The 115,343-nt window shown below is 57.2% G+C and carries 101 protein-coding genes and 2 pseudogenes (1 of these 103 running past the window's edge); 31 read left to right on the top strand and 72 right to left on the bottom strand.

Going from position 1 to position 115,343, the window contains the following annotated elements:
- Positions 1-1,634, top strand: partial view of a polyphosphate kinase 1 gene (gene ppk1 / locus D5066_RS06125; RefSeq protein ID WP_080328448.1) — the 3' portion only. Its footprint begins 427 nt before the window's first position; 1,634 of the gene's 2,061 nt are visible here — the last part of the coding sequence; its start codon lies off the left edge, out of view; it ends in the stop codon at positions 1,632-1,634.
- Positions 1,635-1,637: 3 nt separating this feature from the next.
- Entirely contained in the window at positions 1,638-3,176 is a 1,539-nt protein-coding gene (gene ppx / locus D5066_RS06120; RefSeq protein ID WP_119915374.1) for an exopolyphosphatase, read from the top strand.
- A gap of 4 nt (positions 3,177-3,180) precedes the next feature.
- Here ppx and D5066_RS06115 read toward each other — a convergent pair whose 3' ends face one another.
- Entirely contained in the window at positions 3,181-5,421 is a 2,241-nt protein-coding gene (locus tag D5066_RS06115; protein ID WP_119915373.1) for an EAL domain-containing protein, read from the bottom strand.
- 353 nt (positions 5,422-5,774) lie between these two features.
- On the opposite strand from D5066_RS06115, the gene D5066_RS06110 reads away from it, so the two are divergent.
- Complete coding sequence (locus D5066_RS06110; RefSeq protein ID WP_116343197.1) at positions 5,775-5,963, top strand: YfgG family protein; 189 nt, start codon at positions 5,775-5,777, stop codon at positions 5,961-5,963.
- On the opposite strand, the gene D5066_RS06105 is transcribed toward D5066_RS06110, so the two are convergent.
- On the bottom strand, positions 5,960-6,850 hold the full coding sequence (locus tag D5066_RS06105; RefSeq protein WP_119915372.1) for a LysR family transcriptional regulator: 891 nt from the start codon (positions 6,848-6,850) through the stop codon (positions 5,960-5,962). The two genes, D5066_RS06110 and D5066_RS06105, sit on opposite strands and share 4 nt — an antisense overlap.
- Before the next feature lie 97 nt (positions 6,851-6,947).
- Here D5066_RS06105 and D5066_RS06100 point away from each other — a divergent pair, with 97 nt between their 5' ends.
- Positions 6,948-8,120, top strand: coding sequence for an MFS transporter (locus tag D5066_RS06100; RefSeq protein WP_119915371.1), 1,173 nt, complete (start codon positions 6,948-6,950; stop codon positions 8,118-8,120).
- Here the strand turns inward: D5066_RS06100 and D5066_RS06095 are convergent.
- The gene (locus tag D5066_RS06095) at positions 8,117-8,842 is read right to left on the bottom strand and encodes an SDR family oxidoreductase (protein ID WP_080328647.1); all 726 of its coding nucleotides are present in this window, start codon (positions 8,840-8,842) and stop codon (positions 8,117-8,119) included. The genes D5066_RS06100 and D5066_RS06095 overlap by 4 nt on opposite strands.
- Before the next feature lie 210 nt (positions 8,843-9,052).
- Between D5066_RS06095 and D5066_RS06090 the strand changes: the two genes are divergently transcribed.
- Together D5066_RS06090 and D5066_RS06085 are read left to right on the top strand one after the other, a co-directional pair.
- Positions 9,053-9,514, top strand: a complete 462-nt coding sequence (locus D5066_RS06090; RefSeq protein WP_080328443.1) for a DUF6130 family protein — start codon at positions 9,053-9,055, stop codon at positions 9,512-9,514.
- A gap of 11 nt (positions 9,515-9,525) precedes the next feature.
- A complete protein-coding gene (locus D5066_RS06085) occupies positions 9,526-10,269 on the top strand; it encodes an alpha/beta fold hydrolase (RefSeq protein WP_119915370.1) in 744 nt (247 codons plus the stop codon).
- A gap of 54 nt (positions 10,270-10,323) precedes the next feature.
- Here the strand turns inward: D5066_RS06085 and iolB are convergent, their stop codons facing one another.
- The 10 genes from iolB to D5066_RS06035 form a co-directional block, all read right to left on the bottom strand.
- The gene (gene iolB, locus D5066_RS06080) at positions 10,324-11,148 is read right to left on the bottom strand and encodes a 5-deoxy-glucuronate isomerase (RefSeq protein WP_119915369.1); all 825 of its coding nucleotides are present in this window, start codon (positions 11,146-11,148) and stop codon (positions 10,324-10,326) included.
- A gap of 9 nt (positions 11,149-11,157) precedes the next feature.
- Positions 11,158-12,048: a myo-inosose-2 dehydratase gene (iolE, locus tag D5066_RS06075; RefSeq protein ID WP_119915368.1), complete on the bottom strand. Its 891-nt coding sequence runs from the start codon at positions 12,046-12,048 to the stop codon at positions 11,158-11,160.
- A gap of 11 nt (positions 12,049-12,059) precedes the next feature.
- The gene (locus tag D5066_RS06070) at positions 12,060-13,964 is read right to left on the bottom strand and encodes a bifunctional 5-dehydro-2-deoxygluconokinase/5-dehydro-2-deoxyphosphogluconate aldolase (protein WP_119915367.1); all 1,905 of its coding nucleotides are present in this window, start codon (positions 13,962-13,964) and stop codon (positions 12,060-12,062) included.
- Positions 13,965-13,976: 12 nt separating this feature from the next.
- Positions 13,977-15,110 (bottom strand): Gfo/Idh/MocA family protein, encoded by a 1,134-nt coding sequence (locus D5066_RS06065; RefSeq protein ID WP_119915366.1) that lies wholly within the window; start codon positions 15,108-15,110, stop codon positions 13,977-13,979.
- Positions 15,111-15,118: 8 nt separating this feature from the next.
- Entirely contained in the window at positions 15,119-16,147 is a 1,029-nt protein-coding gene (locus D5066_RS06060) for an ABC transporter permease (RefSeq protein WP_028014045.1), read from the bottom strand.
- A gap of 11 nt (positions 16,148-16,158) precedes the next feature.
- A complete protein-coding gene (locus D5066_RS06055; protein ID WP_080328437.1) occupies positions 16,159-17,706 on the bottom strand; it encodes a sugar ABC transporter ATP-binding protein in 1,548 nt (515 codons plus the stop codon).
- A gap of 48 nt (positions 17,707-17,754) precedes the next feature.
- A complete protein-coding gene (locus tag D5066_RS06050) occupies positions 17,755-18,684 on the bottom strand; it encodes a sugar ABC transporter substrate-binding protein (RefSeq protein WP_080328436.1) in 930 nt (309 codons plus the stop codon).
- A 31-nt stretch (positions 18,685-18,715) separates the two neighbouring features.
- Positions 18,716-19,702, bottom strand: coding sequence for an inositol 2-dehydrogenase (iolG, locus tag D5066_RS06045; protein WP_080328435.1), 987 nt, complete (start codon positions 19,700-19,702; stop codon positions 18,716-18,718).
- A 324-nt stretch (positions 19,703-20,026) separates the two neighbouring features.
- The gene (gene iolD / locus D5066_RS06040) at positions 20,027-21,952 is read right to left on the bottom strand and encodes a 3D-(3,5/4)-trihydroxycyclohexane-1,2-dione acylhydrolase (decyclizing) (protein WP_119915365.1); all 1,926 of its coding nucleotides are present in this window, start codon (positions 21,950-21,952) and stop codon (positions 20,027-20,029) included.
- Positions 21,953-21,963: 11 nt separating this feature from the next.
- Positions 21,964-23,469: a CoA-acylating methylmalonate-semialdehyde dehydrogenase gene (locus D5066_RS06035; RefSeq protein ID WP_119915364.1), complete on the bottom strand. Its 1,506-nt coding sequence runs from the start codon at positions 23,467-23,469 to the stop codon at positions 21,964-21,966.
- Between the two features lie 292 nt (positions 23,470-23,761).
- Between D5066_RS06035 and D5066_RS06030 the strand changes: the two genes are divergently transcribed.
- Positions 23,762-24,595, top strand: coding sequence for a MurR/RpiR family transcriptional regulator (locus D5066_RS06030; RefSeq protein WP_023338648.1), 834 nt, complete (start codon positions 23,762-23,764; stop codon positions 24,593-24,595).
- Positions 24,596-24,667: 72 nt separating this feature from the next.
- On the opposite strand, the gene D5066_RS06025 is transcribed toward D5066_RS06030, so the two are convergent.
- The 3 genes and pseudogenes from D5066_RS06025 to D5066_RS06015 all read right to left on the bottom strand — a co-directional run bounded on the left by D5066_RS06025 (position 24,668) and on the right by D5066_RS06015 (position 26,823).
- Entirely contained in the window at positions 24,668-25,048 is a 381-nt protein-coding gene (locus D5066_RS06025) for a DUF1641 domain-containing protein (protein ID WP_119915363.1), read from the bottom strand.
- Positions 25,048-26,243 (bottom strand): annotated as a pseudogene (locus D5066_RS06020) (NAD(P)/FAD-dependent oxidoreductase). The gene D5066_RS06025 and the pseudogene D5066_RS06020 overlap by 1 nt, the downstream one beginning before the upstream one ends.
- A gap of 217 nt (positions 26,244-26,460) precedes the next feature.
- Positions 26,461-26,823: a YcgJ family protein gene (locus D5066_RS06015; RefSeq protein WP_336431790.1), complete on the bottom strand. Its 363-nt coding sequence runs from the start codon at positions 26,821-26,823 to the stop codon at positions 26,461-26,463.
- A 347-nt stretch (positions 26,824-27,170) separates the two neighbouring features.
- On the opposite strand from D5066_RS06015, the gene D5066_RS06010 reads away from it, so the two are divergent.
- Positions 27,171-27,611, top strand: coding sequence for a GNAT family N-acetyltransferase (locus D5066_RS06010; RefSeq protein ID WP_119915361.1), 441 nt, complete (start codon positions 27,171-27,173; stop codon positions 27,609-27,611).
- Positions 27,612-27,723: 112 nt separating this feature from the next.
- Here the strand turns inward: D5066_RS06010 and D5066_RS06005 are convergent.
- Positions 27,724-28,377: pseudogene (locus tag D5066_RS06005) on the bottom strand (LysE family translocator).
- A 240-nt stretch (positions 28,378-28,617) separates the two neighbouring features.
- Between D5066_RS06005 and D5066_RS06000 the strand changes: the two are divergent.
- Positions 28,618-28,836: a DUF7661 family protein gene (locus tag D5066_RS06000; protein WP_032648750.1), complete on the top strand. Its 219-nt coding sequence runs from the start codon at positions 28,618-28,620 to the stop codon at positions 28,834-28,836.
- A gap of 146 nt (positions 28,837-28,982) precedes the next feature.
- Here the strand turns inward: D5066_RS06000 and guaA are convergent, their stop codons facing one another.
- Positions 28,983-30,560, bottom strand: a complete 1,578-nt coding sequence (gene guaA, locus D5066_RS05995; RefSeq protein ID WP_119915360.1) for a glutamine-hydrolyzing GMP synthase — start codon at positions 30,558-30,560, stop codon at positions 28,983-28,985.
- Positions 30,561-30,752: 192 nt separating this feature from the next.
- Positions 30,753-32,219, bottom strand: a complete 1,467-nt coding sequence (gene guaB, locus D5066_RS05990) for an IMP dehydrogenase (protein ID WP_014884799.1) — start codon at positions 32,217-32,219, stop codon at positions 30,753-30,755.
- 159 nt (positions 32,220-32,378) lie between these two features.
- Between guaB and xseA the strand changes: the two genes are divergently transcribed.
- Genes xseA through D5066_RS05975 form a run of 3 tightly spaced genes read left to right on the top strand, consistent with a single transcriptional unit; the run spans position 32,379 to position 35,181 of the window.
- A complete protein-coding gene (gene xseA / locus D5066_RS05985) occupies positions 32,379-33,752 on the top strand; it encodes an exodeoxyribonuclease VII large subunit (RefSeq protein WP_119915359.1) in 1,374 nt (457 codons plus the stop codon).
- Positions 33,753-33,810: 58 nt separating this feature from the next.
- Positions 33,811-34,830 (top strand): M4 family metallopeptidase, encoded by a 1,020-nt coding sequence (locus tag D5066_RS05980; RefSeq protein WP_080328428.1) that lies wholly within the window; start codon positions 33,811-33,813, stop codon positions 34,828-34,830.
- Positions 34,831-35,181 carry a protealysin inhibitor emfourin gene (locus D5066_RS05975; protein ID WP_006811517.1) on the top strand — a complete coding sequence of 117 codons (351 nt, stop codon included), beginning with the start codon at positions 34,831-34,833 and terminating at the stop codon, positions 35,179-35,181. It begins immediately after the preceding gene.
- Here D5066_RS05975 and D5066_RS05970 read toward each other — a convergent pair.
- The 13 genes from D5066_RS05970 to D5066_RS05910 all read right to left on the bottom strand — a co-directional run bounded on the left by D5066_RS05970 (position 35,178) and on the right by D5066_RS05910 (position 54,802).
- Complete coding sequence (locus D5066_RS05970; protein WP_119915358.1) at positions 35,178-35,399, bottom strand: zinc ribbon domain-containing protein; 222 nt, start codon at positions 35,397-35,399, stop codon at positions 35,178-35,180. The genes D5066_RS05975 and D5066_RS05970 overlap by 4 nt on opposite strands.
- Positions 35,400-35,449: 50 nt before the next feature.
- Positions 35,450-36,484, bottom strand: coding sequence for a Gfo/Idh/MocA family oxidoreductase (locus D5066_RS05965; RefSeq protein WP_119915357.1), 1,035 nt, complete (start codon positions 36,482-36,484; stop codon positions 35,450-35,452).
- A 58-nt stretch (positions 36,485-36,542) separates the two neighbouring features.
- Positions 36,543-38,087 (bottom strand): peptide MFS transporter, encoded by a 1,545-nt coding sequence (locus tag D5066_RS05960; RefSeq protein WP_119915356.1) that lies wholly within the window; start codon positions 38,085-38,087, stop codon positions 36,543-36,545.
- A gap of 300 nt (positions 38,088-38,387) precedes the next feature.
- Positions 38,388-39,863 carry a ribosome biogenesis GTPase Der gene (gene der, locus D5066_RS05955; protein WP_045399786.1) on the bottom strand — a complete coding sequence of 492 codons (1,476 nt, stop codon included), beginning with the start codon at positions 39,861-39,863 and terminating at the stop codon, positions 38,388-38,390.
- Positions 39,864-39,975: 112 nt separating this feature from the next.
- Complete coding sequence (gene bamB / locus D5066_RS05950) at positions 39,976-41,154, bottom strand: outer membrane protein assembly factor BamB (RefSeq protein WP_080328424.1); 1,179 nt, start codon at positions 41,152-41,154, stop codon at positions 39,976-39,978.
- A 10-nt stretch (positions 41,155-41,164) separates the two neighbouring features.
- Positions 41,165-41,785, bottom strand: a complete 621-nt coding sequence (locus tag D5066_RS05945) for a YfgM family protein (protein ID WP_080328423.1) — start codon at positions 41,783-41,785, stop codon at positions 41,165-41,167.
- A gap of 13 nt (positions 41,786-41,798) precedes the next feature.
- The gene (hisS, locus tag D5066_RS05940; protein ID WP_119915355.1) at positions 41,799-43,073 is read right to left on the bottom strand and encodes a histidine--tRNA ligase; all 1,275 of its coding nucleotides are present in this window, start codon (positions 43,071-43,073) and stop codon (positions 41,799-41,801) included.
- A gap of 80 nt (positions 43,074-43,153) precedes the next feature.
- Complete coding sequence (ispG, locus tag D5066_RS05935) at positions 43,154-44,272, bottom strand: flavodoxin-dependent (E)-4-hydroxy-3-methylbut-2-enyl-diphosphate synthase (protein WP_080328421.1); 1,119 nt, start codon at positions 44,270-44,272, stop codon at positions 43,154-43,156.
- 26 nt (positions 44,273-44,298) lie between these two features.
- Positions 44,299-45,306, bottom strand: a complete 1,008-nt coding sequence (rodZ, locus tag D5066_RS05930; protein WP_119915354.1) for a cytoskeleton protein RodZ — start codon at positions 45,304-45,306, stop codon at positions 44,299-44,301.
- A 292-nt stretch (positions 45,307-45,598) separates the two neighbouring features.
- Entirely contained in the window at positions 45,599-46,765 is a 1,167-nt protein-coding gene (gene rlmN / locus D5066_RS05925) for a dual-specificity RNA methyltransferase RlmN (protein ID WP_119915353.1), read from the bottom strand.
- Positions 46,766-46,934: 169 nt separating this feature from the next.
- Positions 46,935-47,366: a nucleoside-diphosphate kinase gene (ndk, locus tag D5066_RS05920; protein WP_003860625.1), complete on the bottom strand. Its 432-nt coding sequence runs from the start codon at positions 47,364-47,366 to the stop codon at positions 46,935-46,937.
- A 157-nt stretch (positions 47,367-47,523) separates the two neighbouring features.
- The gene (gene pbpC / locus D5066_RS05915) at positions 47,524-49,848 is read right to left on the bottom strand and encodes a peptidoglycan glycosyltransferase PbpC (RefSeq protein WP_119915352.1); all 2,325 of its coding nucleotides are present in this window, start codon (positions 49,846-49,848) and stop codon (positions 47,524-47,526) included.
- Between the two features lies 1 nt (position 49,849).
- Positions 49,850-54,802 (bottom strand): alpha-2-macroglobulin family protein, encoded by a 4,953-nt coding sequence (locus tag D5066_RS05910; protein WP_119915351.1) that lies wholly within the window; start codon positions 54,800-54,802, stop codon positions 49,850-49,852.
- Between the two features lie 287 nt (positions 54,803-55,089).
- Here D5066_RS05910 and D5066_RS05905 point away from each other — a divergent pair, with 287 nt between their 5' ends.
- The 4 genes from D5066_RS05905 (at position 55,090) to D5066_RS05890 (ending at position 59,720) form a co-directional block, all read left to right on the top strand.
- Complete coding sequence (locus D5066_RS05905) at positions 55,090-56,634, top strand: PTS transporter subunit EIIC (RefSeq protein ID WP_119915350.1); 1,545 nt, start codon at positions 55,090-55,092, stop codon at positions 56,632-56,634.
- Between the two features lie 12 nt (positions 56,635-56,646).
- Positions 56,647-58,014 carry a 6-phospho-alpha-glucosidase gene (locus tag D5066_RS05900; protein ID WP_119915349.1) on the top strand — a complete coding sequence of 456 codons (1,368 nt, stop codon included), beginning with the start codon at positions 56,647-56,649 and terminating at the stop codon, positions 58,012-58,014.
- A gap of 90 nt (positions 58,015-58,104) precedes the next feature.
- Positions 58,105-58,950 carry a 3-mercaptopyruvate sulfurtransferase gene (sseA, locus tag D5066_RS05895; RefSeq protein ID WP_119915348.1) on the top strand — a complete coding sequence of 282 codons (846 nt, stop codon included), beginning with the start codon at positions 58,105-58,107 and terminating at the stop codon, positions 58,948-58,950.
- Positions 58,950-59,720 (top strand): MurR/RpiR family transcriptional regulator, encoded by a 771-nt coding sequence (locus D5066_RS05890; protein ID WP_119915347.1) that lies wholly within the window; start codon positions 58,950-58,952, stop codon positions 59,718-59,720. The genes sseA and D5066_RS05890 overlap by 1 nt, the downstream gene beginning before the upstream one ends.
- A gap of 17 nt (positions 59,721-59,737) precedes the next feature.
- Here D5066_RS05890 and sseB read toward each other — a convergent pair whose 3' ends face one another.
- The 11 genes from sseB to trmJ form a co-directional block, all read right to left on the bottom strand.
- Positions 59,738-60,514, bottom strand: coding sequence for an enhanced serine sensitivity protein SseB (gene sseB / locus D5066_RS05885; protein ID WP_045326053.1), 777 nt, complete (start codon positions 60,512-60,514; stop codon positions 59,738-59,740).
- Between the two features lie 97 nt (positions 60,515-60,611).
- Complete coding sequence (gene pepB / locus D5066_RS05880; protein WP_080328412.1) at positions 60,612-61,898, bottom strand: aminopeptidase PepB; 1,287 nt, start codon at positions 61,896-61,898, stop codon at positions 60,612-60,614.
- Between the two features lie 53 nt (positions 61,899-61,951).
- Entirely contained in the window at positions 61,952-62,152 is a 201-nt protein-coding gene (gene iscX / locus D5066_RS05875; RefSeq protein ID WP_003860650.1) for a Fe-S cluster assembly protein IscX, read from the bottom strand.
- Position 62,153: 1 nt separating this feature from the next.
- Entirely contained in the window at positions 62,154-62,489 is a 336-nt protein-coding gene (gene fdx / locus D5066_RS05870; RefSeq protein ID WP_003860652.1) for an ISC system 2Fe-2S type ferredoxin, read from the bottom strand.
- A 1-nt stretch (position 62,490) separates the two neighbouring features.
- The gene (hscA, locus tag D5066_RS05865) at positions 62,491-64,341 is read right to left on the bottom strand and encodes a Fe-S protein assembly chaperone HscA (RefSeq protein ID WP_119915346.1); all 1,851 of its coding nucleotides are present in this window, start codon (positions 64,339-64,341) and stop codon (positions 62,491-62,493) included.
- 14 nt (positions 64,342-64,355) lie between these two features.
- Positions 64,356-64,871 carry a co-chaperone HscB gene (gene hscB, locus D5066_RS05860; RefSeq protein ID WP_119915345.1) on the bottom strand — a complete coding sequence of 172 codons (516 nt, stop codon included), beginning with the start codon at positions 64,869-64,871 and terminating at the stop codon, positions 64,356-64,358.
- Positions 64,872-64,947: 76 nt separating this feature from the next.
- Complete coding sequence (gene iscA / locus D5066_RS05855; RefSeq protein WP_003860659.1) at positions 64,948-65,271, bottom strand: iron-sulfur cluster assembly protein IscA; 324 nt, start codon at positions 65,269-65,271, stop codon at positions 64,948-64,950.
- Positions 65,272-65,284: 13 nt separating this feature from the next.
- Complete coding sequence (iscU, locus tag D5066_RS05850; RefSeq protein WP_003860661.1) at positions 65,285-65,671, bottom strand: Fe-S cluster assembly scaffold IscU; 387 nt, start codon at positions 65,669-65,671, stop codon at positions 65,285-65,287.
- Positions 65,672-65,695: 24 nt separating this feature from the next.
- A complete protein-coding gene (gene iscS / locus D5066_RS05845; protein ID WP_003860663.1) occupies positions 65,696-66,910 on the bottom strand; it encodes a cysteine desulfurase in 1,215 nt (404 codons plus the stop codon).
- Between the two features lie 117 nt (positions 66,911-67,027).
- Positions 67,028-67,519 carry a Fe-S cluster assembly transcriptional regulator IscR gene (gene iscR, locus D5066_RS05840; protein WP_008502158.1) on the bottom strand — a complete coding sequence of 164 codons (492 nt, stop codon included), beginning with the start codon at positions 67,517-67,519 and terminating at the stop codon, positions 67,028-67,030.
- A gap of 220 nt (positions 67,520-67,739) precedes the next feature.
- Positions 67,740-68,465, bottom strand: coding sequence for a tRNA (cytosine(32)/uridine(32)-2'-O)-methyltransferase TrmJ (trmJ, locus tag D5066_RS05835; protein ID WP_119915344.1), 726 nt, complete (start codon positions 68,463-68,465; stop codon positions 67,740-67,742).
- 132 nt (positions 68,466-68,597) lie between these two features.
- Here trmJ and suhB point away from each other — a divergent pair, with 132 nt between their 5' ends.
- Complete coding sequence (suhB, locus tag D5066_RS05830) at positions 68,598-69,401, top strand: inositol-1-monophosphatase (protein WP_028014077.1); 804 nt, start codon at positions 68,598-68,600, stop codon at positions 69,399-69,401.
- A 5-nt stretch (positions 69,402-69,406) separates the two neighbouring features.
- Here the strand turns inward: suhB and D5066_RS05825 are convergent, their stop codons facing one another.
- Both D5066_RS05825 and D5066_RS05820 read right to left on the bottom strand, forming a co-directional pair.
- Entirely contained in the window at positions 69,407-70,399 is a 993-nt protein-coding gene (locus D5066_RS05825; RefSeq protein WP_119915343.1) for a nickel/cobalt transporter, read from the bottom strand.
- Complete coding sequence (locus tag D5066_RS05820) at positions 70,390-71,028, bottom strand: DUF1007 family protein (protein WP_080328408.1); 639 nt, start codon at positions 71,026-71,028, stop codon at positions 70,390-70,392. The genes D5066_RS05825 and D5066_RS05820 overlap by 10 nt, the downstream gene beginning before the upstream one ends.
- 125 nt (positions 71,029-71,153) lie before the next feature.
- Here D5066_RS05820 and csiE point away from each other — a divergent pair, with 125 nt between their 5' ends.
- Complete coding sequence (gene csiE / locus D5066_RS05815; protein ID WP_080328407.1) at positions 71,154-72,431, top strand: stationary phase inducible protein CsiE; 1,278 nt, start codon at positions 71,154-71,156, stop codon at positions 72,429-72,431.
- On the opposite strand, the gene D5066_RS05810 is transcribed toward csiE, so the two are convergent.
- Positions 72,432-73,571, bottom strand: a complete 1,140-nt coding sequence (locus D5066_RS05810) for a 3-phenylpropionate MFS transporter (protein ID WP_080328406.1) — start codon at positions 73,569-73,571, stop codon at positions 72,432-72,434.
- 172 nt (positions 73,572-73,743) lie between these two features.
- On the opposite strand from D5066_RS05810, the gene D5066_RS05805 reads away from it, so the two are divergent.
- On the top strand, positions 73,744-74,166 hold the full coding sequence (locus D5066_RS05805) for a DoxX family protein (protein ID WP_119915342.1): 423 nt from the start codon (positions 73,744-73,746) through the stop codon (positions 74,164-74,166).
- A gap of 54 nt (positions 74,167-74,220) precedes the next feature.
- On the opposite strand, the gene glyA is transcribed toward D5066_RS05805, so the two are convergent.
- Positions 74,221-75,474 carry a serine hydroxymethyltransferase gene (glyA, locus tag D5066_RS05800; protein ID WP_119915341.1) on the bottom strand — a complete coding sequence of 418 codons (1,254 nt, stop codon included), beginning with the start codon at positions 75,472-75,474 and terminating at the stop codon, positions 74,221-74,223.
- A 302-nt stretch (positions 75,475-75,776) separates the two neighbouring features.
- Here glyA and hmpA point away from each other — a divergent pair, with 302 nt between their 5' ends.
- Positions 75,777-76,967, top strand: coding sequence for an NO-inducible flavohemoprotein (gene hmpA / locus D5066_RS05790; protein WP_119915340.1), 1,191 nt, complete (start codon positions 75,777-75,779; stop codon positions 76,965-76,967).
- A 50-nt stretch (positions 76,968-77,017) separates the two neighbouring features.
- Here the strand turns inward: hmpA and glnB are convergent, their stop codons facing one another.
- The 5 genes from glnB to purL form a co-directional block, all read right to left on the bottom strand.
- Positions 77,018-77,356 carry a nitrogen regulatory protein P-II gene (gene glnB, locus D5066_RS05785; RefSeq protein ID WP_003860685.1) on the bottom strand — a complete coding sequence of 113 codons (339 nt, stop codon included), beginning with the start codon at positions 77,354-77,356 and terminating at the stop codon, positions 77,018-77,020.
- Positions 77,357-77,421: 65 nt separating this feature from the next.
- Positions 77,422-78,759: a two-component system response regulator GlrR gene (gene glrR, locus D5066_RS05780; RefSeq protein ID WP_119915339.1), complete on the bottom strand. Its 1,338-nt coding sequence runs from the start codon at positions 78,757-78,759 to the stop codon at positions 77,422-77,424.
- Entirely contained in the window at positions 78,746-79,483 is a 738-nt protein-coding gene (gene qseG, locus D5066_RS05775) for a two-component system QseEF-associated lipoprotein QseG (RefSeq protein ID WP_080328402.1), read from the bottom strand. Before qseG ends, glrR begins: the two co-directional genes overlap by 14 nt.
- 4 nt (positions 79,484-79,487) lie before the next feature.
- Positions 79,488-80,912, bottom strand: a complete 1,425-nt coding sequence (gene qseE / locus D5066_RS05770; RefSeq protein ID WP_119915338.1) for a two component system sensor histidine kinase QseE/GlrK — start codon at positions 80,910-80,912, stop codon at positions 79,488-79,490.
- A 532-nt stretch (positions 80,913-81,444) separates the two neighbouring features.
- Complete coding sequence (gene purL / locus D5066_RS05765) at positions 81,445-85,332, bottom strand: phosphoribosylformylglycinamidine synthase (protein ID WP_119915337.1); 3,888 nt, start codon at positions 85,330-85,332, stop codon at positions 81,445-81,447.
- A gap of 267 nt (positions 85,333-85,599) precedes the next feature.
- Here purL and mltF point away from each other — a divergent pair, with 267 nt between their 5' ends.
- Positions 85,600-87,150 (top strand): membrane-bound lytic murein transglycosylase MltF, encoded by a 1,551-nt coding sequence (mltF, locus tag D5066_RS05760; RefSeq protein ID WP_080328400.1) that lies wholly within the window; start codon positions 85,600-85,602, stop codon positions 87,148-87,150.
- Here mltF and tadA read toward each other — a convergent pair.
- Genes tadA through murQ form a run of 4 tightly spaced genes read right to left on the bottom strand, consistent with a single transcriptional unit; the run spans position 87,038 to position 90,507 of the window.
- Complete coding sequence (gene tadA / locus D5066_RS05755; RefSeq protein ID WP_119915336.1) at positions 87,038-87,577, bottom strand: tRNA adenosine(34) deaminase TadA; 540 nt, start codon at positions 87,575-87,577, stop codon at positions 87,038-87,040. The two genes, mltF and tadA, sit on opposite strands and share 113 nt — an antisense overlap.
- Before the next feature lie 24 nt (positions 87,578-87,601).
- The gene (yfhb, locus tag D5066_RS05750) at positions 87,602-88,237 is read right to left on the bottom strand and encodes a phosphatidylglycerophosphatase C (protein ID WP_119915335.1); all 636 of its coding nucleotides are present in this window, start codon (positions 88,235-88,237) and stop codon (positions 87,602-87,604) included.
- 3 nt (positions 88,238-88,240) lie between these two features.
- Entirely contained in the window at positions 88,241-89,602 is a 1,362-nt protein-coding gene (locus tag D5066_RS05745) for a PTS transporter subunit EIIC (protein ID WP_119915334.1), read from the bottom strand.
- A gap of 11 nt (positions 89,603-89,613) precedes the next feature.
- Positions 89,614-90,507, bottom strand: a complete 894-nt coding sequence (gene murQ, locus D5066_RS05740; RefSeq protein ID WP_080328396.1) for an N-acetylmuramic acid 6-phosphate etherase — start codon at positions 90,505-90,507, stop codon at positions 89,614-89,616.
- Between the two features lie 118 nt (positions 90,508-90,625).
- On the opposite strand from murQ, the gene D5066_RS05735 reads away from it, so the two are divergent.
- On the top strand, positions 90,626-91,474 hold the full coding sequence (locus tag D5066_RS05735) for a MurR/RpiR family transcriptional regulator (RefSeq protein WP_028014092.1): 849 nt from the start codon (positions 90,626-90,628) through the stop codon (positions 91,472-91,474).
- Positions 91,475-91,520: 46 nt separating this feature from the next.
- A complete protein-coding gene (locus D5066_RS05730; protein WP_119915333.1) occupies positions 91,521-91,781 on the top strand; it encodes a YfhL family 4Fe-4S dicluster ferredoxin in 261 nt (86 codons plus the stop codon).
- On the opposite strand, the gene acpS is transcribed toward D5066_RS05730, so the two are convergent.
- The 12 genes from acpS to rseD form a co-directional block, all read right to left on the bottom strand.
- Positions 91,778-92,158, bottom strand: a complete 381-nt coding sequence (acpS, locus tag D5066_RS05725; RefSeq protein ID WP_080328395.1) for a holo-ACP synthase — start codon at positions 92,156-92,158, stop codon at positions 91,778-91,780. The two genes, D5066_RS05730 and acpS, sit on opposite strands and share 4 nt — an antisense overlap.
- Positions 92,158-92,889, bottom strand: coding sequence for a pyridoxine 5'-phosphate synthase (pdxJ, locus tag D5066_RS05720; RefSeq protein ID WP_119915332.1), 732 nt, complete (start codon positions 92,887-92,889; stop codon positions 92,158-92,160). The genes acpS and pdxJ overlap by 1 nt, the downstream gene beginning before the upstream one ends.
- Positions 92,890-92,922: 33 nt before the next feature.
- Positions 92,923-93,630, bottom strand: a complete 708-nt coding sequence (recO, locus tag D5066_RS05715; protein ID WP_080328393.1) for a DNA repair protein RecO — start codon at positions 93,628-93,630, stop codon at positions 92,923-92,925.
- Positions 93,631-93,648: 18 nt separating this feature from the next.
- Positions 93,649-94,554, bottom strand: coding sequence for a GTPase Era (gene era, locus D5066_RS05710; RefSeq protein WP_080328392.1), 906 nt, complete (start codon positions 94,552-94,554; stop codon positions 93,649-93,651).
- Positions 94,551-95,231: a ribonuclease III gene (gene rnc, locus D5066_RS05705; protein WP_003860711.1), complete on the bottom strand. Its 681-nt coding sequence runs from the start codon at positions 95,229-95,231 to the stop codon at positions 94,551-94,553. Before rnc ends, era begins: the two co-directional genes overlap by 4 nt.
- A 222-nt stretch (positions 95,232-95,453) precedes the next feature.
- Positions 95,454-96,428: a signal peptidase I gene (gene lepB, locus D5066_RS05700; RefSeq protein WP_119915331.1), complete on the bottom strand. Its 975-nt coding sequence runs from the start codon at positions 96,426-96,428 to the stop codon at positions 95,454-95,456.
- A gap of 16 nt (positions 96,429-96,444) precedes the next feature.
- The gene (gene lepA, locus D5066_RS05695) at positions 96,445-98,244 is read right to left on the bottom strand and encodes a translation elongation factor 4 (protein ID WP_061097366.1); all 1,800 of its coding nucleotides are present in this window, start codon (positions 98,242-98,244) and stop codon (positions 96,445-96,447) included.
- 185 nt (positions 98,245-98,429) lie between these two features.
- Positions 98,430-98,906, bottom strand: a complete 477-nt coding sequence (rseC, locus tag D5066_RS05690) for a SoxR-reducing system protein RseC (RefSeq protein ID WP_119915330.1) — start codon at positions 98,904-98,906, stop codon at positions 98,430-98,432.
- Positions 98,903-99,856, bottom strand: coding sequence for a sigma-E factor regulatory protein RseB (rseB, locus tag D5066_RS05685; RefSeq protein ID WP_023331097.1), 954 nt, complete (start codon positions 99,854-99,856; stop codon positions 98,903-98,905). Before rseB ends, rseC begins: the two co-directional genes overlap by 4 nt.
- Positions 99,856-100,506 carry an anti-sigma-E factor RseA gene (gene rseA, locus D5066_RS05680; protein WP_119915329.1) on the bottom strand — a complete coding sequence of 217 codons (651 nt, stop codon included), beginning with the start codon at positions 100,504-100,506 and terminating at the stop codon, positions 99,856-99,858. The genes rseB and rseA overlap by 1 nt, the downstream gene beginning before the upstream one ends.
- A 31-nt stretch (positions 100,507-100,537) precedes the next feature.
- A complete protein-coding gene (gene rpoE / locus D5066_RS05675; RefSeq protein WP_006176728.1) occupies positions 100,538-101,113 on the bottom strand; it encodes an RNA polymerase sigma factor RpoE in 576 nt (191 codons plus the stop codon).
- Positions 101,110-101,193: a rpoE leader peptide RseD gene (gene rseD / locus D5066_RS23305; protein ID WP_233002681.1), complete on the bottom strand. Its 84-nt coding sequence runs from the start codon at positions 101,191-101,193 to the stop codon at positions 101,110-101,112. The genes rpoE and rseD overlap by 4 nt, the downstream gene beginning before the upstream one ends.
- Before the next feature lie 345 nt (positions 101,194-101,538).
- Between rseD and nadB the strand changes: the two genes are divergently transcribed.
- Entirely contained in the window at positions 101,539-103,158 is a 1,620-nt protein-coding gene (gene nadB, locus D5066_RS05670) for an L-aspartate oxidase (RefSeq protein WP_119915328.1), read from the top strand.
- Here nadB and trmN read toward each other — a convergent pair.
- On the bottom strand, positions 103,143-103,880 hold the full coding sequence (gene trmN, locus D5066_RS05665) for a tRNA(1)(Val) (adenine(37)-N(6))-methyltransferase TrmN (RefSeq protein WP_119915327.1): 738 nt from the start codon (positions 103,878-103,880) through the stop codon (positions 103,143-103,145). The genes nadB and trmN overlap by 16 nt on opposite strands.
- A gap of 132 nt (positions 103,881-104,012) precedes the next feature.
- Between trmN and srmB the strand changes: the two genes are divergently transcribed.
- Positions 104,013-105,341 carry an ATP-dependent RNA helicase SrmB gene (gene srmB, locus D5066_RS05660; protein ID WP_119915326.1) on the top strand — a complete coding sequence of 443 codons (1,329 nt, stop codon included), beginning with the start codon at positions 104,013-104,015 and terminating at the stop codon, positions 105,339-105,341.
- A 52-nt stretch (positions 105,342-105,393) separates the two neighbouring features.
- Here the strand turns inward: srmB and grcA are convergent, their stop codons facing one another.
- Positions 105,394-105,777, bottom strand: coding sequence for an autonomous glycyl radical cofactor GrcA (gene grcA / locus D5066_RS05655; RefSeq protein WP_006176733.1), 384 nt, complete (start codon positions 105,775-105,777; stop codon positions 105,394-105,396).
- A gap of 314 nt (positions 105,778-106,091) precedes the next feature.
- Between grcA and ung the strand changes: the two genes are divergently transcribed.
- Positions 106,092-106,781: a uracil-DNA glycosylase gene (gene ung / locus D5066_RS05650; RefSeq protein ID WP_119915325.1), complete on the top strand. Its 690-nt coding sequence runs from the start codon at positions 106,092-106,094 to the stop codon at positions 106,779-106,781.
- Between the two features lie 39 nt (positions 106,782-106,820).
- On the opposite strand, the gene D5066_RS05645 is transcribed toward ung, so the two are convergent.
- Entirely contained in the window at positions 106,821-107,921 is a 1,101-nt protein-coding gene (locus D5066_RS05645) for a tRNA/rRNA methyltransferase (protein ID WP_041908658.1), read from the bottom strand.
- A gap of 204 nt (positions 107,922-108,125) precedes the next feature.
- Here D5066_RS05645 and trxC point away from each other — a divergent pair, with 204 nt between their 5' ends.
- The 5 genes from trxC (at position 108,126) to D5066_RS05615 (ending at position 113,847) form a co-directional block, all read left to right on the top strand.
- A complete protein-coding gene (gene trxC, locus D5066_RS05635) occupies positions 108,126-108,545 on the top strand; it encodes a thioredoxin TrxC (protein ID WP_080328385.1) in 420 nt (139 codons plus the stop codon).
- Between the two features lie 70 nt (positions 108,546-108,615).
- Positions 108,616-109,314, top strand: a complete 699-nt coding sequence (gene tapT, locus D5066_RS05630; protein WP_119915324.1) for a tRNA-uridine aminocarboxypropyltransferase — start codon at positions 108,616-108,618, stop codon at positions 109,312-109,314.
- 35 nt (positions 109,315-109,349) lie between these two features.
- Positions 109,350-112,013 (top strand): bifunctional acetate--CoA ligase family protein/GNAT family N-acetyltransferase, encoded by a 2,664-nt coding sequence (locus tag D5066_RS05625; protein WP_080328383.1) that lies wholly within the window; start codon positions 109,350-109,352, stop codon positions 112,011-112,013.
- 110 nt (positions 112,014-112,123) lie between these two features.
- Positions 112,124-113,479: a CDP-diacylglycerol--serine O-phosphatidyltransferase gene (gene pssA / locus D5066_RS05620; protein ID WP_023331103.1), complete on the top strand. Its 1,356-nt coding sequence runs from the start codon at positions 112,124-112,126 to the stop codon at positions 113,477-113,479.
- A gap of 44 nt (positions 113,480-113,523) precedes the next feature.
- The gene (locus tag D5066_RS05615) at positions 113,524-113,847 is read left to right on the top strand and encodes a YfiM family lipoprotein (RefSeq protein ID WP_119915323.1); all 324 of its coding nucleotides are present in this window, start codon (positions 113,524-113,526) and stop codon (positions 113,845-113,847) included.
- Here D5066_RS05615 and D5066_RS05610 read toward each other — a convergent pair.
- Positions 113,844-115,139: an MFS transporter gene (locus D5066_RS05610; protein WP_119915322.1), complete on the bottom strand. Its 1,296-nt coding sequence runs from the start codon at positions 115,137-115,139 to the stop codon at positions 113,844-113,846. The genes D5066_RS05615 and D5066_RS05610 overlap by 4 nt on opposite strands.
- Positions 115,140-115,343: the final 204 nt, after the last annotated feature.

Here is a 115,343-nt window from a genome sequence, read left to right as displayed (position 1 = left end):
AAACCGATCTGGTACAGTTCCTGAAGGACGACTACACCTATCTGGCGGTGGAAATTATTCGCGGTGAATCCATCCGTTACGCGCTGCTGGAGATCCCGTCCGACAAGGTGCCGCGTTTTGTGAACCTGCCGCCGGAAACCCCGCGCAGACGCAAGCCGATGATCCTGCTGGATAACATCCTGCGCTACTGTCTGGACGACATCTTCAAAGGCTTCTTCGATTACGATGCGTTAAACGCCTACTCGATGAAGATGACCCGTGACGCCGAATATGACCTGGTGCACGAGATGGAAGCCAGCCTGATGGAGCTGATGTCCTCCAGCCTGAAACAGCGCCTGACGGCCGAGCCGGTGCGCTTTGTTTATCAGCGCGACATGCCGGACGCCATGGTGGAGATGCTGCGCGAGAAACTGACCATTTCGCGCTATGACTCCATCGTGCCGGGTGGCCGTTATCACAACTTTAAAGACTTTATTGGCTTCCCGAACGTCGGCAAAGCCAATCTGGTGAACAAGCCGCTGCCGCGTCTGCGTCATATCTGGTTCGATAAGTTCCGCAACGGGTTCGACGCCATCCGCGAGCGCGACGTGCTGCTCTACTACCCCTACCACACCTTTGAACACGTGCTGGAACTGCTGCGTCAGGCCTCGTTCGACCCGAACGTGCTGGCGATCAAAATCAACATCTACCGCGTGGCGAAAGATTCCCGCATCATCGATGCGATGATCCATGCCGCGCACAACGGCAAAAAAGTCACCGTGGTGGTTGAGCTGCAGGCGCGCTTCGACGAAGAGGCCAACATTCACTGGGCGCGCCGTCTGACGGAAGCGGGCGTGCACGTGATCTTCTCCGCGCCGGGGCTGAAAATTCACGCCAAGCTGTTCCTGATCTCCCGTAAAGAGGGCGATGACGTGGTGCGCTATGCCCACATTGGTACCGGGAACTTTAACGAAAAAACCGCGCGGATCTACACCGATTACTCGCTCTTAACCGCTGACGCCCGCATCACCAACGAGGTGCGCCGGGTCTTTAACTTTATCGAAAACCCGTACCGTCCGGTGAGCTTCGACTATCTGCTGGTCTCGCCGCAGAACTCGCGCCGCCTGCTGTACGATATGATCGACAAAGAGATTGCCAATGCCCAGAAAGGGCTGTCGTCCGGCATCACGCTGAAGCTCAACAATCTGGTCGACAAAGGGCTGGTGGACAGGCTGTACGCGGCGTCCAGCTCCGGCGTGCCGGTTAACCTGCTGATCCGCGGCATGTGCTCGCTCATTCCGGAACTGGAAGGCATCAGCGACAATATTCGCGTCATCAGCATTGTTGACCGCTACCTGGAACACGATCGGGTCTATATTTTCGATAATGCTGGCGATAAACAGGTCTATCTCTCCTCGGCAGACTGGATGACACGCAATATTGACTACCGAATTGAAGTCGCAGCGCCGCTGCTGGATCCGCGTCTTAAACAGCGTATCCTCGACATTATCGAGATCCTGTTCAGCGATACGGTGAAAGCTCGCTATATCGACAAAGAACTCAGTAACCGCTATGTACCGCGCGGCAACCGTCGTAAAGTGCGGTCGCAACTGGCGATTTACGACTATATCAAATCACTCGAGCAACCCGATTAACCTATGCCGATAAATGATAAGACCCCACGTCCGCAGGAATTCGCCGCGGTCGATCTAGGCTCAAACAGTTTCCACATGGTCATCGCCCGTGAGGTGGATGGCGCGCTGCAGATCATCGGTCGCCTGAAGCAGCGCGTCCACCTGGCGGATGGTCTTGATGAACGCAGCATGCTCAGCGAAGAGGCGATGGAGCGCGGGTTAAACTGCCTGTCGCTGTTTGCTGAACGCCTGCAGGGCTTCTCGCCCTCCAGCGTGTGCATCGTGGGCACCCACACGCTGCGCCAGGCGCTAAACGCGCCGGAGTTCCTCAAGCGGGCCGAAAAAGTGATCCCCTACCCGATTGAGATCATCTCCGGTAACGAGGAAGCGCGTTTGATTTTCATGGGTGTTGAGCACACCCAACCGGAAAAAGGGCGCAAGCTGGTTATCGATATTGGCGGTGGCTCAACGGAACTGGTGATCGGCGAAGACTTTGAGCCGCGCCTGGTGGAAAGCCGTCGTATGGGCTGCGTCAGCTTCGCGCAGATGTATTTCCCGGGCGGCACCATCACCCGCGAGAACTTCCAGCGGGCGAAAATGGCGGCTGTCCAGAAGCTGGAAAATCTGGCCTGGCAGTACCGTATTCAGGGCTGGAACGTGGCGCTGGGGGCCTCGGGCACCATCAAGGCGGCGCATGAAGTGCTGCTGGCGATGGGTGAAAAAGACGGCTTTATCACGCCCGAACGCCTGACCCTGCTGACCGAAGAAGTGCTGAAGCATAAAAGTTTTGACGCCTTAAGCCTGCCGGGGCTTTCCGACGAGCGTAAGGCGGTCTTCGTGCCGGGGCTGGCGATCCTCTGCGGCGTGTTTGACGCGCTGGCGATCAAAGAGTTGCGCCTTTCCGATGGCGCGCTGCGTGAGGGCGTGCTGTATGAGATGGAAGGCCGCTTCCGCCATCAGGATATTCGCAGCCGCACCGCGCAGAGCCTGGCCAACCAGTACAACATCGACCGCGAACAGGCGAAGCGCGTGCTGGAAACCACAGTGCAGATGTACGAGCAGTGGGAGGAGCAAAATCCTAAGCTCGCGCACCCGCAGCTTGCCGCGCTGTTGAAATGGGCCGCGATGCTGCACGAGGTGGGGCTGAACATCAACCACAGCGGCATGCACCGCCATTCCGCCTATATTCTGCAAAACAGCGACCTGCCTGGCTTCAATCAGGAGCAGCAAACCATGATGGCGACCCTGGTGCGTTATCACCGCAAAGCCATCAAGCTCGACGATCTCCCGCGCTTCACGCTGTTCAAGAAAAAGCAGTTCCTGCCGTTAATTCAGCTGCTGCGCCTGGGCGTGCTGCTGAACAACCAGCGCCAGGCTACCACCACCCCGCCGACGCTGAAGCTCAAAACCGACGACCATCACTGGACGCTGAGCTTCCCGCACGACTGGTTCAGCCAGAACGCGCTGGTGCTGCTGGACCTGGAAAAAGAGCAGCAGTACTGGGAAGCGGTCACCGGCTGGATGCTCAAAATCGAAGAAGAGAGCGCGGACGTCGCCGCGTGAAGGCTTAGGCGTCCCCGGTGGACGCCTCTGCTTCCGGCAGTGACTCAAGCGCAACCGGGCTGCCGATCAGGTAGCCCTGGACATAATCGATACCCAGCGCGTGAACCGCACTACGTATCTCTTCAGTCTCCACATATTCTGCCACCACCAGCATCTTCTTCATGCGCGCCAGGTGACAGATAGACGCCACGATCTGGTAATCCAGGCTGTTGTTGACGATATTGCGGATAAAGCTGCCGTCGATCTTAAGAATATCGGCATCCACGCTTTTCAGTCGCGCATAGCTCGCATACCCGGTACCAAAATCATCAATTGCAATACGCACCCCTGTTTTCTGCAGCTGCCTGAGGGTGTGTAGCGCCTGCTCCGCGTTGCAGAAGGTGCTGCACTCCGTGACTTCAAAGATCAGCTGCCACGGCTCAATGGCATACTTCGCCAGCAGGCGGCTCACCTCAAGCGGGAACTGTACCCGGCACACGGTTGAAGGGGCCAGATTAATGGCAAAGCGCTGGCCGGGCAGCCTTTCGCGATGCGCCGCGAGGAAGCGCAGCGTGTGGTCCAGCACCCACAAATCCACCCGCGAAGAGAGGCCAAACTCCTGGGCGACGGGCAGGAACTGTTCAGGCGAGATCAACAACCCGTTTGCATCAGGCATGCGCAGCAACACTTCGTGATAACCATCACCGCGCAGGCCGCGAACGGGCTGCACTAACAGCGTAAATTCGTCGTTATCCAGCGCGTGCTGCAGGCGGCTCATCACCGCGACTTTATCCTTCAGGCTGCGCTGCAGATGGACGGCACCGCGCTGCTGAAGATTTTCCGGATGGTTAGAGGAGAGCGACAGATCGGCAACGACCCCGAGTTCACCCAGCACCAGATAGAGGTGGTTAACCGGCGAACGCACATAGCAGTAGCTCACACCCACCTGCGGCTGCAGCGGCATCCCGTCCCAGACAAAGCGGAACTGCTTGATATGTTGGTCGAGGGCCTCAATCCGCTGCTGGTGCGACTCGGCGTTAAGACGAACCGCCATGTCATACCCGGTCAGGTGATAGACCTGCTCATTGGACTGGAGCGTACCGTTAATCCACTGCGCCAGCTTCTGCTTGTACTGAATGCGCAGCAACACGCCATAGTTACGGCCCAGAACCTCCAGCTCAGGAATGCGCAGTAAACAGAGCGCCGACCAGGGGTTTTTCGCCAGATCGCGCGACAGCGCCCGCAGGTTAGGCATATGCACGACCGGGTCAAGCAGCGCCAGCCTGCGGGAACGTTTGTTCACCGTGCGCTGCCGCGTCGCCAGCATCGACATGTAAATCACAACAAACGAAAAGACCAGATAACTGGAAGAGGTGATCGCCAGCTGGATATCGTACCCCTGGTTCACAGGGATATAGCGATAAAAATAGTGAATAGAAACCAGCAGCACCGGCGTCCAGATCAGCGAAATCAGCTTATAGCCAAAACGCATCGCGCCCCAGAGCATCACCGGCATCAGTAGCGACAGGGTGTAGTTGGTGGTGAAAATCGAACTGTTTTCATTCAATGGCAACAACAGCAGCGAAAGCAACCCACCAAGTGCCACCGTCCACAGCAGAAATTCTGTTGCCGTCACCTTTTTGTCTATCTGCAAACGGATTTGCGAGATGAGGCTTTTGATATACCTCGGATGGCGAATCAGGCGAACAAGCAGATAGCTCAGCGGCACGCCCGTCAGCCCGCTGACCAGCAGCGCCTGATAGTTGATCAGCGTGCGAATATTGAGCGGGTTAAGCCCTGCCAGGCTCTGGCGACTCTCATATACGCCCAGATATACCGCGAACTGGAACAGCAGCAGAAACAGCGTCGCGGGGCAGAAGGCCTGCCAGAAGATGCGCTGCGCCATCAGCCGCACGTCGCCGTAAGCCGTCATATTACGTCTGGGGGCAAACACCCGGTAGCCACCCCAGCTGAGCACCAAAGGAACGACAAAATGGAGGATCCCTGCGACGGTTTCAAACAACCCAACCGACGGGTAATAGCGGATAAACAGGGATAATAAAATCCCGGGAAGCGCTTCCAGACCAAAAAACATCATCAGTGAAAGCAAAAATGAGAGCGGTAAATAATAAAGGGCCGCAATACCGTCCCCCAGCTGCGTGAACGTATTCGCCACGCTCAGCACAGGAAGTAAAGCCACCGGTAAAATAAGCGGCAATGCCCACCAGCGGTGTTTATTGTTTTTCAGAAAAGCGAAAATGTTCATAGATGCCCGATTAAACCCCTTTTTCTCCAGAGGGAAAAATAAAGACAGGCATCCAACCTGACCTGGCGCCGCCCGGCGACGTGCGGGGCGAACTGTGTGGAGGAAGGATTTTAAATAGCAGGGCCGGAAATCCGTTGACTTAAATCAAACTATTTTACGCAAATAAGTCTTACCTGAGATTTTTTTGAAATAATTTTCTTCATATTATCAATATGGTAAATGCAAATATTAATTTCAATAACAATAATTAATGTAAACGTTGACGGTTATTTACACATTACGGAATTGACCCTCTCATCCCGCTGTGCCTTAATATCCCCGTCGCCCAAAAGGGCATACCCAGGAAAAAGAGAGTGAGTCAGGCCACGCGTATGCGCAAACGACACCGTTTTAACACCCGGATGACCCGCATCATACTGCTCATCAGCTTCCTGTTTTTCTTTGGCCGCTTCGTTTACTCTTCAATCGGCGCCTGGTATCACCATCAGGATAAGACCCAGTCGCAGCAGTCCAGCCTGAACGTCGACGCCGCCGATCGCTAACCCACTGATGGGTTTTGCACCAGCCGAATAATTCCTGCGATCCCTTTGCTGAGGATTTTATCCTGCCGCATTACGATGGCGAGCTGGCGCTGCAGCATGGGCGTGAGCGACATAACGCAGAGTCCTTCACGGTCAGCGTCATGCTCAACCGCCATTCGCGGAACAATACTGTAGCCGAGCCCCACGCGAACCATACGTTTAATCGCCTCAATGCTGCCAAGCTGCATCACCGGCGCGATCGTTAACCCCTTGGCCGCAAACCAGCCATCAATGAGCGCCCGGGTACCGCTGCCTGACTCAAAGGCAATCAGCGGCTGAGCATGGAGCGCCTCCGGGGTTAACTCCCTGAAAGCGTCCTGCTGCTCCCGCGACGCGATAAAAACAAACTCCTCGTCCATCACCGGCATGACGTCCAGCGCTCTACCGCTGACCGGTAGCGTCACTAGCCCCATATCAAGACGGTTCTCTTCGATGGCCCTGACGATGTCAAGGGTGTTGCCTGTTGTTACACCCACCCGCAGGAGCGGATAGTCGCGGCGCAGCTGTTCCAGCAGGGGCGGCAGGAGGTGGATACAGGCCGTCGCCCCCGTGCCAAGGGTAATGGTCCCGCTGACATCGTGACTGAACGCGCTCACGGACCGGAGGGTTTCGTCCACAACCTGCTGAATGCGCTCTCCGTGCACCAGCAATGCCTCTCCGGCCGCTGTAGCCTTAATGCCCCGCCCGGTACGCTCCACCAGCCGCGTTTGCAGAAACTGCTCCAGCTGGCGTATTTGCAGGCTGACGGCGGGCTGGGAAATGCCCAGCAGATCCGCCGCAGCGGAAAAGCTGCCGCGCTGGATCACCAGACGGAACGTCGCGAGATAGCCGAGATTAAGCGTCGTCATTCAAAGTTTCTCTTATACAGCGCATAAGGTTGCAGGCCTGCCAGCACAATACCGCGCTCGCTATGCTCAGGACAACTGCATAACGGAATGAAAAACAATGGAAACACCTGCCCTGCCTCGCCGCCTTGCCTTTACTACCGGATGTAATCAGCTTATCAACTGGGGGATCTCATTTTATTTGCCCGGCACTTTTGCGCGGGCGATTTCAGCCGACCGGGGGTGGTCAGCGCCGCAGATTTACCTCGGCCTGACGCTGGCGATGTTGGTGATGGCCGCGGTCTCCCCATTTGTCGCCCGTCTGCTGGCACGCTTTGGCGGCCAGAAGGTGGTGATGGGCGGCACGCTGTTGATTGCCGCAAGCTGCGCGGGTATGGCGTATACCCGGACGCTGTCTGGCTGGTATGGCGCCTGGCTACTGTGCGGCCTCGGGATGCGCCTGTCGCTGTATGACGCACTGTTCGCCGCGCTGGTCAATCTTTATGGCCAGCAGGCACGCGGGACGATCTCACGTATTACGCTGATGGGCGGGCTGGCGTCTGCCGTCTTCTGGCCGCTGGGTGACGTTTTACTCAAGGTGATGGCATGGCAGGACGCGCTGAAAATATACGCCCTCTTCGGATTACTGAGCGCCCTGCTGCTTCGCCACTTACCGCGTCAGCGCTTTATGGTGAAGCCAAAAGCAAGCGCGCCGGTCTCGCCACGAGACAGGCGTAACGGCTGGCTGTATGCGACCTTTATTGCGCTCATTACCTTCGTCTCAAACGGGACCTCTACCCACCTTCCCGAGTTTATCGCCAGTTTCTGCCTGCCAGTCGCGGTCGGCATGCTGTGGGGGATCGGCCAGACGGGCGCGCGCTTTATGGCGGTGCTGGCGGGTGCACGCTTAACTCCGTTAAAACTCACGCTTTTTACTGCCCTTGCCATGCCGCTTTGTTTTCTCATCGGGCTGAGCAGCACCCTGTTTGCCTGGTGTGCCGCCGGATTTGTGCTGGGCTATGGCGCAATTAACGGGCTGGTAACCATTGTCAAAGCGACCCTGCCGCTGGAGCTGTTCAGCGCGGAACGTTACGCCAGCCGGACAGGCATGCTTCTCATCCCGGGCCAGCTGATGGCCGCGGCTTCCCCGTTTGCCTTTGCGTGGCTGAATAAAACACTGGGTATTACGGGCACGCTGTGGTTTTCGGTGAGCCTGACGCTGATTATCGCGGGGCTGGCGGTAAGTATGTTGAGATCGCAACCGCAGCAGGGCGTCCCTGCCCTGAGCGACTAGAGCACAAAGCCACCGTCAATAGTCAGGCTCGCTCCCGTCATATATCCGGACTCCTCGCCAGCAAGCCATGCGGCAAGCGATGCGATCTCGTCCGGCTGCCCGATGCGCTGCAAAGGGATATGCGCCACGATCTGTTCCGCCATTCCGGCCGTCATATCCGTGGCGATGGGGCCGGGCTGGATGTTGTTAATGGTGATCCGCTTAGGCGCCAGATCCAGCGCCAGGTTTTGCACCATCGCAGCCACCGCGGCTTTACTCATTGCGTAAACGCTGCTTCCCGCATGCCCGGTCCGCACTGCGGTGTTGCTGCCAATGGTGATCACTCTTCCCCCTTCCGCCATCCCATTTACTGCCGCCTGAATAGAGAGGAAAACCCCGCGCACGTTCACCGACAGCGTGGCATCCAGATCTTCCAGCGAGAATTCCTCAAGCCTTCCAAGCCGCAGAACGCCTGCGTTCACTACGGCGACATCCAGCCTGCCGTAATGTTTAATCGTGGTATCAACCGCAGCCTGAATAGCGGCAGCGTCCGCGCTATCCGCATTAATCGCCAGCGCCTGTCCGCCCGCATCAGCAATGGATGAGACAAGCGCATTCGCCCGGTCCGGGCGTGATACCCACGTCACGGCAACGCGATACCCTTCCTTCGCCAATCGCACCGCTATAGCCGCGCCAATTCCACGTGCGCCGCCGAAAATCAAAGCGACTTTTTGACTATTCATCATATTTTCTCCGGTCAGTTTGCGCACCCGATGGGGCGCCTGGAGATACCATGCCAGCAAACAGCCTGTTGTGCCCGGGCAGAATGTATCACACTGTATCTGCCCCATCAGGCTTACGCGTCGATACAAAAACCCCGCATAAGCAAACAGGTGCGATACATAAAAATGGTCTGCTGTCTCTCGTGACATTCCCCACGAGGAGATACCGAAATGATTCGCCAGCATCTGTTGCTTTCCATACTCGCCCTGACGACTTCCGTCTGCGCTGCCCCCCTGAGCGGCCTCAGCGCCGCCGACGTTAACGGCCCTGCCGCCGTTGCGCCGCTGGAACACCCGCAGCCGCCCGCCAGGCTGATCGTCGATCCGCCGCTTGCCGGGCCGCTAAGCAAAGGCGCGGTGTTTATCCAGTACCGTGCCGAAAACCTGCGCATCGAGCCGGTATTTGGCCCCGAGGCGCTCAAGGTGACCCCGCGCATCGGGCACATTCACGTGGTGGTGGACGGCGCGCCGTGGCACTGGGCTGACGCCAGCGGCGAGCCGGTGATCCTGGTGGGGCTGCCCGCCGGTAAGCACAAGGTAACGATCATCCTGGCCGACCCAACACACAAGCCGCTCGACCACAAAACTATTGAATTCACCGTCCCGCCCCACGCGGCGGTCCACCATTTTTAAGGAGTCTGAACATGAAAGCATTGTCTGTACTGACGGCTGGCCTGCTGGCGCTTTCCGCCAGTGCCTTCGCGGAAAGTAAAACCAGCGTTGTGCTGGTGCACGGCGCGTTTGCCGACGGCAGCAGCTGGAATAAGGTGATTACCCTGCTGCAGAAACAGCACGCAGAGGTCATTGCCGTCCAGCTCCCGCTCACCTCGCTTAAGGATGATGTTGCCGCCACAAAACGGGCCGTCGCCCGTGCGAAGGGTGACGTGGTGCTGGTGGGCCACTCCTGGGGCGGCACCGTCATTAGCGAGGCGGGCAACGATGCGCGGGTAAAATCGCTGGTATATGTGGCGGCATTCGCGCCGGACTCCGGCCAGTCGACGGCGGATCTGGCAGGAAGCTACCCTGCGCCACCGGGCAGCGCGGGTATCGCTAAAACGGCGGACGGCTATTTATACCTGCCGACGGAAGCCGTCAGGAAGGACTTCGCGCCTGACGTGAAACCGGGTGAACAAAACGCTATTGCGGCCACGCAGGGGCCGATTAAGGCCGATGCTTTTAGTGAAAAGGTCGCCCACGCGGCGTGGCATGACAAACCGAGCTGGTTTGTGGTCAGCAAACAGGATCGGATGATCAATCCTGACCTGGAGCGCGCGATGGCGAAGGCGATTCATGCGAAAACCACCGAGGTGGCGGCAAGCCACGTGTCGATGGTCAGCCAGCCGCAGATCGTTGCCCGGACGATTGAGCAGGCGATCGACGCAAAGTAATATTTTGCGAACTGTAGGCCGGGTAAGCGCAGCGCCACCCGGCAAAAAACAGCCTCAGCGCCCGCCATACGCGGGATAATCGCGATTAATCCACGCGTGGTCATCTTCCCACGTAAACATCCACTTGCGCACCGGCCCGGCCATCACGTTGAGGTAATAGCTGTCATACCCGGCCATCGTTGCCACCGGGTGGTACCCCTTCGGCACCATCACCACGTCACGGTTGTAGACCGCCATGCACTCATCCAGCGTTCGGTCGTCGGTGTAGACGCGCTGCATGCAGAACCCCTGCTCCGGGTTGAGGCGATGGTAGTAGGTCTCCTCAAGATACGTCTCGTGCGGCGGGTTATCCGTGTCGTGCTTGTGGCTCGGGTACGAGCTGGTGCAGCCCTCATTGGTCCACACCTCCACCACCAGCAGGCTGTCGGCGGGCTTGTCTTCCGGCAGAATGTTGTGCACGTAGCGCTGGTTGTGCCCCTTGCCGCGCGCTTCGCCGTCAATATCCTGCGGGGCAATCAGGCGCGTCGGGTACGTGCCTTTACCCGGCGCGGCGCAGACCGCCAGCTCCAGTTTCGTCAGCGCCTTCACCTGCACCGTCTCCTGCGGGGTGACATACACCGCCCACGGCTTAACGCGCTCGAACGGGCTCATCCGCTCGCCGATGTCGTTAAACTGCGCGGAAGGGGTGCGGATGGAGGCGCGCCCGGCGACCAGCACCAGGCAGCGCTCTTCGCTGACGGCGGGCAGCGTCAGCGTCTGCCCCTCCTGCAGCTCATACGCCTCAAACCCAACGTATCCCCACCCTGCGCGTTCCGGCGTGACGGACTGGGTGCGCCCCTCCGCGTTCGGCTGTTGCCAGCGTGATAACAGACGTGACATGTCACCTCCTCAAATCAGTCCGGCGTCGCGCGCCAGGCGGCTCAGGTTGTTATACCCCAGACGAGCGTAAGTCAGCGGATGGGCAACCGCCGGATCCTGCTCGGCCTCAACCACCAGCCAGCCGTGATAGTCCTGCGCCTTCAGCAGGCTCATGATCGGCGGGTAATCCACGCAGCCGTCGCCCGGCACGGTAAACACGCCGCTCAGTACCGCATCGAGGAAGCTGGTTTTGCGGTTTTTAACCTCCGCCAGCACGTCGGCACGCACGTCTTTGCAGTGGACGTGGTTGATACGCGACGCCCAGCGCTGCGCCACCGCCAGCGGATCGGCCCCGGCAAAGGTCAGATGACCGGTGTCCAGCAGCAATCCGACCGCTTCGCCGGTATGGGTCATCAGATTGTCCACGTCGTCGGCGGACTCAATCACCGTCCCCATATGGTGGTGATAGGCAATCTGCCCCCCCTGCTGCTGCGTATAGCGGGCAAACTCGGTAAGCTTCTCGCCGTACTCCTTCCAGCGCGCCTGCGGGAAGCGCGGGCGCAGATGCACCGGGGTCTGCTGCTCGCCGTGAATACAGCCGCTCACTTCCGCAAACACCAACACCTTCGCCCCCAGCTCGCGCAGCAGCGTCAGGTGCGGCTGCACGGCGGCAATCTCCTCCTCCACGCTGCGCTCCAGCAGGCGGCCGGAGTACCAGCCGGAGACCAGCTGCAGGTCGTGGCGCTGCAAAATCGGGCCAAGCAGGCGCGCTTCGCGCGGGAATTTATTGCCCAGCTCGAAACCGGCAAAACCGGCCTCTTTCCCTTCACTCAGACAGGTCTCCAGCGACGTCTCCGCGCCGAGAGAAGGCAGATCGTCGTTCGTCCACGTCAGCGGGTTAATGCCCAGTTGTACACTCATTGTCATCTCCATTATGCGTGTCCGCGCTCGCGCCACCAGGCGATAAGCTGCAGGTAGTTGTCCCGGATGCGCGCCACCAGCTGCGCATCGTCAATATCGTGTTTCAGCCACGCGCGGGAAGCCTCGCCAAACAGCGTGCGGCCCACGGCAAAGCCTTTGACTACCGTCTGCCCCGCTGCGGCTCTGAAGTCGGCGCGCAGCTGTTCCGCCGGTGCGTCCAGGCCGAGGATCACCACCCCGCGGCAGTGCGGGTCCCGGCGTTCGATAATCTCGCTCAGCGCCGTCCAGCCGTCGGCCGTGAGCGGCGGCAGCTTCCACCAGTCCGGGTAAATGCCCAGGTTGTAGAAGCGGGAGATGGCGCGCAGGTAAAGCTCGTCGCTGCGCGGCATGCTGGCGGGCAGGATCACCTCCAGCAGCAGCTCGTGCCCGGACCGGCAGCAGGCGTGGTACACCTCGGCGATTTTCTGCTCCTGCTCCAGGCGCAGGCCGTGGGCGTCTTCCGGGTGAAAGAAGACCAGGCACTTCACCACGTGCTCCTGCGGCCAGCTGATAAGCTGGGTGCCGATGTTGCCGTGCTCCATCTCCAGCGGCCGGGAGCCCGGCAGCTCGATGGGGCGACCAATCCACCACCCTTCCCCGGTGATCGCGTTCAGCGCGTCCTGACCAAAGGTGCCGTCGCACAGCAGACCGGCTTTGCCCTCCAGCCCGGCGCGGCTCGCCGCCTCGCGGCTGGCCTGCAGGATCAGCTGTTTCAGCGCCGGAATGCGCTTAAGCGACGCGCCGCACTGCATCGCCATATCCTCAAGCTGGCTGCGGTGATCGAAGGCCATCACGCACAGCTCCGGCCATTCGCGGCGGCGGGTGGTGACCCGGTGCAGATGGTTAAGACGCGAGTCAAGATCCGGGCGTGGCACAACCGCAGCGCGGGAGAGATAGTCATCCAGCTCGATTTTGCTCGGCATCGCCGGGGCGCAGCCGTGGCGCGAGACCACCAGCGCGCCGCAGGCGTTGGCGTAGCGGCACGCCTGCTCCCAGCCCTCGTCGTTCAGGTAGCCGCGCAGCAGGCCGGACATAAACGCGTCCCCCGCGCCGAGGACGTTCAGCACCTCCACGCGCACGCCGGTGACCGTCAGGCCGTCGTCCAGCCGGGGCGGAATGGCGTCGGTATAGACTGAGCAGCCCAGCGCGCCGCGCTTGCAGACCAGCGCTGCGTCACTGACGGCGCGCACCTGTCCCAGCGCCTGCAGGGTATCCGTACTGCCGCCCGCAATGTGAAATTCCTCTTCGGTACCGACAATGACGTCGAAGAGGTGCAGCACCTCCTGCAGCTCGCAGGTGACCTGGTCGGCGGCGATAAAGCGTGTTTCGCCGTCGCCTAAAGAGGTCAGCCCCCACAGCACCGGACGGTAGTCGATGTCCAGCACCGTGCGCACGCCGTGACGGCGGGCATAGCCCAGCGCCGTCAGCACCGCCTCGCGGGTCTGCGGATGAGAAAGGTGGGTCCCGGTGATGGCAAGACAACGTGCGGAGGCAATGTAGCTTTCGTCCACATCGCTGGCGGTAATCGCCATATCCGCGCAGTTATCGCGATAAAAAATCAGAGGAAAGGTGTCCCGGTCTTTAATGCCGAGTAGCACCAGCGCCGTAAGGCGTTGTTTATCGGTAATCAGATGACTGGTATCACAGCCCACCTGGTTGAGCTCTTCGCGCAGGAAGCGGCCCATATGTTCATCGCCGACGCGCGCCAGCATCGACGAGCGCAGACCCTGACGCGCGGTGCCATACGCCACGTTGCCGGACGAGCCGCCGAGATATTTGGCGAAGCTCGACACATCCTCCAGGCGGGCACCAATCTGCTGACTGTAGAGGTCTACCGCCACGCGGCCCATGCATATCACATCAAACTGCTTTTCCACGTTGATACCTCATCAGACAATGTCGTTCACGTTCAGCCAGCGGCCCTGCAGGTGCGAGAGTGCAATCGCGTCCAGCACGCGCGACACCTTCCAGCCCTCTTCGAAGTCCGGCCACATCGGCGCGTCGGCGGCAATCCCGTCCACCAGGTCGCGCACCTCCACCGTTTTTTGATCGTTAAAGCCAATCCCGTGGCCTGCGCCCATACAAAACGCGGCGTAGTCCGGGTGCGCCGGGCCGACGAGCAGCGTGCGGAACCCCTGACGGTTCACCGGATCGTCATGCAGATAGAGCTTCAGCTCGGCCATGCGCTCCTGGGTGAAGCTGATGGCGCCTTTCGTCCCGGTGATGACGTACGACAGCCCCATCTTGCGGCCGCAGGCGACGCGGGAGGTTTCAATCACCCCCTGCGCCCCGCCCGCGAAGCGCACCATCGCGTGGGCCTGATCCTCGTTTTCCACCGCAATCATCTCTGACGATCCGGCCTTCGTCGGGCGCGCCGGGACCACGATCTTCAGGTCGCCGCAGACCTGCTCAATCTCCCCCACCAGGTACTGGGCCATATTGACGATGTGCGCCGCGAGGTCGCCCAGCGCCCCCAGCCCGGCGGTCTCTTTAAAGCAGTGCCAGTGAATGGGCGACAGCGGGTCGGCCATATAGTCTTCGTTGTGGGTGCCGTAGAAGTGGATCACCTCGCCAATCTCGCCGCGCGCGATAATCTCCTTCGCCAGCTGCGCCGTCGGGTTCTTCATGTAGTTGAACCCCACCAGCGTTTTCACCCCGGCCCGCTTCGCGGCGTCGACCATCTCGCGCGCGTCGTGGGCGTTCAGCGCCAGCGGCTTCTCCGAGTAGACGTGCTTGCCGTGGCGGATCGCCTCCAGCGCCATCTCCTTATGCAGGTGGTTGGGTGAGCAAATATCCACCACGTCAATGGCCGGGTCGGCCACCAGCGCCCGCCAGTCCCCGGTGGAGCGGTTGAAGCCAAACGCATGCGCGCGCTCTGCCGCCAGCTCCGGCGTGACTTCCGCCACCATCTCGCGCACCAGCCTGCCGAGCAGGTTGAACACCGTCGGGGCCTGGGCATAGGCGATAGCGTGCGCCTTGCCGATATACCCGGTGCCAATTAATCCAATACGAACCTCTTTCATCGTGATCCTCACAGTGCGCCGCGACGGCTCTTGGCATAGGTATCGAATGCCACCGCCAGAACGATAATTAATCCGGTGATAATTTGCTGGTAGTAGGCCGAGACGTTCATCAGCACCAGGCCGTTAATCAGAATGCCCATAATGATGGAGCCGATAATGGTGCCGCCGATGCGCCCGTAGCCGCCCATCAGCGAGGTGCCGCCAATCACCACCGAGGCGATAACGCGCAGCTCAAAGGAGATCCCGGCCACCGCCTCGGCGCTACCCAGACGCGCGCTCAGGATGAAGCCCGCCAGCCCGGCCAGACAGCCAATAAGCACATAGACGCTGACCAGCACTCGCTTGACGTTGACCCCCGCCAGGCGCGCCGCCTCCGGGTTACCGCCGATGGCGTAGACGAAGCGGCCCCAGCGGGTTTTATGCAGTGCCAGATAACCGCCGACGGCGACGATGGCAAAGATCCAGATCGGAATGGAGATGCCGAGCAGCTCCCCGCGCCCCCACCAGCGGTAGCCGGGGTCAAAACCGGCGATCGGCGCGCCGTCGTTAATCACCAGTGTCAGGCCGCGCCAGATAGTCATCCCGCCGAGGGTGACGATGAACGGCGGCAGGCGCAGGCGGGTGACGCCCAGGCCATGCAGGAAACCAATCGCCGTGCCCATCGCCAGACAAATCCCCAGGCCGATCAGCCAGCTCATGCCGCCCCAGGCGTTCGGGTCGACGGTGGTGAAGTTGTCACCTTTGATCACGTACGCCGCGGTCATGGCGCACACCGCCAGAATGGAGCCGACGGAGAGGTCAATCCCGGCGGTCAGGATGACGAAGGTCATCCCCACGGCCATGATCCCGTAGATGGAGACTTCAGTCAGGATGTTGAAAATATTGCGTTCAGAGAAAAAGTTGCTGTTCTGCGACTGGAAGAAGATCAGCAGCAGGATCATGAAAATCAGCACCCCGAAGCGCTCGAAGAAGGCAATGGGATCGATGCGTCCGGCGCGTTTGACCGGGGCCTGCGTTTTAGAAATCATCTGCGTCATGAGTTACTCCGTTATGCCGCGTTCAGGGCGTTGTGGTTGATGGCCATCATCGTCATCAGCCGTTCTTCGTTAGCGTCGTCACCGTGGATCTCGCCGGTCACCCGGCCTTCGCTGAGGGTGATGATCCGATCAGACACCGCCATCACCTCAGGCAGATCGGAGGAGATCACGATCACCGCCACGCCCTTTTTCGCCATGTCAAACAGCACCTGGTGCACTTCCGATTTGGTTCCCACGTCGATGCCGCGCGTCGGCTCATCGACGATCAGCACCCGCGGGTTGAGCGCCATGCAGCGCGCGAGGATCACTTTTTGCTGGTTGCCGCCGGAGAGTTTGCGCACCTCCTGCGCGCTGTTGACCATTTTGATCTGCAGCGCCTGGCGGTAGGACTCAATCAGATCATCCTCTTTACGGGTGTTCACAAACCAGCGCCACTGCAGCAGCGAGGAGAGGCAGGAGAGCGACAGGTTGTCGCGAATAGACAGCCCAAGCACCGCCCCCTCTTTTTTGCGGTCTTCCGGCACCAGCGCCACGCCCTGATCGAGAGCATACAGCGGGTCGCGCGGCTGGTACGGCACGCCGTCCAGCTCAAAGCTCCCGGAGGTAAACGCGTCTGCACCAAACAGGCAGCGAGCCACCTCGGTGCGTCCCGCGCCCACCAGCCCGGCAATGCCCAAAACTTCCCCGGCGTGGACGTGAAAGCTGATGTCGTGCAGGGCGATGCCGTGCGGATCCAGCGGCGGCTTTTCGCGGCTCAGCCCCTTCACCGCCAGACGGACGGGCTTGTCTTCATGATGGGTTTCGCTGGCGGGGCGGCGGTTAAAGGCCACGTCGCGCCCGACCATCAGGCGGATCAGCTGCTCTACGTTGGTTTCGGCTACCGCGCCGGTGCCGGTAAAGCGGCCGTCCTGGAAAACGGTGAAGCGATCGCAGAGCTGAAAAACCTCGTGCAGGCGGTGGGTAACGTAAATAATGCTCACGCCGCGGTTTTTAAGCTCGCGCACCACGCGGTGCAGGCTTTCCACCTCGCTGTCGCTCAGCGCGGCAGAAGGTTCGTCCATGATGATTAATCTTGCGTTGAGGGTCAGCGCCCGGGCGATCTCCACCATCTGCTGCTGGGCGACGCTCAGACGGGCGACCGGCGTGGTCGGCGCAACGTTCAGCTGCAGGTAATCAAGAATGACCTGCGCCTCCTGGTTTACCGCTTTTTCGTCGACGATCAGGTTACGTTTACGCGGCTCGCGCCCGAGAAACATGTTTTCCGCGACGGTCATGTTGGGCAGCAGGTTGAACTCCTGATAGATGGTGATAATGCCCTTGTTCTGTCGTTCCACCGGGGAGTCGTCCACCGGCAGCGTTTCGCCGTTGAACCAGATATCCCCGCGCGTTTGCGGCTGCGCGCCCGCGAGCGCCTTCAGCAGCGTGGATTTCCCCGCCCCGTTTTCTCCCAGCAGGGCGTGAATTTCGCCGCTGCCGACGGTCAGCTGGGCGCTGCTCAGCGCCCAGACGCCGGAAAAGCTTTTTGCCAGGTCGGTCACTTTCAGTAAGGGTTGCGACATCGGTCTGCTCCTCCTCATGATGAGCCGCCAGAGGCGGCTCGGGACATATCAGTTACCGGCCTCACCGATACGCTCAGCCTGCTGCAGGTTCTCTTTGGTGATCAGCGTTGGCGGGTAGTCGGCCCCGGTGATGGCTTTCTTCTCGCGCACGTTGGCCACCAGCTGGCTCATCGCCGTTTGTACCGCAAAGCCCGGACGCTGATCCGCCGTTACCGCCAGCCAGCCGTCGCGCACGCGGGCCAGCGCTTCCGGCACCGCATCAAAGCCGGTCACCAGAATTTCGCCCGGCTTCACGCCCTGGCTCTGCAGCGCCTCAATCGCCCCCAGCGCCATATCGTCGTTGGCGGAGAGGATCACCTGCGGGCGCTTCGGCAGCGAAGGCAGCACGCTTTCGACGATACGCATCCCTTCAGAACGCATCCAGTTGCCGGTCTGATCGGCGACGATCTTGTACTTATCCCCGCCCGCCTTCAGGCTGTCGCGGATCCCTTTGGTGCGTTCAATATTGGAGGAGGAGCCCGGCTGGCCGGTGAGCAGAATGATGTCCGCCCCGTCGGGGAATTTGGTTTTGACGAAGTCGCCAATCGCCTGGCCGCCCTTGTAGTTGTTGGCGCCAAAGTGCGGCACTTTCTTCTGGCTGTCGACGGAGCGGTCGAGCGTGACCACCGGCAGCTTCGCATCCTGAATTTCATCCACTGCGCTGGAGACCGCGTTCACGTCGTTCGGGGAGACGATGAACCCCTGCGCTCCACGGGTGATGGCGTTTTCCAGGTCAGCCACCTGCTTCGGTGAGCTGCCCTGCCCGTCCAGCACCTGAAGCTTCACGCCCATCTCTTTTGCGGCTTTCACCGCCGTGCGCTGCATGTGAACTTCAAACGGCATCGCCAGGTTTGGCGTACTGAAAACAATTTGCTCGTTTTCGGCGAGGGCGGCCCCGGACGTCATGGCGATGAGGGCGGCTAAGATCAGTTTTTTCATTATTATGTCTCTCTGTGTAGGGTTGTTGTGTTTAGAGGACGATCTCGCGCTGGCTACGCAGCGACTCCAGCGCTTTATCCGCAAGGTACAGCGCACGTTCACCATCATCGCCGCTGCAGTCAGGCACCGCTTCGCCGCGCAGGACCGCAACAAAGTGTTCCCATTCCGCGGCGTAAGCGGATTTGTAGCGCTGCAGGAAGAAGTGTTCCGGCAGCGCGCTGGTGCAGCCCTGTTTGCCGTAGTGCTGCACCTGGTTTTCCAGAATGTTGCCCGCGCACAGCAGCCCTTCGGAGCCGTGCAGCTCCAGGCGCTGGTCGTAGCCGTAAGAGGAGCGGCGGCTGTTGACGATGGTCGCCATCGCGCCGGAGGCATATTTCAGAACGATAAACGCGGTATCGATATCCCCCGCCTCGCCAATCGCCGGATCTACCAGGTTGCTGCCCTGGGCATACACCGAGACCGGCTCTTCACCCATGATGAAGCGGGCCATATCAAAATCGTGAATGGTCATATCGCGGAACATGCCGCCGGAGACGCGCACGTACTCCGCAGGCGGCGGAGACGGGTCGCGGGAAATAATCAGCAGCGATTCCGGCTTGCCGATACGCCCGGCCTGCGCGTCGGTTTTCACGCGGCGGAACTGCGGGTCAAAGCGACGGTTAAAGCCGATGAACAGCGGCACGTCGTATTCTTTGACCACTTTCAGGCAGTCACGTACGCGGGCGAGGTCGAGGTGTACCGGTTTTTCGCAGAAGATGGCCTTGCCGTGGCGGGCGGCCATTTCAATCAGGTCCGCGTGGGTGTCGGTGGCGGAGGCGATCAGCACGGCGTGAACGTTAGGGTCAGTCATCGCATCAATGAGGCTCTGCTGGCGGGCCTGATATTGGGTGGCGAGGCGGGTGGCAAATTCCTGATTCGGGTCAACCACGGACCAGAGCGTGGTCGCGCTGTGGCTGGCGATGTTAGCTGCATGTACCTGGCCAATTCGGCCAGCGCCCAGTAAAGCAATGTTAAACATAACGGCTCCCGGTGTTGGTGAATGCTGTGAACTAACGACCCTATAAATAAAACATTTATTTCATTTTTATAAATAGTGAAAATTATATTTTTGAGTGCAGGTTAACACTTTTGAGATGAATGAGATAATTTTTGTTATCAATCTCACAACATGGGAGGGAGGACATCTTCCCAAAGGGGCGAGGGAGAAAAGACAGCCCCGAGCCGTCCCCTCTCCCCAGGCGGGCGAGGGAGAAAAGGCCACACCGCACCATCCCCTCTCCCCTTTGGGGAGAGGGTTAGGGTGAGGGGAAATGAAATGAAAATTTCGTTACGACGGGAAAACTTAATACTGACGCGCTTTTTTCACCTGCGCCTGCGTTTGCTCCGCGGCTTCGCGCACGGCAGAAGACTCTGCCACCTGCGCATCACCAGTTCGCCACCACGAGGCGTAGTCGTGGGTCATGGTCTTCGGCAATACCTTGATGTCCAGCAGCGTCGGGCCCGGATGCGCCCGTGACGCCTCCAGCGCCGCCAGCAGGCTTTGCTCATCGTTCACCCGCCACGCGCGGCAGCCGTAGCTTTCCGCGTTTTGCGCAAAGTCGACCTTCACCAGCGGCCCGTCAAGCCGCCCGGTTTCCGGGTTGCGCCGACGGTTTTCCGTGCCAAAACTGCCCATGCCGTGCCCCATCTGCAGGTTATTAATGCAGCCGAAGCTGGCATTATCGAACAGCAGAACGGTGATCTTAATGCCCTCCTGCACGGCGGTTTGCAGTTCGGAGTGCAGCATCATGTAGGAACCATCCCCCACCATGGCGTATACCGGCAGCGCGGGTCTGGCGAGCTTCGCGCCAAGCGCCGCCGCAATCTCGTAGCCCATGCAGGAGTAGCCGTACTCCAGGTGATAGCTGTCCGGCGTTTTGACCTGCCAGAGGCGCTGTAAATCCCCCGGCAGCGAACCGGCCGCGCCCACCACGATGGCGTTATCTTCAATATGCTGATTGATCAGCCCCAGCACCCGCGTCTGGGTCAGCCGGGTGTTGAGCGTCTCGCCGTATTCCGCCAGCTGCGCGTCCAGGTGCCCCGCCACTTCGGGCGCATCGTCAGGATGCCACTGGCGATCCCACAGGCGGCGGCACTCGTCGCGCCACGCGGATTTCGCCCCGGCGATCGCCTCTCCCCAGCCGCTGCGGTAATCGCCGAGCGCGTGGGTTAAGGCCTGGAGGCCGGTTTGGGCATCGGCAATCAGCGCGGTGGCGTCCAGCTTCAGGGCATCAAACTCGGCCACGTTCAGCAGCAGGAATTCGACGTCCGGGTGGGAAAAGAGCGCCTTGGAGCCGGTAGTAAAGTCGGTCAGACGCGTGCCGATACCGATCACTAAATCCGCCTGTGGCGCAAGCTGGTTGGCGGCCATTCCGCCCGTCACCCCCACGCCGCCCAGATTAAGTGGGTGGTCACTTACCAGCGCCCCCTTTCCGGCCTGGGTTTCGGCAAACGGCAGTTGCAGCGTCTCGACAAATTCGCGAAACGCCTCATGCGCGCCGGAGTAGCGCACGCCGCCGCCGCACACCACCAGTGGACGACGCTTGCGGGCAATCAGCGCCCGCGCCTGCGCCAGACGCTGCGGGTCAGGTGGACGACGTTCGATGTGGTGCACACGACGCGCAAAGAAGCTCAGCGGGTAGTCCCACGCCTCTCCCTGCACGTCCTGCGGCAGGCAGATGGTCACCGCGCCGGTATCTGCGGGGTCAGTAAGCGTTCGCATTGCGCTTAACATGGCGCTCATCAGCTGCTCGGGGCGGTTAATGCGGTCCCAGTAGCGGGAGACCGGACGGAAGCAGTCGTTGGTGCTGATGCTGAGATCGTGATACTGCTCGATCTGCTGCAGCACCGGGTCCGGCTGGCGGCTGGCATAGATATCGCCCGGCAGCAGTAAAAGCGGGATGCGGTTCGCCGTGGCGGTGGCCGCGGCGGTCACCATATTGGCAGCTCCCGGCCCGACGGAGGAGGTGACGGCAAAAATGCGCTGACGGCGATGCTGTTTAGCGAATCCCGTCGCCATATGGGCGATACCCTGCTCGTTGCACCCCTGCATGATTTTCAGATGACCGGGATCCTGCTCCAGCGCCTGGCCGATACCCAGCACGTTGCCGTGCCCAAAGATGGTCGCCACGCCCTCCACGAAGGGCGTTTCGTTGCCGTCAATGCAGACGTACTGTTGATTCAGGAACCGGACCAGCGCCTGGGCCATGGTCATACGTTCGGTTTGCATAACGCCTCCTGTCAGCCCAGCGTCGGCATGGAGAACGCAGCGCCTGTCTCCTGCTGCATTTCCGGCCAGCGCGCGGTGATGGTTTTCATTCGGGTGTAGAAACGCACACCGTCATTGCCGTGGACGTTGAGCGCACCAAAAATCGAGCGCTTCCAGCCGCCGAAGCTGTGGAACGCCATCGGCACCGGGATCGGCACGTTGACCCCCACCATGCCAGCCTGCACCTCTTCGCAGAAGCGGCGCGCGCAGCCGCCGTCGCGGGTGAAGATCGCTGAGCCATTACCATATTCATGGCGATTAATCAGATCCACCGCGCTGGCGTAATCTGCTACGCGCACCACAGAAAGCACCGGGCCAAAAATCTCTTCTTTATAGATGGTCATCTCCGGGGTGACGTTATCAAACAGCGTCGGCCCGACGAAGTAGCCCTGCTCGTGGCCCTTCACGCTGAAGCCGCGCCCATCCACGCGCAGTTTCGCCCCCTGAGTTTCCCCGCTGTCGATGTAGCCCAGCACCTTGCTGCGGTGCGCGGAGGAGATGAGCGGCCCCATTTCGTTTTCCGGCGACTGGTCCAGGCCCGGCCCGACGCGCAGCGCGGCAATCTGTTTTTCCAGCCGGGCGCAAAGGTCGTCGGCGGTTTTATCCCCCACCGCCAGCACCACGGAGAGCGCCATGCAGCGTTCCCCCGCCGCGCCGTAGGCCGCGCCCATGATGGCGTTGGTGGCCATCTCCATGTCGGCATCCGGCATTAAAATGCAGTGGTTTTTCGCGCCGCCCAGCGCCTGACAGCGCTTACCGTGGGCGGATGCGGTCTGGTAAATGTATTCCGCAATCGGCGTGGAGCCGACAAAGCTCACCGCCTGCACGCGCGGGTCAGTCAGGAGCACGTCAACGGACTCTTTATCGCCCTGAACCACATTGAAGACGCCGTCCGGCAGGCCGGCCTCTTTCAGCAGCTGCGCCAGCGCGAGCGCAAGAGAAGGATCTTTTTCCGACGGTTTCAGCACGAAGGTGTTGCCGGTCGCCAGCGCAATCGGGAACATCCACATCGGCACCATCGCCGGGAAGTTAAACGGCGTGATCCCGGCGCAGACGCCGAGCGGCTGCATCAGCGAGTGGCTGTCGACGCCCGTGCCGACGTTGGCAGAGTGTTCACCCTTTTGCAGATGCGGGATGCCGCAGGCAAACTCCACCACTTCCAGGCCGCGGGTCAGTTCGCCCACCGCGTCGGAGAAGACCTTGCCGTGCTCTTCGCTGATAATGCGGGCCAGGCGCGTCATGTTCTCCTCCAGCAGCGCCTTGAAGCGGAACATCACGCGCGCGCGCTTAAGCGGAGCCTGGCGCGACCACGCAGGAAACGCCTGCTGCGCGGCGGCAATGGCCTGTTCGGTTTCCCGTGCCGTACTCATCACCACCTGGCGGATCTGCTCGCCGGTGGCCGGGTTGAAGATCGCCTGAACGCGCTGGCCTGAACCGGTGACACATTCGCCGTGAATAAAATTCGCTACCGTCTCCATCCTTAACCTCTCGCTGTTGATACGTGACTGTTACCTGAACACTGTGTACTGAACACTATATATGAAACAAATATTCCATTTTAAGTTGAAATAAAATAAATGATGATTATTGTGATCAAGGATGGATTTTTATGTTAACAGGCAACAACACTGACGCCGCGTGCGCTATTAAGGAATTTCGGGCGAGGAAATGACTGAAGCTTCTGTTTCATTTTTGTTGCCAGATGGATGGCCGACATTTAAAAGGCGCGGTTTTGCGTTTAGAATCATAAGACTGTATTTGGGGGATAACATGACGACAGCAACCAGCCTGAACGAACTGCAGCAACAAATCCGCGATCGCTACGATAGCCTGAGCAAGAGGCTGCAGCAGGTCTCCCGCTACGTGCTGGATAACACAAACAGCGTGGCCTTTGATACGGTTGCCGTCATTGCCGAGCGCGCCGACGTGCCGCCCTCAACGCTGATCCGCTTTGCCAACGCCTTTGACTTCACCGGCTTTAACGAAATGAAACAGCTGTTTCGCATGAACCTGGTGGAGGAGACCGCCAGCTACAGCGACCGCGCCCGGCTGTTCCGGGAGATGGAGAGCGAGGCCGTGCCGGAAACGCCGCTCGATATCCTGCAGGAGTTCGCCCGCTCGAACGCGCAGGCGCTACAGCAGCTGGCCGCCCGTGCAGAGCCGGAAATGCTGGAGCGCGCGGTGCAGCTGCTGGCCGACGCCGACACCATCTACATCGCCGGGCTGCGCCGCTCCTTTAGCGTCGCGGCCTACCTCACCTACGCCCTGAGCCACCTGGAATGCCGCCCTATCCTGCTCGACGGCATGGGCGGGATGCTGCGCGAGCAGATCAGCCGCATTAAGGCGCGCGACATCGTGGTGTCGATCAGCTTCTCGCCGTACGCGGAAGAGACGGTGATGGTCAGCGAAACCGCTGCCAGCGTTGGCGCGCGGCAGATCGTGATTACGGACAGCCAGATCAGCCCGCTCGCGACATTCAGCGATCTCTGCTTTGTGGTGAAAGAGGCGCAGGTGGACGCGTTCCGGTCTCAGTCGGCGACGCTGTGCCTGGTGCAGTCGCTGGTGGTGGCGCTGGCGTATAGGTTGGGTGGCGGGGAGAAATAGCCCCCAATGCCGTTTGGTGGGCCGGGTAAGGTATAGACGATACCCGGCCGCCTGAAGAGCATTAGCCAGACATTAACGGCTTCTTATCTCGGGGCAATCAGAATAACTGACGGAATAGAGGGAATTCAGACGTTGCCCCGTAATCTGTAACACCCGCAGTAAAAGCATGATGCCGCGGCGGGTATCAGGATCGTTGAGCATGGCAAACACCTGCCGAAGCGAAATATCCCCTTCCCGGTTAATTTGCTCTCCCCAGGCCATGCGTAGCGCGGTTCCCCCTTCCCAACCGACGGTTACCACATCTTCAAATACGCCAGCCAGCTTTTCGACCATCGCGCTGTCGGTCATTTCCAGCATGTCTGCTGCTAAGGCCAGCAGATCAACCAAATTATTCAGGCGATTGCCTGCCATCAGCGGGGCAAGGCTTTTAAGTAACAGTTCCTGTTCACTCATTAGAACATCCCCCTCACGACACCCCAATAGAGACCACGGTTAAAACCGTTTCGCAGCATGCCGCCGAGTTTCGTCGCAGGCATGGGCGTCACGTCATTGCGATAGTCATACACCAACGGCATACCGGCCCAGAGCCCCATCTGCGCAACGGCCTGAACCCGTCCATCATAATGGTTACCGCTTCCGGGCGGTCTGCCGTACAGCTCCGCCACAATGTTATCGGCAACGATCGGAGCCTGGTTGTGGCACGATCCCCCGGCTTTACTGATCGGGAGGTCAACGGTATCGCCGATCACATACACCCCTTCCAGGCCGTAGACGCCCAGCGTTTGGTGATCCGTCGGCAGCCAGCCTTCACCGTTCTGAACCTCACTGAGTCCCGTATTACGCACCGCTTCGACCGCCCTGATGGGAGGCGTTGCCATCAGGATGTCGAAGTTCTGCGAGTCGCCCTCGGCGGAATAGGCAATTTTGCTGTCAGGATCGACATGGCTTAAGGTAAAGCCGCGCTGATGCTGTATCCCTTTGGCAGCAAAAATATCGCCCAGCGCCTCCCCAACCGGACGCTGCAGGAACAGGCAGTTTCGCAGCAGCTGCGCGACGGTCGGATAGGTATAAACAATCTCAACCTGATTACGTACGCCGCGCTGGCGCAGATAGTCGTCAACCATAAGCGTGGTTTCAATAGGGGCGATGCCGCACTGATGGGGAACATTCGGCGTTTCCGGGAAAGAGACGGTAATAAATATTCGCCCCTTTTTAATGGTGGAGAGTTTATACGCTAATTCTCTTGCCGCCGCGTATTGATAAAAATGGTCGCCCGCTTCGGCAAGGCCAGGGATTTTTTGCGGGAAAGGCGTGCAGCCGGTTGCGATAACCAGCAGATCCCAGTCGTAATGTTGCTTACTGGCCCCGTACAGTCGACGCTGTTTAAAATCGAACGACTCAATCTTATCGGTAATAAATCGAATTTCCGGACTCAGTAACTGCCGTTCAGGCCGGGCCAGCTCATGATGATGGAAGAGGTTAAACGCGACGTACATAAACGCGGGTTTGTAGTAATGCACCGGTGATTCGGAAATCAGTACCAGCTCTACCTGACCGGCAGCAATTTCACGTCGTAATTTCTGGCCAGCAGGTTGGCAACAATGGTTCCTCCCGTGCCGCCGCCGACAATCATTATGCGGTTTTTCATTCCTTTATTCGCTCATGGTAGTGAATGGGAATTCACGTAACCAGACCGCTTCACTGTTACGCTCAGCTAAAGGGTAGTAACAGAGTAATATTCCGCAATACAACTTTTAACTAGAAATTTAATTTTGACAATCACATCATAATTTATAATGTACGCTACAAAATATAATTTATATCCCTATAACGTACTCTTTTCCTGTGGTCTCTTTCCATCACCATTATTCGCCAAAGAGCAGCTTTGTGTACTTTTTAGATATAGCCCCGGAGCGCTGTCCGTTCGCGCCATAATAGCGATCTTCACGGCACAGTCGTTCCTTCACATCGCAGAAAATACCGTTGGCAAAGGTGAATTCGGTCAGATCGACATTGCTCGACGTGAACACATCGTTTGCAGCAGCCTTCTTACCGAGATACGTCTCTGTCAAATCGCGGGATAATCCCTTGTCATTCGCGCATACATATCGGTCGCAGAGCACGCCCGATACTGGCGACTTGAGCCTGGCGGGGGTCCTGGCCTGAGCGGACATGGCGGACACGGCCAGCAGCGCGGCCACAGAGCATGCGAGTATTGCCTTGTTCAAGATGATAATCTCCGTTGGTTAATGCGTGTCGGCTTTGCACGGGGTGCGGTGGAACCATCATGATGGTGAACAACCCTGGAGGGTTCTGAGTTTCAACAGGATATGCCCCGTATGGTTTTTTTCCGACTTAAACAGTCGTCGAAAGTTCGGCTCGGAGGCAATTGTAAGGGCCCTATCCCGGTGAGTCATGCGATTTTAGAGACCTGAACTACTATGCTCTAAACGGAGTGGGCTTGTGGGGCGGGTTAGGTCCGCTCTGAGCGAGGAACGGACATTTCGCTTAAAGTTCAATCATTCTGTAAAGGATATGGTTAAAATTTATCTTCGTCATACATGGAATAAGACTAATGAATATACATATAAGACCAGCTCAATTGTCTGACGTTGAAGGGATTTTCACTGTCAGAACATCAGTCGCCGAAAATCATCTGAGCCGTGAAGAAATGCGAGAGATGGGCATCACCGAAAATACCGTGAGCAGTATGATCAAAGAGGGTCGTTGCGCATGGGTTGCCGTAGATGGCTGCAAAGTGATTGGTTTTTCGATGATTATACTCGATGAAGGTTCTCTTTTTGCAGCCTTTGTTCTTCCTGAATATGAAAGCAGAGGTGTAGGTCGCAGCCTTGTTGAACTCGCAGAGCAGGAATTATTCAAACATCATGAGGTTGCCTGGCTTGAAACCGACAAAAACAGTCGTGCGGCAGAATTTTACAGGCGGCTGGGCTGGGTTGAGAAAGAAAATGTGAGCGAATCCGATATTAGATTAGAAAAACTTCGCTGCGTTTAAGCAATGATTCATTTCGTAAATGTCCGCTCCTGGCACGGAGCGGACATTCCCACTGAGTTGAAGGCCCACTCTGAGCGAAGAGCGGACACTGGGTTTACCCTTTCGGTAAAACTTAACTGGAAGATTTCGATACGACTCCAGACCCGCTAAACAACATGCGGATACCGAGGCCTATCATGACAACACCTGTAAATCGTTCCTGCCATTTGAAAAAGCCAGGGTGTTTACTTAGCCAGTTTCCAAATGTCCCTGATGCCATCGCGACTGACCCCAGGAAAATAATTCCTGCCAGCTTCTGGATACTACCCAGAACAAGCAATTGCAGTCAGACAGGACCCGCAGCAAGATCGACAAACTGAGGAAGAAAAGCAAACATGAACAGCAGGGATTTTGGGTTAGTCAGGCTGTTCAGGGCGCCTTCCTTAACGGCACTCCAGTCAGAAATTTTGGCCGTTTTTCGCAGCCGCGTGTCTGTGCCTGAAGTCGCAATCATTTTTATGCCCAGCCACATCAGATAAGCCGCACCAGCCCACCTTAACAGATCTAGTGCAACCGGCCAGGCATGAACAACGGCTACCAGCCCGAGGACAAGAAAAGAAACCTGCACAAAACCCGCTACAAATACATTACCCAGTACCGTAAACAGTGCAATACGTCTTCCCTGACCGACGCCTCTGGCGATAGTTAGCATCATGTCTGGCCCCGGAGAAATCTCCAGAAGCGTCAGCGCGAGAAGAAAAGAGATAAACGTTTCTATGGAAGGCATCTTGGTTGAGTCCGGATAAATATTTCTGCTACGTTACCTCAGTCCGATTCGAGCCGAAAGTGGAATACACTGCAGCGTCTGCTGCAGGCACAGAGCAGACAGAGCAGATACAGAAGCATGATGTCCACTGTGAGCGAGGTGCGGACGCTGACCTTTCATATTTGTACGATTCACTCTCTGGCCTGATCTGACGTATGTATCATAGATGCAGGAACTCATTAGCATGATCGGAGATTGTATATGCTGATATATAACGTTTTTGGACGGCATATTGGCGTTCAACGTAAGCATGATCGGTGGCTGGTATTTCGTGCTGACCTGACGGAGAGAAAGTTTTCTCGGCTCTATGACATCGCTATTCCAGACGATATGACTGAAGGAGAGATTGCCGGCTGGCTGGGTGACATTTTCCATGAAGCCGCAACCGATCGTCATCCAAATGTGGAACGCATCGAATAAGAATTTAATGGTAAGCCTTACATTGCGCCCGCTCCTGGCACTAACCTGACATGGTGTTGCCAGCCACATCCCAAAAAAAAGCCCGCAATCCGCGGGCTTAGAGATAATTTAGAACCTGTTACTACCAGACGTTTCCGGTTGGGAAATCATTCCCACTCAATCGTAGCCGGTGGTTTACCGCTGATGTCATACACCACGCGGGAAATACCGTTCACTTCGTTGATGATGCGGTTAGACACGCGGCCCAGGAAGTCATACGGCAGGTGCGCCCAGTGCGCGGTCATGAAGTCGATGGTTTCCACCGCACGCAGGGAAACCACCCAGTCGTACTTACGGCCATCGCCCATCACGCCGACGGAGCGAACCGGCAGGAACACGGTGAACGCCTGGCTTACCTTGTTGTACAGGTCAGCTTTGTGCAGCTCTTCGATGAAGATCGCGTCCGCGCGACGCAGCAGGTCGCAGTACTCTTTCTTCACTTCGCCCAGCACGCGCACGCCCAGACCCGGGCCCGGGAACGGGTGACGGTAGAGCATGTCGTACGGCAGACCCAGTTCCAGGCCGATCTTACGCACTTCGTCTTTGAACAGCTCGCGCAGCGGTTCAACCAGACCCATCTTCATCTCTTTCGGCAGGCCGCCCACGTTGTGGTGAGATTTGATGACGTGTGCTTTACCGGTAGCGGAGGCCGCGGATTCGATCACATCAGGGTAGATGGTGCCCTGCGCCAGCCACTTCACGTCGTCCAGCTTCAGCGCTTCTTCGTCGAACACTTCCACGAACACACGGCCGATGATCTTACGCTTGGCTTCCGGATCGTTCTCGCCTTTCAGCGCGTCCAGGAAGCGCTGCTCGCCTTCCACGTGAACGATGTTCAGACCGAAGTGGTCGCCGAACATGTCCATGACCTGCTTCGCTTCGTTCAGACGCAGCAGGCCGTTGTCCACGAAAACGCAGGTCAGGTTTTTGCCGATGGCGCGGTGCAGCAGCATCGCGGTCACGGAGGAGTCCACGCCGCCGGAGAGGCCGAGGATCACTTTGTCATCGCCAACCTGCTGGCGGATACGCTCAACGGCGTCGTCGATGATTTTGGCCGGGGTCCACAGGGCTTCACACTGGCAGATGTCACGCACGAAGCGCTCCAGCATGCGCATACCCTGACGGGTGTGGGTCACTTCCGGGTGGAACTGCACGCCGTAGAAGCGTTTTTCTTCGTTCGCCATGATGGCGAACGGGCAGCTTTCGGTGCTGGCAACGGTCACGAAGTCAGACGGGATGGCGGTGACTTTATCGCCGTGGCTCATCCACACGTCCAGCAGCGGTTTGCCGTCTGCGGTCAGGGAGTCTTCGATACCGCGCACCAGCGCGCTGTCGGTGACCACTTCTACCTGCGCGTAGCCAAATTCGCGCTCGTTAGAGCCTTCTACGTGGCCGCCCAGCTGCATTGCCATGGTCTGCATACCGTAGCACACGCCGAATACCGGCACGCCCGCTTCGAACACATACTGCGGCGCGCGCGGGCTGTTCGCTTCGGTGGTGCTTTCCGGGCCACCGGACAGGATGATGCCGCTTGGATTGAATTCGCGAATCTGTGCTTCCGTGACATCCCACGCCCACAGCTCACAGTAAACGCCCAGCTCACGCACGCGACGCGCCACCAGCTGAGTGTACTGAGAACCGAAGTCCAGGATGAGAATGCGATGTTTATGAATGTTTTCCGTCATTGACGCTAATTCCGAGGCAAGAGAAACAAAAACAGAGCGCCCGATTTACTCGTCGTCTTTCAGGCTGCAGGTGCGTTGGCTGCGTCCATTCGCCCCGGTCACATAGTTAACTATGCTCCCGGGGTCTCATGGACTTGCCGCCTTCCTGCAACCCGAAATCCATAGAGTAACTGGATCGGGCGCGGAAACTTATCAGGAGCCCAGACGGTAGTTCGGGGACTCTTTGGTGATCGTCACGTCGTGAACGTGGCTCTCCTGGATACCCGCACCGCTGATGCGTACGAATTCCGCTTTGGTACGCAGCAGGTCAATGGTACCACAGCCGGTCAGACCCATACAGGAGCGCAGGCCGCCCATCTGCTGGTGAATGATCTCTTTCAGACGGCCTTTATAGGCAACGCGGCCTTCGATACCTTCCGGTACCAGTTTGTCAGCGGCGTTATCGGTCTGGAAGTAACGGTCAGAGGAACCTTTGGACATCGCGCCCAGGGAGCCCATCCCACGGTAAGATTTGTAGGAACGGCCCTGGTAGAGTTCGATTTCGCCCGGGGATTCTTCGGTACCAGCGAGCATAGAGCCGACCATTACGGCAGCAGCGCCCGCGGCGATGGCTTTGGCGATGTCGCCAGAGAAGCGGATACCGCCGTCAGCGATAACCGGAATACCGGTGCCTTCCAGCGCTTCAACCGCGTCAGAAACCGCGGTGATCTGCGGAACGCCCACGCCAGTCACGATACGGGTGGTACAGATAGAGCCAGGGCCGATACCCACTTTCACCGCGCTGCAGCCAGCGTCAGCCAGGGCACGCGCGCCTGCGCCAGTTGCCACGTTGCCGCCGATGATCTGCAGATCAGGGTATTTAGCACGGGTATCACGAATACGTTGCAGCACGCCTTCGGAGTGGCCGTGTGAGGAGTCAATCAGCAGCACGTCAACGCCCGCAGCAACCAGCGCGTCAACGCGCTCTTCGTTACCAGCACCTGCGCCAACCGCAGCGCCGACGCGCAGACGGCCATGCTCATCTTTACAGGCGTTTGGTTTACGTTCAGCTTTCTGGAAATCTTTAACGGTGATCATGCCGCGCAGGTGGAAGTTAGCATCCACAACCAGCGCTTTCTCAACGCGTTTTTCGTGCATTTTCGCCAGCACCACGTCGCGGGTTTCGCCTTCGCGGACGGTCACCAGACGCTCTTTTGGCGTCATGTAGACGCTGACAGGCTGGTTCAGGTCAGTCACGAAGCGCACGTCACGACCGGTAATGATGCCGACCAGTTCATTGTCTTCGGTCACTACCGGATAGCCGGCAAAGCCGTTACGTTCGGTCAGGGCTTTCACTTCGTGCAGGGTGGTGGTTGGCAGTACGGTCTGAGGGTCGGACACGATACCGGATTCATGCTTCTTCACGCGGCGAACTTCTTCCGCCTGACGCTCGATAGACATGTTTTTGTGGATAAAGCCAATGCCGCCTTCCTGTGCCAGGGCGATAGCCAGGCGCGCTTCCGTCACGGTGTCCATTGCCGCGGAGAGCATAGGAATGTTCAGACGAATGGTTTTCGTCAACTGCGTGCTGAGGTCGGCAGTATTCGGCAGAACGGTGGAATGAGCGGGAACGAGGAGGACGTCGTCAAACGTCAGTGCTTCTTTAGCGATACGTAGCATGGGCAATATCTCTGACCTGGGTGGTTAAATATTGCCGTGGCATTATACAGAGCGTAACCGATTGCATCCACACTTTTTTAAAAAAAATGCTTGCGCTCACCTCTCAGCAGGTTACTATCGACTGAATAACTTGCTGATTTAGAATTTGATCCCGCTCACATGTTATCCTCTCAATCCCCCTCAATTTATACTGTCAGCCGCCTCAATCAGACGGTGCGTTTGCTGCTTGAGCAGGAAATGGGGCAGGTCTGGATCAGCGGCGAAATTTCTAACTTCACGCAGCCGTCCTCCGGACACTGGTACTTTACCTTAAAAGACAACACCGCTCAGGTGCGCTGCGCGATGTTCCGTAACAGCAACCGTCGCGTGACGTTCCGCCCTCAGCACGGCCAGCAGGTTCTGGTTCGCGCCAATATCACCCTGTATGAGCCGCGCGGCGACTATCAGATCATCGTTGAGAGCATGCAGCCTGCGGGCGAAGGCCTGCTGCAGCAGAAATATGAACAGCTAAAAGCCATGCTCTCTGCCGAGGGGTTGTTCGACCAGCAGTTCAAAAAACCGCTGCCCTCACCTGCCCACTGCGTTGGGGTCATCACCTCGAAAACCGGTGCGGCACTGCACGATATTTTGCACGTGCTGAAGCGTCGCGACCCTTCCCTGCCCGTCATTATCTACCCGACCGCCGTTCAGGGTGACGATGCGCCGGGCCAGATTGTGCGCGCCATTGAACTGGCGAACGCCCGTCAGGAGTGTGATGTATTAATCGTCGGGCGCGGCGGCGGCTCGCTGGAAGACCTGTGGAGCTTTAACGACGAGCGTGTGGCGAGGGCAATTTTTGCGAGCGTTATCCCGGTGGTGAGCGCCGTCGGCCACGAAACGGACGTGACGATCGCGGATTTTGTCGCGGATCTGCGTGCGCCTACGCCGTCCGCAGCGGCGGAAGTGGTCAGCCGCAACCAGCAGGAGCTGCTGCGTCAGATTCAGAACGGTCAGCAGCGCCTTGAGATGGCGATGGACTATTTCCTTGCCAACCGTACCCGCCACTTTACCCAGCTTCATCATCGTCTTCAGCAGCAGCATCCTCAGCTGCGCCTTGCCCGTCAGCAGACCGTGCTGGAACGCCTGCGCCAGCGGATGAACGTTGCGGTGGACGCGCAGCTTAAGCGCGCGGCGTCGCGCCAGCAGCGCGTGACCCAGCGCCTGAACCAGCAGAACCCGCAGCCGAAAATCTATCGCGCGCAAACGCGGATCCAGCAGCTGGAGTATCGCCTGGCGGAGACTCTCCGGGCGCGCCTGAGCACCACCCGCGAACGTTTTGGCAATGCGGTGACCCATCTTGAAGCGGTCAGCCCTCTCTCCACGCTGGCGCGCGGCTATAGCGTGACGACGGCAACGGACGGCAAAGTGCTGAAGCAGACCAAACAGGTGAATGCCGGCGATGTGCTGACGACGCGTCTGTCAGACGGCTGGGTTGAAAGCGAAGTGAAATCAATTAAACCGGTGAAAAAGACGCGTCAGCGTAAAAGCGGATAATTCTTCGCCGGTTACTTACTATACTGCTGCTATTCCCTTTTTTAATAAGGAGAGCAGCATGCCCCATCTTCATAGCGTTATTCCCCCTTATATTCTTCGTCGTATTATCGAAAGCGGTTCCGAGCCGCAGCAGCGCTGCGCCCGTCAGACCTTAACCCACGTCCAGACACTGATGGCCCACATGCCCGGCAAACCCGCCGCGCCGCACGTCAATAAAGCCGGACAGCTGGAGCGTGATATTTACGATGCGAAGCAAACTCAGGAGCTACCGGGTACCCAGGTGCGCTATGAGGGCCAGCCTTCCAACGGCGATGTGGCGGTGGACGAGGCGTACGATTATTTGGGTATTACCCATGATTTCTTCTGGAAGGAATATCAGCGTGATTCGCTCGATAATAAAGGTCTTATTTTGACCGGCACCGTGCATTACGGTCGGGAATATCAGAACGCCTTCTGGAACGGTCAGCAGATGGTATTCGGCGACGGCGACGGGGAAATCTTCAACCGCTTTACGATTGCCATCGACGTGGTGGCGCATGAGCTGAGCCACGGCGTGACCGAGACCGAAGCCGGGCTGATCTATTTTGAACAGTCGGGCGCGCTGAACGAGTCTCTGTCTGACGTGTTTGGCTCGCTGGTGAAACAGTATCATCTGAAGCAAACCGCCGATAAAGCAGACTGGCTGATTGGTGAAGGGCTGCTGGCGAAAGGGATTAACGGCAAAGGGCTGCGCTCGATGTCTGAACCCGGCACCGCCTACGACGATCCCCTCCTCGGCAAAGACCCGCAGCCCGCGCACATGAAAGATTTCATCAAAACGCGCGAGGATAACGGCGGCGTGCATCTTAACTCCGGCATCCCTAATCGGGCATTTTACCTGGCCGCAACGGCGATCGGTGGCTACGCCTGGGAAAAAGCGGGTTATGCCTGGTACGACACGGTTTGCGATCGCAATCTGGCGCAGGATGCGGATTTTGATGCCTTCGCAAAACTGACGATAGCGCACGGCGAGAAACGCTCCGGTAGCGACGTTGGGGTGGCGATAAAACAAGCCTGGGAACAGGTGGGAGTGCTGTAAATGCAGGTTCCGGAACTGACGGATGACGCCGTGGTTGAGCTGGCCCGGGAAGGCGGCGTCGCTTTTATCCCTAAGCTGAGCGGCCAGCGTACCATCGCGCTCTCTTCGCTTAATGAGGCCCAGCGCCAGCGTCTGGTGAGCATCCTGGAGCAGGCTTTTCCGCGCGGCCAGCCGCCCGGTCAAGCCTCTTCCCCAGGCAGCGGTGACCAGCGCTATTTCCGCATCCAGATTATCTGGACCGGCCAGAATCAGGCGCACTACGCCGATATCATCGTGCTGGTACCCGAGCAGGAAGCGCCCGAGTCGCTGGTCGAGCTGTGGCAGAAAGGCGAAGGCTGCGTGTGCGATTAGCCTTTGGCCCGAACAAACTCCACGCGTTTTTTAGAGATAAGACCGTGGCCGTTCTGGCAGAAATAGTCCACCGCACCGCAGGCTTTTAATACCTGGAGTGGCTGATGACACTCCGGGCAGCGGGCGTCGAGCGCGATATCTTTATTACAATTTTCGCAGTACGCGACCCCGTTCAGGGGCTCCAGCGGCGCCTGGCAATCCGGGCAGGTAATCGTCATGGTGACTCCTTCAAAGCGTTCAGGTCTGTGAGAATTTTACCACGTCGCGTTCAGTGCGGGCCACGTAACTGTTGCTGCAAGGTCAGCAGCAGCGTCACTTCCTCGATCCTGCGGCGCGTCGTGCGGCTCACCTCGTGCGGATCCCGTTCAAAGAGACTTTTTGCCCCCAGAATATGCTCCGCAAGACAGTGCTCGTAGATCGTACCGGGAATATGCCAGCGCTGAATACCTTTGCCCTCAATGAGCTCCAGCACATCTTCCGCGCCGCGTCGGTCGTAGTTGATAATGCGCTCGTCGCGTAAATAGAGCCGCAGGCCCTTTTGCCCGCCCGCAGGTCCCGCGTATTTGTTAAGCCAGATATCCACCGGCACGCCGCTGATGCTTCCCTGCAAGTGCGCCTCGCCTTCCGCCGTGGTCAGGTCGCCCTTGGCGATATCGCGACCCAGGCGGTCTTTTGCCGTAACCACCTGCAACGTCATATCGTCCTGACCGTCCAGATAACGCACCGTTTCACGCAGCATCGCCAGCACGTGCGTACCGATATCCAGAATCACGCCATCAGGGTGGCGAAGCGTTCGCCTGTCCGGTTCTCCGGTAGCGAAATTGAGCGCGATGGGTTCCCCTGCGGCGTTATATCCGCTCGGCTCCTGCAAAAAGCCCTCGATTCTGGCGATGTCAGAAACATGGTCAACCAGCGACTGCTTCACCGTTTCCATGCGCGCCATCCAGTGGTCAAGCGCCAGCACGCGGGATGCGACACCGGGCATTGCCAGCAGCGCGTTGAGTTTTTCGATTTGAGGAAGCGTGGCGACAATCGGTTTTTCAACTACAATCCGTGGGATCGGCGAGGCAATCGCCAGCTCAAGCACCTCAAGATGGTGCAGTGACGCCGTGGTAATAAACAGAGTATCAAGCGGATGGGAGAGGAGTTCAGCCAGTGTGGCACAGCGCGTTACGCCCTCCGGCTGTTTTACGGGCTGGATATCAAAACCCAGACAGTGAGGGAGATTATCAGAGCATTTTCGTATTGCGGGCAGGTAAGCTGTTTCAACGACTGCGCCAAGACCAACAAACCCTAACAGCATGTTCTTACCTCGTCGAATAAATTGCCGGGGCATAACGCCGCCCCGGCAAGATCGAGGTTTATGAGGCGTTAGCTGCCGGTTTAGTTTGCGCATTTTCCAGCATGCGGCGCACCGGAACAATGAAGACGATCAGCACTGCGGCACAAATCAGCAGCGCGATGGAGCAGCGGGCAAAGAGATCCGGCAACATATCCAGCTGATCGGCCTTCACGTGGCCACCAATCAGGCCTGCGGCCAGGTTACCCAGTGCGCTGGCGCAGAACCACAGCCCCATCATCTGGCCGCGCATTCTTTCAGGTGCCAGCAGGGTCATGGTCGCCAGACCGATCGGGCTCAGGCACAGTTCACCGAGCGTCAGCATTAAGATACTGCCCACCAGCCAGAACGGCGATACGCCCGCCCCACCGTTGCTCAGCACGTTTTGTGCCGCCAGCATCATCAGGCCAAAGCCCGCGGCCGCGCACAGAATGCCGATAACAAATTTGGTGATGCTGCTCGGGCGAATGTTCATACTCGCCAGCTTCGGCCATGCCCAGCTGAACACCGGGGCCAGCAGGATGATGAACAAGGCGTTGATTGACTGGAACCACACCGCCGGGATCTCGAAATCACCGATCATGCGGTTAGTGTAGTCGTTGGCAAACAGGTTGAACGAGGTTGGCTTCTGCTCAAACGCGGACCAGAAGAACGCGGCGGAGACCAGCAGAATAAAGCAGACCAGCAGCCTGGCGCGTTCTTTCCGGTTCAGGCCCGCGAAAATGAACAGGTAGATAAAGTAGAGGGCAACGGAGGCCGCAATCACATACACCAGTACGCTGGCTACCGCGACCGGGTTAATGACGATCACGCCCTGCGCAATCAGCGTCACGAGCGTTGCCACGCCTGCCGCCAGCGCGAGCAGCCAGACGCCCACGCCGTTGCGCTTCACCACCGGGCTGTTCCAGGTGGAATCGAGGCCGACTTCGCTGTCGTAGCGCTTCATCGCCGGAACCGCAAATACGCGGAAGATAATCAGCGCCACCAGCATCCCGATGCCGCCAATACCAAAGCCCCAGTGCCAGCCGTGGGTTTTAATCAGCCAGCCGGAAATCAGCGGAGCAATGAACGAGCCCATGTTGATACCCATATAGAACAGCGAGAAACCGCCGTCACGACGCGCATCGCCTTTTTTGTACAAGGTACCGACCATCACCGAGATACAGGTTTTGAACAGACCAGAACCAAGCACGATGAACATCAGACCGATAAAGAACAGGTTATTGCCCATAATGGCCGACAGCGCGATCGACAGGTGACCGAGCGCAATCAGGATCGAACCGTACCAGACGGCCCTCTGCTGGCCAAGCCAGTTATCCGCCAGCCAGCCGCCCGGCAGCGCAGCCAGGTACATGGTGCCAGCAAAGATACCGACAATCGCCGAGGCGTTTTCACGCGCCAGGCCCATCCCGCCGTCATAGACGGTGGCGGCCATAAACAGGATCAGCAGCGGACGGATGCCGTAAAACGAGAAACGCTCCCACATCTCGGTAAAGAACAGCGAACCGAGCGGATAAGGGTGGCCGAAGAACGTTCGGCTCTCTTTTTGATTAACAGAGGATTGCATAATTCTCCCGAAAGGTATGTGTCGTGCTTGTAAACACCAGCAAGTACGCCGGCCAGTTACGTATCTGACCGATTTTTTACATGCGGCGAAAAGTTAGTTAACCATTTGATAACCAGTCGCTAGTTTTGTCTAGTACCGAACCAGGGACTTTAAGATGAAAATTCGACGATTGTCTACTTTCTTAGATTTAAACGTGGTTGAAAGTGAATAGTGATTGACTTCACACAGAGAGAACCGGCGGTATGATTTGGGCAAAAAAAAGCCCGCGATAAACGCGGGCTTTCGTGAAACTGGCAAAGCTTATTTGCTTTTCTTAATGTGCTTAATCAAACGCTTACGCTTACGCATCTGGTTTGGCGTCAGGGTGTTGCGCTTGTTGGCGAACGGGTTTTCCCCTTCCTTGAACTGGATGCGGATAGGCGTGCCCATCACGTCCAGCGATTTACGGAAGTAGTTCATCAGGTAGCGCTTGTAGGAATCCGGCAGGTCTTTCACCTGGTTGCCGTGAATCACTACGATTGGCGGGTTATAGCCACCGGCGTGGGCATATTTCAGCTTCACGCGACGACCGCGCACCAGCGGCGGCTGATGGTCTTCCGCAGCCATATTCATGATGCGGGTCAGCATGGCGGTGCTTTGACGACGGGTAGAGCTGTCATACGCTTCACGCACGGATTCGAACAGGTTACCCACGCCGCTGCCGTGCAGCGCCGAGATGAAGTGCACACGGGCAAAATCGATAAAGCCCAGACGGAAGTCCAGAGTCTCTTTCACCTGCTCGCGCACTTCATTGCTCAGGCCGTCCCACTTGTTGACCACGATGACCAGTGAGCGCCCACTATTGAGGATAAAGCCGAGCAGTGAGAGATCCTGATCGGAGATACCTTCGCGCGCGTCAATGACCAGCAGCACCACGTTGGCGTCTTCGATCGCCTGCAGGGTTTTGATAACGGAGAATTTTTCCACCACGTCGGTGATTTTTCCGCGCTTACGCACGCCCGCCGTGTCGATGAGTACGTATTCACGTTCATCGCGCTGCATCGGGATGTAGATGCTGTCACGCGTAGTGCCCGGCATGTCGTAGACGACCACGCGCTCTTCACCCAGAATACGGTTAGTAAGCGTAGACTTACCTACGTTTGGACGACCGACAATCGCCAGCTTGATCGGCAGATCCTGCGGGTTGAAGTCGTCCTCAGGCTCTTCTTCTTCGCCCTCTTCACCGTCTTCGAACTGCGCCCAGTATTCAGCGTCTTCGTCCACTTCTTCCGGCGGATTCACTTCGTCAACCCACGGCAGCAGAACGGTTTCCAGCAGGCTGGTCACGCCACGACCATGTGATGCGGCAATCGGGTAGATTTCACCGAGACCCAGAGACCAGAAATCCGCGACGGCCTGATCGGCATCGATACCGTCAGTTTTGTTCGCCACCAGGAAGGTCGGCTTTTCGCGTGAACGCAGGTGTTTGGCGATTGCGGAGTCCGCCGGCATAAGGCCAGCGCGCGCATCCACCATGAACAGCACCACATCCGCTTCTTCAATCGCCAGCAGCGACTGTTCCGCCATGCGGGTTTCTACGCCGTCTTCTGTGCCGTCAATACCGCCGGTATCGATACAGATGAACTCGCGTCCTTCCACCTCTGCACGACCGTACTTACGGTCACGCGTCAGCCCCGGGAAATCCGCAACCAGCGCATCACGGGTGCGTGTTAAACGGTTAAAAAGAGTGGATTTTCCAACGTTAGGGCGCCCGACAAGCGCGACCACAGGTACCATGTTTGAAGCCTCATAAAATTCAAATAAACGTCGCTTTCGCGGCGTTTTTAAAAATGTCAAAACGGCTCCTGAATGAACAGGAGCCGTTTAGTATACTACAACCGCCGGGTAATTAACGCGTGATCGCGTACAGCGTGCCGTCTTTTGCCTGAATCAGCAGTTTGCCGTCAGCCACAACCGGGTCGGTCAGGAAACCAGAGCTGTCGACTTTTTGCTGTGCAACAAAGCGACCGTTCTCCGGATCGATCCAGTGCATATACCCTTCGCTGTCGCCAACCACCAGGCTACCGTTGTACAGCACTGGCGCGGTCAGCAGACGGTGCAGCAGATCGCTTTGCGTCCACAGCGTCACGCCGCCTTCAGTGCTCAGCGCCAGCAGGCGGTCGTTCTGGTCAACCATATAGATGCGGTTGCCGTCGACGATGAAATCATTCACAGAGCCCAGCTCACGTTTCCACATGATCTGGCCGCTGCGCAGATCCAGCGCGGTCAGGTTGCCGTTATAGGCCAGCGCGTAAACCACACCGTCAACGATGACCGGGGTAGTGTCCACATCGCTCAGACGATCAATTTCCGTGGAGCCAGTCGCCTGAGAGATGCGCTGCTGCCAGATCATCTGGCCCTGCTGCATCAGCACGGCGCTCACGCGGCCGTTGTCACCGCCCACAATAGCAGCGCCAAAGGCGGTCGCAGGTGCGGATTCACCGCGCAGAGAGAGCGCAGGCATATCCAGGTTCACGGTCCATTTTACCAGACCGTCCGCTTCGTTCAGCGCCTGCAACTGGCCGTTACTGGTATGAATCAGCACCAGACCGTCGCTCACCACCGGGCGAGACAGAGACTCACCGGCCACGGTTGTTTGCCAGGCAATGGAGCCGTCGCTGCTGTTCAGCGCATACACCTGCGCTTTTTCGCTGCCCACATAGACGTGACCGCCGGAAACGGTCAGACCGCCAGACAGCAGTGCAGGTTTACGGGAGAACCAGCCGTCTTTTTCCGCCAGGTTAACGGACCAGACTTCTTTCCCGTCATCGGCGTTCACCGCTTTCACGGTACCTTTGCGGTCAGCGGCATAGACAACGCTGTCTGCATACGCCGGATGAAGGTTGGAATAGAAATCACCAATCCCACTGCCCACGGAGACATCCCACGCGGTGGAAGGGGTAAACTGGTTTTCAACCGTCGGCAGTGGGGACATTTTCACAACGTCTTCTTCGCCACTGAACAGTGAACAACCACTCAATAACGTAACAGAAAGCAGTCCTGGCAGAAGTAATTTACGCAATTGCATCGGGTCCCTCTCAGACGGACAAATTATTTATTTTCATCTGCATCATTTCGCTCAGCGCAGGTGACGCTTTGCTCTCTACGCCAGCTTGCCACGCTTTACGCGCGCCCGCTTTGTCACCTTTGCTCAGCAGTGCTTCACCGCGCAAATCGGCAACGATGGCAGCAAAACCTTCGCCTTTGATGGTATCGAGCGTTTTCAGCGCGTCATCCGCTTTTTTCTGCTGAACCTGAATTCGTGCCAGGCGCAGATTGATCACCGCTTTCAGGTTTTCATCGCTTGCGGCAGCAAGGCCCTGAGAGAGCTGAGCAACGGCTTTATCCAGTTCGTTTTTATCCACGTACTGCTGAGCCACTTCCAGCGCAGCCAGTGCACCGTAGGTGTTTTTGTTGTCAGCCGCAAATTTCTCTGCCGCAGCCAGCGTTTGCGGCTGGTCGGCACGAATCGCGCTAACGGTATTTTCATACGACAGGGACGCGCCGCGCGCGGAATCCGCCTGATGGTTGTTCCAGTAACGCCAGCCCACCAGCGCACCCACACCTAAAATAACCCCAACAACCAGCGCTTTGCCGTTTTCAGCAAAGAAGCGTTTAATCGCGTCGACCTGATCGTGTTCGTTCTCGTACATTTCCACGCCGTCTTTCTCCTTAGCCCAATAGAGTGCGCAAGTGCGCCGCAACGCCGTCCTGCGTTACCGTTGTTTGCTCACCAGAGCGCAGGTCTTTTACTACCACTTCGCCGTTAGCCACTTCGGACTCGCCCAGCACCAGTGCAATACTTGCGCCCCATTTATCGGCACGAGCAAACTGTTTTTTGAAGTTGCCGCCGCCATGGTTGGTCATCAGCTTAACGCCCGGCAGCGCATCGCGCACGCGTTCGGCAAGCTGCATTGCCGCAGACTGCGTTTCCGCGCCTGAAGCCACCAGGTATATATCGACAACGGAATCTGCTTTAAATTCCGGATTAACTGCCTGAACCAGCAAAACAAGTCGCTCAAGACCCATCGCGAAGCCAACAGCAGGTGCTGCGCGACCGCCAAGTTGCTCAACCAGACCGTCATAACGACCGCCAGCACACACGGTGCCCTGCGAACCGAGGCTGGTGGTCACCCACTCAAACACGGTACGGTTGTAGTAGTCCAGACCGCGCACCAGACGCTGGTTCACGGTATAGGCGATGCCCGCCGCTTCAAGCAGCTTGCAGAGACCCGCGAAGTGTTCGCGAGAATCGTCGTCCAGGTAGTCACTCAACGCAGGAGCATCATTTAACAGCGCCTGGACGTCAGGATTTTTGGAATCCAGCACACGCAGCGGGTTGCTGTACATGCGACGCTTGCAGTCTTCGTCGAGCTTCTCTTTATGCTGTTCCAGGAACGCCACCAGCGCATCACGGTAGTTAGCGCGCGCTGCCAGAGAACCGATTGAGTTCAGTTCCAGCGAAACGTGCTCAGAGATGCCGAGCGCACGCCACCAGCGGGCCGTCAGCATAATCAGTTCGGCGTCGATGTCTGGCCCTTGCAGACCAAAAACTTCCACACCCAGCTGGTTGAACTGGCGATAACGACCCTTCTGCGGACGTTCGTGGCGGAACATCGGGCCGATATACCACAGGCGCTGCTCCTGATTGTACAGAAGACCATGTTCGATGCCGGCGCGTACGCAGCCCGCCGTACCTTCCGGACGCAGGGTCAGGCTGTCGCCGTTGCGGTCCTCAAAGGTATACATCTCTTTTTCAACCACGTCGGTGACTTCGCCGATCGCGCGTTTGAATAACGGGGTCTGCTCTACAATCGGCAAACGGATTTCGCTGTAACCGTAGCTGCCGAGCACCTGCTTCAGCGTGCCTTCAATGCGCTGCCAGATGGCGGTTTCGCCAGGCAGGTAATCGTTCATGCCGCGGATGGCTTGAATGTTTTTTGCCACGTTTATTCTCTTTCTATATACAAAAAAAACCCAAAGAATGGGTTCAATCATACATGGGAAGCGGTACGCTTCCCATCACGTTATTTTTCAACCTGCTGAACGTTGATGCGCTGTGTCTCGTCCATCATGGCGGCTTTGGCGCGGATGCGAGCTTCAAGCTGGTCAATCATGTCGCTATTATCCAGACGATCTTTACGAACGCCATCTTCATAGAGACCACTTTTCTTGTTACCGCCGGTGACGCCCAGGGTTGACACCAGCGCTTCACCCGGACCGTTCACCACGCAGCCGATGATGGAAACGTCCATCGGAGTGATGATGTCTTCCAGACGCTGCTCCAGGGCATTGACCGTACCGATCACGTCAAATTCCTGACGCGAACAGGTTGGACAGGCAATGAAGTTGATCCCACGCGAGCGGATACGCAGTGATTTCAGAATATCGAAACCGACCTTGATCTCTTCTACCGGATCCGCCGCCAGCGAGACGCGCAGGGTGTCGCCGATCCCTTCGGAGAGCAGCAGCCCCAGACCGATCGCAGATTTTACAGAGCCACTGCGCAGACCGCCCGCTTCGGTGATCCCGAGGTGCAGAGGCTGATCGATCTCTTTTGCCAGCAGGCGGTAAGACTCCACCGCAAGGAAGACGTCGGACGCTTTTACGCTGACTTTAAACTGATCGAAGTTAAGACGATCGAGATGATCGACATGACGCATCGCGGATTCGAGCAGCGCCTGCGGCGTCGGCTCGCCGTATTTTTCCTGCAGGTCTTTTTCCAGGGAACCGGCATTCACGCCGATACGGATAGGAATATTTTTATCGCGGGCGCAGTCCACTACCATGCGGATACGCTCTTCGTTACCGATGTTGCCCGGGTTAATACGCAGGCAATCGACGCCGTATTCGGCCACTTTCAGCGCGATACGGTAGTCGAAGTGGATATCTGCAACCAGCGGAACGCTGACCTGCTGTTTGATCAGTTTGAACGCCTCGGCGGCATCCATGGTCGGGACGGAGACGCGAACAATGTCCGCGCCTACACGTTCTAATGCTTTGATTTGGTTGACCGTCGCTTCCACGTCCGTGGTGCGCGTATTGGTCATCGACTGGACGGCGATAGGTGCCCCATCGCCGACTGGCACATTCCCAACGTAAATCCGTTTCGATTTTCTACGTTGAATCGGAGCCTGGTTATGCATGAAAAATCTCCCGCGTTGCCCGTCTGTTACTGTGCTGCTGATTGCTCGGCATTAACGGTAAGACGTGCAACCTGGTTAGTTCTGATAAAGCGGCTCAGGTCGACAGGTTTTCCTTGATACTGGATCTGTACCGCTGCCGGAGCGCCGATTTTAAGTTTGTAAGGAGCCTGACCCGTTAGGTTTAACGTGCCATCTTTCCGCTGCAGGCCGCTGAACAGTTTTTTGCCTGTCGCGTCAGTGACTTCCAGCCAGCAGTCGGCGGTAAAGTTCATCACCAGCGCGTTAGGTTCGGCAGCAGGAGCAGCAGTGGCCGCCGGGTCGGTCGGCAGAGATGCTGCGGTGTTATCCGCAGGCTGAGTGGCCGCAGGCGCGTTCGTTGCGGTATCCACATTTGCCTGAGAAGGCGCGACAACCGCGTTTTGATCCTGAGCCTGAGGTGCAGTGGTGTTCGCCGTAGCTGCCGGAGCCTGCGCGGCATCGGATGCTGGCGCCGCAGTCTGCGGTTCGCTTGAGGTGTCTGCGCCGTCAGTATTCAGCGGCACGCTCTGTGCGCCACCATTTCCAGCCTGATTGAGTTCAGCGGAGGATTGATCGGCCATGGTGGTGATCTCTTCCTGCTGCGCCTTGTGGTTTTGCCACCACCATGCGCCGGTCAGGCCGACAACAACAAACAGCACCAGCCAGGTAAAGCTCATCAGCCAGCCATCACGTTTTTTACGACGTTTTCCCAGAGAGAAGGTCTGCATCGGCGCAACTTTGGCTGCACGAACAGGTGCCTGCTTCTCCATCATCGGCAGTAATTCGTCTTCGGGGATGTGCACCAGTTTTGCATAAGAGCGGATATAGCCGCGCAGGAAGGTTGAAGCCAGATCGGCAGGCGCCTTATCTTCTTCAATATCGCGAACCGTGGAAACCTTCAGGCACAAGCGTTCCGCAACGGCTTGCTGGCTGAGTCCGAGTTGTTCACGGGCGTTGCGAAGACGAACGCCAGTGGAGAGTGCTTCATGTTGGTCGTGAGTGGCTTCAGTATTCATTCGCTACAACTACTGGTACGTGAAAAATAAGGGTTCAGGTGCCGGTGAGTCACAATGCCACCCGCACCGCGAAACTTCTGGTCAGTTAACCTTGAACAGACAGTATAAGACTGTCAGCCGGTAGATGACAGTGCAGCTCTGCCCGCCTGGCTAAACTGTTGTTACGTCGTTACATACTGCCCGAAACTCATATGAAACGCACCGTAATTATTAATCAAACATCACGAATCTGACTGATTATTCAGTCAGATTATGCATCACAGCGTAGATAATGCGCCGTGATGCATAATAATCAAACAGCTTTAACCGCAATGGTCTCGCCCTGCATGCGTTTACGCAGGGTACGTTTGGTACGGTCGATGACGTCACCGGCCAGCTGTCCGCATGCAGCATCAATATCATCACCGCGGGTTTTACGCACAATCGTGGTGAAACCGTACTCCATCAGCACCTTGGAGAAACGGTCAATACGGCTGTTCGAGCTGCGGCCATACGGCGCGCCCGGGAACGGGTTCCATGGGATCAGGTTGATTTTGCATGGCGTATCTTTCAGCATTTCAGCCAGCTGATGCGCATGCTCGGTACCGTCGTTAACGTGGTCAAGCATCACGTATTCGATAGTTACGCGGCCCTGGTTCGCGTTGGATTTCTCCAGATAACGACGCACGGCAGCGAGGAAGGTTTCGATATTGTACTTTTTGTTGATCGGTACAATTTCGTCACGAATTTCATCGTTTGGTGCGTGCAGGGAGATGGCCAGCGCAACGTCAATCATGTCGCCCAGCTTATCCAGCGCAGGTACAACGCCAGAGGTAGACAGCGTCACGCGACGCTTGGACAGGCCAAAACCGAAGTCATCCAGCATGATTTCCATCGCCGGAACCACGTTGGTCAGGTTCAGCAGCGGCTCACCCATCCCCATCATCACCACGTTGGTGATAGGACGCGTACCGGTCACTTTTGCCGCACCCACGATTTTCGCGGCACGCCAGACCTGACCGATAATTTCGGACACGCGCAGGTTACGGTTAAAGCCTTGCTGTGCGGTTGAGCAGAATTTGCACTCCAGCGCACAGCCAACCTGAGAGGAGACGCACAGCGTGGCGCGATCGTCTTCCGGAATGTAGACGGTTTCAACGCGCTGATCGCCTACCGCAATCGCCCATTTGATGGTGCCGTCTGCCGAGCGCTGCTCTTCCACGACTTCCGGCGCGCGGATTTCAGCCACTTCTTTGAGCTTGTTGCGCAGCACTTTGTTGATGTCGGTCATCTCATCAAAGTTGTCGCTGCAGTAGTGGTACATCCACTTCATCACCTGATCGGCACGAAACGGCTTCTCACCCATATCTTTAAAGAACTCGCGCATCTGCTGACGGTTCAGGTCCAGCAGGTTAATTTTTCCATTTTTATTGGGAACCGCAGGAATGGCGACTTCGGAGGTATTCACTAGTTCAGACATAATATTTTCCGGCCTCGTTGTTACACGTTATGGCCCATGGAGGGTTGAATAGAAACGCCCCGGAAAGCGGTCTGCTCGTCCGGGGCGTTGCATTGTACAAAGTCTGGCGCAGGGATGCCACGTCTGGACGCGGCATTTACGAAAATAATGTGTAAACGAAACCGTTAAATTAACGGGTACGTGGACACACTTCGCCTTCAGCGAAGAAGAACGCGATTTCGCGCGCAGCAGACTCAACGGAGTCGGAACCATGGGTGCCGTTCTCGGTGAAGCTGTCCGCGTAGTCAGCGCGCAGAGTACCTGCCAGCGCGTTGTCCGGGTTGGTTGCACCCAGCAGATCGCGGTGACGCTGTACCGCGTTTTCGCCTTCCAGTACGGAAACCACGATCGGGCCGGAGGTCATGAACTCAACCAGACCGTCAAAGAATGGGCGACCTTCGTGCTCAGCGTAGAAACCGCGAGCCTGTTCAACGGTCAGGTGCAGCATTTTGGTGCCAACGATCTTAAACCCTGCTGATTCAAAGCGAGCGAAGATGCTGCCAATAACGTTTTTTGCCACCGCGTTTGGTTTGATGATGGAAAAAGTACGTTCAATAGCCATGATAACCTCTGTAAAATGTTCTGTTGTTTTGCATACCTGAGTATGGTGTGGCGCGGATTATAAAGAGCAATAGCGCCATTGCCTATGGATTCAGGTAACATTTTTTTAAAATAAGACGAGTTTTAGCAACAGCTCACATCTGAAAGCTGTTTCAGGATCACTGCAGCGTAAAATTCACCGTCGCGACCTGCCCGGTCTCATCCATAACGAGTAATTGATAATCGCCCGACTTATCAAGCTGTAATGTGTAAACTCTTCCCTTCACACTCAGCGGTTCACCGTTCAAAAACCACCAGCGCTCGCCGCTGTTGCCGGTCGCCTGAAGCGGCAGCGAAACGCGGGACTCCCCCGGTAGACGTTTTATAACGGCCCCTTCGCGCACGCCTGTCAGGATGAGTGGCGCAGGTGCGTCCTGCGACAGCGGAGGACAGGTTGTTGATGAAGGCGGGACCCGTACCGTGCGACGCTCGGTCGCAGGCAGCCACGGCTCCAGCGGCAGCGGCCAGACATCCAGGACTTTTTCCGTTGCATCAGGGCAATCTGCCGCAACGCGTTTGCCTTCTTTATCCACCCAGACCGGGAAACGAATGCCGCGAATGCCTTCCTGTTCCGGTAATAGCAGCGTGGGCGGTTCACTCCCTTCCAGCAGCCAGGTCGACAGGCGACGGCGGCAGTTTTCACTCCCTTCCGGCAGCGACTGGCCGCCCGGCCAGCAGATGACGCCCCGTCCGACGCTTTCGGGGCGCGGATCGCGCGGCAGCCGGGCTTCGTCTACCGTAGAACGTGACTGAAGCAGGTTATTAACCTGATTCAGGAGCGGAACCGCACTGGCAAAACCAAACTGCCCCGCCACTGGCGTGCCGTCCGGTCGTCCGGTCCATATCCCAATGACGTAACGGGCATTCAGACCGATGGCCCAGGCATCCCGGTAGCCGTAGCTGGTTCCCGTTTTCCACGCCAGGGGGGCGATTTGCGGCAACGCGCTGTCCGGCAGCGGCTGTGCCTCATTCGCCAGAATACGACGAATAATCCACGCCGAGCCTGGCGATAACAGCGGGCGTTCAGTCAGAGGATCGCCGGGCTGCAGGCGTAATCTTCCCGCTTTACCGTGACGGGCAAAAGCACTGTAGGCGGCGGCAATATCCGCCAGCCGCGCGCCTGCGCCTCCCAGAATCAGCGACAGATTCGGCTGCGCCCCCGCAGGCAGGATCAGCGGCAGCCCGGCGTTGCTGAGCATCCCGGCAAACCTTTTGGGGCCATAGGCTTCCAGCACCTGTACCGCTGGCAGGTTGAGGGAGCGCACCAGCGCTTCACTCATGCTGACCGGCCCGTGGAACCCGCTGTCAAAATTTCCCGGGCGATAGTCACCGGTTTTTCTGGGGACGTCCTGAAGCAGCGAGGCGGGGTGGATCAGGCCATCGTCCAGCGCCATACCGTAGATAAATGGCTTTAACACCGATCCCGGGGATCGGATCGCATTGACCATGTCCACATGGCTAAAACGACTGTCATCGTTAATATCCACCGAACCGACCCAGCCGCGCACCTTCATGTCGGTATGATCGACGACGATCATCGCCAGCGAACTGCGTGCCGGCAGGCGGGATTTCCAGTTCATCGCCAGCTCTTCCAGCTGGCGCTGCAGTCCGGCATCCAGCGTGGTGACAATTTTCGTATCGCGACTTTTGCCGAGCATCATGCGTGCAAAGAGCGGCGCCAGCTGCGGCATCTGCCGGGGAGCCAGCCATACTGGCTCTTCACGGGACTCCTTCACCTGCTTTGCTGACCAGACACCCTGGGTCATCATACGGTCGAGCACTTTGTTGCGTGCCGCTTCGGCCCGCTCCGGCCAGCGATCCGGGCGCAGACGGCTGGGCGCCTGTGGCAGTACCGCCAGCAGCGCCGCGTCGGAGTAGCTCAACTGCGAAGGGGGTTTCCCAAGATAGGTCCAGCTTGCCGCCCCCACGCCCTGCAGCGTGCCGCCAAACGGGGCGCGATTGAGATAGAGCGTGAGAATGTCGCGTTTGGAAAGATGCCACTCAAGCTGCATCGCCCGCCAGAGCTGACGAACTTTGCCGCCAACGGTGCGCGGATGCGGATCCAGCAGGCGCGCCACCTGCATGGTAAGTGTACTTCCTCCCGAAACCACTCTTCCGGAGCTGAGATCCTGCCAGGCAGCGCGCAGGACAGAGAGCGGGTTTACACCTGGATGCTCCCAGAACCAGCGATCTTCATACTGGATCAGAGCTTCAAGATAACGGGGAGAAACCTCTTCAATGGTCACCGGGTAGCGCCAGATGCCTTCGCTGTCGGCAAAACGCCAGAGCGGCGCGCCCTTCTCGTCCACCACAACTCGCGCAGGATTAACCTCTTTCAGAGGCAGCGGCCACAGGCGGTCGGCGGCAACAATCAGCCCCCCTAAAACGAGAAGCGCCCCCGCCAGCCAGAGCCAGCGGGAGCGTGTCAGACGCGCTATCAGCATGTTACGGAACAACGATCAGCGGGCCGCTGGCCGCACCCATTGCCCGCCACTGCGGAACATACATAGACTCCACCATCGGCACCGGCACCTGGTAGGTTCCAGGCGTCACGGCGCGGGCCAGATAGACCAGCGTGACCGGCTGACCTTCATTTACCGGCACGGCAGCCACAAAGCGGTCGTCGCGGAATTCCATATGCTGAATGTCCGCCTGCTGCATCTGGCTGAGCAGGTTCTGCACTTCGCTGCCGCTGTCCTGCAGGCTGGCGCTGCTGCTCGCCAGGTTCTGGTTTTCCAGCTCCAGACCTGCCGGGAGGAGATCCACCACCAGCGCGTCCGGCACATTCTGGCTGGCTTTCACTTCAAGCCAGACCAGCACCAGCTCACCGCTTTTCAGCGAAGAGAGTGATTTGCTGCTGCCGTCTGTTGCCAGGATATGGCGTTCCACCTGCAGCACGTTTGAGCTCGGCTGAGGCGCATATTCCGGATAGCCGGTGCTGTCGAGTCGCACCCACAGCGGTGCCGTGCCGGTATTGGTTACCTGCAGCGCGCCAAGCTGGTCGCCACTTACGTTTTGTACCTGCGCCTTATCCCCGCCGGATGCGGAATCAGACAGAGAGGTTTTCGCCTGCCATGCACCTGACAAGGTTTGCAGCGAACGTCCGGCCAGGAACAGCGCATTGCTCTCCTGGGTGGACAGCCAGCGCTGGCCAAAAGCCTGTTCAGACAGGGCATTCAGCAGCGTATTTTGCGCATCCGGCAGCAATTTATACTCATCGAGAAGGGAGAGCATCAGCGCATTATCGCGAAGCGGGCTGCCATAGTCGGCCATCCAGGTTTTGCTGTCGTTGCGCGGCGTTTTAAGTGCCAGATCCAGCGCCTGCTGGCTGCGCGGGGCATCGCCCATCAGTTTGAGCGCCATACCCAGCTGCATCAGCGGCAGCCCGGAAGCCGCCTGAGCGTGACGATCCCAGATTTCACGCAGCGCGCCAAGCGGCGCTTTTTGCTGACGCGCCAGCACCAGCGAGGCATACGCCTGTACGGCAAATTTGCTGGCCTGGGTGTTGTCGCTGTAGCGAATGGACATCATGCCCGGATCCTGCAGGTAGCGCAGCAGACGGCTATTAGCATTGTTCACCGCATCTGCGGGTACGCTGTAGCCCTGCTCGCCCGCGCGTACCAGGAAGTCAGTCACATAGGCGGTCAGCCAGTACTCTTCCGGGCCATTTTTATCCCACAAGGCAAAACCGCCATCATCACGCTGCATCTGCAGCAGACGAGAGATCCCAATATCAATGGCAGCACGGCGCTTGTCATCGGTATCTCCTTTTATACCAAGCGCGGTAAGCTGCGCGGCGTTGGTATAGAGGGACGGGAACAGGCCGCTGGTGGTCTGCTCCAGGCAGCCATACGGATACGCCTGCAGTTCGCGGATGTAGCGCGCCAGGTTGAGCGGTGGTTTGCCGCTCAGCAGCAGTTGCCCCTGCAGGATGGCAGGAGAGAAACCGTTGATATGCTGCGCCGGTGCGATCCAGGACTCACCGGGGTTCAGCATGGCACCGGTATTTACCGTCTGCGCCGGGAACGCCGGACGCACGCCGATTTTCCAGCTCTTCTGCTGCGGGGCAAAGGTTTCGCCCGGAAGCTCCAGGCCGGTAACCTGCGCCGTCACCTCACCGTCGCCATACCCCTCCAGCGCGCGCACCGGAATAAACAGGGTGCTGCGCGCGCCCGGAGGCAACTGAACAGGCTGCGGCTGTGCGCCTTCCAGTGACAGTTTGCCTGTCGCGCTCAGGGCGACGTTCAGCGTTTGCGGTTTGTCGGTCAGGTTAGTGAGATCCAGCGTCAACCGTGAGGTATCTCCACTTGCCAGGAAGCGCGGCGTATTAAGCTCGGTAATAACCGGCGCGGCCACTACAACCTTACTTTCGCTGCTGCCGAAATCATCTTCCGTCCAGGCCTGCGCCATCAGACGCAGCTCGCCGTTGAAATCACCAATCGGCAGCGTAACGGTGCCTTCACCGTTGGCATCCAGCGTAACCGGCTGCGCCTGCTGGGCAATAATGGTGACGTGGTTCACCGGCGGTTTGCCGCCGCGCTTGAGTTCATCGCCGTCACCACCGAAACGCAGCGCGGCCATACGACCCTGCCCTTCAATGACCTGGCCGTAGATATCGTAGATATCCGCGCCGTAACGCTTCTGACCGAAGAAAGCCTGCCACGGATCCGGCGTGACGTAATCGGTAATATTCAGCACGCCGCTGTCCACCGCCGAGACCAGGACGTTCACTTTCTGCGGAACCGCCCCCTCTTTCACGCTGGCTTTAACTTTCACAGAAAGCGTCTGATTCGGACGCATTTTCTGTGGGTTATCCAGCGCAATGTTCAGGCGACGATTTTCATCCCCCATCGGCAAATGCAGCAGGCCGACCGCGCGTTTTGGCGTGGCGGATTTGGATTTATCGCCAGGACGAACCACCAGCGTGCTGAGGTAGAGATCGTGACGTTTCCAGGCTTTATCCACCGGAATGGAGAGATCCAGACCGTTTGCCGGCACGTCGATCTCTTTCCACCACAGCGGCCCTTCGCTGGATTCGATCATGGCATAGCCCTTGCCTGCGGCTGGCGCTGCAATGTGCAGGTTTATGGTATCGCCTGGCTGATAGGCTGGCTTATCCAGTTTCAGCGTCACGCGGTCAGGACGCGCCGCACCCGTGCCGTCGCTGTTATCCTGCCAGCTGTAACCTGCCCAGAAGCGCACGCTGCTGACCATCTCATCAGGCGCTTTCACTTCCAGACGGTATGAGCCCCACTCCACTGGAAAGGTGACTTTACCGGTTTCATCTGCCTTGAGGCTAAGCTCCTGCTCGCCCTCAATCAGATCTTTTTGATCGAACTGAGACTGCCAGCCTTCGCTCTCAGACCAGTTCCAGAAGTAGTCACGGCGTTCGCGAATCAGGCGAACCTGCAAACCGGACACCGCTTTTTTCGCGCCGCTGGCATCGGCATAGACGATGTCAAAGCTGGCGTTGCCGTTCTCGTCGACAATCGGCTGGTTGACGGTGGTATCGGTGCGGTAGTCGTACACGGCTTTACTGGCGAACTGAGGGCGGATACCCGGCAGCTCCGCCGCCGGCCAGATAGCCTGCTCGGCACGACGCGTCACCGGACGACCGCCGGATTCCAGCAGGCTGGCCTGCAGGATCAGCTGCAATGGAGAGTGTACCTCTTTCCACTGACTTTCGGTGGTGACCTGGCCACGTCCCTGCTCGTCCAGCGTAAGCTGCACTTCGTCCAGGCTACGGCTCAGGTTTTCCTCGGCGATATCACCAAACTGGAAGCCCGGTAGCGCAGCAACCGCCTCACGCAACGGACGCAGGAAAAGCTGGCCCTGCAGCGAGTTGCCGTTGGCAGGTGCGCCGTAGAGGTAGTAGCCCACGACGTTAAAGTCCACATCATCCTGTGGGGAAACCGGTGCTTTTTCTGCCGTCAGGTTCAGCGCCATGCGTTCAGGCATGAAATCTTCGACGTGGAAATCCCACATGCGCTGCTGGTTATCGCCCGTGTTGGCACGAATATGCCACATGCCGGTCTGCGCGCCGCTATCAAGCGGGTAGTTGAAGCGATAGAGACCGTTCTCAGGCTGTACAACGATCGTGCGCGCGACCTGGCCGTCCGGGCGCAGCACGTCAAGTTTGACGGGCTGGTCGGGAAGCGGTTTTCCGTCGCTGTCGCGCAGCAGGCCGTTGAGGATCACCGTTTCACCCGGACGATAGAGATCGCGCGGGCCAAACATAAAGAACTGTTTGCTGTAGCCAGGGCTACCGGCGATATCGAACTCCGCCAGGTCGAGCGCTGGAAGCTTGAGATCGAGCAGCGTGGTCTGGCCGTCTTTGCTGGCCAGAATAAGCGCGGCTTCTTTATCGGTTTCAAGCTTCGCATGACCGTCGGCGTCGCTGTTGGCTTCGGCGAGGGTCTGGCCCTTGTCATTCAGCAGCGTGACGGTGACACCGGACTGCGCCGCACCGTTTTCCAGACTCTGGGTGAAAATGTCCAGCCGGTTATGATAGCGGTGAGCGGACAAACCGATATCGCTCAGGGTAAAGAGCGTTGCGGCATTGCTGTAGCTGTAATGCCCGGCCTGATTCATCACCGCAATGTAGACGCCAGACTGCTGGAGCGGCTTGATATCTTTGAGCGGCAGGAGCAATTTTTCACGCGTGTTGCGCGCCGGGTTGAGATCGAAGCGGCCGGTGTAGACCAGTTCCGCCATCTTCAGCAGATTGTCAGATTCCCAGTTGGTCAGCGAGTTACGGTACTCCCACTGGCTGACAAACGAGGCCAGCGACTCCGGCTTCACGCGGTAGAAATTGACGTCCACATTGTTGACGTTAAGCGCCATCACCGGCAGACCTTCCACCACCTTGCCCGGCAGCAGCGAGCCGCGGCTGGCAAAGCCGACCGTCGGCTCTATATCTCGCGTGGTCAGGGCTTTTTCATAATCAATGCCAAAGGTCGCCTTATTCAACGCCTTCAGGCCGCGTTCAACGGTGACGACCAGATTACGGTTAGGCTCCAGATGACGCAGGCGCAGCTCTTTCAGATTGGGCGCAAGCTCCCACGCCCCGTCAACTTTGCCGCTTTTTTTATCCACGACATGCACCGTTTTGGCGAAATCCTGATCGGGATCCAGCGGTACAGAGAAGGTCAGCACCAGCGTGGCGGCACCGTCGAGCTGAACTTCAGAGGCATCCAGCAGGGTCAGCGCTTTCCCCTGACTCTGGGCGGCCAGTTTAGCCAGCGTTTCAGCATTGGGCTTTTCCGCGGCCTTCGGTGTTGATGCGGTGGATGCCGCGGGAGCCGCAGCCTGGGGCTTATCGTCGCTATTATCACAGCCGACAAGCGTAAACGTAGTGAGCAGCGCGAGTGAGATCGCGGCTAAGCGAAACGGTTTCATCCTTTGTCCCTGGCCTGAGGAGGCCTGTTGGTCGTCGTCCGGATAAGTATTATCCGCAAGTTTCGTTAATACAAAAAGTCCATTTTTAGGATCTGGAAAGCGCCTCGCAGAATGGCATCACACCGTTACACCGGGATGGAACCGCGATCACAGCCCATAACGTCACATGTTACCTTTCACGTCATTTGTTTTTAAAACAAGAAGATAGGTGGATAAACTCGTCTGAGGGCTGCTAGTTTTATGACCATGACGCACCCCGAGTGCGCGGTTCAATAAGAGAGAAAGCCATGAAACGAGCCGTGAACGCCCTACAAAATTTCGGAAAATCATTGTATGGACCGGTACTTATCTTACCGATCGTCGGTCTGTTTATCGCCTTTGGTAACGTGCTGGGTAACGGTAATCTCGCAGAATACCTGCCGTTTCTGGGCCATCCTCTGATTCAGCATATTGGTCAACTTATCGCGAAATCTGCCGTGTCGGTGCTGGTCAACCTGGCGCTGGTGTTTGCCGTCGGGATCCCAATTGGTCTGGCGACGCGCGATAAAGGCTACGCGGCGCTGATTGGTCTGGTGACCTTCGTGGTGTTCATTAATGCCATGAATGTGACGCTGCAGCTGCAGGGCGAACTGGCCCCGGCTGACCAGATGAAAGCCGCCGGGCAAAGCATGGTGCTGGGCGTGCAGGTGCTGGAGATGGGGGTCTTTGCGGGGATCCTCACCGGTGCGCTGTCGGGATATCTGTACAACAAATACTCCGGCGTACAGTTTAACGGCGCGATGGCGATTTACTCCGGCCACTGTTTTGTCGCCATCGTCATGTTGCCCGTCTCTATGCTGCTCGGCGTGGTAATGAGCGAACTGTGGCCGTTTGCCCAGCACGGTATTAGCACCCTGGCGCTGGCTATCAAAGGCTCCGGGCCGTTTGGCGTGGCGATCTACGGTTTTCTTGAACGCATTCTGGTGCCAACCGGCCTGCACCATCTGGTTTATACGCCGTTCCTCTATACCGAACTGGGCGGCACGCAGGAGGTGTGCGGCGCAACCTATCAGGGCGCCCGCAATATCTACTTCGCCGAGATGGCCTGCCCGGAGGTGAAGCAGCTCAGCAGCACCGTAGTCTGGGATGCACGCGGCATCAGCAAGATGTTCGGTCTGCCTGCCGCCGCGCTGGCGATGTACATGACCGCAAAGCCGGAGCGTAAAGCCATTGCGAAAGCGATTTTGATCCCGGCGGCACTGACCTCGCTGCTGGTGGGTGTGACCGAGCCGATTGAGTTCTCCTTCCTGTTCGTCGCCCCGCTGCTGTTCGTGGTGCATGCAGTGCTGACCGGCATCGGCATGATGCTGTTCTCGCTGCTGGGCGTTCACGCCATCGGCGCCAACGGGATTATCGATTTCATCCTCTACAACCTGCCGCTCGGTACGGAGAAGTCCAACTGGCCGATGTACATCGTGGTCGGGCTGATCATGTTCGCCCTCTACTTCGTGGTGTTCCGCTTCCTGATCCTGCGCTTCAACATGAAAACGCCCGGACGTGAGGATGAGGACCAGGAGACGCGCCTTTACAGCAAGCAGGAGTACCAGGCGAAGGGCAATAACGACGGGCTGGGTGAATCCATCGTCGTCGGGCTGGGCGGACGGGAAAATATAGAGGTGGTGGATAACTGCTACACCCGCTTACGCGTCACGGTGAAGGACGTTGACATCATCGACGAACCACGCCTGAAGGCAACCGGCGCGAAAGGGATTATCAAACAAGGTAACAACGTTCAGGTGGTCTACGGGCTGCATGTCAAAAAAATGCGAGAAGCCGTTGAGACGTTTCTCTGAAAGGAGCTAAAGATGTTTACACCCCCATTCATTTTGTCGATTGCCGGCGGCGGCAGCACCTACACGCCGGGCATTGTAAAAAGCCTGATGGTGCGCCTGCAGGATTTCCCGCTGGCCGAAATCCGCCTCTATGACATCGACGAGGCGCGTCAGAACACCATTGCGCCGGTGGTTGAGAAAGTGATTCGCGACCACAGCCAGAGCATCAAATTTACCGTCACCAGCGATCCGGAAGTGGCGTTCAGCGGCGCGCATTTCGTCTTCGCCCAGATGCGCGTCGGCCAGTACAAGATGCGCGAGCAGGATGAAAAGATCCCGCTGCGTCACGGCGTGGTCGGCCAGGAAACCTGCGGACCGGGCGGGCTGGCATACGGACTGCGCACGATCCTGCCGATGGTCGAGCTTATCGATCTGGTGGATCGCTACGCGCATGAGAAAGCCTGGATCGTGAACTACTCCAACCCGGCGGCGATCGTCGCGGAGGGCGTGCGCCGCCTGCGTCCGGACGCTCGCGTGCTGAACATCTGCGATATGCCGGTGGCTGCGATGCGCAATATGGGCGCCATTCTGGGTGTCGATCGTCGCAAACTGGAGGTGGACTACTTCGGCCTGAACCACTTCGGCTGGTTTACCCGTGTGCTGGTGGACGGCGAAGACAAGCTGCCGGAGCTGCGTAAGCATATCGCGAAGTTTGGCCTGCTGACGGAGGATGCCGCCAAAACCGACCCGCAGCATTCCGATCCCTCCTGGGTGAAAACCTGGCGCAACATTAAGCCAATCATGGACAACTTCCCGGAGTATCTGCCGAACCCGTATCTGCAGTATTACCTGATGCCGAACCAGATTGTGGAGCATCAGAACCCGGACTATACCCGCGCCAATGAAGTGATGAACGGGCGTGAGAAAAAACTTTTTGCCGCTGCTGAAGAGTACAAGCGCACCGGGATTTTACCGGATGCCTTCCACGTGGGCGTCCACGGCGAGTTTATCGTCGATGTCGCCTGCTCGCTGGCCTTTAACCTGCGCCAACGGCATCTGGTGATGGTGGAAAACCGCGGGGCGATAACCAATCTACCGTACGATGCGGTGGTGGAAGTGCCCGCCTATATCACCTCCGAAGGGCCTGAGCCTGTGCGCGTGGGGCAGGTGCCGCTGTTCCATCAGACTCTGCTGCAACAGCAGCTGGCGTCTGAACAGCTGCTGGTGGAAGCAACCATAGAAGGCAGCTATGAGAAAGCCCTGCAGGCGTTTACCCTCAACCGCACCGTGCCGACCATGGAACATGCGAAAGCGATTCTGGATGAGATGATCGAGGCCAACCGCGACTACTGGCCTGCGCTGCAAAAAGCCTGGCAGGACGGCGAAACGGTGAAAAAATAGGGGCTTGCTCGCGAGTTGAACGTGGTTTGCTTGTCGGTGTCAGAAAAAACACCGACAATCCTTTTTTACGGAAAAGAATGGAGGCAACCCATGTCCACCTCATATTTTGTCGCTGCCGACTGGCTGATTGAGCACGGCGACGATCCGGAAGTCCAGATTATTGACGCGCGTATGGCCCCGCCGGGGCAAGAGCATCGTGACGTACCCGGTGAATACCGCGCAGGGCACCTGCCGGGTGCGGTATTTTTTGATATCGAAGCCCTCTCCGATCACAACTCTCCCCTGCCGCACATGCTGCCGCGCCCGGAAGCGTTTTCCGTGGCGATGCGCGAGCTGGGCGTCAGCAAAGATAAACACATTGTTGTTTACGATGAAGGTAATCTCTTCTCCGCGCCGCGCGCGTGGTGGATGCTGAAACAGTTTGGCGTGGAAAAAGTGTCGATTCTGGCGGGCGGGCTGGCGGGCTGGAAGCGCGACGAACTGCCGCTTCAGCAGGGCGATGTGACGCTGCCGGAAGGGGAATTCGACGCGACGTTCGACGCTAACGTGGTGAAGCGTCTGACCGACGTGCTGGTCGTGAGCCATGAAAAAACGGCGCAAATCGTCGATGCCCGCCCCGCCCCGCGCTTTAATGCGCAAGCGGACGAGCCGCGTCCGGGGCTGAAGCGCGGACATATCCCGGGGGCGCTGAACGTGCCGTGGGGCGATTTGGTGTTTGAGGGCGAGCTGAAAACCACCGATGAATTACGTGCCATTTTTGACCGTGCAGGCGTGGATTTACATCGTCCGATTATCGCCAGCTGCGGCTCCGGCGTAACGGCCTGCGTGGTGATCCTGGCGCTCGCTACGCTCGGCGCGAACGACGTCACGTTATACGACGGCGCCTGGAGCGAATGGGGTGCGCGAGAGGATCTGCCTGTCGAACCCGCGAAATAATGGATAACCGCCTGGCCACGCTGTTAACGCGCGGGGCATCGCTGACCCGCGCGGAGTATCGCGTCCTCGCCCACCTCACGGAGCATCCGCTGCTGGTGGGCAACATCACGGTGCGCGAGCTGGCGCAGGCGACCTTTGTTTCGACCGCCACCATCATGCGGCTGTGTCAGAAGCTGGGGTTCAGCGGCTTTAGCGAGTTTATCTGGCACTGCAAGCAGTTGCTCTCCGACACGCCGCATATTGCCGCTCAGGAGCAGTCGCTTCCTGAACTTCCGGCGCTGTTTAATCAGTTTATCGCCAACTATCAGCACACCTTCCAGTGGGTCACGCAGGAGAAGCGCCAGCAATTTGCCGACCTGCTGCGCCAGAAAGAGAGCTTTTTTCTCTACGGGGCCGGTTTTTCCTATCTCTTTGCGGAGTACCTGACCAAGAAGCTGCAGGTGCTGGGTAAAACGGCGTTCATCTCCGGGCCGGGGGACAGCCGGAATATTTTCCTCAGCAATGCCGCCCGCTATCAGGTGTTTATCGCCGTTTCGCGCAGCGGCGAAACGGAGCAGGTGCTGGATAAAGCGCGGATTGCCAAAAACGTCGGCATGACGATCGTCGCCTTTACCCGCGCCTCGGCCAATACGCTGGCGGGCATGGCGGACGTGCACTTTGCGCTGTATGACGAAGCGGTACACTTCGCCGCCGAAGCCGCGGGGGTGACGTCGTTTGAGTCGAATCTGGTGCTGCTGATGGATCTACTGCTGCTGGAAGCAACGGGGTGATATTCACCCCGTCGTAATCAGATGATGCGGTTGGTCTTGAGATCGCGCAGGAAGCCGCCCCAGCGACGCTCGTAGAACGGCGTGATGTGCTCGGTAATAAAGTGGCTGATGCCCTTCTCACCGTTTTTCACCTGGCAGATATCAATGGGCTCATCGCCCGGGAGCGTGTCGGTCGCCACGCTGCCCGCCGCCTGAATGATGTCGTCGATATCACCGTCGGCTTCAATACCAATCAACAGTACCGGCTGTTCATCCGCTTGCTCTTTAATCGAACAGAGGAATGCGCGTCTTACCGGCTTCAGGGTTTTGAATAACGTGGTCAGGGAATCGATCATCTGCGCAGGCGGCTCTGCAACCTCAGACAGCAGCAGCGTTTCGCCCCCTTCCAGCACTTCCTGGGTGCTGAGCGGGTTGCCCTCTTCACCAATCAGATGGCTGATCTCGCGCGGGGTGAACTCTTTCCCGGTCGGCAATTTGGCATTGAGGAACAGCGTCTGCCCCAGCGTCATCTCGAACAGCGTGCGTACCGGCATTACCACGAACGCCTGTTCGTCTTCTACCGCTTCCTGCAACGCTTCCAGCGAGGTGAAGAACGGGATCACCGACGTGCCGTCATCTTTCTCCCAGTGCAGCAGATCCAGCGCGCTGTCTTCAACGACCTGCTCGCCTTCCGCCGCGGTGCCCGGCACCCAGACGGTGGATTCCAGCAGCGTGCGGAAAAATGCCGGACGGTGGGCGGGCTCGGTCGCCGCCTGCTCCAGCAGGGTTTCTAATTCGTTTTTGGTATCTGACATAGTTTCGCTACTTCAAAGATACGCCGGGTGGCGCTTTGCTTACCCGGCCTACAAAACCGTAGGCCCGCACAAGCGTAGCGCCACCCGGCAAAAAAGATCACTCAGCCGTCAGCAGGTTCGCCACGGTACGCACGCCCAAACCGGTCGCGCCCGCGGACCACTGCTCAACCGCCGCTTTACGGTAGGTTGCGGAGCAGTCGATGTGCAGCCAGCCTTCATGATAGTTCTCAACGAAGTGCGACAGGAAACCTGCTGCAGTGCTTGCACCCGCCGGGTACGCCGCGCTCGCGGTGTTGTTCAGCTCGGCAAAGTTAGACGGCAACTGGCTGCGGTGGAACTCGGCCAGCGGCAGACGCCAGAACGGTTCGTTTTCCGCAGCGGCGCTTGCCAGCAGGCGAGCGGCCAGCTTGTCGTCGAAGCTGAACAGCGCGTGGTAGTCGTTACCCAGCGCCGTTTTCGCCGCGCCGGTCAGGGTCGCCATGTCGATAATCAGCTCTGGCTTCTGCGCAGAGGCGTCGATCAGACCATCGGCCAGCACCAGACGGCCTTCGGCGTCGGTGTTCATCACCTCAACGTTTTTGCCGTTGCGGTAGCGAATGATGTCGCCCAGCTTGAAGGCGTTACCGCTCACCATGTTGTCCGCGCAGCACAGGTAGAGCTTCACGCGCTTGTTCAGACCGCGGGTGATGGCAAACGCCAGCGCGCCGGTTATGGTTGCCGCACCGCCCATGTCGGACTTCATGGAGTCCATGAAGGCGCTCTGCTTCAGGCTGTAGCCGCCGGTGTCGAAGGTGATGCCTTTACCCACAAGGCAGGCAAAAACCGGCGCTTCTTTATCGCCGGTTGGGTTGTAATCCAGCGCCAGCAGGACCGGAGGGCGTTCAGAACCGCGGCCCACGGTGTGGATGCCCATGTAGTTCTGCTCGCGCAGGTCTTCACCTTTGGTGATGCGGTAAGACATTTTGTCGCCCGCCACGCCGCACAGCAGGTCAACCGCACGCTGCGCCAGCTGCTCTGGGCCTAACTCTTCCGCCGGAGCGTTAATGGTGTCGCGCACCCAGTCGATAATTTGCAGGCGGCTTTCCAGCTCTTTTTGACCGGCTGCATCCAGGTTCGCCCACTCGATTTTGCGGGTGCCTTTCGGCCCTTTGTAGCCAGCCCAGAATGCCCAGCTGCGATCGGTGTCCCATCCTTCGCCTTCCAGGGACACATGCTTAATGCCCAGGCCGTCAATTTTACGCGCAGCGCGCTGGATCAAACCTAAGTCATCTTTGCCCGTCAGGTGCAGGGTAATACCGTCGTTGTTGATGCTCCAGGTGGCTTTCTCGCCCCAGCGTGCGTCAGCAGGCTGCATAGAGAGCGTAATCTTCATCGCTTCGGTCATTTTATTTATCCTTATTAGCAAACGGGCCGCCTGAAGGCAGCCCGTTAAGTGATTTACTCTGCTTCATCTAACCAGACTAACAGAATCGCCTCCAGAATTTTTTCATTGGATGCGTTTGGATCGTCGTCGAAATCCTCTAAATCGCAGATCCACTGGTGCATGTCGGTGAATCGTACGGTCTTCGGATCGAGATCCGGGTTCGCGTCGTAGAGCGCTTCGCCGATTTCACGGCTGTCTGTCCACTTCAGTCCCATATCAATGCTCGCGTGCGTGGTTGATGGTGTAGCGTGGGAATTCCACGACCAGATCTTCATCGGTCACCGCGGCCTGGCAGCTCAGGCGGCTGTCGGGCTCCAGACCCCATGCTTTATCCAGCATGTCATCTTCGTCTTCGGTGCTCTCGGCGAGAGAGTCGAAACCTTCACGCACGATGCAGTGGCAGGTGGTGCAGGCACAGGATTTTTCACAGGCGTGTTCCACTTCGATACCTGCACGCAGGGCTACATCGAGAATGGTTTCACCGGTCTTCGCTTCCAGAACAGCGCCATCCGGACAGAGGTCCGCATGAGGCAAAATAACAATCTTTGGCATATTAAACCTCGTCCACGGACTGGCCTTTCAGCGCGACGCGGACAGATTTGTCCATGCGGCGAGCAGCGAAGTCCTGGGTTTGTTTATCAACGTTTTTAATGGCTTCTTCTATTGCGTCAGCGTCATTGCCTTCAGCGACCTCGCTTAAACGCGCGGCAGCCTCGTCAATCACCTGGCGCTCAGCGGCGCTTAACAGCGCGGCATCGGCAGCGAGCGCGCCGTTCAGGCTTTCCAGCACGCGTGCAGCTTCAACTTTTTGTTCAGCCAGCATACGCGCCTTCACATCCTGCTCAGCGTAGCTCATTGAGTCCTGAATCATGGAGGCGATTTCGCCATCGGTCAGGCCGTAGGACGGCTTCACCTGAATGGACGATTCAACGCCGGTGGATTTTTCCATCGCCGTCACGCTCAGCAGGCCGTCCGCATCCACCTGGAAAGTCACGCGAATATGCGCCCCGCCCGCCGGCAGCGCCGGAATGCCGCGCAGCGCAAAGCGCGCCAGAGAGCGGCAGTCCTGCACCAGCTCGCGTTCGCCCTGCATCACGTGGATGGACATCGCGGTCTGGCCGTCTTTAAAGGTAGTGAACTCCTGCGCGCGCGCCACCGGAATGGTGGTGTTACGCGGGATCACTTTCTCCACCAGGCCGCCCATGGTTTCTAAACCCAGCGACAGCGGGATGACATCCAGCAGCAGCATTTCGCTGTCCGGCTTGTTGCCGACCAGAATATCGGCCTGGATCGCGGCGCCCACGGCAACCACTTTGTCCGGGTCGATGGAGGTCAGCGGCGAACGGCCAAAGAATTCGCCCACGCGCTCGCGTACCAGCGGCACGCGCGTTGAGCCGCCCACCATGACCACTTCCAGCACCTCGTTCGCCTCAACGCCCGCATCTTTCAATGCGCGACGGCAGGCCATCAGGGTGCGTTTCACCAGCGGGGCAATGAGATCGCTGAACTGGTCGCGGGTAATTTCACCCTGCCAGCCCGCAACGTTTACGGTAACCGACTGGGCATCGCTCAGGGCGATTTTGGCGTCGATAGCCGCGTCCAGCAGTTCACGCTGGATGCGGGCATCGCTGCGATCGCTAATGCCCGCCTGCTCGCGGATGTAGTCTGCCAGCAGATGGTCAAAGTCATCGCCGCCCAGCGCGGAATCCCCGCCGGTCGCCAGGACTTCAAACACCCCGCGGCTCAGGCGCAGGATCGAGATGTCAAAGGTACCGCCGCCGAGGTCGTAAACCGCAATGACCCCTTCCTGACCGGAGTCGAGGCCGTAGGCAATCGCCGCCGCCGTCGGTTCGTTCAGCAGGCGCAGTACGTGCAGACCCGCCAGACGCGCGGCGTCTTTGGTGCCCTGACGCTGTGCATCGTCAAAATAGGCCGGAACGGTGATCACCACGCCGTCCAGATCGCCGCCGAGCGTCGCTTTAGCACGCTCCGCCAGCGCTTTGAGGATGTCAGCAGACACGCGAATCGGGTTCAGCAGACCGGCCGCGGTCGCAATCATCGGCAGGCCGTTTTCACTGGCCTGCAGCTGATACGGCAGATGCGGGTAGCGGGTCTGGATATCGGCCAGCGCGCGGCCCATCATGCGCTTTACGGAGCTGATGGTGTTGGCCGGATCGCGCGCGGCGTTGGCGCGGGCGTCATAGCCGACCGCGTGGCCCTGCTGCTGGTAGTGGACCACGGAAGGCAGCAGATGGCGGCCCTGCTCGTCGGCCAGCGTCTCCGCCTGGCCGCTGCGCACGGTCGCCACGAGGGAATTGGTGGTGCCCAGATCAATACCCACCGCCAGACGACGCTGGTGCGGTGCGGCACTTAAGCCAGGCTCACTAATTTGTAATAAGGCCATAATTGCTTCCGAAATTAAAAATCGAGCAGCTTTTCTTCGAGTTGTTCAGCGCTGCTTCGCAGTTTATCGAGAAAACGGAGTTTACGCACAGTGTCTGCCGCCACGTCCCAGGTCTCGTTGTTCAGTTGCTCCACCATCTGCTGATGGCGGGTATCGAACATGCCCTTCACGCGCGTGATGAAGCTTTCCAGACGCGCTTCGTCTTTGGCCTGTTCAATCTCATCCAGCTCTTCGCGAAGCTCCAGCTGTTCCATCAGAAACGCGGTGTCGCGCACGGTATGCTGCTCGCTCGCTAGGTCGAAACCATGCAGTGAAAGCAGGTACTCGGCACGGCTCAGCGGATGGCGCAGCGTCTGCCAGGCCTGGTTGATGGTGGCAGAGTGGGAAACCGCAGCCAGCTGTTCTGCCTGAGTACCGCTGGCGAATTTATCCGGATGATACTGACGCTGCAGATCCTGAAAACGGATCGTCAACGCCTGGAGATCGATCGGGTATTGAGCGGGTAGTCCGAAGAGAGTGAAGTAATCCATAACAATCTCAGGGGTAGCCTGTTAGAACAAACCCCACACACAGAGATCCTGCGGTGGGGTTTCGGATGACGCGCGGTTAAACGTGGAAGCTTTCGCCGCAACCACACTCGTCTTTGACGTTCGGGTTCGTGAATTTGAACCCTTCGTTCAGGCCTTCTTTAACGAAGTCCAGCTGAGTGCCGTTGAGGAATTGCAGGCTTTTGCCATCGACCACCACCTTCACGCCTTTGTCTTCAAACACGGTGTCGTCAGACGCCGGCTCATCAACAAACTCCAGTACGTAAGCCATACCAGAACAGCCGGAGGTACGTACGCCCAGTCGCAGGCCAAAGCCTTTACCACGGTTCGCCAGAAAAGAGCTTACTCGCGCGGCAGCGCTGTCGCTAAGGGTAATCGACATACTCAAACCTCAATTATTTTGCTTCACGTTTGCTTTTGTAATCCGCAATGGCGGCTTTGATCGCGTCTTCTGCCAGGATAGAACAGTGAATTTTCACCGGTGGCAGTTCGAGTTCTTCAGCAATATCCGTGTTCTTGATTGCCTGTGCTTCGTCCAGAGACTTGCCCTTCACCCATTCGGTGACCAGGGAGCTGGACGCGATAGCAGAACCGCAGCCGTAGGTCTTGAAGCGCGCGTCTTCAATGATACCTTCATTGTTGACTTTAATCTGCAACTTCATCACGTCGCCACACGCTGGCGCGCCAACCATGCCGCTACCGACAGATTCATCGCTGTTGTCAAAAGAGCCAACGTTGCGCGGGTTTTCGTAATGATCGATGACTTTTTCGCTGTATGCCATGATTGAATTCTCCTTATGTACCGATTAGTGATGTGACCATTCAATGCTGTTCAGATCCACGCCCTGTTTGAACATTTCCCACAGTGGAGAAAGGTCGCGCAGACGGCCGATGGAGTTACGAACCAGCTTGATGGTGTAGTCAATCTCTTCTTCGGTAGTGAAACGACCTAAAGAGAAACGGATAGAGCTGTGTGCCAGCTCGTCAGTCATGCCCAGCGCGCGCAGCACGTAGGATGGCTCCAGGCTTGCAGACGTACAGGCAGAACCGGAAGAAACGGCCAGGTCTTTCAGCGCCATGATCAGCGATTCGCCTTCAACATAGTTGAAGCTGACGTTGAGGATGTTCGGCGCGCCCTGCTCGAGATCGCCGTTCAGATACACTTCTTCCATATCTTTCACGCCGTCCCAGAGACGGTTACGCAGCGTGCGCAGGCGCGCCATCTCGGTTTCCATCTCTTCTTTCGCAATGCGGTACGCTTCGCCCATGCCCACGATCTGGTGAACAGGCAGCGTACCGGAACGCATACCGCGCTCGTGACCGCCGCCGTGCATCTGTGCTTCGATGCGGATACGTGGCTTACGACGAACGTACAGCGCGCCGATCCCTTTCGGGCCATAGATTTTGTGGCCGGAGAAGGACATCAGGTCTACTTTCAGCTGGCTCAGGTCGATAGGCAGTTTGCCCACGCTCTGGGTCGCGTCCACGTGGTAGATGATGCCGCGCGCGCGGCACATTTCGCCGATGGTCGCGATGTCCTGTACCACGCCGATTTCGTTGTTGACGTGCATGATGGAAACCAGGATGGTGTCATCACGCATGGCCGCTTCGAGCTCTTTCAGGTCGATGATCCCGTTGCTCTGTGGCGCGAGATAGGTCACTTCGAACCCTTCACGCTCCAGCTGACGACAGGTGTCCAGCACGGCTTTGTGTTCGGTTTTGCTGGTGATGATGTGCTTGCCTTTTTTCTGATAAAAGTTGGCTGCACCTTTGATCGCCAGGTTGTCGGATTCGGTCGCACCGGAGGTGAAAACAATTTCACGCGGGTCGGCACCGACCAGGTCAGCAATCTGATTACGGGCGATATCTACCGCCTCTTCAGCATGCCAGCCAAAACGGTGTGAACGGGAAGCTGGGTTACCAAAGTTTCCGTCCAGGGTCAGACACTGCATCATTTTCTCGGCAACACGCGGGTCCACCGGCGTGGTTGCGGAGTAGTCGAGATAAATCGGTAATTTCATTGCTCTATAAACTCCGTACATCGCTTCAATGCAAGGAATCAGGCAACCGGCTGGATGTACGACCGAGTACACGGGGCGTTATCACCCCGGCCTGATTCTGAAATACTTATCGTTTTATTACGCGCGTAATTTGACGTCGATAGCGTCCTGCGCGCGGGTGCTGCGTTGTGAATCATGGCTGTGCTGACGGCCAGAGACATCCAGAACTTCCTGGTTATTAACCAGTTCACCCAGGGTGATGTTGTTCAGGAAGCCGGTGAGGCGGTCGCTCAGATCGCGCCACAGCGCGTGGGTCAGGCACTTATCGCCGCCCTGGCAGCCGCCTTTACCCTGGCAACGGGTCGCGTCAACGGATTCGTCAACGGCGCTAATCACTTCGCCAACCGCAATACTGCCCGCGTCTTTCCCCAGCAGATAACCGCCGCCCGGGCCACGAACGCTGGAAACCAGTCCATTTTTACGCAGTCTGGAGAACAGCTGTTCCAGGTAAGAGAGGGAGATCCCTTGTCGTTCAGAAATATCAGCCAACGGAACCGGGCCCGCTTCGGAGTTGAGCGCAACGTCCAGCATCGCGGTCACGGCATAACGCCCTTTAGATGTCAGTCTCATGTCTTACTTAACCTCAAACTCGCCCCTGCCCGGGGTTTTTTATTGTAAAATGGGGGTATTGCATAGCAGGGCCAAGTCTGACATTCCTGACTAAAATGGTCAACTATTTACTTGACTGTTTTAGTCAGGTATTTAACCTTCCGTGCCGTTTTGCCTGGGTGCGGCCTGATGCCCTCACCCCGGCCCTCTCCCACGGGGAGAGGGGGAAAACAAACCGGCATTACTCTTTATTCTTCTGCTCAATCGACGCCAGAATCCCGCGGAGGATATTCAGCTCCTGGCTTTCCGGGCGCGCGCGGGTGAACATACGGCGCAGCTTGTTCATTACCTGGCCCGGGTGGCCTTCGCGGATAAAGCCGGTAGCGAGCAGCGTCTGCTCCAGGTGACCGTAGAAACGCTCAAGGTCGTCCACCAGCGGATAGGCCGTCTCTTCTTTCGGTTCTGCCTGCTTTTCCTGCGTCGCCAGCCACGCCATACGCACTTCGTAGGCGATAACCTGCACCGCCATCGCCAGGTTCAGTGAGCTGTATTCCGGGTTGGCGGCAATCGCCACGTGGTAGTGGCACTTCTGCAGCTCATCGTTGGTCAGGCCTACGCGCTCGCGGCCAAACACCAGCGCAACCGGCGCCTGCTCCGCTTCAGAGACGCTTTTCAGGCCGCATTCACGCGGATCCAGCATCGGCCACGGCAGCGTGCGTGAACGCGCGCTGGTGCCGACAACGAGGCTGCAGCTGGCCAGCGCTTCGTCAAGGGTATCAACGATCTGGGCGTTGCCGATCACGTCGCTGGCACCGGCCGCCAGGGCGATAGCCTGCGAGTCGGGTTTCACCAGCGGGTTAACCAGCCACAGGTTCGTTAAGCCCATGGTTTTCATAGCGCGGGCAACGGAGCCCATGTTGCCGGTGTGTGATGTTTCGACCAGCACGATTCGAATGTTTTGCAGCATAATTTTTAGATGTCTGAATTCAGTGTCTGAAGAATATTCGGGCATATTATCATAAACGGGAGACATAATCCGATCCCGCTGCTATACTCTGCGCCGATTTTCCTGTTCTTTAACATCCAGTGAGAGAGACCGATGCATCCGATGCTGACCATCGCCGTGCGCGCAGCGCGCAAGGCGGGTAACGTAATTGCCAAACACTACGAAACGCCAGACTCCGTAGAAACCAGCCAGAAAGGCAGCAATGATTTCGTGACTAACGTCGATAAAGCCGCAGAAGCGATTATTATCGAAACGATCCGCAAATCTTACCCACAGCACACCATCATCACCGAAGAAAGCGGTGAACATGAAGGTACCGATCAGGATGTTCAATGGGTTATCGATCCACTGGATGGCACCACCAACTTCGTTAAACGCCTGCCACACTTCTCTGTGTCTATCGCAGTACGCATTAAAGGCCGTACTGAAGTCGCCGTTGTTTACGATCCAATGCGTAACGAACTGTTCACCGCTACCCGCGGCCAGGGCGCACAGCTGAACGGCTACCGTCTGCGCTGCAGCAACGCACGCGATCTGGACGGCACCATCCTCGCGACCGGTTTCCCGTTCAAGGCGAAGCAGCACGCAACTACCTATATGAATATCCTGGGCAAGCTGTTCACCGAATGCGCGGACTTCCGTCGCACCGGTTCTGCTGCGCTGGATCTGGCCTACGTTGCCACCGGTCGCGTTGACGGTTACTTCGAACTGTCACTGAAGCCGTGGGACTTTGCTGCGGGCGAGCTGATCGCGCGTGAAGCAGGCGCGATTGTTTGCGACTTCACCGGCGGCCACAACTACATGACCACCGGCAACATTGTTGCGGGTAACCCACGCGTTGTTAAAGCCATGCTGGCCAACATGCGTGACGAGCTGAGCGATGCGCTGAAGCGTTAATCCCCTCACCTCAGCCCTCTCCCCAAAGGGGAGAGGGTGTTAAACGGCACCGCACTCATCCACATCGTTACCGCCGCCACCAGCAGAATCACCCCGCCCGCCAGCGCGAGCGTCGTCCAGCCTACCTGCCGCCACAGCACCGGCGTTTTATTGCCGCTGAGTTTTACCGCCAACTGACGGAAGCTGTGAACCAGCAGCGCCAAAGACGAAATGGTGAGAGACGTTCCCGCCGCCATCGCCAGCGCCGAGAGCATGCCCCAGCCAAACACGCCAATCACCTTACTGAACAGCAGCACCATGATTGCACCCGAGCACGGGCGCATCCCCATGGAGAGAATTATCATCAGCCGCGCGCGCCAGTCGTCACCGCTCTGTAATTGCGCCTGCGTCGGCAGATGCTGATGCCCGCAGCCGCAGTGTTCATCATGAACGTGGTGCGGCGTAAAGGTTTTGAATTTGGGCTTTTGCAGCAGTGCGCGCAGTTTTTTCAATGCCCGCCAGCAGAGGATGAGCCCCAACACGCCGACCAGCGCATAGCTGCCCTTCTCCAGCCAGAAGCTGCTCAGGTGCAGCTGGCGCGCGGGAAGCTGTAACAGTGAAAGCACCACGATCACCAGCACAATCGCCACGCCGCCCTGAAGAAGAGATGAGGCCAGCGTGAGGCCAATGCTCGATTTCAGTTTTGACGGATGGGTGGCAAGCCAGGTGGTGATCACGATTTTGCCGTGCCCCGGCCCCAGCGCGTGCAGAACGCCGTAGATAAAGCTGAACGCCAGCAGGGATCCACCCGCTTTGGTCGGGTTCTCCGCCACCGCCTTCAGCAGACCGCTCATCTGTTGGTTGACCTCACGCTGCCAGATAATGCTTTTCATCATCACCTGAGGCCAGGCCTGCCACAGCCAGAGCAAACCGCCGACGGCGAACAGTAAAAAGAGCGCCAGCGGCCAGAGGTGCAGCCAGCGGCGAGGCTTCCGAACCGGAGAGGAGATCACTGACATTGTAACGTCACCTCCTGCGCAAACTGTTTACCCAGCTCCATGTCCTCCGGCGGGGCATCCTCTTTATCAAGAGAGACAGCAAAATTCAGCGTCTCTTCGCTGGGCTTCGGTGTGTGGACCGTAATTTTGCAGGATTTTTGCAACGATGCGGGAAGCTGCACGTCGCTGTCCTCGGCGTAGCTCATATCGACATAGTAGGAGGGGTCAAAGGTGGAAAACGTATAGGTTTGCCCAGCCAGCGGCTGCGGGTGCGCCAGCGGGAGCACGAACGTCAGCACCGCCTGATGACCGTCGCGGGACAGGCCGTATTCTGTCGGGCGATTGAGGAACTTCACCTTTTGTCCGTTATGCCAGAATTCGGTGAAATAGTGTTGCCCGAGCACGTTGGCCATCACTTCTGCCGCCAGTTTTTTCCAGATCTCATCGCCCGGCTTCGCGTTTCCCGCATCATATAGCAGATCCGCCGAGGTGATTTCATCCATCGTCCAGCGCATTTTCAGGCCGCTCAGCTGCGTGCCATCGGTGACCGGCTCGGTTTTCAGGCTGATAAAACTGTGAGGATGCGCGCTGGCGGAAAAGGTGATAACCGCCAAAAATAACGCCATCGCACTTTGTTTAACTGTCTGCATCAATTCCTCACGTCAAAAATTCTGTGATGTTCCCCAGCAATCCTGAGTGAAAGGGCTGCCGGCGCGCTTTTCAGCGCCCATCCTTTAGCTATTCTTATCAAACATTCACACTGGATACCCGACAGATGATGACGACGCTTGAAATTCCATCTGTGCTTTCCAGTTCGCAGCGCCGCTGCCAGGTGCTATTAATGCTTTACCTGCCCGATGCTGCCGTCACCGCACAGAGCATAATCGCTGCCAACGGCGTGGACGACGTTATGGCACGGCAAGATATAGCCGAGACGCGCGATGAAATCCAGCGCTATCACCGGCTGGATATCGTCACGCACCATGACGGCAGCTACCGAATTGAAGGCACCGCCCTGAATCAGCGTTTATGTCTGCTGCACTGGCTGCGCAGGGCACTCCGCCTTTGCCCGCAGTTTGTCTCGCACCAGTTTACGCCAGCCTTAAAAACGGCACTTAAACAGCACGGCATCGCGCGGCCGCTTTACGACGATGCTAACCTGCGGGCGCTGATCAACTTCTGCTCACGCAAGCTGCAGCGTCAGTTTGAATGCCGCGACGTCCAGTTTTTGCAGCTCTATTTACAATACTGTCTCATCCAGCATCATTTAGGGAATACACCGCAGTTTTCCCACGCCCAGCGCAGCTGGACCCAGTCGCGGGGAGAGTATTTTACGGCGCAGGAGATCGTCCGTCACTGGAAGCGGCGCGTGCCGCAGGGCGCGCACGTGGACGAGCAGCTGTTTCTGGCGCTGCTGTTTATGATGCTCCGCACGCCCGATCCGGTGCTTGATAAACACCAACAGGATCAGCGCCTGCGCCGCGCCATTGTACGCATGGTGGCCCGTTTCCGCTCGCAAACCGGGATGAACTTCAGCGATGAGCAGGGGCTGACCGATCAGCTATATATCCATCTGGCTCAGGCGCTGGACCGCTCGCTGTTTGAGATCGGCATCGACAATAGCCTGCCCGAGGAAATTCACCGTCTCTATCCCCGGCTGTTACGCACAACTAAAGAGGCACTGTTTGAGCTGGAAGCCGAATTTGGGCTGCGGTTCTCCGATGAAGAGATGGCGCTGGTGGCGGTGATTTTCGGTGCCTGGCTGATGCAGGAGACCGATCTGCATGAGAAACAGGTGGTGCTGCTGACCGGGGAGGATAAATCCTGTGAGGAGGTGATTGAACAGCAGCTGCGCGAGTTAACCCTGCTGCCGCTCAACATTCGCTATCTGACGCTGCAGGCGTTCCAGAAAGAGGGGGCACCGCGCGAGGCCGCGCTGGTTGTCACCCCCTATCCTACCGCGCTGCCGCTGTTCTCGCCGCCGCTGATCCACGCGGTTGAATCACTGAACGTGCAGCAGCAGGAACATATTCGCGCCATGCTGGAATCGTAGCTACGCGCGCGCGGCCACTTTCGGTCGAACAAACATCGCCGGGAGCGCAACCAGCGCCATAACCCAGAATACGCCGTGCCCCAGGTGCTGATACAGGAAGCCTGCAAAGACCGTCATCACCGCAATGCTGCCCCCCATCGCCACCGCAGAGTAGACCGCCTGCAAACGGATCACGTCCCCGCCCTCACGCGCCGCGATATAGCGCATCGCCGCCAGATGGCACACGGTGAAGGTGCCGCAGTGAAGGATCTGCGCCACAATCAGCCACGGCAGATCGGTCGTCCAGCCCATAATCCCCCAGCGCGCCACGCCGCAGACGGCGGAAAGCAGCAGCAGATCCCGCGCGCCGAAGCGGCGGAACAGCTTTTTACTGAGCGCAAAGATGATCACTTCCGCAACCACGCCGAGCGACCAGAGATAACCCACCGCAGAGGCAGAGTAGCCCGCCCCCTGCCAGTAGATGGCGCTGAATCCATAATAGGCCGCATGCGCCCCCTGAAGCAGGCAAACGCACGCCAGAAAACGCCAGCTCTGTGCTACCAGGCTCCGCCAGGCGGGCCAGCCCGCGCTCTCCTGATGACGGCTTTCCCCTTGCGGCATCACTGACGGACGCAGCAGCATCCCCAACAGCATCGAGGCTATACCGATACTGAGCAGAGCCAGAATCGCGCGGTAGTCGTAAAGGCTAACCAGTTTCCCCACCAGCGCCGAGCCGATCACGAAGGCAATCGAGCCCCACAGGCGCACGCGGCCATAGTCCATGGTGATCTGCTTTTGCCAGGTGTTTGCCAGCGCGTCCGTTAAGGGAACCAGAGGAGAGAAAAACAGGTTAAAGCCAACCATCACCACCATCAGCCAGGCAAACTGGTGGCTGACCCAGAAGCAGGCCGCAAAGACCAGCGTCAGCAGCGCCAGAATACGCACCGCTTTAATCAGTAAAGAGGGATCGCTGACGCGGGGGGCAATCAGCAGGCTACCGAGGAAACGTGCTACCAGCCCCGCGCCCAGCAGGATGCCTATAGTTTCTGGCGTCAAACCAATACCCTTGAGCCAGACGCTCCAGAAAGGCAGAAAAATACCGTAGCTAAAAAAGTAGGTGAAGTAGCTGAGCGCCAGCCAGCGTGTGGAATGCAAGACCATGAATCCCTCCCGAAATGGAGGCGATAGTCTGGCGTTTATCCTGCACTTTAGCAAGTCGTTAGCGCGCTATAAATTAACGATAAATTAACATCATGAACAGCCGGTCGGCGTATGGCGAGAGCGACAAAATTGTATTACGTTTAAAAGACATCGCCTGAAGAGGTCGTTTGCCATGAACAGCTTACGTTATTTCGATTTCGGCTCCTCACGCTCCTTCCTGCTATTGATTGCCCGCATCGCCGTCGTTGTCCTGTTTATTATTTTTGGCTATCCCAAGCTGACGGGGTTTAGCGGCACCGTTCAGTATATGACGTCGCTCGGTACCCCCATGCCCATGCTGGCCGCGATTATTGCGGTGGTAATGGAAGTGCCCGCGGCGATACTGATCGTACTGGGCTTTTTCACCCGCCCCCTCGCGGTTCTGTTTGTTTTCTATACGCTGGGCACGGCGGTGATTGGTCACCATTACTGGGATATGACCGGTGATGCGGTTGTGCCGAATATGATTAATTTCTACAAGAACGTCAGTATTGCTGGTGCGTTTATTTTGCTGGCGATTGTGGGACCGGGGGCTATTTCCCTCGACCGGCGTTAAGGCATAAAAAAAGGCCGCAAGCGCGGCCTTTTTTATTTCTGCAAAGCAGAAGAATTATGCGTATACCGGGAAGCGTGCGCAAATATCCAGAACTTTACCTTTGACGCGCTCGATAACCGCGTCGTCATTGATGTTGTCCAGAACGTCACACATCCAGCCAGCCAGCTCTTTCACTTCCGCTTCTTTAAAGCCGCGGCGAGTCACAGCCGGAGAACCAATACGGATACCGGAGGTCACGAACGGGCTCTTCGGATCGTTTGGCACGCTGTTTTTGTTAACGGTGATGTTGGCGCGGCCCAGGGCAGCGTCAGCTTCTTTACCGGTCAGGTTCTTATCAACCAGATCCAGCAGGAACAGGTGGTTTTCAGTCCCGCCAGACACCACTTTGTAGCCACGGTTCAGGAACACTTCCACCATCGCTTTGGCGTTCTTAGCAACCTGCTGCTGGTAAACCTTGAACTCTGGCTCCATCGCTTCTTTCAGCGCTACCGCTTTAGCCGCGATAACGTGCATCAGCGGGCCGCCCTGCGCGCTTGGGAACACGGCGGAGTTCAGTTTCTTATACAGCTCTTCGTCACCGCCTTTCGCCAGGATCAGGCCACCGCGTGGACCCGCCAGGGTTTTGTGGGTGGTGGTGGTCACAACGTGAGCGTGAGGAACCGGGTTCGGGTAAACGCCTGCGGCGATCAGACCCGCAACGTGTGCCATGTCAACGAACAGGTACGCGCCGATGCTGTCTGCAATTTCACGCATTTTTGCCCAGTCAACGATACCGGAGTAAGCAGAGAAGCCACCGATGATCATCTTCGGCTTGTGCTCTTTGGCCTGCTTAGCCATGTCTTCGTAGTCAATTTTACCGGACTCATCAATACCGTAAGGGATGATGTTGTACAGTTTGCCGGAGAAGTTCACCGGGGAGCCGTGAGTCAGGTGGCCGCCCTGCGCCAGGTTCATACCCAGAACGGTATCGCCCGGCTGCAGCAGCGCGGTGTAGACCGCAAAGTTAGCCTGAGAGCCGGAGTGCGGCTGGACGTTCGCGTAGTCAGCGCCGAAGAGTGCTTTCGCACGGTCGATAGCCAGCTGCTCAACGATATCCACGTATTCGCAGCCGCCGTAGTAGCGCTTGCCCGGGTAACCTTCAGCGTATTTGTTGGTCAGCTGAGAGCCCTGCGCCTGCATAACGCGCGGGCTGGTGTAGTTTTCGGAGGCGATCAGTTCGATGTGCTCTTCCTGACGTACTTTTTCCTGCTCCATAGCCTGCCACAGTTCGGCATCATAATCGGCAATGTTCATTTCACGCTTTAACATCCGCATCTCCTGACTCAGCTAACAAGTAAATTTTGGCCTGAAAAGGCAGTCCTGTTGGACGACGGGCAACAGTATAACTGAATAGTTCTGTGATAACAGGTCTTGACAAACGATTTTACGCAAACGTTTACCTTCACGCCACGCAAGGGTTTGAGGAATAAAGATCTCACTATTTCTAGCGGATTTCTTTTCAGGTTTGTGATGCATATTTTTCACTATGCAAAGAACCATTTACATTGCAGGGGTATTTTTATAAGATGCATTAAAAATACATCATTAAAGAACATCAGAAGGAAGCTGCTATGCTCGACGCCCAAACCATCGCTACCGTGAAGGCCACTATTCCCCTGCTGGTTGAAACGGGTCCTAAACTGACCGCCCATTTCTACGATCGCATGTTCACGCACAACCCGGAGCTCAAAGAGATTTTCAACATGAGCAACCAGCGTAACGGCGATCAGCGTGAAGCGCTGTTCAACGCTATTGCCGCCTACGCCAGCAACATCGAAAACCTGGCGGCATTGCTGCCTGCGGTGGAAAAAATCGCGCAGAAGCACACCAGCTTCCAGATCCAACCTGAGCAGTACAACATTGTCGGCGGCCACCTGCTGGCGACGCTGGACGAAATGTTCAGCCCGGGCCAGGAGGTGCTGGACGCCTGGGGTAAAGCCTACGGCGTGCTGGCAAACGTATTCATCAACCGTGAAGCGCAAATCTACAGCGAAAACGCCGGTAAAACGGGTGGATGGGAAGGTACACGCGCCTTCCGCATCGTCGAGAAAACGCCGCGCAGCGCACTGATCACCAGCTTTGAGTTCGAGCCAGTGGACGGTCAGCCGGTTGCCGATTACCAGCCAGGTCAGTATCTGGGCGTCTGGCTGAAGCCTGAAGGCTTCCCGCACCAGGAGATTCGCCAGTACTCCCTGACCCACAAGCCAAACGGCAAAGGCTACCGCATTGCGGTGAAGCGTGAGGACGGCGGTCAGGTTTCCAGCTGGCTACATAACGAAGCCAACGTGGGCGACGTGGTCCATCTGGCCGCGCCGGCGGGCGATTTCTTTATGGCCGTTGAAACGAATACCCCGGTTACGCTTATCTCTGCGGGCGTCGGCCAAACGCCAATGCTGGCGATGCTGGACACGCTGGCGAAAGCAAACCACGACGCGCAGGTCAACTGGTTCCACGCTGCGGAAAACGGCGACGTGCACGCCTTTGCGGATGAAGTGAAAACGCTGGGAGCAGCCCTGCCGCGTTTCACCGCGCATACCTGGTATCGCCTGCCGACGGAGGCAGACCGCACTGCCGCACGCTTTGACAGCGAAGGTCTGATGAATTTAAGCCAGATGGAAGGGGCGTTTAGCGCGCCTGAAATGCAGTTCTACGTCTGTGGACCAGTGGCGTTTATGCAGTATGCCGCGAAGCAGCTGGTTGAGCTGGGCGTGAATAAAGACAACATTCATTACGAATGTTTCGGGCCGCATAAGGTGCTGTAACGCAAAAAGCCCCTCGAACGAGGGGCTTTTTTTCGCCGGGTGGCGAATTGTTAAATCGCTGCGTCGTCTTCTTCACCGGTACGGATACGGATCACGCGCGCCACGTCAAAGACGAAGATTTTCCCGTCGCCAATTTTGCCCGTCTGCGCCGTGCGGATAATGGTATCCACGCAGGTATCGACGATATCGTCGCTGACCACGATTTCAATTTTTACTTTCGGCAGAAAGTCGACCATGTACTCTGCGCCACGATAAAGCTCGGTGTGGCCCTTCTGGCGACCAAAACCTTTCACTTCCGTCACGGTCATCCCGGTGATGCCCACTTCCGCCAGCGCTTCACGTACATCATCCAGTTTGAAAGGTTTAATAATCGCATCAATCTTTTTCATGGTGGGTCCTTAAACTCTTGCCTGTAAGCTGCCTCGTAATCGATTGCTCACAGTACCATACGGCATTACTCTTTAAAATCGTTTGCTTCCAGCTCGTGGCGTGAGAGCAGCTTATAGAACTCGGTGCGGTTGCGTCCGGCCATCCGCGCCGCGTGGGTCACGTTGCCTTTGGTTATCTGCAGCAGCTTGCGCAGATAGTTCAGTTCGAACTGGTTACGCGCTTCCGCAAACGTCGGTAAGGCCGTGTTTTCCCCTTCCAGCGCCTGCTCCACCAGCGCGTCGCTGATAACGGGCGACGACGTCAGCGCCACGCACTGCTCAATCACGTTCACCAGCTGGCGGACGTTACCCGGCCAGCTGGCGGCCATCAGCCGTTTCATCGCATCGGTGGAAAACGCGCGCACGAACGGTTTATGACGATCGGCCGCCTGGCGCAACAGATGGTTCGCCAGCAGCGGAATATCTTCCGCGCGCTCCGCCAGCGCCGGGATCTTCAGGTTCACCACGTTCAGCCGGTAGTAGAGATCTTCACGGAACTCGTTGCGCGCCATCACTTTGGGCAAATCGCGGTGGGTGGCGGAAATGATTCGTACGTTGATGTCGATGTCGCGGTTGCTGCCCAGCGGGCGAACTTTTCGCTCCTGTAACACGCGCAGCAGTTTGACCTGCAGCGGCGCAGGCATGTCGCCAATCTCGTCCAGGAACAGCGTGCCGCCTTCCGCGGCCTGGAACAGCCCTTCACGGCTGCTTACCGCACCGGTGAAGGCGCCGCGGGCATGACCAAACAGTTCAGATTCGAGCAATTGTTCCGGCAGCGCGCCGCAGTTGATGGCGATAAAAGCGTTTTTGCTGCGCGGGCTGGCGTTGTGAATAGCCTGGGCCAGAATCTCCTTCCCGGTACCGCTCTGGCCGTTAATCAGCACGCTGACGTCTGACTGGGCGACCATCCGTGCCTGCTCAAGCAGACGTAGCATAACGGGGCTGCGGGTGACGATGGATTCACGCCAGGCGTCGTCACCGGACGGTGCGGCGTGCTCCAGCGCGCTGTCGATGGCTTTGTAGAGCGCGTCTTTATCCACCGGCTTGGTAAGAAAACTGAACACGCCCTGCTGGGTTGCGGCAACAGCATCCGGGATTGACCCGTGCGCCGTCAGGATAATTACCGGCATGCCCGGCTGCTGCTTCTGGATTTCGGCGAACAGCTGCATACCGTCCATTTCGTCCATCCGCAGGTCGCTGATCACCAGGTCAATCTTCTCGCGGCTGAGGACTTTAAGCCCCTCCTGCCCGCTCTCTGCGGTCACCACGGTGTAGCCTTCACTCACCAGACGCATCCCCAGCAGCTTTAACAGACCGGGATCGTCATCCACCAGTAAGAGATGGGCGGGTTTACGGCTCGTCATGCTTCACATCCTCTTGTTTCGGCATATCGCTGTCCGGTGCAGCGGATGAACTGCCAGGCTGATATTTACGCGACGAGAGCTGTCTTTCAATATCGGTCAGGTTTTCCAGCTTGCGGGTCGTGGTATCCAGCTGACTCCGTAAATGTTGCTGCTGTTGACGCAGCGTATCAAGCTCGCTGTCGGTTGACTGCTGTAGCTTACTGTAGCGGGAGCGCTCTTCAGACAGCTGAAGCTGGAGCGTCTGTCCATCACGCCAGAGCTGGTAAACCGGGCGCACCTGTACCGGAAGATTGACCACAAACGTGTCCAGCCGGGTCACGTTGGCCCGACGCTCAACGGGGGTAATTTTCGCATCAGCCAGTAATATCCCGCGTTTGAAAGCATCCTGCCAGGTATCGTCATCCAGCATCGCCGCTTTCGAGCGGGCGTCCACTGGCGCAAGCCGCTGGGCGCAATCTATCCCGCGTAGCCAGAACAGGGGATTATTCTCGACATCATGTCCTGACAGGTTCCAGATGTCGTCACAGCGGGTGGAGAGAAAATCAGCCAGCTGGTTATCTGGCCATTTATCTTCCTGTTTATCGCTTATTGCACTTTGCGGGGCATGGGATACGCACCCCACCAGGACTAAACAGGGCAGACTCAGAAAACGCGTTTTGCTGGAAAACACCGCGCGTACGGCGCGGAAAAAGACGTGTGACATACTCACCAGACATAGATTCATTTTATTAATTTTTCCGGCTCAGGGGCAGTTCAATACGGAAGCAAACATCCGAACGTTCGTCCGTGGCAATGTTTAGCTCACCCTGCATGCGTCGTATGCAGTCCCGGGCGATGCTTAAGCCCAGACCACTTCCTTTTACCGCACCTTTCCGCTGATGACTTCCCTGGAAAAAGGGTTCGAAGATCATGGTTTTTTCGTCATCGGGGATCGGGGTGCCGGTGTTAGCGACGTCAATAAACACCCGGGAACCCTTCGTATAGCTTCGGATATAAATGTTACCGGATTCAGTACCATAGTGCACCGCATTGGAATAAAGATTATCCAGAACGCTCATCAACAGCATGGGTTCAGCCAGGCAGGTTGGCGCACTCAGCTCCACCCCGGTATGCATCATTTTAGCTCGTGCCGGCAAGCTATGGGCGGAGATCACCATATCCACCAGCGGCTCAATCTCGACGGTTTCCAGCACCACCGTCCCATCTGCCAGCTTGCGGTTGTAGTCCAGAAGCTGCTCAATGAGCTTTTGCAGATTGCGGCTGCTGGCATCAAGAATCTCGACGATCTCTTTCTGCTCCGGCGTAAGCGGCCCTGCCACTTCATCTGCCAGCAGCTCCGTTCCTTCACGCATGCTGGCCAGCGGCGTTTTCAGTTCATGGGAAATATGGCGCAGAAACTGGTGGCGCTGAGATTCGAGCCACGCCAGGCGCTCAGACAGCCAGATAATGCGCTGGCCGACGGATCGCAGCTCGCGCGGGCCTTTAAAGGCGACCGTATCCCCGAGTGATTTCCCCTCCCCCAGGCGGTTGATCATGCGCTGGATACCCTTCACCGGGCCGATGATCATGCGGGTAAAGAGCAGCACCAGCCCGAGGCTTACCAGGAACAGCACCAGCGCCTGCCAGCCGAAGAACTGGCCGCGCTCGGCAATCTCCTGTTGCAACTGCTGCCCGCGAGAGAAAATAACCGTGCGCGTAGACTGTACCATTTCGGTATTAGCGGCGGCGAACGCTTCAAGGCGCGCGGCGGCAGCCGTATCCGGGCCGCTGTTCTGGCACTGCAGCTGCGCGAGATCGTTCAGATCCTGGCGCAACGCCTGATACAGCTTGTCATCCGGCAACACACCTGCGTGGGCATCCAGCATTTCGCTGTAGCGTTTGCGCTGGCTCTGGTACACCTTCTCCAGCGTCCGATCGTCGAGCACGCAGTACTGACGATAGCTACGCTCCATCTCCAGCGCGGCGTTGGTCATCGCTTCACTGCGCCTGGCGTCGATAAGCGTGGTGCGGTTCGTTAATGCCGCCTGGGCACTGAGCGCGTTGAGGCTCTGCCATGCCTGCCAGGCAAGGATCAGCAGCGGCAGCAGGATCAGCAGGAAGGCCATCATTACGAGCTGTCGCAGGGAGCGTGGGAAAACGGGCCAGCGTTTCAACGCATTACTCTCTTCATGGGGGTTTACGGAGAGCGTAACTGAGTCTGCCCTTCAGATACAACAAAGCCGGGTAAAAACCCGGCTTTGTCATGGAATAAGGCGGTGCCTAACTCGACGTTTCGCCCTGGCCTGATAAAGCAACGCAATGATCAGTAGTTGGACGGCAGGCACCTTTTTGTGCGTCATTCGAAGTTTATGTAGCACGTCCCGAAGGGGCTGACATAAGAAGGTGAATGAGCCACTGGTTAATATTATGCAACACCCGTGCCAGAATGCAAAACAAAATATTAACATGTTGAAATATATAGTTTTTACTCGTTTAACTTGTTGGTTGTGCATTGAATGATTTCCAGGCTAAGTGTCGCTATTAAGCAACACCTTAACGGGAACCCATACCACCCTATAGAAATCAATGACTTAAATGTCTCCTTTTGGAGACATCGGCATATATTATTTGTCGCGATTTTGCGACAGATACAAAAAAGCCCAGTGGCGCTCGCGCTTACCGGGCCTACAGGTACTGCGCTAAAACTTAACCCAGCTGTTTACGCGCGTTGCGGAAGATACGCATCCACGGGCTGTCCTCGCCCCAGTTTTCCGGGTGCCAGGAGTTGCTCACGGTACGGAACACGCGCTCCGGGTGCGGCATCATGATGGTCGCACGACCGCTTTCGCTGGTCACCGCCGTAATACCGTTGGCGGAGCCGTTCGGGTTCGCCGGATAGGTTTCCGTCACCTTGCCGAAGTTATCGACAAAGCGCAGCGCCACCAGACCTTTGCTCTCAAGCTGAGCCAGATGCGCCGCATCGCGCACTTCTACCTGACCTTCACCGTGGGAAACGGCGATTGGCATCTGCGACCCTACCATTCCCTGCAGCAGCAGAGACGGGCTCTGAGTCACTTCTACCAGGCTGAAGCGGGCTTCAAAGCGGTCGGACTGGTTACGCACAAAGCGCGGCCAGACTTCGCTGCCCGGGATCAGCTCGCGCAGGTTAGACATCATCTGGCAGCCGTTGCACACGCCCAGCGCCAGGGTTTGCGGACGGTGGAAGAAGGTCTCGAACTCGTCGCGCACGCGGCTGTTGAACAGGATGGACTTCGCCCAGCCTTCGCCCGCGCCCAGCACGTCGCCGTAGGAGAAGCCGCCACACGCCACCAGCGCCTGGAAATCTTCCAGACCGGTACGTCCGGCCAGCAGGTCGCTCATGTGGACGTCGATGGCGTCAAAGCCCGCACGGTGGAAGGCTGCCGCCATCTCAACGTGGGAGTTAACGCCCTGCTCGCGCAGCACCGCCACTTTCGGACGCGCGCCGGTCGCAATGTACGGCGCAGCAATATCTTCGTTGATGTCGAAGGAGAGTTTCACGTTCAGGCCTGGATCCAGGTCATTCGCTTTCGCGTTATGCTCCTGATCGGCGCATTCCGGGTTATCGCGCAGGCGCTGCATCTGCCAGGTGGTTTCTGCCCACCACATGCGCAGCGTGGTGCGACTTTCGCTGAACACCGCGTGACCGTCTGCTTCAATGACGAAGCGGTCGCCCAGAACGGCTTTACCCAGATAGTGGACGCAGTCTGCCAGACCGTGCTTCGCCAGAATCGCTTCCACCGCCTCGCGGTCTGCGGCGCGAACCTGAATCACCGCACCCAGCTCTTCGTTAAACAGCGCCGCCAGGCGATCTTCGCCAAGCGTTGCAATATTCGCTTCCACGCCGCAGTGGCCGGTGAAGGCCATCTCTGCCAGGGTCACCAGCAGGCCGCCGTCGGAGCGGTCGTGGTAGGCCAGCAGCTTACGCTGCGCCACCAGCGCCTGGATGGCATCGTAGAAGCCTTTCAGTTGGGCAACGTCACGCACGTCGGCTGGCTTATCGCCAAGCTGGCGATAAACCTGCGCCAGCGCGGTGGCACCCAGCGCGTTGTGACCTTTACCCAGGTCAATCAGCAGCAGGGCGTTGTCTTCGGTCACAAGCTGCGGCGTAACGGTGTGACGCACGTCTTCCACGCGGGCAAACGCGGTGATCACCAGCGACAGCGGAGAGGTCATCTCGCGCTGCTCGTTGCCTTCCTGCCAGCGGGTTTTCATCGACATGGAGTCTTTGCCCACCGGAATGGTCAGGCCGAGGGCAGGACACAGCTCCTCGCCCACCGCTTTCACGGCTTCATACAGGCCAGCATCTTCGCCAGGGTGACCGGCTGCGGCCATCCAGTTTGCGGAAAGTTTGATGCGTTTGATGTCGCCAATCTGCGTCGCGGCGATGTTGGTCAGCGCTTCACCGACAGCCAGACGGGCAGAGGCCGCGAAGTCCAGCAGCGCCACCGGGGTGCGTTCGCCCAGCGCCATCGCTTCGCCGTAGTAGCTGTCGAGGCTCGCGGTGGTCACGGCGCAGTTAGCGACCGGGATTTGCCACGGACCAACCATCTGATCGCGCGATACCATACCGGTCACGGTACGGTCGCCGATGGTCACGAGGAAGGTTTTCTCTGCCACAGCAGGCAGATGCAGCACGCGGTTAACCGCTTCCGCCACGGTAATGCCCTGGCGATCCAGCGCTTTGCCTGCCGCTTTACGGGTTGTTACGTCGCGGGTCATCTTCGGTGTTTTACCGAGCAGCACGTCCAGCGGCAGATCGATCGGCTGGTTGTCAAAGTGGGTGTCGCTTAAGGAAAGGTGCTGCTCTTCGGTTGCTTCACCGATAACGGCATACGGCGCGCGCTCGCGGCGGCACAGCTCGTCAAACAGCGGCAGCTGATCCGCAGCAACCGCCAGCACGTAGCGCTCCTGGGATTCGTTGCACCAGATCTCCAGCGGGCTCATGCCTGGCTCATCGCTCAGGATGTCGCGCAGGTTGAAGCGTCCGCCGCGGCCACCGTCGCTCACCAGCTCCGGCATGGCGTTGGACAGACCGCCCGCGCCCACGTCGTGGATGAACAGAATCGGGTTGGCATCGCCCAGCTGCCAGCAGCGGTCGATCACTTCCTGGCAGCGACGCTCCATTTCCGGGTTGTCGCGCTGCACGGAAGCAAAATCGAGATCCGCATCAGACTGGCCGGAGGCCATAGAGGAGGCCGCACCGCCGCCCAGACCGATGTTCATGGCCGGGCCGCCGAGCACGATCAGCTTCGCACCGACGACGATTTCGCCTTTCTGCACGTGATCGGCACGGATGTTGCCGATCCCGCCCGCCAGCATGATCGGTTTGTGGTAGCCGCGCAGCTCTTCGCCGTTGTGGCTGTCCACTTTCTCTTCGTAGGTACGGAAGTAACCGTTCAGCGCCGGACGACCAAATTCGTTGTTGAACGCCGCGCCGCCCAGCGGGCCTTCGGTCATGATATCCAGCGCGGTCACGATGCGCTCTGGCTTGCCGAAATCTTCTTCCCACGGCTGTTCAAAGCCAGGGATGCGCAGGTTAGAAACGGAGAAACCGACCAGACCCGCTTTTGGTTTCGCCCCACGGCCGGTCGCCCCTTCGTCACGGATTTCACCGCCGGAGCCGGTCGCCGCACCCGGCCACGGAGAAATGGCCGTCGGGTGGTTGTGGGTTTCCACTTTCATCAGGATATGCGCAGGCTCCTGATGGAAGTCATAACGCCCTGCTTCGCGATCGGCGAAGAAGCGGCCCACCTCGGAACCTTCCATCACCGCGGCGTTGTCTTTATAGGCAGACAGCACGTGGTCAGGGGTTTGTTCCATGGTGTTTTTAATCATTTTGAACAGCGACTTCGGCTGCTGTTCGCCGTCGATAATCCAGTCGGCGTTGAAAATCTTATGGCGGCAGTGCTCAGAGTTGGCCTGCGCGAACATGTAGAGTTCGATGTCGTTCGGGTTGCGGTTGAGCTTAACGAACGCGTCCTGCAGGTAGTCAATTTCGTCTTCTGCCAGCGCCAGGCCGAGACGCAGGTTGGCGTCAATCAGCGCCTGACGGCCCAGCCCCAGCAGGTCTACGCTCTGTACCGGCGCAGGCTGATGGTGGGAGAACAATTTCTGTGCGTCATCCAGAGAGGCAAACACGCTCTCCATCATGCGGTCGTGCAACTCCGCCGCAACGGCCTGCCACTGCGCGTCGCTCAGGGTAGAGGCTTCAACGTAGTACGCCACGCCGCGCTCCAGACGGTTAATCTGGCTCAGGCCGCAGTTGTGAGCAATATCGGTGGCTTTGGAAGACCAGGGGGAGATGGTGCCCGGACGCGGCGTCGCAAGGATCAGTTTGCCGGTTGGCGTATGGCTGCTCAGATTTGGGCCATACTTGAGCAGGCGTTCCAGCTGTACGCGCTCCTCTGCATTCAGGGGGGCATTCAGGTCAGCAAAATGGACATACTCAGCGTAAATATTGCTTACCGGAAGGTCGGCCGCCTGAAAACGTGCCAGCAGTTTGGTAATACGGAAGGCAGACAGTGCAGGCGAACCACGCAGAATTTCCATCATAAGTCTCTCGTCTTCGAAGCGCCGGGGCGCTTACAGTGTGCGCAAGGGGGGAAAACGGGCGTCATTATAGAGAATCCTGAGCGTCGACGAAACCGTTTGCGTCGAAATAAAATCGACTTCAGCATTTAACAATAGATGTGACCTGTCTCTCTAATTGGTTGCCAAGTGGCGCAAGTTTACGCAAAATGCCGCTCATTCAATGGCAAACCTTATGATTAACATGGCTACAGCAGACTGAGGCAACCGGCGTCGCAGAGAATTAACTAATTGAAAAAATTAAAGATTAATTATCTGCTCATCGGCATTGTTACGTTGCTGCTGGCAGTGGCCCTCTGGCCTTCCATCCCCTGGTTCGGCAAAGCCGAAAACCGAATCGCCGCCATTCAGGAGCGGGGGGAACTGCGCGTCAGTACCCTCAACTCTCCGCTGATTTACAGCGACATCAACGGCAAAACCATCGGTCTGGATTATGAGCTGGCGCAGCAGTTCGCTGACTACCTGGGCGTAAAGCTCAAAATTACCGTGCGTCAGAATATCAGCCAGTTGTTTGACGACCTGGATAATGACGATGCCGATATCCTCGCTGCCGGGCTGGTGTACAACAGCGAGCGCAGCAAGAACTACCAGCCAGGACCGACCTACTATTCCGTTTCCCAGCAGCTGGTCTATCGTGTCGGGAGCCTGCGCCCGCGTACGCTGGCCTCGATTAACGCGCAACAGCTAACGATTGCTCCCGGCCACGTGGTGATTGACGATCTGCGTGAGCTGAAAGAGAAGAAATATCCCGACCTGAGCTGGACGGTTGACCCTAAACTCGGCACGACGGAGCTGCTGGATCAGGTCAAAGATCAGAAACTGCCCTACACCATCGCTGATTCGGTGGCGATCAGCCTGTTCCAGCGGGTGCATCCTGAAATCGCCGTGGCGCTGGACGTAACGGACGAACAGCCGGTGACCTGGTTTACCCATCTGGATGACGACCAGACCCTCTCGGCGGCCATGCTCGATTTCTATAACACCATTAATGAAGACGGCACGCTGGCACGCCTTGAGGAGAAGTACCTCGGCCACGGTGATGACTTTGACTACGTTGACACCCGCAGCTTCCTGCGCGCGGTGGACAGCGTCCTGCCGGACCTGCAGCCGCTATTCGAAAAATACGCCCAGGAAATTGACTGGAAACTGCTGGCGGCGATCTCGTACCAGGAGTCCCACTGGGACACCCAGGCCACGTCGCCCACTGGCGTACGCGGACTGATGATGTTAACCAAAAATACCGCGTTAAGCCTGGGCGTGAACGACCGTACCGATGCGGAACAGAGCATCAGCGGCGGGGCGCGCTACCTGCAGGATATGATGGCTAAAGTGCCGGAGACGGTGCCGGAAGAGGAACGGATCTGGTTTGCGCTGGCGGCCTACAACATGGGCTATGCGCACATGCTTGACGCGCGGGCTCTGACGGCGAAAACGAAGGGGAACCCGGACAGCTGGTCAGACGTAAAACAGCGCCTGCCGCTGCTGAGCCAGAAGCCATGGTACAACAAGCTGACGTACGGCTACGCGCGCGGACATGAAGCCTACGCCTATGTGGAAAATATCCGTAAGTATCAGATTAGCCTGGTCGGCTATCTGCTGGAGAAAGAGAAAGAGGCGACCGAGGCAAAACAGCTGGCGGAAAGTTATCCGGTTGTGGCGCCGGACGAGCTTAATCACCCGACAACTTCAATTCTGCCTTTTGTTGCTTTTTCTGCTGACGGCGCATTCGAAAGAAATCGCTTAATAGCCCCGAACACTCTGGTGCAAGTACCCCACCGATAGTCTGCACCTGATGATTCATTCCCGGGTGACCCAGCACGTCCATCAGTGAACCGGCGGCCCCGGTTTTTTCATCCCGCGCGCCAAACACCAGCGTCCCGATTCGGCTGTGCACCATTGCACCGGAGCACATCACGCACGGCTCCAGCGTCACGTACAGGGTGGTATCGAGCAGGCGATAGTTTTGCAGCACCAGTCCGCCCTGACGAAGCGCCATAATTTCGGCATGCGCGGTAGGATCGTGGCGACCAATAGGACGGTTCCACCCTTCCCCAATCACCTGGTTGTTATGAACCAGCACCGCGCCCACGGGCACTTCGCCCTCGTCCCAGGCACGTTGAGCCAGCGCCAGCGCGTGGCGCATCCAGTATTCATGATTGTGTTCTGAGGTGGACAAGGGCTGATACTCCAGTCGAAAAGCGGGCGGCATTATACACACCCCTTATAGATAAGACTATTCGAGTTGCTGAAGTTCACCGAGGGGAGTAACGCGCCAGCGATGCTGGCAAAAATAGAGCAGCGGGTTGTCCTGCTTGCTGTCGCTGTAGCCGCTGTAAAGGCGCAGCGGCGTGCCGATGCGTTTTTCCAGTTGGGCCACTTTTTCATGCCCCAGGCAGCGCATCGTCAGAACCCAGCCGCCGTAGCCGCGGGAAATTTGCGTAGCGATAAGATTTACGCGCGGCAGCCAGGGGGTATCAAAGTAGACCTGCTCCACCAGCGTCTGCGGGGAGCCGGTAATCAGCCAGATGTCGGCATCGTTGGCGTCAAGATAGCTGGTCAGGCGCGCCTGAACCACGGGAAACGCGGCGACGTGGCCGCGGAACCAGTGCGCGAAATCCTGTTCGAGCTGTTTGAGCCGCGCTTCGCTGTGGCCAAAGGTGCATCCCCACAGCAGCAGGCTCATCGGCCATCGCGCCGCCCGGCCTTTCACCAGCAGCGCGATGCCAATCACAGGTAAGAGCGGCAGGACAAGCAGCGCGTTCAGAGGCTGGCACCGCAGCAGGTAGCGCATAAACGTACCAAACATATCCTGCTGATGCAGCGTTCCATCCAGATCGAAAAAGACAACGCGACGCTCGTGATTGGCCAAACCTTACTCCTCTGGGTCGTTGAATCCTAACAGCCAGGTAAACAGGAACCCGGCGATCACCGCTACTAAATAGCCTAACAGATAGAGCATGACTTTTCCGGTCACGATGGTTAACGCCAGCGGTAAACCGGAGAGACCAAAGGTGATAACCGTAGCGACTTTCCAGTAGCTGATAAGCGCCCCGCCTACCGCGCCCCCCAGACAGGCTGCAAGGAAGGGTTTACCCAGCGGCAGCGTGACGCCAAATATCAGCGGCTCGCCAATGCCGAGCAGCCCGACCGGCAGCGCCCCTTTGATCACCTTTTTCAGGCGCGCGTTGCGGGTTTTCATCAGGACGGCAATCGCTGCCCCCACCTGCCCGACGCCCGCCATCGACAGGATAGGCAGCAACGCGTTATAGCCGTGCGCCTGCACCAGCTCGACGTGAATGGGAACCAGCCCCTGATGCAGGCCGGTCAGCACCAGCGGCAGGAAGGTGCCAGACAGCACCGCCCCCACCAGCAGGCCGCCGCGGTCGATAGCCAGAGACGCACCGTGGGCGATGGCGTCAGAAATCCACCCGCCTAACGGCTGAAGAACCACAATCGCGACGCTACCGGTAATTAGCGTGGTCAGCAGCGGATTAAGGATAAGCTCAATCGAGCCAGGCAGAACCGCGCGCAGCTTTTTCTCGATCCAGCACATCAGGATAACCACCAGCAGCACGGCGATCACCCCGCCGCGGCCAGGCTGGAGCGCCTCGCCAAACAGCGTGATTTGCGCCAGCTGCGGGCTGGACAAGATCCCCGCCATTACGCCGCCCATGGCCAGCGATCCGCCAAACACTTTGGCCGTGTTCACCCCCACCAGGATGTTCATGATGGCAAACACCGCGCTACCGAAGATCCCGAGAATCCCCAGCAGGTTCGGATACTGCGTGGCAAAGTCCCCCACGATATCCGGTCGCTTGAGGATGTTGATGATCCCGGTGATCAAGCCGGAGGCAATAAACGCCGGGATCAGCGGGATAAAGACGTTTGCCAGCTGTCGCAGCGCGTCGCTCATCGGGGCTTTGTATTTCGCCTTCACCTGCGCTTTGGTACGTTCAGCGTCGTCGACCGTCACGCTCGCGCCGCCGACCATCAGCGCGCGCATGGCATCGACAACCTGCGCCGCTTTGCCCGGCCCGACGATCAGCTGGTGCTGCTGCCCCTGTTTCACGTACCCGCTCACGCCGGAGAGTTGTTTCAGGCGCGGCACGTCAAGCTGATCGTCGTTATGCACCTCGACGCGCACGCGCGTCATGCAGTTTTCCAGACGCTGAATATTTTTCTCCCCACCAATCCCCTGCAGGATATCGCTGGCGAGCGCTGCTGTTTTGTCCATACACGCCTCTGCTAGTTTTCTAACGCCGCCCGTAAGAAGCCATTATGCGCCTCAAGTTTGGCTCGTGCTGCTGCTGCATCCAGCCCGCTTAAAATCATCAGGATGGCCGGTTTGACGTCGTGATCGGTCTGCCTGAGCACCGCCTCCGCCTCTTCCCGAGCCGCGCCTGTCGCCTCCATCACCATGCGGCAGGCTCTGTCCACCAGCTTGACGTTGGTGGCCTGCATATCCACCATTAGGTTCTGATAGACCTTGCCGAACTTCACCATCGCGCCGGTGGAGATCATATTGAGCACCAGCTTTTGCGCGGTCCCGGATTTCAGGCGCGTGGAGCCGGTGAGCGCTTCCGGCCCGACGACCGGAGAGATGGCGATAGCGGCGACCTGCGCAATCGGTGAGCCCGGGTTACAGGAGATAGCGACCGTCGTGCAGCCCGTCCGGTTGGCGTATTCCAGGCCACCAATGACGTACGGCGTGCGCCCGGATGCCGCCAGCCCGACCACCAGATCCTGCGCGGTCAGGTTCAGCGCTTTCAGGTCATCTTCACCCAGCTGTTTATTATCTTCCGCCCCTTCTACCGCTTTCAGCAGCGCACCGGGACCACCGGCAATTAAACCGACCACCAGGCCGTGCGGAACGCCAAAGGTGGGCGGACATTCGGAAGCATCCAGCACACCAAGACGCCCGCTGGTACCGGCCCCCATATAGATAATGCGACCACCAGCCTTGAGGGCTTCCGCCGCCGCATCGACCGCTTTCGCCACCTCAGGCAATGTCTCTTTTACTGCCTGCGCGACCAGCGTATCCTGTTGATTAAAACGGTTAACCAGCTCCAGGGTGGAGAGGGCATCCAGATCCATGGTTTGCGGGTTACGCGTTTCAGAAACAAGTGAGCCAAGATTCATCTTTTGTACCTCAAGAATTTTTAATTCATAATAATCACACTATAATGGAATATAAAATTCATTCAGGCGAGCAAAATTCGTATTTGCGCAGACAATCACATTTCCGCCGGGAGTACCTATGAACTGTTTAATTCGCATTCGCCAGCGCTACGCCGGCTTTGCTCAAAGCGACAAAAAGCTGGCGGATTTTCTGCTTTCTCAGCCCGATCGCGCCCGCCACCTCAGTTCTCAGCAGCTGGCAAGCGAAGCCGGAGTGAGTCAGTCAAGCGTGGTAAAATTTGCCCAGAAGATCGGGTTTAAGGGTTTTCCCGCTCTTAAGCTGGCAATCAGCGAAGCGCTGGTGAGTAACCCGAACCCGCAGTCCATGCCGGTGCATAACCAGATCCGCGGCGATGACCCGATGCGTCTGGTCGGGGAAAAGCTGATCAAGGAGAACGTGGCGGCCATGCACGCCACGCTGGATGTGAATACCGAAGAGAAATTACTGGAAAGCGTGGCGATGCTGCGGGCGGCGCGGCGTATTATTTTGACCGGTATTGGCGCGTCCGGTCTGGTGGCGCGTAATTTTGGCTGGAAGCTGACTAAAATCGGTTTTAACGCAATCGTCGAGCAGGATATGCACGCCCTGCTGGCGACCGTGCAGGCGATGGATCCTGACGATCTGCTGCTGGCGATTTCCTACTCCGGCGAGCGCCGCGAGATCAACATGGCCACCGATGAAGCCCTGCGCGTCGGCGGGAAAATTCTGGCGATCACCGGCTTTACGCCCAATGCGCTGCAGCAGCGGGCAACGCGCTGTTTATATACCATTGCCGAAGAGCAGGCCACGCGCAGCGCGGCAATTTCATCCACCAGTGCGCAAATGATGCTGACGGATCTGCTGTTTATGGCGCTGGTGCAGCAGGATCTGGAGCGCGCGCCCGAACGCATTCGTCATAGCGAAGAACTGGTAAAGAAACTGGTTTGACGCGTATAATGCCCGCCCAGTTTGTGTTGTTTCTGAGAATTTCCTGATGGCGCTGTTAATTACCAAAAAATGCATCAATTGCGATATGTGCGAACCCGAATGCCCTAACCAGGCAATTTCGATGGGCGACAGCATTTATGAGATTAACAGCGACCACTGCACGGAATGCATCGGCCACTATGAAACGCCGACCTGCCAGAAGGTGTGCCCGATCCCCAATACTATCCTGAAGGATCCGGCACACGTCGAAAGCGAAGAACAGCTGTGGGATAAGTTTGTGCTGATGCACCACGCGGACAAACTTTAACTTTCGATAATCACCGTCGCGCTGGCATAGTGGCGTTCATCTGCGATCGTCACGTGCATATGATTCACCCCCAGCTTCTCCGCCAGTTTTTGCGCTTCTCCCCACAAACGCAGGCTCGGTTTGCCCAGCTCATCGTTAAACACTTCGAACTGGTTAAATGCCAGGCCGTTACGAATGCCGGTCCCGAAAGCTTTGGCTGCCGCCTCTTTTACGGCAAAGCGCTTTGCCAGAAAACGCACTGGCTGCTGATGCGTTTCCCAGATGGCCCATTCGTTATCGCTCAGCACGCGTCTTGCGAGGCGATCGCCGCTGCGGGCGATCACCGCTTCAATGCGGGCTATTTCAACGATATCGGTGCCTAAGCCCAAAATGGCCATTACTGACGCGCTTCCAGCATCAGGCGTTTCATTTCAGAGACCGCCTCTTTCAGACCGCTCATTACCGCGCGGCCAATAATGGCATGGCCGATGTTCAGCTCGTGCATTTCCGGCAGGGCGGCAATCGCTTTCACGTTGTGGTAGGTCAGGCCGTGACCGGCGTTAACCTTCAGGCCGAGGCCCGCGGCGTAGGTGGCCGCTTTGGCTATACGCTCCAGCTCTTTGGCCTGTTCGGCATCATTTTTGGCATCGGCATAGCAGCCGGTGTGGATTTCGATATACGGCGCGCCCACGTCAGCAGCGGCTTTGATCTGGGTGAAATCAGCGTCAATAAACAGAGAAACCAGAATTCCGGCATCCGCCAGGCGCTTGCAGGCATCGCGCATTTTGTCCTGCTGCCCTGCCACGTCCAGACCGCCTTCTGTGGTCACTTCCTGGCGTTTTTCCGGCACCAGGCAGCAGAAATGCGGTTTGGTCTCGCAGGCAATCGCCAGCATCTCTTCGGTGACCGCCATCTCCAGATTCATACGGGTGTCCAGCGTCTGGCGCAGAATGCGTACGTCGCGGTCAGTGATATGGCGGCGGTCTTCACGCAGGTGAACGGTAATGCCGTCGGCGCCAGCCTGTTCAGCGATAAACGCCGCCTGAACCGGATCGGGATACGCCGTGCCGCGTGCATTGCGCAGCGTGGCGATGTGATCGATGTTGACGCCTAACAGTAATTCAGCCATGACAATCCTCGGTTTTCTTTTCGATTCTGTGGTCTAACGTTTCGGCATAAACTGCCTGAATAATTCGCGGCTCTTTAAGGGCTTACCGCCAAGATACGGCTTGAGGGCAATCCGGGTAAAGCGTTTTGCGGCGCGCAGGGTATCCTGATCGGGAAACTCGCGCTCATATAGCGCCCGGAGCTGGCGACCGGTAAAGGTGCTGTTGTCTATCACAATACTGGCAATGAAGCCTTTTTCTTCGCGATAGCGGTAGGTCATGGTGTCTTCCACCTCATCACCGCTGCCCGCGCAGTGCAGAAAATCCACGCCGTACCCGAGATGACCCAGCAGCGCCAGTTCGAAACGGCGCAGCGCAGGCTCGGGCGTGCCGGTTGCGCCAGCCAGTGCCTGGATACAGTGCAGATAATCGAAGAAAAGTTCCGAGAAGCGAGTCTCATGTTCAAGGACGCGAGAGATAAGCTCGTTGACATACAGACCGCTGTAGAGCGTGATGCCAGAAAGGGGAAGCGCCAGAGAGACGGCTTCTGCGCTGCGCAGAGTTTTGACTTCCCCTCGCCCGCCAAAGCGAACCAGCAGCGGCGTAAAAGGCTGTAAGGCACCTTTCAGATTAGAACGTTTGGAACGTGCGCCTTTCGCAACAAGGCGCACGCGGCCTGACTCTTCCGTGAAGACGTCCAGCATGAGGCTGGTTTCGCTCCAGGGACGACTATGGAGAACGAAGGCGCGCTGCCAACCTTCCATTATACTCGTCGTCTTGAGTTACTGGTCTTCGCCGTAACCGAGGCTGCGCAGAGCACGCTCATCATCGGCCCAGCCAGATTTCACTTTCACCCACAGTTCGAGGTGAACCGGCGCTTCGAACATCTCCATCATGTCCTTACGGGCTTCAATGCCGATGGTTTTGATCTTGGCACCTTTGTTGCCGATCACCATCTTCTTCTGCCCTTCACGCTCAACGAGGATCAGGCCGTTAATATCGTAGCCACCGCGCTCATTGCTCTGGAAACGCTCGATCTCTACCGTCACAGAGTACGGCAGCTCAGCGCCCAGGAAACGCATCAGCTTTTCACGGATGATTTCAGACGCCATAAAGCGCTGAGAGCGATCGGTGATGTAGTCTTCCGGGAAATGATGAATCGCTTCCGGCAGATGCTTGCGCACGATGCCCGCGATGGTATCGACGTTCATACCGGTCTCAGCAGACAGCGGAACGATATCGAGGAAGTTCATCTGGCTGCCCAGCCACTGCAGGTGAGGAAGCAGGTCAGCTTTTTCCTGCACGTTGTCAACTTTGTTGACCGCGAGGATGACCGGCGTTTTGCCGTCACGCAGCTTGTTCAATACCATTTCGTCGTCCGGCGTCCAGCGGGTGCCTTCCACAACGAAAATCACCAGCTCTACGTCACCGATGGAGCTGCTCGCCGCCTTGTTCATCAGACGGTTAATGGCACGCTTCTCTTCCATGTGCAGGCCCGGGGTATCGACGTAGATCGCCTGATACGCGCCTTCAGTATGGATACCAACGATGCGGTGACGCGTGGTCTGCGCCTTACGCGAGGTGATGGAAATCTTCTGCCCAAGCAGATTATTCAACAGGGTGGATTTGCCGACGTTCGGACGTCCGACGATGGCAATAAATCCGCAATAGGTTTTTTCTTCGCTCATTCCAGCTCCAGCATTTTCAACGCCTGTTCGGCGGCAGCCTGTTCAGCCTTACGACGGCTTGAACCTGTGCCCACCACCGGTTCACTCAGGCCACTGACCTGGCAATGGATGGTAAATTCCTGATCGTGCGCTTCGCCACGCACCTGCACCACCAGATAGGATGGCAGCGGCAGATGACGACCCTGCAAATATTCCTGCAGGCGCGTTTTCGGATCTTTTTGTTTATCGCCCGGGCTAATTTCGTCCAGACGAGTCTGATACCAGTTAAGGATCAGCTTTTCGACGGTCTGGATATCGCTGTCCAGGAACACACCACCAATTAATGCTTCGACCGTATCGGCAAGAATAGATTCACGACGGAAGCCGCCGCTTTTCAGTTCACCCGGCCCAAGACGCAGACATTCGCCCAGTTCAAATTCGCGCGCGATTTCCGCAAGGGTATTACCCCGAACCAGCGTGGCGCGCATGCGGCTCATATCACCTTCATCCACGCGCGGGAAACGATGATAAAGCGCATTCGCAATCACGAAACTTAAAATAGAGTCGCCCAGAAACTCGAGACGCTCATTGTGCTTGCTGCTGGCACTGCGGTGGGTTAATGCCTGTTGCAACAACTCCTGATGATGAAAAGTGTAGCCCAGCTTCCGTTGAAGCCGATTAATTACGATGGGGTTCATGCGATACCAATAAATGAATGCGTCAAAAATGCAGCACACGAAACCGACCTGAGAAAACCAACGCGGTTTCGTGTGCCGTGGCACCCTTGCAGGGCCAACCTTAAACTTCGGGGGAATATTCTATACACAACGACAGGGGATGTCGTTAGTTCGAAGAGATTTATCGTGGAAATAATTCACGTAGCCGCTAATTAAAGCGGCTACGCGTTCATTTAGTGAGAATTAATGGATTCCGCCAATACGATTCAGGCGAACGCCAGTCGGCCATTCACCTTCCTGCTTCTCAAAACTCATCCAGATGGCGGTAGCTTTACCGACCAGATTCGCTTCCGGCACAAAGCCCCAGTAACGGCTGTCCGCTGAATTATCGCGGTTATCACCCATCATGAAGTAGTGCCCTGGCGGTACAATCCAGCTCGCCAGCTGCTGGCCCGGCTGCTGGTAGTACATACCCAGCTGATCCTGCGCGATTGGCACAGTGAGGATGCGGTGAGTGACATCACCCAGGGTCTCTTTGCGCTCAACCAGGCGGATACCGTTCTCTTTAGTTTCGCCTTTCGGCAGCTGGAAGAACCCGTTCGTTGCTTCACCGCCGTTACGGCGGGCGAAGGTCTGCACAAAATCACTTGGCTCAACGTTTGAGTAGGTGATTGGCAGCGCATTTTCACAGGCGGTACCGGAACTGCAGCCCGGCTGAACGGTGACTTCCTTCGCAACCGGATCGTAGGTCACTTTATCTCCCGGCAGACCCACCGCGCGCTTAATGTAATCCAGACGCGGATCGTCCGGATATTTAAACACCACGATGTCGCCACGTTTCGGATGACCGGTTTCGATCAGCGTTTTCTGGTAAATCGGATCTTTGATGCCGTAGGCAAACTTCTCAACCAGAATAAAATCCCCGATCAGCAGCGTTGGCATCATGGAACCCGATGGGATCTGGAACGGTTCGTAAATAAACGAACGTACCACCAGCACAATTGCCAGCACCGGGAACACCGACGCGCCCGTTTCCAGCCAGCCCGGTTTCGGGCCAACTTTCTTCAGGGTTTTCGCGTCCAGCTGGTCGCCAGTCGCTGCCTGCGCGGCAGCCTGACGTTCGCGGCGTTTTGGGGCGAAGATAAACTTATCCAGACACCACAGCAGACCTGTCACCAGCGTAGCGATGACCAGGATCAGGGCAAACATGTTCGCCATGCCAACTCCTTAAAGGTTATTTGCCGTCTTTACCGACATGAAGAATGGCAAGGAATGCTTCCTGCGGCAGCTCAACGTTACCGACCTGCTTCATACGCTTCTTACCTTCTTTCTGCTTCTGCAGCAGCTTTTTCTTACGGCTGACGTCGCCGCCATAGCACTTCGCCAGAACGTTTTTACGCAGCTGTTTCACGGTTGAACGCGCGATAATGTGGTTGCCAATGGCCGCCTGAATCGCAATGTCGAACTGCTGACGCGGGATCAGATCTTTCATCTTCTCAACCAGCTCGCGGCCACGGTACGGCGCATTGTCGTTGTGGGTGATCAGCGCCAGCGCATCCACGCGCTCGCCGTTGATCAGCACGTCCACACGCACCATGTTGGAGGCCTGGAAGCGTTTGAAGTTGTAATCCAGTGACGCATAGCCACGAGAGGTAGACTTCAGACGGTCGAAGAAGTCGAGGACCACTTCCGCCATCGGGATTTCATAGGTCAGCGCCACTTGGTTACCGTGGTAAACCATGTTGGTCTGCACGCCACGCTTCTCAATACAGAGCGTGATGACGTTACCCAGGAACTCCTGCGGCAGCAGCATGTGACACTCTGCGATCGGCTCGCGCAGCTCGTGAATGTTATTCAGCGGTGGCAGCTTGGACGGGCTGTCGACGTAGATCACTTCTTTCGACGTCGTTTCCACTTCATACACTACTGTCGGTGCGGTGGTGATCAGATCCAGATCGTATTCACGTTCCAGACGTTCCTGAATGATCTCCATGTGCAGCAGGCCGAGGAAGCCGCAGCGGAAGCCGAAGCCCAGCGCCGTTGAGCTTTCTGGCTCGTAGAACAGGGAGGCATCGTTCAGGCTCAGCTTGCCGAGCGCATCGCGGAAGTTTTCGTAGTCATCGGAGCTGACCGGGAACAGGCCTGCATAAACCTGCGGTTTCACCTTTTTAAAGCCTGGCAGCGCTTTGTCTGCCGGGTTACGCGCACCTGTCAGGGTATCGCCTACTGGCGCGCCGAGGATGTCTTTAATCGCGCAGACCAGCCAGCCTACCTCGCCGCATTTCAGCTCGGTACGGTCAACCTGTTTTGGCGTGAAGATACCCAGACGGTCTGCGTTGTAGACCTGTCCGGTACTCATAACCTTGATTTTGTCGCCTTTACGCATGGTGCCATTTTTAATACGCACCAGAGAGACCACGCCCAGGTAGTTATCGAACCAGGAGTCGATGATCAGCGCCTGAAGCGGGGCATCCGGGTCACCTTCCGGTGGTGGAATATCACGCACCAGACGTTCCAGCACATCGGGAACACCCACACCGGTTTTAGCCGAGCAGCGCACGGCATCAGTCGCGTCAATGCCGACAATATCTTCAATCTCTTCCGCCACGCGCTCAGGATCGGCGGCAGGCAGATCGATTTTGTTCAGAACCGGCACAACCTCGAGATCCATTTCCATCGCGGTGTAGCAGTTCGCCAGGGTCTGGGCTTCAACGCCCTGCCCGGCATCGACCACCAGCAGCGCGCCTTCACAGGCGGCCAGCGAGCGGGAAACCTCATAGGAGAAGTCAACGTGGCCTGGGGTGTCGATAAAGTTCAGTTGATAGGTTTCGCCATCAGAAGCTTTGTAGTCGAGCGTCACGCTCTGCGCTTTGATGGTGATACCGCGTTCGCGTTCCAGGTCCATGGAGTCCAGTACCTGGGCTGCCATTTCACGATCAGACAGGCCACCGCAAATCTGGATAATACGGTCAGACAGCGTCGACTTACCGTGGTCAATGTGAGCAATGATCGAAAAGTTACGTATGTTCTTCATATAGTTAAATAATTATGCCTTACGAATTCCTGGAGGCCGCTGTTCTTAGCCTGACGTTTTTCAGTGCGAAAACGCAGCATTCTACACTACATACCCGCAACCTGGAAATGCACTTAGAGCCAAGCATAGCGCGAAGAAATGGCGTTTTCTTTTTTGAGATGTAAATAATGATAAAGCCCGGTGGATCACCGGGCCTCAGAAGAGAGCGTCTCGACGCGAAGTTGGTCAGGTGCCAGTGCAACGCTCAGGATAACGGGCTGCCACGCTTCGCGGGCAACAAGCTTCGGCGAGAGGCCTTTAGCAAGCCAAAATCCACCTACGCCCCCTAGTGCAGCACCGCACAGAGAAGCTACATCCGTGCCAAACAGCATTTGAAAAATACCGCCCATCACAAACAGGCCGAGCAGTGGAGAAAGATAAACCAGCATCGCGGAAGTGAGCAGGCTGCCTTCCGCAATCCCCAGTTCGACCTTCTGACCGGCTACCAGCGGCTGTTCGCTCGGCACGGAGATCGTATGCGACGTCTGCGGCCCTAATTTATTGAGCACGCGGCTGCCGCAACCGGCTCGGGATGCGCAGCTATTGCATGAGGCTTTAACATCACAGCTGACCAGCGCAATGCCATTCTGCCAGGAAACCACGGTCGCCCACTCTTTAATCATTGTGCGGCCCTGAATTTAATGCTGTCAGAGATTCGCTTCGCCGTCTGCGGCGGGAGTTCACCCACAATCGTGATCTCTGCGTTATCACGTACCGTGGTGCTGACCGTACGACGCCCGGTACGCAGCATTTGCTCAGAACTGTTTGCCGTTGCGCGGTTGATGTTCACCGAGAAGCTGAACAAGCCATCGGAATAGAGACGTGATTCAACCGGCGTATCAATGGTAGGCAGCTGACGACGACTGCTTGACACTTCGCTAAACCCTTGTGGGATCCAGGAAGGCACCCAGTTGAAATTCACGGAATCCCCGGCCGGGACAGAGAGCAACGGCGGCAGGCTGGCCTTCGCCAGATTCTGCATGCTGTTGCCAACCTGATTGTTGACGCTAAAGGAGATAACGCGGAACTGTTCCAGCGTCTCGCCGTCGCGGTCGAGCAGATCTACACGCATCGGCAGCTTGGTTTCCGCATCAATCCAGACGATATAGCTGTAGCGCGTGCCATCGCGCGCAACCACGCGGATGACCTCACACAGTCGGTCTGCAATGCGCGTACGCCCTACTGAAATAAAATCATAGTAAGGAGCGAGCCGTTTGAAGTCGGTATAGATAAGCGACGGCAGGGAATCAACGATATAGTCGCCATTCAGCGTGAAAGGCTCCAGACCAGGCTCGAAATAGCTGATTTCATTGCCCCGCTGGACAACTTCCCGACGCGGGCCATCCATCTGTAAAAGCTGGGCGAGCGGCTGGTTATCAAGACGGGCGTGGCGATAGCGTAGAGACTCGACACCCTGCTTATTGATGCTGATAAATGCCAACTCGTAATTGAGTGACTGGCTGGCCAGATTCATTTGCTGCAACAACGCCCCGGATGAAACATCAGCCGAGGCGTTGGCAGAGAAGAACAGGCTACCCGCCATCAGAGACATGGCGAACCAAAGTTGCTTCATTACTGCGATTGCGTTCCTAAAGTTTGGTTTCCGGGCACCTGCACCGCAGCTTGCTGGGTTTGGGCCTGCTCAAACTGAAGCTGTTCAGAGTGCAGACGACGCTGCAACTCGTAATCCTGCAACATCGCATTAATGCGACGGCGCTGCTCCTGCACCTGCTGTTGCTGACCGCCGCTGGCGGATGCATCAGCCGGTACGCCCAGACTTACCGGGCTGGCTTTGCCCATCATCGGCAGTGTGTTAAACACTGGCGCTTCAGGCTGCTGATTAGTTTCAGACTGAGTATTATAGTGCTGGACGCCAACGATAACTGCAAGCGATACGCATGCAGCCACCCCCATTTGGGTGAGCTGGCTGGCCCATGGACGCACCTTATGCCAGAACGGCATTTTCTGCCACTGGTGCGGTGCGGGTTGAGCTTCAGGAATCAGCGGAGTGGGTTGATGAACAGGCTCATTCTCAATGGCCGCCATCACGCGAGCTGAGATATCGAAATGGAGCACCTCGCCGGTATCGCCGCGCAGCGTATCGCGGATGAGATGGTAGCTCTCCCAGGTCTCTTGCATTTCGGGAGAATGAGAAAGCTCGTTGAGCAGCTCATTATCCAGCGTCTCACCATCCATTAAAGCGGAAAGTTTTTCTTTCTGCATGCCTAATACCTTTTCCAGTATCCCGCTATCGTCAACGCCTGATAAGCGGTTGAACTTTATTATCAATAGCTTCTCGCGCACGGAAGATTCGTGAACGAACCGTGCCGACCGGACAATCCATGATAGCGGCTATCTCTTCATAGCTCAGACCATCAAGCTCCCGTAACGTAATTGCCATGCGTAAATCTTCCGGGAGCGACTCGATCGTGCGAAAAACAATTTGTCTCAGTTCTTCTGACAACATTAAGTTCTCAGGGTTCGAAATTTCTTTCAGCGCACCGCCACTTTCGAAGTTTTCGGCATCGATAGCGTCCACATCGCTTGACGGCGGACGACGCCCCTGAGCAACCAGATAATTCTTTGCCGTATTGACAGCAATACGGTACAGCCAGGTATAAAAAGCACTATCTCCCCGGAATGAATCCAGCGCGCGATAGGCCTTAATAAAAGACTCTTGCACCACATCAGGTACATCACCTGACGGTACATAGCGGGAAACCAGACTCGCCACCTTATGCTGGTAGCGCACCACCAGTAAGTTAAAGGCTTTCTGATCTCCCTTCTGGACCCGTTCAACCAGGACCTGGTCCGTTAACTGCTCGCTCATCCGAGGTAATGTCTCCCCAAACCTAAATTCCACGCGTTATCGAAACGCCACTCTACAACTACCGCACTTTGAGCAAGCACCGAATTAGAGTGTCTGATCTTCAATAAGTTCCGTAACGCCTTTGTTTTTGTTCATCGCGCCGCAGACCGTTCATTTTCTCTCATTATAAGTCTGTTCACGATACGCACCACTTTATGACAAGAAACATCTTTTTCCCGCCAGAAGAGTAACGCAACACGGGCTTTATTTCACCACAAAATCTGACGCTAACGATCTGCTTCGCAAAATAATTTCATTCATTTACCCTCCGTTTACCCCGTCTTACGCGTTTAGTCATTGCAACAATCCGTAAAAAATAACGTGCGATATCTCGCATTCAGGTGCTATTCTGCCTCAACACTGTTTAGTAAATTAAACAACCAATCATGAACACAACACCTGAACTTCATTGTGATGTACTGATCATCGGCAGCGGTGCTGCTGGACTTTCTCTGGCGCTGCGTCTGGCAGAACATCAGAGCGTTATCGTTCTGAGCAAAGGCCCGATAAGTGAAGGGTCCACATTTTATGCCCAGGGCGGCATTGCCGCAGTGTTTGACGAGACAGACAGCATTGCGTCGCATGTGGAAGATACGCTGATTGCCGGAGCCGGGATCGTGGATGCGCACGCAGCGGAGTTTGTCGCCAGCAATGCCCGTCACTGCGTTCAGTGGCTCATCGATCAGGGTGTTTTATTCGATACTCAGGTTCAGCCCAACGGTGAAGAGAGCTACCACTTAACGCGTGAAGGCGGCCATAGCCACCGCCGCATCCTGCACGCTGCGGATGCCACCGGGAAAGAAGTGGAAACTACGCTGGTCAGTAAAGCGCTTAACCATCCGAATATTCGGGTTCTTGAGCGAAGTAACGCCGTTGATCTGATTATCTCCGATAAAATTGGCCTGCCCGGCACGCGTCGCGTCGTGGGGGCGTGGGTCTGGAACCGTAATAAAGAGAAGGTGGAAACCTGTCAGGCGAAGGCTGTGGTGCTGGCGACGGGCGGCGCCTCAAAGGTATATCAGTACACCACTAACCCGGACATCGCCTCCGGAGACGGTATCGCTATGGCCTGGCGCGCTGGTTGCCGCGTGGCGAACCTCGAGTTTAATCAGTTTCACCCAACCGCCCTGTTCCACCCTCAGGCACGCAACTTCCTGCTGACAGAAGCCCTGCGCGGTGAAGGCGCTTATCTGAAACGCCCTGACGGTACCCGCTTTATGCCGGACTTTGACGCCCGGGGTGAACTGGCGCCGCGTGATATCGTTGCTCGCGCCATCGACCACGAAATGAAGCGTCTTGGTGTGGATTGCATGTATCTCGATATCAGCCATAAGCCCGCAGAATTCATTCGCCAGCATTTCCCGATGATTTACGAAAAGCTGCTGAACCTGGGTATCGATTTGACCCGCGATCCGGTGCCCATTGTCCCGGCAGCCCACTATACCTGTGGCGGCGTTATGGTTGACGATCACGGGCGTACTGACGTGGATGGTCTGTATGCTATTGGTGAAGTGAGTTATACCGGGCTACACGGCGCGAACCGTATGGCATCTAACTCGCTGCTTGAGTGTCTGGTATACGGCTGGTCAGCAGCGGAAGATATCACGAAGCGCATGCCTTACGCCCGCGAGACAGAGCATCTTCCTGCCTGGGATGAAAGCCGCGTAGATAACCCGGACGAGCTGGTCGTTATCCAGCACAACTGGCACGAGCTACGGCTGTTTATGTGGGATTACGTAGGGATTGTGCGCACCACGAAACGTCTTGAACGCGCACTGCGCCGCATCACCATGCTGCAGCAGGAAATTGATGAGTATTATGCCAATTTCCGCGTCTCCAATAACCTTCTGGAGCTGCGCAATCTGGTGCAGGTTGCCGAGCTGATTGTTCGCTGCGCGATGATGCGCAAGGAGAGCCGCGGGTTGCACTATACCCTGGACTACCCGGATCAGCTTCCTGAGTCCAGCCCGTCGATACTCGCCCCGCAGGTTTACATAAACAGATAAAACGCCTGGGTCAGGGCAGTGTAATCTTCGGAGTAACGCTGGTCTGGCCCACGGATCACCATTCGATCATTAAAGCATTCACCCTCTTTTGGCGAGAGCGCCAGCAGCACGCGGTGCGGCAGTCGACCTTCCGTGTCCGAAATATCGGTACGCAGACGTAACGTCCAGCCGATCTCCTGCGCGATACCAATGAACATGTTGCCCGTACTCTCCGGCAGAACCACGCAGAAAAAACCCTCTTCGGAGATCAGTTCTGCCGCACTGGTGAGCAGCGCTTTATGATCGAGAGAGCCGGTATAACGCGCCTGTTCGCGCTCGGGTGAACCGCACTCCACGCCGGGCTCATAGTACGGTGGATTGCTGACAATCAGATCGTAACGCGCGGTTTGTTCAGGCGCCCAGGCCAGCACGTCTGCGCATTTAACGCTAATCCGGTCTGCCCATGGGGATTCGGCCGCATTTTCACTCGCCTGCCCTGCGGCCTGCGCATCCAGTTCCACTGCATCAATGGTGACATGCTCTTCCGTTCGCTGCGCCAGCATCAAGGCCACCAGCCCGCTGCCGGTACCGATATCAAGAATACGCTTAACACCTGCGACAGGTGCCCATGCTCCCAGTAGAATGCCGTCTGTACCGACTTTCATGGCACAGCGATCATGAGCGACAAAAAATTGTTTAAACGTAAAACCATCGCGGCGCAGCTGCGCTTTGAGTTGAGACATGTCAGGGCAACCTTCTAAGTGAAACTGGAGTAGCATAGGGGAAAGCGAACTCACCGAAAAGCGATATCCATACAAACAGATGAAGATTACAGCCGTAACGTCTATAATCAGCGCCCCACACAGAGGTAGAACATGACTGTAACGACTTTTTCCGAACTTGAACTCGATGAAAGCCTGCTCAATGCACTTGAGAGCAAAGGCTTTACACGCCCGACCGCCATTCAGGCAGCGGCCATTCCGCCTGCGCTTGAGGGCCGCGATGTGCTCGGTTCTGCGCCAACCGGCACGGGGAAGACAGCAGCCTATTTGCTGCCTGTGTTGCAGCATCTGCTCGATTTTCCACGTAAAAAATCTGGCCCGCCGCGTATTTTAATCCTGACGCCTACGCGCGAACTGGCCATGCAGGTTGCCGATCACGCGCGTGAACTCGCGGCAAATACTCATCTGGATATCGCCACGATCACCGGCGGTGTTGCGTATATGAACCACGCGGAAGTGTTCAGCGAAAACCAGGACATCGTCGTCGCGACGACGGGCCGCCTGCTACAGTACATTAAAGAAGAGAACTTCGACTGCCGTGCAGTAGAAACGCTGATTCTGGACGAAGCTGACCGCATGCTGGACATGGGCTTCGCACAGGATATCGAGCATATTGCCGGTGAAACGCGCTGGCGTAACCAGACGATGCTGTTCTCTGCCACCCTTGAAGGGGACGCGATCAAGGACTTCGCTGAGCGTCTGCTGGAAGATCCTGTAGAAGTTTCCGCCACCCCCTCCACTCGTGAGCGTAAGAAGATCCACCAGTGGTACTACCGCGCGGACAACCTTGAGCATAAAGTTGAGCTGCTTAAGCACCTGCTGAAGCAGGAAGATGCTCTGCGCACCATCGTGTTTGTGCGTAAGCGCGAGCGCGTGCACGAGCTGGCTGAAATGCTGCGTAACTCCGGGATCAACAACTGCTATCTTGAAGGTGAGATGGCGCAGGTTAAACGTACCGAAGGCATTAAGCGTCTGACCGATGGCCGCGTTAACGTGCTGGTCGCAACAGACGTTGCCGCGCGCGGGATCGACATCCCTGACGTGAGCCACGTCATTAACTTCGATATGCCGCGCAGCGGCGATACTTACCTGCACCGTATTGGCCGTACCGGCCGCGCGGGCCGCAAAGGTATTGCGATTTCACTGGTTGAAGCGCATGACCATCTGCTGTTGCAGAAAATTGGCCGCTATGTCGACGAGCCGCTGAAAGCGCGCGTTATTGATGGCTTGCGCCCAACCACACGTGCGCCGAGCGAAAAAATGACGGGTAAACCGTCCAAGAAAGCGCTCGCGAAACGTGCTGAGAGAAAAGAGAAAGAAAAAGAGAAGCCGCGTGTGAAGCAGCGCCATCGCGATACCAAAAACATTGGTAAGCGTCGTAAGCCAAGCGCTGCCGCGCAGGATACGAAGACTGAAGAGTAAGAAAAAGCCGGGGATTTCCCCGGCTTTTTTATTCACCCCCGTAGCTGAAGCCTTACAGGCTTTCAGTAAAGGTACGGGCGATAACGTCGCGCTGTTGTTCTGGCGTCAGTGAGTTAAAGCGAACCGCATAGCCGGACACGCGGATGGTCAGCTGTGGGTATTTTTCCGGGTGCTCAACGGCATCCATCAGCGTTTCGCGGCGCAGCACGTTAACGTTCAGGTGCTGGCCCCCTTCAACGCGCACTTCTGGCTGCACTTCCATTGGAATTTCACGGTATTCGATTTCGCCCAGTTTGTTCACCGGCACGATTTCATCTTCAGCAAAACCCGCTTTCGCAACGACACAGCGCGCTTCGTTTTTCTCGCTGTCCAGCAGCCAGAAAGAATTGAGCAGATCGTCGTTTGCAGCTTTAGTAATCTGGATACCTGTAATCATGTGTTGCCTCCCTTAGGCTACATTAACTGATGTCGGCCTCTCGCGGCCAATTGGTAAAACCATTGTTTCTTGTGTGTATATATATCATTCACCCCACGGTGATTTATTGATTTAAATCAACAAAAACACCAACCACACAAAGAGTGTGGTTTGAATTTATTGTTTTAGATCAATTTCCAGACCTTGCCAATTCAACTTACGATGCATCATTTCAAAATAAATTTAACGACTTAGCACGCATTTCAACGCGTAATTTTGCTCACAGGGGTTAAACAGGTAAGCTAGTCACAGATTGAGATTCGCAGGAGAGCGACATGACGACACCTTTAACCTGGCATGACGTGCTGGCAGAAGAAAAGCAGCAGCCTTATTTTATCAATACGCTCAGCACCGTTGCTGCTGAGCGTCAGTCCGGACAGACGATTTATCCGCCGCAAAAAGACGTTTTCAATGCCTTTCGCTATACCGAACTGAGCGATGTAAAAGTGGTTATTCTGGGTCAGGATCCCTATCACGGCCCGGGGCAGGCGCATGGGCTGGCGTTTTCCGTTCGTCCGGGCGTGGCTATCCCCCCTTCTTTGCTCAACATGTATAAAGAGCTTGAGGGAACCGTGCCGGGGTTTACCCGCCCCAACCACGGTTATCTTGAAAGCTGGGCGCGCCAGGGCGTGCTGTTACTGAATACGGTGCTTACCGTACGGGCGGGCCAGGCGCACTCGCACGCCAGTCTTGGGTGGGAGACCTTTACCGATAAAGTCATCAGCCTTATCAACGAGCATCGTGAAGGGGTTGTGTTTTTACTCTGGGGATCGCATGCGCAGAAGAAAGGGGCGATTATCGACCGTCAGCGTCATCACGTGTTGAAAGCACCGCACCCGTCACCGCTGTCTGCCCATCGCGGTTTCTTTGGCAGTAATCATTTTGTTCTGGCAAATGAATGGCTGGAAAAACGTGGCGAAACGCCAATTGGCTGGATGCCTGTGTTACCGGCTGAGAGCGAGTAAAATTTGAATGTGCCGGGTCAGGCCCGGCACATAAGAGGCTTATGCCTTATTCTGACGCCACCACTCGGCCAGCAGCACGCCGGTCGCAACGGATACGTTCAGACTTTCCACATTACCTGTTCCGTCGATAGAGACGCTCAGATCCGAACTGGAGAGCGCCGCATCAGACAGACCATCGCGTTCCTGACCCAGCACCAGCACCATCTTGCGCGGCAGCGTGGCTTTAAACAGCGGCGTACCGGCGTGGCTCGAAGTCGTCACAATGGAATAGCCCGCTTTACGGAACTGCTCAAGGGCATCCAGAACGCTGTCGCCGGTGATCGGCTGTACGTGCTCGGCTCCGCCTTCCGCTGTACGGATCGCGGCACCGGATTCAAGCAGCGCGGCATCCTGCAGCAGCACGCCTTTCACGCCAAAGTGCGCGCAGCTGCGCATCATTGCGCCCAGGTTGTGCGGGTTACCCACATCTTCCAGCGCCAGCACGCAGTCATCGGCATCCGCCTGGCTGACCCACTGCTGCACGGTGGTGCCGTTACGCTTTTTGATCAGGAAGCAAACACCGCCGTGGTGTTCAGTACCGGACGCTTTGGTCAGTTCAGCATCATCAACCACGTGGTAGGCTTTGCGGTTCGCGGCCATCCAGCGCAGCGCTTCTTTAAAGCGTGGGGTCACGCTCTGGATAAACCACGCGCGGACGATACACTCCGGACGGCTCTGGAACAGCGCCTGACAGGCGTTCTCACCGTACACGCGGGTCTCTTCCGCACGCTGACGGCGAAGCACTTCCGGGTCGATAAAGCTTTTACCGCTGATACCGCCGTGATCGGCTTTTTCCGGCGTCTCATCGCCAGGGGCACGAGAAACGGTGCGCCACGGGGAGGCGTTATCACGTGAGAAATCATCACGCGGACGGTCATCGCGTTTGCGATCGTCACGCTTACGGTCATCACGTTTGCGGTCATCGCCGCGGTTATTTCTGTCATCGCGGGCGGGGCGACGGCCACCGTCTGCACGAGAAGACGCCGGACGCCCGCCACCTTTTCCGGTACGCGGATTTTGGGTGCGTTTATCAGAGTCATCATCACTGCGGACATACATCACTTTGACCTTGCCGCTTTTGTTTTTCATTTCGTCGTTCATGCTTTTCTCCACCAGCGCTGCGCGAAGCGCGCAGATTACCCGATGTGCCACCGCATAGCCATAATTTCGTACAAAAGCCTGTGACTATTGTTCTCATTGAATAAAACGCATTGTTGTTTCAAACAGGCTCATTGATAATATGTAACATATTAGAAACATTATCGGCGTTGTGCCGCTGTCCCACGGCTCTATCAGAGGTTAGTTATGAATACCGTATGTGCCAACTGTCAGGCTCTTAATCGCATTCCGGACGATCGGATTGAAGATGGTGCGAAATGCGGACGTTGTGGCCATGAATTGTTTGATGGCGATGTCATTAACGCGACGGGTGCTACGCTGGACAAACTCCTCAAGGACGATCTCCCGGTGGTGATCGATTTCTGGGCACCATGGTGTGGTCCGTGTCGTAACTTCGCGCCAATCTTTGAAGATGTTGCCGAAGAGCGTAGCGGTAAAATGCGGTTCGTTAAGGTCAATACCGAAGCCGAACGCGAGCTGAGCGCACGTTTTAATATTCGCAGCATTCCGACCATTATGATCTTCAAAAACGGAGAAATGGTCGACATGCTCAACGGTGCGGTTCCAAAAGCCCCCTTCGATAGCTGGTTAAACGAATCACTGTAACATTCCCGGGGCACATCTTGTGCCCCGCCCCTGCCTCTGCGAAAATGGGGTTTTTCTTGCCTTTTCGCCCATGACTGATAACGCTGTACTACAATTACGCGCCGAGCGTCTTGCGCGCGCCACCCGCCCATTTCTGGCACGGGGCAATCGTATTCGCCGCTGTCAGCGCTGTCTTTTGCCGCTGAAAGTGTGCCTGTGTGAAACGCTGGCCACAAGTACGGCACAGAGCCGTTTTTGCCTGGTCATGTTCGATACCGAGCCGATGAAGCCCAGTAATACGGGACGTCTGATCGCCGATATTCTGCCAGACACCGCAGCGTTTCAGTGGTCGCGCACTGAGCCACCCCAGGCTCTACTCGACCTGGTGGCTAGCCCGGACTATCAGCCCATGGTCGTTTTTCCGGCATCGTATGCAGGCGAACAACGTCAGGTGCTTACGGCGCCGCCATCCGGTAAACCGCCGCTGTTTATTATGCTGGACGGTACCTGGACCGAAGCGCGGAAAATGTTTCGCAAAAGCCCTTACCTCGATGCCCTGCCGGTTATTTCTGTCGAGCTTTCCCGCGTCTCGGCCTATCGCCTGCGTGAAGTCCATGCTGACGGGCAATACTGCACCGCCGAAGTGGCCATTGCGCTTCTTGATTTAGCAGGAGATACCGCGGCGGCCGGAGCCCTGGGTAACCATTTCTCATGTTTTCGGGAACGCTATCTGGCGGGAAAAACCGTTCATAAGGGCAGTATCACAGCAACAGAACCAGAAAGCGTTTAAAATCATCAGGTCGCTTGCATTCACAGGAGGCCTGCATGAGCCAGAGAGGGTTAGAAGCGCTACTCCGTCCTAAATCCATTGCCGTTATCGGCGCATCCATGAAACCGGATCGTGCAGGCTATCTGATGATGCGTAACCTTCTCGCCGGAGGATTTAATGGCCCCGTCATGCCCGTCACGCCAGCTTATAAGGCTGTTCAGGGCGTACTTGCGTGGCCGGACGTGCAGAGTCTGCCTTTCGTACCGGATCTCGCCGTTTTGTGTACCAACGCCAGACGTAATCCGGAACTTCTGGAAGCACTTGGCAAGAAAGGGTGTAAAACCTGCATCATTCTCTCGTCTCCGCCTGAACAGCAGCCTGAACTGCTGGCCTGCGCCAGCCGCTATCAGATGCGTCTCCTTGGGCCAAACAGCCTGGGTCTGCTTGCGCCCTGGCAAGGGCTGAACGCCAGTTTCTCTCCGGTCCCCATCCGCAAAGGCAAACTCGCGTTTATTTCACAATCGGCTGCGGTATCGAACACCATTCTCGACTGGGCGCAGCAGCGTGAGATGGGCTTTTCCTACTTCATTGCTCTCGGCGACAGCCTGGATATCGACGTTGATGAACTGCTGGATTTCCTGGCGCGTGACAGCAAAACCAGTGCGATCCTGCTTTATCTTGAGCACCTGAGCGATGCCCGTCGTTTTGTCTCGGCTTCACGAAGTGCTTCGCGCAATAAACCGATCCTTGTTATCAAAAGCGGTCGCAGCCCTGCGGCGCAGCGTCTGCTGCAGTCTCATTCCGGTATGGATCCGGCCTGGGACGCTGCCATTCAGCGCGCAGGGTTGCTGCGTGTGCAGGATACACACGAGCTTTTTTCCGCCGTTGAGACCTTAAGCCATATGCGTCCGTTGCGCGGCGAGAAGTTGATGATTGTCAGTAACGGTGCAGCCCCCGCCGCGCTCGCGCTGGATGAACTGTGGCTGCGTAACGGCAAGCTGGCCACACTGGGTGAAGAGACGCTGCAACGCCTCAAAGAGGCGCTTCCGCCAAGCGTGACGCCCGGCAATCCGCTTGATTTGCGCGATGACGCCAGCAGCGATCGCTATATCAGGGCGATCTCCATTTTGCTGGATAGTCAGGATTTCGATGCGCTGATGATCATCCACTCCCCCAGCGCGGTCGCGCCGGGCAGTGAAAGCGCGCGGGCGCTCATTGATGCCGTGCACAATCATCCACGAGGCAAATATGTCACCCTGCTGACCAACTGGTGCGGTGAATTTTCCTCTCAGGAGGCACGGCGCTTGTTCAGTGAAGCGGGGCTGCCCACCTACCGCACGCCGGAAGGCACCATCACCGCGTTTATGCATATGGTGGAATATCGCCGCAATCAGAAACAGCTACGTGAAACGCCGGCGTTGCCGGGCAATCTGACGGCGAACACTGTCGACGTTCACCGGCTATTGCAGCAGGCTATCGACGAAGGCGCGACGTCGCTTGATACGCATGAGGTCCAGCCCATTCTGGGCAGCTACGGGATGCAAACTCTGCCGACCTGGATCGCCAGCGACAGCGCTGAGGCCGTGCATATTGCCGAGCAAATTGGCTATCCGGTGGCCCTGAAGCTGCGCTCCCCCGATATCCCGCATAAGTCTGATGTTCAGGGGGTTATGTTGTACCTGCGTACGGCAACGGAGGTGCAGCAAGCTGCTGATGCCATTTTCGACCGGGTCAAAATGGCCTGGCCGCAGGCAAGGATCCACGGATTACTGGTGCAAAGCATGGCCAACCGCGCCGGGGCTCAGGAGTTACGGGTCGTGGTCGAACACGATCCCGTCTTCGGCCCGCTCATTATGCTGGGAGAAGGCGGCGTGGAGTGGCGCCCGGAGGAGCAGGCCGTAGTGGCGTTACCGCCGCTGAACATGAACCTGGCGCGTTATCTCATCATTCAGGCGATTAAAAGTAAAAAGATCCGTGGCCGGAGCGCGCTGCGTCCGCTTGATATTGCCGGGTTAAGTCAGTTCCTGGTACAGGTATCTAACCTGATTGTGGATTGCGCCGAGATCCAGCGTCTGGATATCCATCCGCTACTCGCCTCCGGCAATGAGTTTACGGCGCTTGACGTGACGCTGGATATCGCGCCATTTGAAGGAGACAGAGAGAGCCGCCTGGCGATCCGCCCGTATCCCCTTCAGCTGGAGGAGTGGGTCGAGATGAAGAATGGGGAACGCGCCCTGTTCCGCCCTATCCTGCCGGAAGATGAACCGCAGCTGCGTACCTTTATTTCCCAGGTTACGAAAGAAGATCTCTATTACCGCTACTTTAGCGAAATCAACGAATTTACCCACGATGATTTAGCCAATATGACCCAGATCGACTACGATCGAGAGATGGCGTTTGTCGCCGTTCGGCGTTCTGATAAAGGCGATGAGATCCTCGGCGTGACGCGCGCCATTTCCGATCCGGATAACGTTGACGCGGAATTTGCTGTGCTGGTGCGCTCCGATCTTAAAGGCCTGGGTCTGGGAAGACGGCTGCTGGAAAAACTCATCAGTTATACGCGAGATCACGGATTGTTACGCCTCAATGGCATTACTATGCCTAACAATCGCGGTATGGTGACCCTGGCGCGAAAACTCGGATTTGACGTTGATATTCAGCTGGACGAAGGTATTGTTGCCCTGTCCCTCAGCCTGACATCACCCGATAAACACGAGTAAGCTACTGGAAATGTTACCCACTTTGGACGGGACTGGTGGTATCATTGTCCGCTTATGTTGTTTGCATGGTACAGACAACCCTTCAATGAACAGAGAAGAAACGCACTGTGATGTTGTCAAAATTTAAGCGTAATAAACATCAACAACACCTTGCTCAACTACCGAAGATTTCTCAGTCAGTTGATGATGTAGAGTTCTTTTACGCTCCCGCTCATTTTCGGGAGACGCTTCTGGAAAAGATTGCCAGCGCCACGCGACGCATTTGCATTGTGGCGCTGTATCTAGAACAGGATGAAGGCGGGCGCGCGATCCTGAACGCGCTCTATGAAGCCAAGCGTCAGCGCCCGGAACTTGATGTTCGCGTGCTGGTAGACTGGCATCGCGCACAGCGTGGTCGTATTGGCGCTGCCGCTTCAAATACCAACGCAGACTGGTATTGCCGCACGGCGCAGGAAAATCCTGGCGTCGATGTACCTGTTTATGGCGTCCCGGTGAATACCCGCGAAGCGCTCGGCGTCCTTCATTTTAAAGGGTTCATCATCGATGACAGCGTGCTTTACAGCGGCGCAAGCCTCAATGATGTCTACCTTCATCAGCTCGATAAATACCGCTACGACCGCTACCATCTGATCCGTAATCCTCAGATGGCCGATATCATGTTTAACTGGGTTGATAAAAATCTGGTTCATGGCCGCGGCGTTAATCGCCTTGACGATCCCGAGCGCCCTAAGAGCCCGGAAATCAAAAATGATGTTCGCGCCTTCCGCCAGGAGCTGCGCGATGCTGTTTATCATTTTCAGGGTGATGCGAACAACGAAGAGTTATCTGTTACCCCGCTGGTAGGGCTGGGTAAATCAAGCCTGCTGAACAAAACGATTTTCCATCTGATGCCGTGCGCGGAGCAGAAACTCACCATCTGTACGCCGTACTTCAACCTTCCTGCCGTGCTGGTGCGTAATATCATCCAGCTGCTGCGCGACGGTAAAAAAGTGGAAATCATCGTCGGGGATAAAACGGCGAACGACTTCTTCATTCCTGAAGATCAGCCGTTCAAAATTATCGGTGCACTGCCTTATCTCTATGAGATTAACCTGCGCCGTTTCCTGAGCCGTTTACAGTATTACGTGAACACTGACCAGCTGGTTGTGCGTCTCTGGAAAGATGAAGACAACAGTTACCATCTGAAAGGCATGTGGGTCGACGATGAGTGGATGCTGCTGACCGGTAACAACCTGAATCCGCGCGCATGGCGACTGGATCTGGAAAACGCTATCCTGATCCATGACCCACAGCATGAGTTAGCCGCACAGCGTGAACGTGAACTGGAGTTGATTCGCACGCATACCACGGTGGTTAATCATTACCGCGAATTGCAGAGCATTGCCGATTACCCGGTTAAGGTCCGCAAGCTGATTCGCCGCTTACGTCGTATCCGTATCGACCGACTTATCAGCCGTATTCTGTAATACCCAGCCCTGTCACCCGCAGGGCTTTTTTATGGAGCCCGTTAATGCGTATTCCTCTGTTACTGAGCATCCTCTTTCTGAGTGGCTGTAGTCATATGGCCAACGATAGCTGGTCCGGACAGGATAAAGCGCAGCATTTCCTCGCTTCCGCTATGCTGTCCGCAGCCGGTAATGAATATGCGCAGCATCAGGGATACAGCCGGGATCGTAGCGCGACGATAGGGTTGATGTTCTCAGTCGGTCTTGGGGCATCAAAAGAATTGTGGGATAGCCGCCCCGCAGGGAGCGGCTGGAGCTGGAAAGATTTTGCCTGGGATGTTGCCGGCGCAACGACCGGCTATGCCCTGTGGCAGATGGCGCGCTATTAAAGTCGAATGCCTTTCCCTTTGCGATGCAGCATCAGGGAAACAATAAAGGCCAGTGCGCCCATTATTGTTACGTACCAGAAGAATGTCGTTTCACTTCCCCATGATTTAAGCGACAACGCAACGTACTCCGCAGAGCCGCCAAACAACGCGTTGGCTACCGCATAAGAGAGCCCTACTCCTAACGCACGAACCTGCGCCGGGAACATTTCGGCTTTGAGTATCCCGCTGATCGAGGTATAGAAACTGACAATCACCATTGCCAGCATGACCAGCGCAAATGCGGCATATGGCGATGATACGTGCTGGAGCGCAGACAAAATAGGCACGGTACATAACGCCGACATTCCACCAAAAATCAGCATCGACGTACGTCGACCAATTTTATCCGAGAGCGCGCCGATAATGGGTTGTATGAGCATGAAGACAAACAGCGCGACAGTCATGACTACGCTGGCGACGTTTGCGTGCATGCCGGTGGTGTTCACCAGGTACTTCTGCATATAGGTCGTGAACGTGTAAAAACTAAGGGAGCCGCCCGCAGTAAAACCCAGCACCATCAGAAAAGCCTTGCGGTTACGCCATAACCCTTTGAATGTTCCCGCTTCCTTCAGCGTTCTGACTTCCTTCTGAGAAGTTTCATCTAACTGACGGCGTAGCCAAAGCGCAACAACTGCCAGTACAGCACCCATCGCGAAAGGAATTCGCCATCCCCAGGCGTGGAGTTGTTCGTCTGTCAGAATCTGCTGCAGGATCACCACCACGAGAATCGCCAGCAGTTGTCCACCAATCAACGTGACGTACTGGAAGGAGGCGTAAAAGCCTTTACGGCCTTCCAGCGCAATCTCACTCATGTAGGTTGCACTGGTACCGTATTCACCGCCCACCGACAATCCCTGGAATAAGCGGGCCAGCAAAAGTAGCGCCGGAGCCCACGTGCCAATCGATTCATATCCCGGTAAGCAGGCGATCACCAGAGAACCAAAGCACATCATACACACCGAGATCAGCATGGAGGCCTTACGCCCGCGACGATCCGCAATGCGGCCGAAGAGCCAGCCTCCGATGGGTCGCATTAAGAACCCTGCGGCAAAAACGCCAGCCGTTTGTAGTAGCTGCGTCGTGGTGTTGCCGGAGGGGAAGAAAATATGTGCGAAGTAGAGTGAACAGAATGAATAGACGTAAAAGTCGAACCATTCAACCAGATTCCCTGAAGAGGCACTGACGATTGCCCATACCCTTCTTCGGGTATCGCCGTTAGCCAGCGTCCCGTGTGATGTAATGCTTTCTGTCATTGTGATTATGCTCCTGCCATAAACTGCGGCGTATTGAGCCAGGAGACTCAATTACCTCGTAAATGAAATGTTATAATTTTGTTATAAATAACATTGGGACCGCGATCACACATTCCATTAGCAGGATAAGGGATTAAGAGAAAGGCCAGGGTGGAAAAAGAAAAGCAAAAAACCCCGCACCTTTCGGTACGGGGTTCTTCTTAA

It is taken from the genome of Enterobacter chuandaensis (assembly GCF_003594915.1).
Classification (GTDB): domain Bacteria; phylum Pseudomonadota; class Gammaproteobacteria; order Enterobacterales; family Enterobacteriaceae; genus Enterobacter; species Enterobacter chuandaensis.
This window is presented reverse-complemented; position numbering and strand designations above follow the sequence as displayed.

Coding starts and splice junctions, on each gene's coding strand:
- rpoE (WP_006176728.1), bottom strand. CDS start 101,113: ATGAGCGAGCAGTTAACGGACCAGGTCCTGGTTGAACGGGTCCAGAAG.
- D5066_RS05910 (WP_119915351.1), bottom strand. CDS start 54,802: ATGAAACCGTTTCGCTTAGCCGCGATCTCACTCGCGCTGCTCACTACG.
- D5066_RS05610 (WP_119915322.1), bottom strand. CDS start 115,139: ATGACAGAAAGCATTACATCACACGGGACGCTGGCTAACGGCGATACC.
- hscA (WP_119915346.1), bottom strand. CDS start 64,341: ATGGCCTTATTACAAATTAGTGAGCCTGGCTTAAGTGCCGCACCGCAC.
- glrR (WP_119915339.1), bottom strand. CDS start 78,759: ATGACGAGCCGTAAACCCGCCCATCTCTTACTGGTGGATGACGATCCC.
- ppx (WP_119915374.1), top strand. CDS start 1,638: ATGCCGATAAATGATAAGACCCCACGTCCGCAGGAATTCGCCGCGGTC.
- pssA (WP_023331103.1), top strand. CDS start 112,124: ATGTTGTCAAAATTTAAGCGTAATAAACATCAACAACACCTTGCTCAA.
- rlmN (WP_119915353.1), bottom strand. CDS start 46,765: ATGTCTGAACTAGTGAATACCTCCGAAGTCGCCATTCCTGCGGTTCCC.
- D5066_RS05810 (WP_080328406.1), bottom strand. CDS start 73,571: ATGGTCTTGCATTCCACACGCTGGCTGGCGCTCAGCTACTTCACCTAC.
- era (WP_080328392.1), bottom strand. CDS start 94,554: ATGAGCGAAGAAAAAACCTATTGCGGATTTATTGCCATCGTCGGACGT.
- D5066_RS05625 (WP_080328383.1), top strand. CDS start 109,350: ATGAGCCAGAGAGGGTTAGAAGCGCTACTCCGTCCTAAATCCATTGCC.
- D5066_RS06050 (WP_080328436.1), bottom strand. CDS start 18,684: ATGAAAAAACTGATCTTAGCCGCCCTCATCGCCATGACGTCCGGGGCC.
- D5066_RS05980 (WP_080328428.1), top strand. CDS start 33,811: ATGCCCCATCTTCATAGCGTTATTCCCCCTTATATTCTTCGTCGTATT.
- nadB (WP_119915328.1), top strand. CDS start 101,539: ATGAACACAACACCTGAACTTCATTGTGATGTACTGATCATCGGCAGC.
- D5066_RS06095 (WP_080328647.1), bottom strand. CDS start 8,842: ATGAATAGTCAAAAAGTCGCTTTGATTTTCGGCGGCGCACGTGGAATT.
- D5066_RS05645 (WP_041908658.1), bottom strand. CDS start 107,921: ATGAACGACGAAATGAAAAACAAAAGCGGCAAGGTCAAAGTGATGTAT.
- D5066_RS06100 (WP_119915371.1), top strand. CDS start 6,948: ATGGAAACACCTGCCCTGCCTCGCCGCCTTGCCTTTACTACCGGATGT.
- D5066_RS05965 (WP_119915357.1), bottom strand. CDS start 36,484: ATGCTGTTAGGGTTTGTTGGTCTTGGCGCAGTCGTTGAAACAGCTTAC.
- trmJ (WP_119915344.1), bottom strand. CDS start 68,465: ATGCTGCAAAACATTCGAATCGTGCTGGTCGAAACATCACACACCGGC.
- D5066_RS06115 (WP_119915373.1), bottom strand. CDS start 5,421: ATGAACATTTTCGCTTTTCTGAAAAACAATAAACACCGCTGGTGGGCA.
- D5066_RS05890 (WP_119915347.1), top strand. CDS start 58,950: ATGGATAACCGCCTGGCCACGCTGTTAACGCGCGGGGCATCGCTGACC.
- ndk (WP_003860625.1), bottom strand. CDS start 47,366: ATGGCTATTGAACGTACTTTTTCCATCATCAAACCAAACGCGGTGGCA.
- ispG (WP_080328421.1), bottom strand. CDS start 44,272: ATGCATAACCAGGCTCCGATTCAACGTAGAAAATCGAAACGGATTTAC.
- csiE (WP_080328407.1), top strand. CDS start 71,154: ATGATGACGACGCTTGAAATTCCATCTGTGCTTTCCAGTTCGCAGCGC.
- iscR (WP_008502158.1), bottom strand. CDS start 67,519: ATGAGACTGACATCTAAAGGGCGTTATGCCGTGACCGCGATGCTGGAC.
- tadA (WP_119915336.1), bottom strand. CDS start 87,577: ATGCCGCCCGCTTTTCGACTGGAGTATCAGCCCTTGTCCACCTCAGAA.
- D5066_RS05975 (WP_006811517.1), top strand. CDS start 34,831: ATGCAGGTTCCGGAACTGACGGATGACGCCGTGGTTGAGCTGGCCCGG.
- grcA (WP_006176733.1), bottom strand. CDS start 105,777: ATGATTACAGGTATCCAGATTACTAAAGCTGCAAACGACGATCTGCTC.
- glyA (WP_119915341.1), bottom strand. CDS start 75,474: ATGTTAAAGCGTGAAATGAACATTGCCGATTATGATGCCGAACTGTGG.
- guaA (WP_119915360.1), bottom strand. CDS start 30,560: ATGACGGAAAACATTCATAAACATCGCATTCTCATCCTGGACTTCGGT.
- qseG (WP_080328402.1), bottom strand. CDS start 79,483: ATGAATCTATGTCTGGTGAGTATGTCACACGTCTTTTTCCGCGCCGTA.
- lepB (WP_119915331.1), bottom strand. CDS start 96,428: ATGGCGAACATGTTTGCCCTGATCCTGGTCATCGCTACGCTGGTGACA.
- rnc (WP_003860711.1), bottom strand. CDS start 95,231: ATGAACCCCATCGTAATTAATCGGCTTCAACGGAAGCTGGGCTACACT.
- xseA (WP_119915359.1), top strand. CDS start 32,379: ATGTTATCCTCTCAATCCCCCTCAATTTATACTGTCAGCCGCCTCAAT.
- D5066_RS06000 (WP_032648750.1), top strand. CDS start 28,618: ATGCTGATATATAACGTTTTTGGACGGCATATTGGCGTTCAACGTAAG.
- D5066_RS05960 (WP_119915356.1), bottom strand. CDS start 38,087: ATGCAATCCTCTGTTAATCAAAAAGAGAGCCGAACGTTCTTCGGCCAC.
- der (WP_045399786.1), bottom strand. CDS start 39,863: ATGGTACCTGTGGTCGCGCTTGTCGGGCGCCCTAACGTTGGAAAATCC.
- iolB (WP_119915369.1), bottom strand. CDS start 11,148: ATGTCACGTCTGTTATCACGCTGGCAACAGCCGAACGCGGAGGGGCGC.
- D5066_RS06010 (WP_119915361.1), top strand. CDS start 27,171: ATGAATATACATATAAGACCAGCTCAATTGTCTGACGTTGAAGGGATT.
- recO (WP_080328393.1), bottom strand. CDS start 93,630: ATGGAAGGTTGGCAGCGCGCCTTCGTTCTCCATAGTCGTCCCTGGAGC.
- iolG (WP_080328435.1), bottom strand. CDS start 19,702: ATGTTTAACATTGCTTTACTGGGCGCTGGCCGAATTGGCCAGGTACAT.
- murQ (WP_080328396.1), bottom strand. CDS start 90,507: ATGAATCTTGGCTCACTTGTTTCTGAAACGCGTAACCCGCAAACCATG.
- glnB (WP_003860685.1), bottom strand. CDS start 77,356: ATGAAAAAGATTGATGCGATTATTAAACCTTTCAAACTGGATGATGTA.
- D5066_RS06060 (WP_028014045.1), bottom strand. CDS start 16,147: ATGACGCAGATGATTTCTAAAACGCAGGCCCCGGTCAAACGCGCCGGA.
- acpS (WP_080328395.1), bottom strand. CDS start 92,158: ATGGCCATTTTGGGCTTAGGCACCGATATCGTTGAAATAGCCCGCATT.
- iscX (WP_003860650.1), bottom strand. CDS start 62,152: ATGGGACTGAAGTGGACAGACAGCCGTGAAATCGGCGAAGCGCTCTAC.
- D5066_RS05805 (WP_119915342.1), top strand. CDS start 73,744: ATGAACAGCTTACGTTATTTCGATTTCGGCTCCTCACGCTCCTTCCTG.
- D5066_RS06085 (WP_119915370.1), top strand. CDS start 9,526: ATGAAAGCATTGTCTGTACTGACGGCTGGCCTGCTGGCGCTTTCCGCC.
- tapT (WP_119915324.1), top strand. CDS start 108,616: ATGACTGATAACGCTGTACTACAATTACGCGCCGAGCGTCTTGCGCGC.
- D5066_RS06030 (WP_023338648.1), top strand. CDS start 23,762: ATGACGACAGCAACCAGCCTGAACGAACTGCAGCAACAAATCCGCGAT.
- D5066_RS05825 (WP_119915343.1), bottom strand. CDS start 70,399: ATGTCAGTGATCTCCTCTCCGGTTCGGAAGCCTCGCCGCTGGCTGCAC.
- D5066_RS05745 (WP_119915334.1), bottom strand. CDS start 89,602: ATGGACAAAACAGCAGCGCTCGCCAGCGATATCCTGCAGGGGATTGGT.
- iolE (WP_119915368.1), bottom strand. CDS start 12,048: ATGAGTGTACAACTGGGCATTAACCCGCTGACGTGGACGAACGACGAT.
- iscS (WP_003860663.1), bottom strand. CDS start 66,910: ATGAAATTACCGATTTATCTCGACTACTCCGCAACCACGCCGGTGGAC.
- D5066_RS06055 (WP_080328437.1), bottom strand. CDS start 17,706: ATGTCGCAACCCTTACTGAAAGTGACCGACCTGGCAAAAAGCTTTTCC.
- pbpC (WP_119915352.1), bottom strand. CDS start 49,848: ATGCTGATAGCGCGTCTGACACGCTCCCGCTGGCTCTGGCTGGCGGGG.
- fdx (WP_003860652.1), bottom strand. CDS start 62,489: ATGCCAAAGATTGTTATTTTGCCTCATGCGGACCTCTGTCCGGATGGC.
- D5066_RS05970 (WP_119915358.1), bottom strand. CDS start 35,399: ATGACGATTACCTGCCCGGATTGCCAGGCGCCGCTGGAGCCCCTGAAC.
- D5066_RS05820 (WP_080328408.1), bottom strand. CDS start 71,028: ATGCAGACAGTTAAACAAAGTGCGATGGCGTTATTTTTGGCGGTTATC.
- pdxJ (WP_119915332.1), bottom strand. CDS start 92,889: ATGGCTGAATTACTGTTAGGCGTCAACATCGATCACATCGCCACGCTG.
- rseA (WP_119915329.1), bottom strand. CDS start 100,506: ATGCAGAAAGAAAAACTTTCCGCTTTAATGGATGGTGAGACGCTGGAT.
- iolD (WP_119915365.1), bottom strand. CDS start 21,952: ATGCAAACCGAACGTATGACCATGGCCCAGGCGCTGGTCCGGTTCCTG.
- hscB (WP_119915345.1), bottom strand. CDS start 64,871: ATGGATTACTTCACTCTCTTCGGACTACCCGCTCAATACCCGATCGAT.
- D5066_RS06105 (WP_119915372.1), bottom strand. CDS start 6,850: ATGACGACGCTTAATCTCGGCTATCTCGCGACGTTCCGTCTGGTGATC.
- rseB (WP_023331097.1), bottom strand. CDS start 99,856: ATGAAGCAACTTTGGTTCGCCATGTCTCTGATGGCGGGTAGCCTGTTC.
- guaB (WP_014884799.1), bottom strand. CDS start 32,219: ATGCTACGTATCGCTAAAGAAGCACTGACGTTTGACGACGTCCTCCTC.
- D5066_RS05900 (WP_119915349.1), top strand. CDS start 56,647: ATGTTTACACCCCCATTCATTTTGTCGATTGCCGGCGGCGGCAGCACC.
- iscA (WP_003860659.1), bottom strand. CDS start 65,271: ATGTCGATTACCCTTAGCGACAGCGCTGCCGCGCGAGTAAGCTCTTTT.
- D5066_RS05615 (WP_119915323.1), top strand. CDS start 113,524: ATGCGTATTCCTCTGTTACTGAGCATCCTCTTTCTGAGTGGCTGTAGT.
- trmN (WP_119915327.1), bottom strand. CDS start 103,880: ATGTCTCAACTCAAAGCGCAGCTGCGCCGCGATGGTTTTACGTTTAAA.
- sseB (WP_045326053.1), bottom strand. CDS start 60,514: ATGTCAGATACCAAAAACGAATTAGAAACCCTGCTGGAGCAGGCGGCG.
- trxC (WP_080328385.1), top strand. CDS start 108,126: ATGAATACCGTATGTGCCAACTGTCAGGCTCTTAATCGCATTCCGGAC.
- D5066_RS05735 (WP_028014092.1), top strand. CDS start 90,626: ATGAACTGTTTAATTCGCATTCGCCAGCGCTACGCCGGCTTTGCTCAA.
- srmB (WP_119915326.1), top strand. CDS start 104,013: ATGACTGTAACGACTTTTTCCGAACTTGAACTCGATGAAAGCCTGCTC.
- rodZ (WP_119915354.1), bottom strand. CDS start 45,306: ATGAATACTGAAGCCACTCACGACCAACATGAAGCACTCTCCACTGGC.
- pepB (WP_080328412.1), bottom strand. CDS start 61,898: ATGACCGAAGCGATGAAGATTACGCTCTCTATGCAGCCTGCTGACGCA.
- hmpA (WP_119915340.1), top strand. CDS start 75,777: ATGCTCGACGCCCAAACCATCGCTACCGTGAAGGCCACTATTCCCCTG.
- D5066_RS06035 (WP_119915364.1), bottom strand. CDS start 23,469: ATGGAGACGGTAGCGAATTTTATTCACGGCGAATGTGTCACCGGTTCA.
- sseA (WP_119915348.1), top strand. CDS start 58,105: ATGTCCACCTCATATTTTGTCGCTGCCGACTGGCTGATTGAGCACGGC.
- D5066_RS06090 (WP_080328443.1), top strand. CDS start 9,053: ATGATTCGCCAGCATCTGTTGCTTTCCATACTCGCCCTGACGACTTCC.
- D5066_RS06025 (WP_119915363.1), bottom strand. CDS start 25,048: ATGAGTGAACAGGAACTGTTACTTAAAAGCCTTGCCCCGCTGATGGCA.
- rseC (WP_119915330.1), bottom strand. CDS start 98,906: ATGATTAAAGAGTGGGCGACCGTGGTTTCCTGGCAGAATGGCATTGCG.
- bamB (WP_080328424.1), bottom strand. CDS start 41,154: ATGCAATTGCGTAAATTACTTCTGCCAGGACTGCTTTCTGTTACGTTA.
- lepA (WP_061097366.1), bottom strand. CDS start 98,244: ATGAAGAACATACGTAACTTTTCGATCATTGCTCACATTGACCACGGT.
- purL (WP_119915337.1), bottom strand. CDS start 85,332: ATGATGGAAATTCTGCGTGGTTCGCCTGCACTGTCTGCCTTCCGTATT.
- D5066_RS05905 (WP_119915350.1), top strand. CDS start 55,090: ATGAAACGAGCCGTGAACGCCCTACAAAATTTCGGAAAATCATTGTAT.
- suhB (WP_028014077.1), top strand. CDS start 68,598: ATGCATCCGATGCTGACCATCGCCGTGCGCGCAGCGCGCAAGGCGGGT.
- iscU (WP_003860661.1), bottom strand. CDS start 65,671: ATGGCATACAGCGAAAAAGTCATCGATCATTACGAAAACCCGCGCAAC.
- D5066_RS06065 (WP_119915366.1), bottom strand. CDS start 15,110: ATGAAAGAGGTTCGTATTGGATTAATTGGCACCGGGTATATCGGCAAG.
- ung (WP_119915325.1), top strand. CDS start 106,092: ATGACGACACCTTTAACCTGGCATGACGTGCTGGCAGAAGAAAAGCAG.
- D5066_RS05730 (WP_119915333.1), top strand. CDS start 91,521: ATGGCGCTGTTAATTACCAAAAAATGCATCAATTGCGATATGTGCGAA.